Below are 114503 nucleotides of genomic sequence, written 5' to 3'. Positions count from 1 at the left end.
CGCGGCTGAAACGGCGTCGGCAGTGACCAGCCAGCAGCTACCTAGTCTTGCACCCATGCTGGAGAAAGTGATGCCATCTGTGGTGAGCATCAACGTGGAAGGCAGTGCAACCGTTAATAACAACGCGCGTATGCCACAGCAGTTCCAGCAATTTTTTGGTGACAATTCACCATTCTGTCAGGAGGGCTCACCGTTTAGTGGCTCACCTATGTGTCAGGGCGGCGGCGCAAATGGCCCATCTAAAGAGAAATTTAAAGCCTTGGGCTCAGGTGTCATTATTGATGCAGCCAAAGGTTATGTTGCTACGAATAACCACGTGGTAGAAAACGCGGACTCCATTCAGGTACAACTGAGCGATGGTCGCAAATACGAAGCCAAAGTGATTGGTACCGATCCACGCACCGATATTGCATTGATTCAGCTGAAAGATGCCAAGAATTTGACCGCCATTAAGATGGCCGATTCTGACGCCTTGCGCGTGGGTGATTACACCGTGGCTATCGGTAACCCATACGGTCTGGGTGAAACCGTGACTTCGGGTATTGTTTCTGCGCTGGGACGTAGCGGCCTGAACGTAGAGAACTACGAAAACTTCATCCAAACCGACGCGGCGATTAACCGTGGTAACTCCGGCGGTGCGCTGGTGAACTTGAACGGTGAGCTGATTGGGATCAACACCGCAATCTTGGCTCCAGACGGCGGTAACATCGGTATCGGTTTTGCGATCCCTAGCAACATGGTGAAAAACTTGACCGGCCAGATGGTCGAATTTGGTCAGGTGAAACGCGGTGAGCTGGGTATTATGGGCACCGAGTTGAACTCTGAACTGGCGAAGGCTATGAAGGTTGATGCACAGCGCGGCGCATTCATTAGCCAAGTACTGCCTAAATCTTCCGCTGCCAAAGCAGGGATTAAAGCGGGTGACGTTGTGGTGTCGCTGAACGGCAAACCTATTTCTAGCTTTGCATCGTTCCGTGCTGAAATCGGGACTATGCCAGTAGGCAGCAAGCTGAAACTGGGGTTGATCCGTGATGGTAAGCCAATCAGCATCGATGTGACGCTGGAGCAGAGCCAGCAAGCTCAGGTTGCGTCCAGCAATGTCTTTGCCGGGATTGAAGGTGCAGAGCTCAGCAACGTAACAACGGGTAAAGTTAAAGGCGTTAAAGTAGACAACGTACAGAAAGGCTCAACCGCGGCGCGTGTTGGTCTACAGAAAGGCGATATCATTCTGGGCGTAAACCAGCAGCCTGTCGCTAACTTGGGTGAACTGCGTAAAATTATGGATTCTAAGCCACCGGTTCTGGCTCTGAATATTTTGCGCGGCGAAAACTCTCTGTATCTGTTAATGCAGTAATTTTCTGAGGCCGCATCACGCGGCCCAATAAGATAAAAAAGACCCTGTGAGCACACGCTGGCAGGGTCTTTTTTGTGAGTTTTGCGAACAGCATTGCCAATCTGAATGTAACTTGGCTGTAATTAAGGTTTACTGTTTTCTCGCTTGAGCTAGCGAGATATCTTGCATCAGCACGGAAAGTGGACTGGTAATTGTTTATTATTTGGTCATAATGACAACACAAATGACACCACAAATTATAAATGAGAGCCGCCAATTATGAGTACTATTCATTTTCGCATTGATGAAGAGACTAAACGTCTAGCGATGCAGGCTGCGGAGCGTAAAAAGATGAGCCTAACTGAGTTAGTGAGGGAACGCGTGGAGGCGTTGGCTGATGAGGAGCGCCGCTTCCAGTTAGAAAATGCCAATATGGAGCTTGAGGCGCTGATCGAACAGGCTTTCAGCGATTATGATTCAGGGAAAATGGAGTTTATTTCTGACGAGCAAATGAATTCGGAAATGGGCAGTCTGAAAGACTTAGCACGGCAGGGAAAGCTGTGAATTCTGTATTTTGGGGAAATCAGGCAGTAGCCGACAGAATGTCTATTTTCCGTTTTTTGGTTCACAAGGCTGGCGCTAAGGTGGCGATTGCGACGGATGAGCGCTTTATCGCGCTGTCTTCATTGCTTTCTGAGCACCCAAAGTCGGGGCATGCCATTAATGGCAATACGCAACGGAGAAGGTTAATCGTGCCACATTTTCCTTTTGTCATGGTTTACGCCTTAGAGTCCCACTCTGTGCGCATTTTGCGCGTAATCCACACCTCTAGAAAGATCGCGGTAAATTACACTCAAAAGTCATCGTTCAAAAATCATCGTTACCAATAAAAAAGCCCAGACCGAAGTCTGAGCTTTTCTCTTGTAATGCATTAGGTTAGTGAGCACCACCACCGCCACCGGCGGTTGAGAACGGTGGGCGAGCGAACCAAATGAGCACCAGCAGTACTAAGAACACGCCCGCAGACATCCAGAATATCTCGTTGGCGGAGATAATCAGTCCCTGCGCGGTAATTTCATTCGCTAGGTAAGCGGAGGCCTGCTTACTGCTCATACCCAGTTTTTCAAGCTCGCTGTACGTCTGCTGTGTCAGCGGGTTGTACGGATTCACCGATTCAGTCAGCTGTGAATGGTGTAGCGCTTCACGGCGGGTCCACAGTGTGGTTGTGATCGATGTACCAATAGAACCGGCCAGCGTACGGCAGAAATTACTTAGGCTAGAGGCTGCCGCCAAACGCTCTGGAGGAAGTCCAGACAGGCTGATGGTTGTCAGTGGCATAAAGAAGCACGCCACGGCAAAACCCTGAATAAACTGCGGCCAAGCCGAAGCACCAAAGTCCATTCCCGGTTCAAAGGTATAGGCACGCCAGTAGAAACAGACGGCATACATTATGAAGCTGAATGTTACTAAGCGGCGCATGTCCAGTTTAGGCGCAAACTTACCGATAATGGGCGATAATATCACCGGTATCAAACCGACTGGCGCGGACGCCAAACCAGCCCAGGTTGCGGTATACCCATAGACCTCTTGCAGTAGCTGCGGTAGCAATACGATTGCACCGAAGTAGAGCATGTAGGCCAAGCTGATACATAGCACACCAATGGTGAAGTTACGCATTTTGAACAAGGACAAATCGACCACCGGATGCTCGTCGGTAAGCTCCCAGACAAGCAGGAAGCACAGGGCGACGACGGCGACAACCGTCAGTACAATGATCTCGGTGGAGTTAAACCAGTCGAGCTCTTTCCCCTTATCCAGCATCACCTGCAAACAACCTACGCCGAGCGCAAGAAGCACTAGCCCCACGGTATCGATAGGCTTGATTTCGGTTTTGGTTTCGCGTCCTTTCAGCGTGGACATGGCAACCAGCGCAACGGCGATCCCCAAAGGCACGTTGATGAAGAAGATCCAGCCCCAGTGATAGTTATCACTGATGTAGCCACCCAGAACCGGCCCGCAAATCGGCGCGACGATAACGGTCATAGACCACATCGCCAACGCCATACTTCGCTTCGCAGGCGGATAGTTACTGAGCAAGAGACTTTGCGACAGCGGGATCAGTGGGCCTGCTACGATCCCTTGTAACACGCGGAAGAAGATCAGCATCTCGAGGCTAGAGGAGATCCCACACAGCCAAGAGGCTGCGGCAAACAGGATCGTTGACCACAGAAATAAACGAACTTCCCCGAAGCGTTTTGCCAGCCAACCGGTGATCGGGATCGAGATGGCATTAGCCACCCCGAACGAGGTGATCACCCAGGTTCCCTGCGAGTTTGATGCACCTAGGTTCCCAGAGATCGTCGGGATCGCCACGTTGGCAATCGTCGAGTCCAGAACCTGCATAAAGGTGGCCATTGCAAGGGCCACCGTCATCCATGCAAGCCGTGCGCCCTCAAGTGGTTTTTGTTGCACGTTAACCTCTGCCGTTTTTAGCTTGCGTTAGCCTGAATGATCTCGGCAATCACCTGATTCACCGGTTCAAGGTTCAACGTCAGGACATTACTTTCATATGCAGGCGTTTTGCGTACGTTGTTAGCCAGCACTAAACCGTCGGCATTGGCGGTATCTACCGTAACCAGCGTAGATAAACCAATACGCAGGGGATGCTCTGCAATCTGTTTGGCATCTAATTCGATACGGACGGGTAAACGCTGAACCACTTTGATCCAGTTACCGGTCGCATTCTGTGCCGGTAGCAACGAGAACGCACTACCGGTCCCCATGTCTAAGCCGACAACTTTACCTTTATAAACGACATCATCGCCGTACATATCACTGATAACGGTGGCTGGTTGCCCAATACGCATACCGGCGAGCTGAGTTTCTTTAAAGTTGGCGTCAATCCACAGCTGGTTGTCGGGAACGACGGCCATCAGAGGAGTGCTTGGCGTAATTTGAGCTCCCACCTGAACGCTACGGCGCGACACATAACCCGTGATCGGGCTACGGATTTGAGTACGCTCCAGCGCCAACCATGCATCACGAACCTGTGCTGCGGCCTGTTGAATAGCGGGTTGCTTTTCCAGTGGCGTGTTCAGAATCAACGCTTGGTTCGCGTTATATTGCTGAATAGCGACATCCAGCGCCGCTTTAGCACTTTCAACCGCATCTTGCGCATGTTGCAGTTCTTCACGACCAATTGCATTAACACTGCCTAACACCTGACGACGCTTGTAGTCATCGGTGGCTTTATTGAGCTCGGTTTTACGCAACTGGATGTTGGCCTGATACTGCTTGCCGTTAATGATGAGCTGATGAGTTTGACGCACGCTGTTTGCCAGCGCGGTTTTCGCTTTTTCATAGGCTTGTTCGGCGTCGGTACGATCAAGCGTTACCAGAATATCACCGGCTTTCACTAAATCGGTGCCATCGAAATACACTTTGGTCACGCTGCCAGAAACCTGTGCATTAATCTGCACCTGATTACCGGTGACGTAAGCATCGTCAGTTTCCTGATGATGACGCAGTACGAGGAACCAATAGGCCAAATAGGCAATGCCAATAACGACAAAAATAACGGTCAAAATCGTGAGCCACGTTTTGCGCTGTCTCTTTTTGTTCGAAGTTTGCTGCTGGGTGGTTTGAGCTGCCACGCTTTCGCTCATGTGTGTCTCCGCCTTGCTAAAATATTATGCTTTTGAATTCACGACTGGGGCTTGATAGCCGCCGCCAAGTGAACGAATAAGTCCAATTTTTGACTGCAACAGATTATTTTTGGCATTCAATTCTGCCTGTTGCTGCTGTAACAGTTGAGTTTCGCTGTTTAACATAGGTAAACGCCCAGTCAGTCCGCTTTGGTACTGGGCTTGGGCAACACGATAAACCTGCTCGGTTGACTGCGATGCGCCCTGTGCTTGCTGATACATCTGGTTCGCGCTTTGCTGCTGAGTAATGGCGTCAGCGGCATCTTGAACTGCACTAAGGATAGTCTGGTTGTAGGATTCTACCGCTTGATCATAAAGCGCTGATTCTTCTCCCAGTTTGCTCTGTAGCGCACCTGCGTGGAAGATAGGTAGCGAAATCGCTGGCGCTAAGTTCCATGCTTTACTGGCCGCTTCCAGCAGGGTTGGATTCGTTCCTTTGAAGTTAGCGGTAGTAAATCCGGCAAAACCGCTGATGGAAACGCTTGGATAAAAATCTTTGCGTGCCGCTTGAACGCTTTGTTCATAAGACTCAACTAACTCACGCTGAGCAGTGATGTCGGGACGCTGGCCCAATAGATTGATAGTTAGCTCTGTTGGTGGTGTTAGCCACTGGCTATCAGGAAGACTAACGCGCTGGATGGTTGATTTTCCGGCTGCGCTTTTACCTGTCAGAGCTGCGATCTGATGCGACAGCAAATCGATTTGCGTCTGGATCTGCGTCACCATCTGGCGGTTGATATCAACCTGCGCCTGCGATTGCTGCCAAACCTCAATACCGACCACACCAGCGTTATATTGCTGCTGATTGATTTCGGCCAACGCCTGATAGGACTGGATCTGTTTGTTCAGCAACTCTTGCATAGCATAGTTGCTTTGCAGCTGATAATAGGCCGATGCAATGGCTGAGGTTAGTGATAACGCCGTCTGCTGTTGTTCAGCCTGCGCCGCATTAACCTGTGCTTTTGCTGCATTGACCTGATTACGGTATTTTCCCCACCAGTCAAACTCATAGCTAAAGCTAAGACCCAGATTATTGGTGGTTTCATACAGCGGCTGCGGGTTTGGCATATTAGGTGCCAATGGCTGAATCGTATTCTTAGAGAAACGATCGCGACGACTGCTGGCGGTGAGATCCAGATTCGGGCCATTGGCTGAGTTGGCCATACCTACGGCGTTCTCTGCTTCACGCACGCGCGCCGCCGCCTGTTTCAGCGTCGGTGCATTTTTCAGGGCGTCAGCCATGAGCGCATTCAACTGTGCGTCATTGGCTGCCGTCCACCAGTTAATGCTCACCGCTTTAGCGGTGTTGGTTGACGTGGATAACTGCAACTGCTGTGAGTTAATCAGCGAGGACTGCGGTTCAATATTATTGGTTGATGCGCAGCCTGCCAACAGGAGCACCGCAGCAAGCGCGGTAAGTTGTCCACGAATAGGGAATTGCATGGTTAATACCTGATGGTTTAGATGCCAGACGCGGTTATTGCGTCAGGCCAGATTGTTCCATCTCTTCAATGCGACCCAGCAGCTTACGCGTCAAGGTTTCGAGCACCTGTTGCTCATCCGCAGTCAGAGTGGACCATAAGAAATGCAGGCATTTGTGCTGTGGAGGAAGGATCTCTCCAAGGAACGCTTCGCCGGCTTCGGTCAGGTGCAAATGCAGACAACGACGGTCGCTGTCACTTTCCTGACGTTCAATCCAGCCACGCTTTTCCAGCTCATCGGCAATGCGGGTTGCATTGGTACGTGATGAACCGAGAGCGGCGCTCAGCTCAGATGGTTGAATACTTTTGCTCTCTTGTGCATCCAGCGTGATCAGAGCCATGAACAGTGTTTCGTTAATCCCTTGTTCTTTAAGCATCTTGTTGCGATTTTCCAACAATTTGCTTTGCATGTGCATGCACAGGCGTGTCAGGAGAATTTCTTGGTATGGGAAGTCTTTCTGACGGAGCGCGCGCAGCTTTAGCATTTCCTCAATATGAGCAATAGAACTTGACATGGATGTAACCTCGTTAGTTTCAGGCGGTATAGTAACTATGGGAATTAATAATGTAAATAATCTAACACATAAATAATTAGCGGTGATTGTTATTAATTGCTGTTGGAAACATTAATCGCAAAAAATAATTTGTCTGATTAATATCACTGAGATGAAATCAGGTGAACATCATCATCATCTTAAAAACCAAACCGAAGGTAACTGCTCCTGAGATGGTAGACATAATGATGCTTTGAGTGCGGTAAAAACACAGTGAAAGGGCGAGAAAGCCGCAGAGCGTGGGAATCAGCCGCTCGTGGTGAGACAAAATTTCAGGCGTACTCGAAACCACCAACAGAGCGCAAATAGACGCGATGCCGATATTGTCCAAGAGCAAAGAGATAATTCCCTGTTTCGCGGTGTCGCTTTTGCGTGCCCGCCCGAGTCTGAGTGGTAAATAGCGGAAGAGAAAGTTTGCACCACCGACGATCAGGCTGATAGTGACCACCGTTGAATCCATCGCAAGGTTACTGAAGGTGAAGTTATTTATCATTGCAGACCTCCGGTAACGGCTGTGGTTTTGGCCCAAACAACGAGGCCAGGCAGCCTGCGGCAATACCGGCCAAAATGGATGCAGGGATCGAGAAGATGAGAAGCGCAGCCAAAGACGCTGCCAATGATGCTATTACGGTAAAACTTTGCTGGCGTTTAAACGAGGCTAATAAAAAGCTTAGAAACAGCGCTGGAAGCATAAAGGTCAGCGATGCCTCGATGGCGGGATAGGCTTTCAGCGGTCCATTGCCGAAAAGTGCGCCAACCGCGGTGCCAAATACCCAAGACAGCCACGAACAGAGTGCAATACCGATCATCCAGTTTTCGCTCCACTGGCGATTATCGCGCATCAGTTTGCTGGTGGCTGCGGCAAAAACTTCATCGGTCAGGCCAAACGCCCAAAGCGCGGTTTTTCCTGGGCTCATCTTAGTAATAATGCGATGGCGGAGCGAAGGTCCATACAAAATATGGCGAATATCCATCGCCATCACCGTCAGCGCTGATATCCACAACGACATCCCCGCGCTGAGCAGCGCGGTTATCACAAACTGGCTGGCACCTGCGTAGATCACGCTGGAAAAGAAGATGCTCTCAAGCGGAGAGAATCCGAGTTTCACCGCGGTTAAACCAAAGGCAAAAGCGACAGGCAAGTAGCCAATCACAATCGGCAGGCTATCTACAATGCCGTCTTTGAAGGTTGATGGCGTAACGATAGTCTCTGCGGCTTGTTCAGCAGAAGTTTGAGTTTGCATGTTTGGGTCGTTATGGCTGGATTAGAGATAATACACGGTGAATGAATCATTAATGCGGTCACATTATCAGACTGTATACACGCATGATAGTCCCGCGATTAATTAAAATTAAAAATAACTATTTGCAAACTAATCTATGCAAGAGATGGATTGTTTTTGGTTGAAAATTATACAGTTGTGCGTGAGGCCCCCTAACGAACATTAGGGGAAAACGGGGAGTTTACGCTGAACGCTAATCCTGAGGAGATGATCCATCCATATAAAAGACGTTGCTGTTGGATGCTTCGCCTTCAGGCGCCACGGCGGTAAACCGTGCGTTATAGCGCAGGCGATAGGACGCCATTTCATTCGGATCGGGCTCAAGCTCGCGTAAGAAAGACAACGCCAGCCGAACATGCTTGTGGGTTATCTCCGTTGGCAGATGCGCTTTACGCAATACCGAACGCCAAAACGTTAAGCTCTCTTCAGACTCGTCAACGATAAACGTTTGATAAATTAGCAGCACACCCGCTGCGTTTCCCATGTGTGATTCATTATCCTGCAAAAGATACTGAATAAACTCTCCACCCGCGGTCTTACCCATTTGGCTAAGCATCGACTCCACGTAGACAGGTTCGATGTTCAACCGTTTGGTCAGAGCCTGAGATGCGCGGCGCGCATCGGAGTTCAGCACGCGAAAACCGATAATAAAAACCACCACTAGCGTCGCCAGCATTAACCAAATCATGGACAGTCCTATCAAGAAAGAGGGCGGATATCATAAAGGGAAATAGCGAGAGAGAGAATAGCTGCTGAGTAATACTTCTCAAGGAGATATTAACAGGCAACGATGCCCGATAAAAATTGACGTAACAATCATGCGCCATGGGTAGGATATTAATTGTCATTAACGGTTGTGGCTCAATAAAAACGTATTAAATAGAATAAAAATAGCTATTGGTCTTTATGTCCTAAGAACCTTTATACAACCATTAACCTCTCGAGTGAATAATATTATGCGAAAGCCAAAGAAGATATTAAACAACCCCGACAATTTACGCCATGAAATTATGCAAGGAATGGTTTATGCCTACCAAGGAAAAATGATTTCTATCGATGAGTTTTCGGCGGTTTACCGCCAAGGCATTAATCCTGAACAGGTGGTGATCATCAGCGGAGGGGGAAGTGGCCATGAACCTACCTTCGCCGGGTTCATTGGCCTTGGCGGTATTGATGGCTGTGCGCTAGGGGAAGTTTTTACCTCTCCCTCGCCCGATCAAATTATCGCTGTAGCTAAAGCTACGCATAAAAATAATGGCGTGCTATTCCTTTATGGAAGTTATTCTGGCGACAGTATGAATTTTGATATTGCGGCAGAAATATTAGCCGAGGATGGCATTGAAACTCGCACGGTGAAAGCAACTGATGATATTGCTTCTGCGCCTTTAGATCGAATTTCAGATCGTCGCGGCGTGGGCGGGATTATGTTTTTATATAAAATTGCTGGTGCCGCGGCACAGTATAAAAAATATGATCTTTCTCAGCTACAAGATGTCGTTATCAAAGCGAACTTTAATACCCGCACCATTGGCGTCGCTTTAGACGGTTGTGCGTTACCACAATCTGATTCATTTAATTTTAGACTGGCTGACGATGAAATTGAAGTCGGCATTGGTATTCATGGTGAGCCTGGACTCTATCGCCAAAAATTGACTACGGCAGATGAGATTGTAGACATCATGATCGAACGCTTGTGTCAGGACAGACCTTTCAAAGCCGGTGATCGCCTGTGCGTAGCCGTCAATAACTTGGGGGCTCTAAGCAATACCGAACTATTGGTTATCAGCCGCAGAGTGGGGATGGCATTGAGCGCTCGTGGCTTAGAAACCCATGACGTGGTCATTGGTCACTTTTGTACATCGCTAGAGATGTCAGGTTTTTCCATCAGCCTCATGTTGCTTGATGAGGAATTACAGGCGCTGTATGACATGCCGCATTCCACTTTAGGTTGGAGCAAATAAAATGAATATCTCACAGTTAAAGCAAATGATGCTGTTAACGGCACATCAGATGATTAAGAGCGAGCCCATGCTGACTGAATTAGATCAGGTTATTGGCGATGGCGATCATGGAATAGGTATGAAGAGAGGGTTTTCAGCTCTGGTTAAACTCATGGACAATCCAACTTTTCAGCCGCAAAACGTGGGGGAATTTTGGGTGCAAATAGGCACGACATTGATGACGTCTATGGGCGGCGCCTCTGGTGCCGTATTTGGCACGTTATTTCGGGCTGGGGGCAAAAGCTTAGACGGAGAAAAAGAATTTAACGCTGTGTCATTAGCGCGTTGGCTGAATCAAGGATGGCTTGCAGTACATACCCGTGGAGGCGCTAAACCTGGAGATAAAACGATGGTTGATGCGTTATCGGCAGCGGCGGACGTTGCGAACGCAGTGCAATCGTTGCCGTTGGACGAGGTGCTTTCCCGCTGTGCTGAGGCCGCAGACCAAGGTGCGGAAGGGACTAAAATGATGGTAGCGTCCTTTGGCAGGGCCAAGAATTTGGGGGAAAGGGCAATAGGGCATTGTGATCCGGGGGCTGTATCTATGGCACTCATTCTCCGATTTATGGCGCAATATGCCGCGAATGAAGTGAAGTGATTGTATGCTAACGGCTACTCAGGGTGGCCGTTAGCGCTCGGCTTAGTCAAATCCAAAACCACGTGCAAAAAGCTGTTTCAATTCCTGCATGGCACGCTCTTCATCTTGCCCTTCACAGATGATTTCGACCTGAGCACGCCCCTTAATTCCAGCGCCCAGAATTCCCATAATACTTTTCGCTTTAATGGTTTTTCCGTTATAAACCAGCTCAATGCGTGATTGAAATTGCCCCACGGCTTTAGCAAGAACCCCTGCGGGACGGGCGTGGATACCAGTTTGATTACCTACGATGACAGTTTCTTTTAGCATGGGAACATCCTCTTTATTCTCATCATTCGTCTTGAGCTAAATAATCATCAGCAAACATGCAATACCCACCGATCAACAGTTGGGCGACATAGGCCCCGGGATCGAGCAATGCGCGTGAGCGCTCTCCATGCGTTGCGGCGCGCCCATGTTTTGCTATTAGCGTGGTCGTGTTTTGTACTCCCCGTTTTGCTTCTTCATGAGCTAGATGAGCAAGAGAAATCCAATCCTGTTTCTCTGTATTTTCCTGATTTAGCACACTGATTGCGGGGAATAGACCATCTAGAAAAGTTTTCTCGCCGAGTTGAGCTTTGCCGCGGTTTTGCACTCCGCAAAAAAAGGATTGAAACAAGATGCCAAACTCTTCGCTTTTGAGGGTGGTTTTTCCTTTAAATGTTTTGCCAACTTCAATAAGGCCTGAGGCCATTAAAGTCCCCATGGTGGAGGGCACCGCGGAGGACATCGTTTTACCCGCGAGGTAGAAAAATTTGCCTATATCAGTTTCGTCACTGCGAGATACCTCGTGATAGGCAGAACGGAAGCCGTCGCTCATGGTGAGGCCAAGATCGCCATCACCGACGATGCTATCCATTTCAATCAGCGTTTCTTTTTGAGCCAACATAATATTGGCCCACTGGGCAAACAGTGATTTAAGCTGCTGAGCGGTCAAAAGCATATTAGTCTTCTCCCTGAAATTGTTTAAACATCGGGGTGTTGGCTTCATGTGCTAGGAGCTGTTTCAGTTCGTCATCTACGCGCATTAAACTGATCGATAACCCCGCCATTTCCATTGCTGTGGCATATTCACCCACATAGGTTTTAAACACGTTGATTCCGGCGTTCTTCAGCGTTTGGTAGGCTCTGCCATAAACTAAATAAAGTTCTTCTAGGGGCGTTGCGCCAAGTCCATTAATCAGCACGGCAACTTCATCGCCAGCGTGGAGTGGAAAGTCGGCAAGAAGATTATTCATCAGTTCATCAACAATACTGTTGGCTGGCTGTTTTTCTCCACGACGAATACCGCTTTCGCCGTGAATTCCAATGCCGATCTCCATTTCATCTTCGCCAATATGAAAGCTAGGTTTGCCTACACGAGGGACGATGCAAGGTGAAAGCCCAACACCAATAGTCCTGATGTTATTACAGGCTTTTTGGGCAATACGCTGAACGTTGGCTAAATCCAACATTTGCGCTGCAGCGGCTCCGGCACACTTATACGCAAAAAAGATACCTGCAACGCCTCGGCGACGGCTAGGTTCACCGGCAGATGGAGGAGGGCAAGCGATATCATCGCCAGCGATGACCGTAGCTGTGACAATATTGCTTTCGAACTCAGCCATTTCTGCGGCCATATCGAAATTGAAAATATCACCGTTATAGTTACCGTATAGGTAGAGTACGCCCGCGCCTGAATCGACAGCCTGAGTTATTGATAAAATTTGCTCAGGGCTAGGAGACTGAAAAACATCACCAACGCCGCAGCCGTCAAGCATGCCTTTACCCACGTAGCCAAGAAAAAGGGGCAAATGTCCTGACCCTCCACCGGTAACGATGGCAACTTTTCCTGGGCGTTTATTGGTAGACACTAAACAATGTGGATCGTTATTAACAAAATGAAATTGATTGGCGTGAGCGAGATAAATTCCATTTAATACTTCAGGAATAAAGTCCTCGGGAGAGTTAATGAATTTTTTCATAATGTTTCTCAGTGAAATTGAATAACCACTAATGTGATGTTAAATAGCCTGCGCAATAGAATAGAACGCAGGCTATTACCGACCTGGTGGTGGCTGGAAATAATTTATTTAAATAAAGGTTTGTTAGAATTTAATTTCTTTTGGGTAAGCCCAACTCTGTAACTCATGAGGAGGGAAGCTTTCTGGCTCTTTACCCCCGTTGATAAGTAATGCATGGTAGTAAATTTCCGCCATTTCCTCTATGTAGGCTGACTTTAATACGGCTTCATAAGGTTCTTTGTCTACTCCGATAACCCCATGTTTTTCCATTAATATAGCGTCTGCACGTAAAATAGGGTCTATAACGCTAGTTGAAAGTGCTGGGGTGCCTGGTCTACCATAAGGTGCGACAGGAATAACACCGTCTTTTAAGTTTAAAATCGCACATTCGTATACGATAGCGGGTATTGGCTTATTTAATACTGCAAATGAGGTTGCATAGATTGAATGAGTATGAGATATGGCAAATACATCATGACGAGCTTTGTATATTTTAATATGCATTAAACACTCGCTAGTAGGGCGAAGACCTGATTCACTCTCAATAACATTGGCATTAATATCCATAACGACGATATCACGTGGCGTGAGTACCGATTTATCTATGGTTGTGGGCGTGACAAGTATATATCCAGTCTCTTTATCCCGTACACTAGAGTTTCCTGCCTTATGTTTACATAAGCCCCACTGCTGAGCCATTTTGGCCATTTCTACGACTTGCTTTTTCTGAATGTCTAACATGATATTTATCCTATAATCAGAATGACGGGGAGAATGGCGACAGGTAAACGCCATGCGGTATGATGTAATTTAATAATATTCAGACAGATGCTGTAATAAATTCTCTTTAGTTATTGACGTGCGAATTTTTTCTCCCCCATCGTTGAATTCAAGAAATTCATTAAGCTGTGCTAATGCTTTCAGGTGTTTTTGCGGGTTGTTTGTGGCGAGAACAATAATGATGTCTGCTTGCATATAACCAGCGATACTAATTTTCTCAGGTAAGCGTAGGAGAGACATACAGATTTTATTTACCCCATCATCAACGCCGGCATGAGCAATAATGAGGCCATCAGCCAACATGATATACGGCTGCTCAATAGAGATTTTATTGATCATAGTGGTTATGTAACGAGGTTCGAGCAGTTGTTCTGTTAGCAATGGTGATGCTGCTTTGGCGATAGATTGCTCCCAAGACAACGTATTTGTATCTTGAAAACAAAGGTGTTCAATGCACAGCAACTCACTCAAGGATGGGGTTTCAAAGGCCGAAGAGTGTGACGGGCATTCAGAGCTGCTTTCATCGTAAATGTAGCTAGCCAATTCTTTTTGTAGGCCTTTTCTATCATGGATTGTTCCGTACTTTTCAAGGATTAAGAGTAACTCCTCCATTTGGATAATATGTGGGTCTACGCCCTGCAATGAGCTAATGACTTGATGACGAAATGTGCTTTTATGAAAGTTATTAATCGCGGGGTTTACTACGAATAGTATTTTGTCAGTCTTAATAAAAGTGGTGGAAAAAACGACGTCATAATGACGTGAGTATTTTTCAAACTCTCTTCGTGACATCATTTCTATAAAATGCAATTCAGGCAATAAAACCTGTAGCGTTAGATAGAGATAAGTCGAGACCGTTGCACTATTTTCGCTAACCACTATCGCCGTTTTTTGAGTTTTAATCTGATTAATCAGCCCTTCTCGCGTGAGCCATCCACCAAATAACACGGTTAAGAATGCCACCTCTTCGTTTGGCACCTCACAGTGTAATATTTTTTCAAAAGGCAGCATTGCGCGACGTACCATCTCATGCAGATGGCTAAATTCTTTCGCAACTAAGTCATACACACTATTGGTGTTGGTCAGGTGATAGCGAATGCGATAATAAGCGGGTTTCCAATGCTGATAGATTTTCTCTATGAGTTCACTCTTCTCTTTGATTGTGACACAGCTAATTTTTTCAAAGTTATCCACTACGACGACGACACTTTCAAGAAGAAGCGTATCTAAGTGAAAATATTTGTCCGAGATGGTTTGAATATTAGAGCTTTGAATTATAGCAGTTAAAAATATGTGTTCGTTATACTGATGAATCCCCATTTTATGAATAATGTTTTGCATCAGTTTAAAATCACGACCATGAGCGATTTCACTGTAACTATCTGGGAGGATTTTTATCGTTTTGCCAAACTTAATACGATGTTGGATAAAACAAATAAAATAGATGAGTTCTTGTAGTTGTTGATCGGTAAACTGAATTTTTAGACATTTTTCTATCTCACTAAAAACATAACCAACTTGTTCAATATGTTCTGAGATGACATTGTTATATTGTGCAATAATGCTTTTAGCAACCGGGATCATAAGGATGTTACGTAACGCGCTAAGTAGAAGATAGCGTTTTTTAATCTCATCTCCCGCAATGTGATACCCTTGCTCACGATTATAGTGAATTTTTAAACCGTATTGGCTAACGCTTGATTTAACTTTTTTAATATCATTGATGATCGTGTTTTGGCTAACGTTAAGTGCAGACGTCAGGTGTAATAGTGATAAACGTTCAGCACGTGTTAGTAAAAAGAAAATAATTAATTGCCCACGTTCTTCTTCAGAGAAAAGGTAGCGATTATTAAATACTACATCTTCTTGATGGCGAAAGTTTTCGATAACGAGCTTAGGTACATGAAGTTTGCCTGTTTTTAATCGAGTGATAGTCTCAAAGTGGTGCGATTCAAGATAATCATTAATTTTCTTTATTGTGTAGCTTAATTGCTTACGAGTCAGATTAAATTCAGACTCAAGCGCTACACCCGTGATACTAGGATCGCTTACAATCGCATCAAGTACGGTGAAGACACGTTTATCAACAGCCATAATGCAATATCCTCGTATGTGAAGGGTGACTCCAGCGCCTGTCTTAGTAGACGTTATGCTTCTGGTATCTGTTCTGCCTCAAGATTTTTTGTTGCTTGTACTGTTTCTCTTTTTAATTCCCGAGCATAGAAAAAGTAGCTACATGCCCAGAACAAAGCTAACAGCAGCGGGATAAAGCTTCCTTGCAAGAACTTGAATAAAAAAGAGAACGCATAAGTAAATACAGGGCCATCAATAGAACTGTTGGAGATTAATTGACCGGCAGGGATATCGATAGCTTTAGTGGCAAGTCCCAGCTCTGTAATCATTGGGGCAAATTGAGTCCCTACAAACAAGAAGAATGGAATGCCAATAATGCTGAGAATTACCATGCGTAACGTATTGCCTTTGGTGACTAAATACGCGGGGACAATCAAGGCGATATTAATGATACCGGCAAAAGGCAGTATTTTATTTCCGGGCAAAATGACTGCCCAGATGAGGGTAAATGGAATCGCCACAATGACTGCAAACCAAATCTCGCTTGCCCCTCCCATAAACGGCCAGTCAATACCAACAAACAGTTTGCGACCTGAGAACTTCTTGTTCATATAGGTGCTAATGGCTTCGGATATTGGAGAAAGCGCCTGCATAAACAGTTTTGAAATCATAGGGAATAACATTAAAGCCGTTGCGGCTTGTACCCCGAGCATTAATGTCGCAGCAAGGCTATATCCAGCGATAATGCCGAACATGATGCCGAGGAGAAAACCGATGATATGGTTTTCTGCAAATACGCCGACTTTCTGGCGTAAAGCGGCTGCATCCATCGGTTTGTTTAATGCTGGGATTTTTCGTAACAGCAGATCGAAGGGATAATAGATGGCACCAAAAAAAACCATCCGGTGGGTACAGGTCACACCTGGGATTCCCGTCAGTTTTTCTATTCTGTGCTGATGAATGTCGCCAGCGTTTAACTCCATGACAATCTGGAATGCGGCAATGATAAATGCCAACGCTAAGCTCCAACCGCTACCAAATATCGGCGTGGTCACGCTGATAACGATGAATGCGGTGAATATTTTTCCCCAAACGTTCCAGAGGTCAGCATTAAACGTGTTGGTTTTATTGCACATAAGCATCAGGATATTGACACCGACCTGTAGCGGGAACATGGCAAAGGCATAGGGCCATGCCCACGAAATATTTGCCATGGTTGTCCAACCGCCGTCAATGATGCTTAACTCCAGCCCTGTGCGTTTCATCATCGTTTGTGCCGCAACACCAATAGCGCCAACCATAAAGCCAATAAGCATACTCATGCCGACAAAAGCAACGCCGAGGGTGATGGCCGCTGATGCTGCATCTTTAAACTTCATGCGAACAATTAAACCCGCAAGAAGCATAATTAATGGAACGAAAACGGGGGCGCCTAAAGCTAAAATATAATTTATAATTGTACTGAGAAAGTTCATCGCTTTGCTCCGTTACTTTATGTTTTAATCAACTTAATCCTTTATTTCTTTTACCGGTTTTACGTAAAACTCTCACTATCAATATGTTTACTTACATGCATCAATTATTTTTTGTAGCTCGCTCTCCATGCCAATGCCAGTGAGAAATGCGATGCCGTTAATCACAGGGATGGGATACTCTTTATCTACTTTTGTTATGGCAATATAAGCGAGGCTATCCTTTATATGTGTGTCGAGTGATTTAAGGTCAATAACTTCCACGTTAATATCGTTATGATTTTTTTCTTTCAATAACCGAGACACTTTGCTTGCTACGGTTTGTGATGTGGCAACACCACTTCCGCAGGCAACAATTATTTTTTTCATTTTACATTTTCCTTATTGTTAATGGTAATGGCTGATTTGAGCAGTTTTACCAAAGAGGCTGGTGTTGGCGCTTGATTCATTTCTTCAATGAAATGCTCATCACTTAGGCATTCCATTAACGTTTGTAGTAGTGTGATGTGATGATCCTTGTCAATAAATCCTAGTAAAAATATGAATTTAGCCTTGAGTTCATTATCGTCATTTGCCATCTCATGCCATGTGATTTCATGATACAGGCGTGTTACGCAAATAAACGGTCTTATCACATGTTCTGTGTCAGTGTGCGGTAAAGCAACGACATAAGGGTGGGTGGGAAGAGCCGTTGGGTATAGTTTCTCGCGCTGTTTAATTGCGGGTAAAAAAGAATCGCGTACGTAGCCACGATTTTTTAATGATAGAAATATAGAGTCAAAGTAATCACTCTGATGTTGAAAGGAACTGTCTATAAAAGTCAGTTCCTCGAAAAAATAGGCATCCGGATCTGAATGCGTATCTATATTATCTATAGCAGCTATGGTCATATAATTAGCCTTACTTAAAAGCTAGGAGTTGTAATGATATTAATCATTCGAGATAACGATGGCGAATACTATCGATAACAAAAAATGCCCTATACATTGGGCATCATATTAATTTTAGAAAGCTTGATCTAGCTCACCAATTTATAATCGATAAGCTGGAAGAAAAATAAGGATATGCAGTTGATGTCACATAATAGACGATAGGGGAGTAAATCCCCTTATTTTCTCAAAGCCGAAGTGAGTTCAATAATTTCAATAGAAACGTTGTTGAAATATTTTTTTATAAATCCTTCAGCGACTCCGATCCATCGTTTGCAGTGGCGTGATTACCACCGGCGTTGATTTTACTCTCATGGCGCTGATTACGCCGATAATCAGACATGTGATACCTATCAACGTCAGCACGGGTGGCCATTCGTGACGCCAAATAAAGGCATAGCTCAAACCGGCGAGCGTTTCAAACACAATAAGCGGTCCCACTTTGGCGGTAGGTAAGCGTTGGCTTGCCTGATTCCAGCATAATGTTCCTAACCATGAACATAGCAGGCCGATAGCGATCATTAGACCGATAAACACCATGGGGCGTGGGCCAAATGGCATCGGAAAATTACTTTCTGTTATGGCCGAATGTCCCCATACCAGCGCATAGCCAATAACTGCCAGCGGTAGTGTGACCAATCCCTGTGCGGTGGCCCAGGTTGTCGGGCTTTTGTCTGGGTGTGTTCTTAACCAACTGGCGTTGCGCATGGGATACCATGTCCAGCACACTACCGCGATGAAGGCTAAAACTAAACCGGTGACATAACGGAACATATCTGTCGGCGCGTGTGCGCTCTGTAGTTCGGCCACGTTGACGCAGCCCAGACCTAAAGCGATTAGCAGGAGCGACGGTGCAAGATGCCGCCATGAAAGCTTCCCATCGCGATGGCTGTATTTCAGATTGGCGCTCACCGAAATCACCACCGGCAGGGTGCCGATAATCATCGTGCTCACCGGTGCGCCGGTGCGTTGAATGGCACTCGCCAAACACAGGTAATAGATAAAGTTACCAACAACGGTGAGTTTGAGCGCTTCAAGCCAATCACTGCGTATTAGCTGACGTAGACGATGGCGATCGTGCCACGCCAGAGGTAACGCAATAAGACCAAACGCCAAATAGCGTCCTACGGATTGTAAGCTGGCTGGATATTCCGGCACGATAAGCGGGCCCACAAAAATCAGTCCCCACATTAGCCCCGCCGTCAGCGCGTAAAGCACTCCGATTAGCATCGTTCTAAACTCTTGAAATGGATTGTGTTACAAGTCTAGAAGGGGTTTGCAGAAGCGTCTTGTAGCAGATTGCTGTTTGAGGAAAAACGTTAGAAAACTACCGTACTTGTTTTTGATAGCGTGCGGGCGTGACGCCGTAGAAGCGGTTAAAAGCGCGGGTGAGATGAGCCTGATCGGTGAGTCCTACCGCTGCGGCCACCTGCGCAGGCGGTAATCCCTGAGTCAGCAAGTTTTTAGCTTCGTATAAACGATAGGCCATCAGCATTTGCTGCGGTGTGACGTGGTATTGCGCTTTAAACTGGCGCAAAAAATGGTAAGGGCTGAGATCGACCAACGCTGCCAGCTCAGGTAATGTCATGCGTTTGTCCAAGTGTGCACGCAGATACTCTTTTACGACCGCGAAACGTTGCGGGGCATCCAGCCTGAGCGGTTGCGGGGCTTTCGCCCAATGACGCGTCAGCGATAGTAATTCACTCAGCAAGCTTGATTGCGCCAACGGTTCATCGTTTTGCCACAGAGCATTTATCAGCGCGGTAGTCGTTCTGGCAAACTGTGGATGGTAGGTCACCGCGTCGCTAAACCACCAGCTTGGTTCACCACTGACCTCGGCTAAAATCTCAGGCGTGAGATAAATCATGCGATAGCGCCAGCCGCCTTCGGTGCCAGACTGTCCGGTATGTAGCTCATCGGGATTCATTAAGACCAATGAGTCAGCGGGTGCGACATGATTCACACCGCGATAGCGAAAGCGCTCGGCGCCATATTCAATTGCGCCAATACCATAGGCTTCGTGGGTATGGGGTTCAAATTCATGATGCTCGATATGTGCCCGATACACTTCAACGCCGGGCAAATGGGCGAAGTGTTTAAACTGGGCGCGATCTCGGTCGTCAACAAATTGGGAGGGAACGCCGTGCATAGAAGAATCTCTGGTAGAAACAGGGATAACCACGATTAATTTATAACTATAGCGGAATTAGGCGCGTGGGAAATAAAAAAGCAGACCCGAAGGTCTGCTTTTACCGTTCTCGCCAAAAAAACTAGTGGCCAGAGGTTTGTGACTGGCGGCAGGCTTCAAACAGGAACCACACGCGGCGTTCAGTTTGATCTACCCAGTTTTCAATCAGGCTGGTGGTTGAAACGTCGTTATGCTCGCTACACACCACATGCGCTGCACGCAGTTCGGCGGCTAACAGTTTGTTGTCTTCGCACAGTTCAGCCAGCATATCCAGTGGCTCAACGTACTCAGCGTTATTATCTTTAATACGCTGCATTTTAGAGATCTGGCCGATTGAATGCAGAGTCATACCGCCCACTTTACGGACACGTTCGGCAATATCGTCTGTCATTGCGAATAGCTCTGCGCCTTGCTCGTCCAACAGCAGATGATAATCGCGGAAATGTGGACCGCTCATATGCCAGTGGAAGTTTTTGGTTTTCAAATAAAGCGCATAGATATCAGCAAGGATTGCATTCATTGCACCACTGATTTCTTTGGTTGCCTCAGCGCCCAAATCGCTTGGGGTTGCCAGAGGAATGAATTGACGTTTTTTAGCGTCACCGACTTTGCTTTTGTCCAATTTTGGTGTGCTCATCTTCATCTCCTAAGGGTATTGATAGATTCACCACTCGCAGTCTAGTCACTGTTTGGTACCGAATCAGTATAGATCATCCTCACAAAATTAGAGCTCAATATGTATGACAATTGGCGCTATCCCTGTACCTGAATCTGTACACCTTTGCATGAGTTCCCCTTAGCGCACGCCTCCCGGAGCGATCCCATTAGACAAAATCTGCGTTAATGCGGCGATCAGACGGTCGTTATCCTGTGAGCTCTTGATCGCCACACGATAATAATCGGCGCTAAGCCCCGGATAATTGGCGCAGTGGCGAATCAAAATATGGTGCTCTAACAGCGCCTGCTGCAGGTTAATACGACTATTGGTGCAGCGCATAAAAAGATAGTTCGCCGTAGGAGGCCACACTTTGAGCTGCGGCAATGCTTCTAATGCCGCGAGCATTCTTGGCTGTTCTTCTGCCAGCCAGCGATGGGTTGTGGCGATGTAATCCACATCATCTAGAATAATTTCGCCCGCTAACGCAGCAAACGCGTTGATGGTCCATGGCTCGCGTTGCTGTTTCATTCGCGTGACTAGCGGCGCATTGGCACTCACCAAATAACCTAACCGCAGACCCGGAATAGCGAAAAATTTGGTCAGAGAACGCAGTACATAGAGATGGGGATATTGAGCTAATAAAGGGATAAAGCCTGATTCACTCGGCACAAAATCAAGAAAAGCCTCATCTAAAATCAACGCAATATTCATCTGCTGGCAGCGGTCAGCTATCGCCATCAACAAGCCTTTATCCACTAGCAAGCCGGTCGGATTATTGGGCGTGCATAAAAATAGGCAATCAAGATCCGGAGTTAATGCTTCAAGCAAGCGCTCATCGGGCTGAAATCCCTCATCTTCGTGCAGAGCATAATCGACAATATTGCAGCCAATTCGCATTAATGCGCGTCGATATTCGGCGAAACCGGGGGTAAGCAACAGTGCTTTAGCAGGTTGGAGTTGATTGACCAACGCAAATATGAGTTCAGTTTCTCCATTGCCAGCCATCACCCATTCATCAGGACAATCATGATGTCGAGCCAGCGCTGCGTGCAGCTCGCGGTATTCCACGTCGGGATATTTTTCTGCTACCGCCATCTGGTTGATGATGGCGTGCTTAAGGGATTGAGGCATGCCTAATGGATTGATGTTGGCGCTGAAATCAATAATGGCGTGAGGAGAAACGCCTAGAGTGAGTGCGGTTTCTAAAATGTTTCCGCCGTGCTGGCTGCTAATGGCCATAGATATTCTCGCTTCCTGAATAACGACGATATGTTAACCCATTTACTGTTTATTCTCGGCTTTTGTTGATCTCACAGTGGGTATCTCTATGTCTAATGATTTACCTTGTATACCCAGCATACTTCAAGTTGCCTTTTTGTTGGCTGCGTTCATTTGCTGCCTCAATGCAACTCGAATTATTTAGGGTATATCCCAGATTACAAAATGAAACTAAGACACACAGGTTTTTGACGTTCCGTAAGGACGTCAGGAAGGAGGTGCGTATTCCATACAATTCCTCCGCAGCCCCCGCTGCTGTAATGCCGACGAACCCACAAAATGCCACTGAACGATATCGGGAAGGTGTGGGTAAGGATGACGCTAAGCCAGAAGACCAGCCTGTGAGCCCGATTGATTTGCCGCTGTCGCGCGATCCTATTCGGGTATTTCTATTAATTTCAGCTCCTTCGGTGGGAAGTGAGTTGTCATTGTTTCCCTGCATGTCGCCGCATAGGCGGCGGTGCAGCGTGCTGCTATGACAACGCAAAGCCCATCCATCAGGATGGGCTTTTTTGTTAGGTAGACGAATTGATGAAGGCATTTCTGATTGGCGGAACCGGTAGCGGCTGTGGAAAAACCACGCTGACCCTCGGACTGCTGCGGGCATTTACCCGCCGCGGTTTAAAGGTTCAGCCGTATAAAGTTGGGCCAGACTATATTGACACTGGGTGGCACAGCGCTGTCTCCGGTGTTGCATCACGTAATCTGGATGCCTTCATGTTGCCCGCGTCTACGCTCAATTGGTTGTATAACCAACGTATGCAGTCCGCTGATATTGCGGTGATAGAAGGTGTGATGGGGCTGTACGACGGCTTCGGCACCGATCCCAACTATTGCAGCAGTGCTGGTATGGCGAAGCAGCTTGGCTGTCCTGTGATCTTGCTGATCGATGGCAAAGCGGTTTCTACCTCGGCGGCAGCAACGGTGCTGGGATTTTGCCATTTCGATCCTGAGGTGCGTATTGCTGGCGTTATTGTTAACCGAGTTAACAGTGAACTTCATTATCAGTTGTTGAAACAAGCCATTGAGAAATATACCCAAGTCCCCGTTCTCGGTCGCATTCCCTCGTTGCCTAACGTCAGCCTACCCGAGCGCCATCTAGGTTTAATCACCGCCCACGAACAGCATGACATGGATGAACAGTGGAACACGCTGGCTGATCAGCTCGAACAGCATATTGATCTTGATCGTCTACTGGCGCTGAGCAACGTTGAGCCTGCGCCAAACGCCAGCGCGCCGAGTTTACCTGCATCTGAATCAGGCCGTGGTTTAATGATGGCTTTAGCCGATGACGAAGCCTTCCACTTTTACTATCCCGATAATTTACAGTTGCTTGAGCAAATCGGCGTCAACATTGTGCGCTTTAGCCCTCTGCGAGACGCTGCTCTGCCTGAATGCCAGATGGTTTATATCGGTGGTGGCTATCCTGAATTGCATGCTGAAACGCTAACGAAAAATCACGCTATGCGTCAGTCATTGCGCGACGCACACCAGCGCGGCGTGGCTATCTATGCGGAATGCGGCGGGCTGATGTATCTCGGCACTAGCCTGAAAGATCAAAACGGAAATACGCATGAGATGACCGGTATCTTCCCCGGCGAAAGTCGAATGGAAGGGCGGCTCAAGCGATTTGGCTACTGTCAGGCCACGGCGCAGCAAGACACCGTGCTGGCGGCGCGAGGGGAAACTCTGCGCGGCCATGAATTTCATTACTCGGATTTTCACGCAGATATTCCCTGTGCGTTCCAGTTTGAAAAACAGCGCGATGGCGTCACGTTGCAACGCTGGCAGGGAGGCTACCAGCGAGGGAATACGCTGGCAAGCTACCTGCACGTGCACTTTTATCAAAGACCGGAAATGCTGAAGCACTGGCTAGAACGAGGGAGAGCCCTGTGATCAGTTTCTCCGCCTGCCTAGTGGCATATTTGCTGGACTTGCGTTTAGGCGATCCTCCCACGTGGCCGCATCCGGTGCGTTGGATCGGCAATTTTATTACCTTTCTCCAAGGCAGGATCCGAGCGTTTTGTCACACCACGACCTCTCTCTATATAGGCGGCGCTTTCCTGTGGCTGATCGTGGTTGGGGTTAGTTGGGGGGCGACCTACGCGCTGCTTGCGTTTCTAACCCAGCTCAACCCTTGGCTTAGCTGGGCTGCACAGGTGTGGATTATCTACACCCTATTGGCGGGACGCTGCTTAAGCGACGCGGCAATGGCCGTCTATGTGGCACTGCAAAACGGTTCGCTGGAAGAGTGCCGCCGTCAGCTCTCCTACATCGTCGGGCGTGATACGTCTGAATTGGATCGTCCACAAATAACCCGCGCGGTGGTTGAAACGGTGGCTGAGAACAGCGTTGACGGCGTGATTGCGCCGCTGTTTTTCCTGTTTATCGGCGGTGCACCGCTGATGATGGCTTACAAAGCGGTCAACACCCTCGACTCCATGGTGGGGTATCGCACGGAGAAATATCGCGCTATCGGCTGTGTGTCTGCGCGTATGGACGATCTCGCCAATCTCATTCCCGCTCGCCTGAGCTGGCTGTTGTTAAGCCTCGCCGCCCGCTTGCTGTGCCTTAACGGCAAACAGGCGCTCAAAATTGGCTGGCGCGATCGGTATCTGCATAAAAGCCCGAACTGTGCATGGTCTGAAGCCACGGTGGCTGGCGCGCTGGGTATTCGCCTTGGCGGACCGAATAAATACTTTGGTGAGCTCGTAGATAAACCGTGGATCGGCGATGAAGAACGCGAGATCGGTATTCAGGATATTCGCTTGAGCATCCGTCTAATGATGACGGCTTCTGCGCTGGCGTTAGCGCTCTTTGCGCTAGTCAGATGGCTGATTGTGACGTGAGACTTTTAAAAAGAGGCGGGTAGGGGCATGACAAATAACTCAGGGTTGACCATGGACTACAACAAAAATCCCCAAAATATCGAGCAACAAAGCTTTGAAATTATCTCGCAGATTATCGCTGAAGAGCGGCCTGACTATCACTTTGTCGATGAACTCCAAGAAAAAATTATCAAGCGAGCTATCCATACCAGCGCTGATTTTGAATGGTTGGATATTCTGCATTTCTCACCTGACGTACTAGGCCAAATTACGCAGGCGCTGCGCAATGGCTGCACGATTTATACCGACACTACGATGGCGCTATCTGGCATCAATAAAACACAGCTTGAACGCTTGGGTTGTCAGTGGAAGTGCTACATCGCAGACCCCCGTGCTGTTGATATCGCTAAAACGCAGGGCATCACTCGTTCGATGGCGGCGGTGGATTTAGCGGCGCAAGAATCAGGTGAAAAGCTGTTTGTGTTTGGTAATGCGCCTACCGCGTTGTTTCGGTTGCTCGAACTGTATCAGCAGGGCGTGATGACGCCAGCGGCGGTGATTGGTGTTCCGGTCGGTTTTGTCGGTGCCGCGGAATCCAAACAGGCGTTGGCGGAAAGCCATGTGCCTAACATCGCCGCGCTGGGGCGTAAAGGGGGCAGCAATATTGCCGCTGCAATTGTTAACGCCATTCTGTATCACATGAGAGATGCGCAATGAGTGAAAACGGGCTGGATACGCTATGGCATAACGGCAAAAGCTATCGCAAGGGCTACACCACCGGTTCTTGTGCTACGGCGGCGGCTAAAGTTGCGGCGTTGATGGCGCTGCGTCAGCAGGTGATTAATCAGGTTTCGATTGTGACCCCTTCTGGCATCACGCTGCGGCTAAACGTTGAACAACCGCTCATCTGTGGGCAGCAAGCCAGTGCGGCTATACGCAAAGACGGCGGAGATGACGTTGATGCAACCCATGGAATGCTGATTTTTGCACAGGTCGCACTTAATGACAGCGGCAGCATCACCATCGGCGGTGGTGAAGGTGTCGGCACCGTTACGCGTAAGGGGATTGGGCTGCCTATCGGTAGCGCGGCAATAAACCGTACACCGCGACAAACCATTGAGCAGGCGGTGCGTGAAGTCATTGGGCCTGAACGCGGCGCTGATATCGTGATTTTCGCCCCTGAGGGTGAGGAGCGTGCGCAAAAAACCTATAACGGACGGTTAGGTATTCTGGGGGGAATTTCGATTATCGGCACTACCGGCATCGTAACCCCAATGTCGGAAGAGAGCTGGAAGCGTTCACTGGCTCTTGAATTGGAAATGAAGCGCGCTCAGGGCATGACCAGTGTGATTTTGGTGCCGGGTAACCACGGCGAACGCTTCGTGCAGGAACATATGCAAATTGACGCTGAGCGCGTGGTGACTATGAGTAATTTTGTTGGCTATATGCTGCAAGAGGCACAGCGACTGGGATTCCAGCGTGTAGTGCTGGTGGGGCATTTAGGCAAACTGATCAAAGTCGCGGCGGGGATTTTTCATACCCACAGCCATATTGCTGATGGGCGGATGGAAACACTGGTTGCTCGATTGGCGTTGTTGGGGGCGCCGCATGAATTTCTGCGCGCGGTCTTTGAATGCAGCACGACGGAAGCTGCAATGGAGCTGATTGAACAGCAGGGTTGGCAGGCTGTTTATGATGATATTGCACAGGCCATTGGTGAACGGGTGAAACAAATGCTGCGTTTTGCTCCACAGCCTTTTTGCTGCGATGTGGTGCTGTTTTCATTCGACAACGTTGTGCTCGGAAGTAACCGTCCAATCAACGAGATTGTGTCAGCGCTCCACGCACAAATGACCTACGAAAAGGAGTCGTTATGATTCACATAGTTGGTATGGGGCCAGGAGATCAGGATTACATCACGCCGCTAGCGCTGCGTTTAATTGCACAGGCCGATGTGTTGGTCGGCTGGCCGCGCCATTTAGCGTCGTGTGCTGATTTCCAAGGCGAAAAACGCTCAATTGGCACCGATCTGGCTAAAGCTGCGGCGTGGCTACAATGCAATGCCGATCGCAATATCGTGGTGCTGGCGTCGGGCGATCCGATGCTATTCGGCATCGGTAAACGGCTATCGCAAGATCTCGAACCGGCCAAGATCCGCATCGTGCCGGGAATTAGCTCGATTCAGTATCTCTTCTCACAGATTGCCATCGATATGAATGACATCTACATCACCAGCAGCCACGGAAAAAAGCCTGATTTCAATTTCATCTTGCAGCACGACAAAGTGGCGATGGTCACGGATCTGCACATTGGCCCTTATCAGATCGCCCAAGAGATCCTCCTCCGCGGGCAAAAGCGCACGCTGGTTATCGGCGAGAACCTGACTTATCCCGATGAATGTATCCATATCTTGCCGCCTGAAAAGGTACAGCAAGCGTATGCCATGAACGTAGTGGTGATCCTCAATGAAAGATGATCTATTTTTGCGCGGCCATAAAGTGCCGATGACCAAAGAGGAAGTCCGTCTAGCGGCGCTGGAGCGTCTGAACCTACCAACGGCTAAACGCCTGATTGATGTAGGCGCGGGAACCGGCAGTGTTTCCCTGGAGGCCGCTTTACGCTACCCCGATTTACAGATCACCGCCATCGAACGTAACCCCGTAGCGCTGGCGCTGATCGCTGAAAACTGCCGCCATTTCGGTTGCCCCAATATAGAAGTTGTTGATGCTGAGGCACCGCTGCCGCTAGACGTACGCGCTGATGCGGTATTCATCGGCGGTAGCGGAGGAAACCTTGCCGACATTATCGACTGGTCATTAGGGCTACTTAACGATGGCGGTAGTCTGGTGATGAATTTCATTCTACTGGAAAACTATCAACAGGCATTCAGTCAGCTACAAAACCGCGCTGTTACCGAGCTAGAAAGCAGCCTGATTCAGGTATCCCGTCTCACTGCCTTGGGCAGCGGACACTATTTCAAACCGAACAATCCGACTTATTTGATTTCCTGCCGTAAGGAGCAAACGCATGGTTGAGCCTATCGACCCTTCACAGGTCTATTTCATCGGCGCAGGGCCGGGCGATCCTGAACTGATTACGCTGAAAGGGCACCGTATTTTGTCACAGGCCGATGTTGTGATTTATGCCGGATCGCTGATTAATCACGATCTGCTGAACTACTGTAAGCCGCAGGCACAGTGCCACGACAGTGCTGGTTTAAACCTCCAGCAGATTATCGATCTGATGGTGGAGGGGGTTCGTGCAGGAAAACGGGTAGTGCGTTTACAGACCGGCGATTTGTCACTGTACGGCTCTATCCGTGAGCAGGGCGAAGAGTTGGGCAAGCTGGGTATCGGGTTTAGCTCAGTGCCGGGCGTGAGCTCGTTTTTAGGCGCAGCTTCGCAGCTTGGCGTGGAATACACGGTGCCAGAGGTTTCGCAAAGCTTGGTGATCACGCGAATGTCGGGGCGTACACCAACGCCTGCGCGTGAGTCGCTGGAGTCGTTTGCCGCTCATCAAACCTCGATGGCGATTTTTCTGTCGGTTCAGGAAATCGGAGAAGTCGTCCAGCGCCTGATCGACGGTGGCTACCCATCCACCACGCCGGTGGCCGTTGTGTATAAAGCGACGTGGCCGGATCACCAAACGGTGCGTGGCACCTTAGAGAATATCGCCCCGCGGGTGCGCGATGCGGGTATTCGTAAAACTGCGCTGATTTTAGTCGGCGCATTTTTAGGTGATGAATACCACTATTCCAAGCTGTACGACGCAGGTTTTAGCCATGAATACCGTCAGGCCTGAGGCAACGAAGCTGAATTCGCTAGCGTTGTTTTGCCTGACGCCGGGCGGCGTTCGCTTGGCGCAACGTCTACAGCCGATGTTGGCGCAGATATCGCTACACAGTGAGAGTTTCACCAGTGAAAAACTCGCAGTGCCCGGATTCAGTACGTTTGACGGATCTTTTGCCGCCAGTATGGCTCAGGCATTCACGCGTTTTGACGCGCTGGTGGTCATTGGCGCGACCGGCATCGTGGTGCGGGTGCTGGCTCCGCTGCTGCAAGATAAATTGCAGGATCCTGCGGTTGTGGTGCTCGATGAGCGGGGTCAGCATGCAATTAGCCTGCTGTCTGGGCATCTGGGCGGAGCCAATCGGCTGGCGCGACAAATCGCCGCGCTGATTGATGCAGAACCGGTGATCACTACCGCCACCGATGTTAACGAGGTCGCCGCGCTGGATATGCTGGCGCAGAAGCTCGACGCGCAGCTGGCTGATTTTCGTCAGGGAGTGAAACGCGTCAACCAGATGCTGGTGAGTGGCGATCGTGTTGGTCTATGGATTGATCCGATGTTCGATGAGCATGTGAGTGAGCAAGATCGGCGCGGATTTATTGTGGTTGACGATCTGGCGGCGCTGCCGGATCTCTCGGCTTTGGTGTGTATTTCGTGGCAGGCAAACTTGCCGCCGTTGACGCTGCCCGTTTTCAAACTGGTGCCGAAGCGTGTGGTGCTGGGCGTGGGGTGCCGCCGAGATACGCCTTTTGCCACGGTACATCATCTGCTGTTGCAGCAACTGACCTTGTTAAACATCGATCCGTTAGCGTTTCGCGCAATCGGCAGTATCACTCTCAAACAGGACGAGGCCGCGCTGCAACAGCTTGCGCAGCGTTATGCGGTGCCCTTTCACCTGTTTACTCCCGATGCGCTTCGTGAGCATGAACACCGTTTTCCGTGTTCCGAATTTGTACGTAAGACCGTGGGCGTAGGGTGTGTTTCACAGCCTGCGGCGTGGCTGCTGCTTGAGAAATATGGCGGCGGAAAATTCATGGGAGAAACGCTGCGTGAACAGGGCGTAACTCTCACCTTAGCCTTAACTCTTCAGGAAACTTTCTGATGTTATACGTAATCGGCATTGGGCCGGGCAGTCAGTCCATGATGACGCTAGAAGCCATCGAAGCGATCCGCGACGCGGACATTATCGTGGGCTACAAAACTTATACCCATCTGGTAAAGGCGTTGACCACCGATAAAGAGGTGATCAAAACCGGCATGTGCAAAGAGATTGAGCGTTGCCAAGAAGCCTTGAACTTAGCGGTAGAGGGAAAAAAGGTCGCGCTGATCAGCAGCGGCGATGCCGGCATTTATGGCATGGCGGGTCTGATTCTTGAGCTGGTCACTAAGCAAAAACTGGATGTTGAAGTGAAGCTTATCGCGGGTGTTACCGCCAGCACCGCAGCGGCTTCATTGCTAGGCGCGCCGCTGATGCATGATTTTTGCCATATCAGCTTAAGCGATCTATTAACGCCGTGGCCGGTCATCGAACAGCGGGTGATTGCCGCTGCGCAGGCCGATTTCGTGGTCTGTTTCTACAACCCTCGCAGTCGTGGCCGCGCAGAACATCTTTCCCGCGCTTTTGATCTGATGCGTCCTTATGTTGCTGCGAGCACCCCCGTTGGGGTCGTGAAAGCAGCGGGACGTAAGAAGCAGGAAAAATGGATCACTACCTTTGGTGAGATGGATTTCGAAAACGTCGATATGACCAGTTTGGTGATTGTGGGTAACAAGACCACCTATTGTCAGGATGGCCTGATGATTACGCCGCGCGGTTATGTTCTAGACCCCAGTGATGCCTGAAGTTGCCTCTCAGTTAGCTGCGCTCGTTGACCCGAGTCACTGACTTGCTGCCTTGATGCAACGCCGATTACTTTGTGGATAAGAGGATGTTTAATAACGATATGTTTCATAACGCGCCCGCAAAAGCATTCCGACTTCATGTCTTTGGTGGAACCTCGGATGCACGACGTATTTGCCAACGTCTTGATGCTCTAGGGCTGAGCTATAGCCTATCGGTAGCAACCGATGCGGGCCGCGAGTTGGCTGGCGAGATCAAGGGCAAAATTATTGTTGGTCGTATGGACGCGTCTCAAATGGGTGCATGGCTGCAACAGCAAAGTGTCACTCACGTGATCGATGCCTCGCATCCCTATGCTGGCGTGCTGAGTGCCAATATTGCTGGAGCTTGTGCCGAGCTGCATATCGCGCTGATGCGCTACCTGCGTCCGAGTGAAATTGATGCGTTAGCACATCCGCTGCTACACAAAGTTTCTAGCGTGGAAGAGGCATGCGCTTTGGCTCGCAATCTGGGTGAGCGCATTTTGTTGACGACAGGCAGTAAACAGTTGGCTGATTTTGTGCGTTTGCTAGCGGACAAAAATCTGTTTGCCCGCGTGTTACCGACGCCGGAGGTACTGACGCAGTGCCGTGATTTGGGGCTCGGCGTTGACAACGTGCTGGCGCTGAAAGGGCCATTTAGCGCCGAGATGAATCATGCCACCTATCGTCATTGTCAGGCCGACGTCGTGATTACCAAAGAGTCAGGTGCTGAAGGCGGCTATCAGCAAAAGGTTGCGCCTTGTCTGGCGTTGAGCATTCACTGCATCGTAATTTGCCGCCCACCAGAACTATTCGTTGCTGGGCAAACTCAAGTCACGTCACTGGCTGAACTGGAACCCCATCTGGCGAGCTGGTTGCAGCTTCAGAATAATTAATACGGAAGAAAAATGATGAAAAAAGCCATTTTGATTATCAGTTTTGGTACCAGCTATCACGAGACGCGAGAGAAAACCATTGACGCCTGTGAGCGCCGCTTAGCAGCGTCCTGCCCCGATCGCGATGCGTTTCGCGCCTTCACCTCTGAGATGATTATTCGCAAGTTGGCAAAGCGTGATGGGATGCAAATCGATAACCCTCATCAGGCATTGATGCGTTTGGCGGAGCAAGGCTATCAGGATGTCGTGATCCAGTCATTACACATCATCAACGGTGACGAGTATGAAAAAGTCGTGACGCAGGTCAACGCTCATGCGGGAATGTTCAAGCGTATTCGCATTGGTGCGCCTTTGCTGAGCAGTCATCAAGATTTTGAGCAGCTGATTGGCGCGATGCGGTCACAAATGCCCGCGTTGGCAGATGATGAACGTGTGGTGTTTATGGGACACGGTGCGACGCATCACGCCTTTGCTGCCTACGCCTGTTTGGACCATATGCTGATGGTTCATCAGATCCCTGCGATGGTCGGTGCAGTGGAGAGTTATCCCGAAATTCATCATGTGGTCGCACGCTTGCAGCAGCAGCATGTACGCCATGTTCATCTCATGCCGCTGATGCTAGTCGCTGGCGACCATGCGATTAACGATATGGCTTCCGATGAAGAGGATTCGTGGAAAACTCAACTGGCTCAGGCAGGGATCGAGGCGACTCCTTGGCTGCAAGGCTTAGGAGAGAATCCGTTGATTCAACAGATGTTTGTCGAACATTTACACGAAGTGATTAACGACGTGGAGGAGGTAGCCTGATGGACATATCGGTGAAAGGTAAAGTCTGGGCGATATCCACGGGGCCCGGTAGTAGCGATCTCATCACGGTGCGTGCGGCACGCCAGTTGGCGACGTTAGATGTGCTCTATGCCCCCGCGGGGCGAAAAAGCGGAGATAGCCTCGCGTTGTCTATCGTGCGCGAGTATCTACGGCCTGATCTGGAAATTAAAGAGCGCCACTTTCCAATGAGTGCCGATCAGGGCGAAAAGAGCTCGGCATGGGACGGTGTCGCGCAAGAGATGCGCGCCGATGCAGACCGCGGGCTACAGGTAGGATTTATCACGCTTGGTGATGCGATGCTGTTCAGCACGTGGGTATTTTTGCTTGAGCGTTTGCAAGGGGTGGTCGATATAGAAATCATTCCTGGGGTCACCTCATTTGCCTGTATTGCTGCTCGCGCCCAGTTTCCTTTGGCGATGGAACAACAGTCGATGGCGGTAGTGTCCTGTACGGCACCAGAATCGGAGTTGGAGCAGGCGCTGCGGAATCATGAATGCGTCGTGATGATGAAAGTATACGGTCGAGTGCCGCAGATACGTGAACTGCTGCGACGCTTAAACCTACTGGATCACGCCATGTTAATGGCCGAGGCGTCGCTGCCTAATGAACAGTGTTTCCGTCATCTTGATGAGATTAGCGAGCAGACCGCGCTGCCATATTTCTCAACGATTTTGGTCAATCGCACCGTGTCGACAAAACAGTCTAAGGAGCATCAATGAAAAATCTCCAACGATTTCCTCTCTATGGAATGGCGTTAGCGGTTCTACTGACGTTAGCGCCTCAGGAGGCTTTTGCCATGCATATCATGGAGGGTTTTCTGCCACCGTTTTGGGCGCTGGCGTGGTGGCTGATGTTTTTGCCCTGTCTGGTGATTGGCGCGACGCGACTAAAAAATATCGTGCGTGATGATAGTGATAAGAAGGTTCTGCTCGCGCTGTGCGCCGCCTTTATTTTTGTGTTATCGGCGCTGAAAATTCCTTCGGTAACCGGTAGCTGTTCACACCCCACCGGCGTTGGTCTTGCGGTGATTTTATTTGGGCCGTGGGTGGTTTCGGTACTGGGCGCAATTGTTTTACTGTTTCAGGCGCTGTTCTTGGCCCACGGCGGTTTAACCACGCTGGGCGCCAATGGCATGTCAATGGCGGTCATTGGCCCGATGGCGGGTTACGTGGTGTGGAAATTAGCCACGCGGGCGGGTATGCGTCGTGATGTAGCGGTGTTCCTGTGCGCTGCGTTGGCGGATCTGGTGACGTATTTTGTCACGTCTGTGCAGTTGGGGTTGGCTTTCCCCGACCCTCAGCTTGGCATCATGGCGTCGGTAACCAAGTTTATGGCGATATTCTGTCTGACACAGGTCCCCATTGCGATTGCTGAAGGCCTTTTGACCGTTCTGATTTATGACCAGCTTTGCAAACGCCAACTGATTGGCGCAAGGAGTCACTAAAATGAAAAAGACGCTGATTCTGATTCTCTTGGTTATTGCATTAGCGGTGTTGCCATTCTTTATCAATCACGGTGGGGAATATGGCGGTTCGGACGATCAGGCCGAGGGGGTTATTGCCCAAATGGCTCCGGATTATAAACCGTGGTTTGAGCCCTTATATGAACCTGCCAGTGGAGAAATAGAAAGCCTACTGTTTACGCTGCAAGGTTCATTTGGCGCCGCAGTCATTTTCTATATTTTAGGCTACTACCGCGGGCGTCGCGCTGCTCATGTTGGAGATTGATAAACTCTCCTACGGAAGCCGTTGGAGCCAGAAAAAACCGGAGCTTAAGCTGGTTCTGTATCTGGTTTTACTGCTCATGGCGCTGCTGGGGACGCCGCTTATTCAGCTCGGCGTGTTGCTGCTGTGTGCGGGGCTGACATGCTATTTACTGCGTGTTGGATTGCGTCGTTACCTGCGCTGGCTAGCGGTGCCACTGGCTTTTTTATTCACCGGATTGCTGGGCGTGGTGCTGTCCTTTTCGTGGCAGGCTGACACATTGCTTTATAGCATTCGCATCGGTCATTTGGCGCTGGGTGTTGAGCGTAGCGGTCTGATCACCGGCATTAATACGCTGTGCCGAAGTCTGGCTGCATTGGCTTCTACCTATCTGTTTGTGCTAACGACGCCGTTTAGCCAGTGGGTTCAGCTGTTAAAACGCAGCCGTTTGCCGTTGGTTTTGATAGAACAAGTGCTGCTCACTTACCGTTTTATCTTCATCTTTATTGAAGAGGCAGCGGCGATTCATCGTGCACAGTCGCTGCGTTTTGGCTATGTGTCTTTGCGCAGCAGCTATCGTTCGCTATCGATGTTAGTAGGGATGCTGCTGGCGCGTGTTATGGAGCGCCACAAGCAAATGAGTATCGCGTTAGAAGTAAAACTGTATAACGGAGATTTCCATCTGTGATGACGCCAACGTTCGCTACTCAGCACCTGAGTTTCCAGTATCAGGATGGTGAAACAGTGCTGCATGATTTGTCGCTGGACTTTAGCCGTGGGCAAGTCACGGGGCTATTGGGCGCTAACGGCTGTGGAAAATCGACGTTGTTCATGAATTTGCTAGGTATTTTGCAACCACAGGAAGGGGATGTGTTGTGGCAAGGGCATAAACTGGGCTATGACAAACGTAGCTTACGTGAGTTACGTCAGCAGGTTGCCATGGTTTTTCAGGAGCCCGATCAACAGATCTTTTATACCGATATCGACAGCGATATTGCTTTTAGCCTGCGTAATTTAGGCGTTGATGAAGAAACCATACGCCAGCGCACCGAGCAGGCGCTTTCGCTGGTGGACGCGCTCGGTTTTCGCCATAAGCCAGTGCAGTATTTAAGCCACGGGCAGAAAAAACGGGTGGCGATTGCAGGGGCATTGGTGATGAATGCAGAGTATCTGCTGCTGGATGAACCTACTGCCGGACTCGACCCTGCGGGGCGCCAGCAGATGATCCATATTATTCACAAAATTGTGGCTCAGGGAAAACGCGTGGTTATTTCTAGCCACGATATTGATTTGATTTATGAAGTTTGTGATTACCTGTATGTTCTCGCGCAGGGAAAGCTGGTGTGTGAAGGCAGTGAGCGAGACGTTTTTATGCAGCAAGAAATGCTAAAACAGGCCGGATTGGTGCAGCCGTGGCTGGTGAAAATTCACCAGCAGCTAGGGCTACCCTTGTTTAAGACTGAGCATGAGCTGTTTGCTTCCATGCCAAAATACGTTAAGTAGGCGGAAATTATGGGTTTATCCATCATGGTGCAGGGCACGGCATCAGACGTCGGGAAGAGTGTGCTGGTTGCTGGACTCTGTCGTATTTTCCATCAGGACGGGTATCGTGTCGCGCCCTTCAAATCCCAGAATATGGCGTTGAATTCAGGTATCACCGCAGACGGCGGCGAAATGGGACGAGCGCAGATTTTTCAGGCAGAAGCCGCCGGTATTGAGCCCGATGTCCGAATGAATCCGGTGTTGCTCAAGCCTACCAGCGATTTGCGGGCTCAGGTGGTACTGATGGGGAAAGTGGCGAATCAGATGGACGCCGTGACCTACCATGAATTCAAACCTCAGTTGCTTGAGCAGATTGCACGGGTGTACCGCAGCCTCGCCGATGAAGTGGATATCATGGTGCTGGAGGGGGCGGGTAGTCCTGCGGAGATCAATCTGCGCGACCGCGATATTGTGAATATGGGTATGGCTGAGAAAGTCGACGTGCCCGTGATTTTAGTGGCAGATATTGATCGCGGCGGGGTGTTTGCTTCGATTTATGGCACCTTGGCATTACTGGAACCGGCTGAAAAGGCACGCGTCAAAGGGGTTATCATCAATAAGTTTCGTGGTGATGTCAGCCTGCTCACTTCTGGCTTGCGCCAGATTGAAGCGCTCACCGGGGTACCCATTATCGGTGTGATGCCGTGGATTGAGGTGCAACTAGAGGACGAGGACGGGGTTGCGCTGCAAAAGGGGAAATATCGCCATCAGGATGAAAACTTGCTGGATATTGCCGTCATTCAAACGCCTTACATTTCCAATTTTACTGACTTCAATGTGCTCAATGCGCAGCCTGATGTTCGCCTGCGTTACGTGTCCCACCACGACGAACTAGGGTCCCCCGACTTACTGATTTTACCCGGCAGTAAAAATACCCTGAGCGACCTTAGCTATTTACACAAAAGCGGCCTGACTCATCAAATTTTGCTAGCGCATCAGCAAGGTACACCGGTGTTGGGGATTTGCGGTGGTTTCCAAATGCTGGGAAACCATATTGTTGATGGCGTGGAGTCTGGCGTCGAGCAAATGGCAGGGCTTGGGTTGCTGGATTGTGAAACCAAATTCTCACAGCAAAAAGTGACTACTCAGGTCAGCGGGAAAATTCGGCCAGATTTGGCGGGGGTTTTTGTTGCCTGTCAGGAGCACTCTCTGGTGGGCTATGAAATTCATATGGGGCATACCGAACTCGGTGAACAGGCACAGCCTTTTAGCATTTTGCAGCAGCGCAACGGTGAAAGTATCAACCAGTGTGATGGTGCAATCAGTCTTGATGGCTCGGTGGCGGGAACCTATATCCACGGTTTCTTTGATTCAGATGGTTTGACGCGTAGTTTGTTGAATTCACTGCGTGAGCGCAAAGGGTTGGAGCCGCTGTTAGGCGCTGAATTCCACTATCAGGCATTCAGAGAGCAGCAGTTTGATCTGTTAGCGGCATCTATGCGTGAGCATATCGATATCGAAGCCGTTTACGCGATTATGCGTGATCACGTTGCTATGCAGGAGAAACCACAGTGATTTTGATTACCGGCGGAGCTCGCAGTGGAAAAAGTGCTCTGGCAGAAAAACTCGCCGCTCAGCATGGCCAACGAGTTTTGTATATTGCCACCTCGGTGGTGACCGATGAGGAAATGGCGCAGCGCATCGCTCATCATCGCGAAACACGTCCAGCACAGTGGATGACCCATGAAGGATATCGCGATCTGGGGGAGGTTATTCGCTCGCAAGGGGGGAATAGCGACGCCGTTATGCTGGAGTGCATAACGACGATGGTTACTAACCTGCTGTTCGAACAGTCTGGAAACATTGATCCCGAAGAAATGGATTTCGAGCATCTGGAGAAAATGATTCATCTGCAAGTTGATGAGTTAATTCAGGGCTGTGAACGTTGTAACGCACCGGTGTATATCGTCACTAACGAACTGGGGATGGGGATTGTCCCTGATAATCTTTTAGCGCGACGTTTTAGGGATATTGCGGGGCGGGTCAATCAGCGTTTGGCTGCGCAGGCGCAGCAGGTCTATCTCGTGGTTTCGGGGATTGAAGTGAAAATAAAGGGATAGCTTAACCCTTTAGCAAACATTCCTTCGGCAGATCACAGAAACGACTCACGCTATCGCTTTTCAAACGATTTTTATCGCGTGGCTCTTTCCATTTCATCAGAGACAAACATGCAAACACTAGAACAAATTATTGCTCAGATTAAGCCCTTGAACCAAGACGCAATGGACAAGGCACAGGTTAGGTTGGATGGTTTGTTAAAACCAACGGGGAGTTTAGGGCGTTTAGAGCAACTGGCGATTCAGTTAGCTGGGATCTTCGGCGAAAACAACGTTAACGTGAACCGCAAGCAGATTGTGGTGATGGCGGCGGATCATGGTGTTTATGATGAAGGCGTGGCTATTTCACCTCGTGTCGTCACTGCGATCCAAGCGCAAAATATGATTCACGGCGTTACAGGCGTATGCGTTCTGGCTAAGCACGCAGGTGCTGAAGTGGTGATTGTGGATGCTGGCATTGACTGTGAGCCGATCGACGGCGCCGTTGACATGCGAATGGCCCGTGGTAGTGGCAATATCGCCCGTGAAGCAGCGATGAGCCGCGAGCAGGCAGAGTTTCTGTTGACGAAAGCGGCAGATTTCGCCATGACGCAGGCGGCAAATGGCGTGCGTTTACTTGGGGTTGGCGAGCTTGGAATGGCTAATACGACACCTGCCGCGGCAATTGTGAGTGTCATGGCGCAACGACAACCAGAGGAAGTTGTTGGTGTTGGCGCAAATTTCCCTAGCGCACAGCTACATCATAAAGTTGACGTGGTACGTAGAGCGATTGCCTGTAATCAGCCAAATGCGACTGATGGCGTTGACGTTCTAGCAAAAGTCGGTGGTTTTGATTTGGCGGGTATGACTGGCCTAATGCTAGGCGCTGCGGCAGCGGGTATTCCGGTGGTATTAGATGGTTTCCTGTCGTATGCGTCGGCGCTCATTGCGTGTCAAATTTCACCACGGGTACACGATTATTTAATTCCCTCTCATATCTCTGCGGAAAAAGGGGCGAAAATCGCACTCCAGCAACTGAAGCTGGAGCCTTACCTTCAGTTAGAAATGCGTTTGGGAGAAGGGAGTGGTGCCGCTGTTGCTATGAATATCGTGGATGCTGCCTGTGCGGCCTATAACGAAATGGGTAGTTTAGCGGACAGTAATATTATCCTTCCAGCCTAAGTCCTTTTCTTTTCTTAACCACGCCCTGCACTCATACATGTGCAGGGCGTTTTTTTTGTAAAGAACACGGATAACCCCTGTATTTCACTGCACCTTAGCGATAATTCTCTGCCATCTGAGGTGGTATCGCACACCATTTCTTATAATTAGTAATTATCCTATTGTAGTGCGTTTGTGAGTGGCGAGGTTGGTCAATGTATTTTCGATAATCGTAAATACTATTTACACAAATTTCTTTTGATTTATCCGTAAAAGGTAAAGCTTATTATTTGGTATTAATCCTAGTCGGGTAAATTCTATTCCCACTCCTTCTTGTTAATTACTTGTTATGTTGTTGTTTTGAAAATGATCTAAAATGGCCTTTTTTGGCTTTAAATACCGATTTTATCCGCTTTGTAAAATTTTACTTTCTATATTGTCTTTCTTTAAAAGATAATGTGTCGCATCTCATGATTTTGCGACAAATTAGCTCGCATAAATGATAGGAAATATCTTATTTGGGTGAAACTGTCGTATTAACCTATTAGTGTAAATTTTTGTTTTTTTATGACATGGTCGGAATTATTATTTCCTCATCCAGATGTGAGTGAGAATTGTGCATTTTTATCTGGGGAGTGAAATTTTCAAACTGGCTATATGACTTAATCTCCTGTTTGCATGAGATAAATTATTAAATATATTTATCTGAAAACAATGAAATAAAATTTCACAGGGAATAAATGCTTTATGGATATTTTCGCCTTAGCTGGCGAAGGATCTCTTATTACTTAAATTTATGGAAATAAAAATGAAACTGAATAAATTAGCTGTGGCATTGGTTATGACTATGGGTATCGCTTCTGCTGCGGCTAACGCTGCAGGCACTGTGGGCGGCAATGGTACTGTTAAATTCCACGGTTTTATTGTTGATGCTGCATGTTCTATTGCACCAGGTAACAGTGAACAAACAGTTGATCTGGGTTCCATTGCGATTAAAGCATTGAAAGACGGTGCTAAATCAACGCCAGCTAACTTCAAAATTGTTCTGGATAACTGTGATGTAACCGGTGGTGCTGCGCCTAAAGCTTCTATCACTTTCAACGGTTCTAACGCAGGCGGTTCAAGCAACCTGCTGGGTATTACCAGCAGCACCGCGTCTGGCGTAGGTGTTGGTATTGCTGATGCAAACGGTAAAGATTTCGAGCTGGGTAAAGAAACTGAAGTTAAGACTTTGATTTCTGGTACTAACGAACTGGACTTCACCGCTTACGTTCAGGCAACTGGCGCGTCTGGCTCTTCAATCACCGCGGGTGAATTCAACAGCCAAACCGACTTCGTAATTTCTTACAACTAATACGCCTTTATGGTTCGGGCTGCCTCTCGTTGGCTGAAACTCAGCCTCATGACGTAGCTCGAATTATTCAAGATATTACGTTGTATTAATTACTCAGGGCGTAAATTGCTACGCCCTTAATTCAAAGTCGCGGTTTAGCAGGAGAGATAGCATGGTAGTCCGCACGCTCTGTGCCTTTATGGTTTTCTTTTTGACAACGGCGGGGGCGATGGGAGAGCAACAAGGGCGCGTTAAAATGACGGGAACCTTGGTGGCGACTGCATGCAGTATATCTTCTGAGTCATTGGAGCAGGTGATTGATTTAGGCTCTATGCCAATCAGTGAACTCGCTAAAAATGGTCAAGGCCCAGAAAAAGAGTTTGTTATTAAATTAGAAAATTGTGAGCTGACTTCTCAAGACCATTTACGGCCGGATTTTAAAAGTGTGCACCTGACGTTTGATGGTACTAGGGATGAAATTGCAAATTTACTGAGTTTACAGGGTGAGGCGAGTGGAATAGGTCTGGTTCTAAAGGATGAAGCAGGCAATATCATCGTGCCAGGGCAAAACTTGCCGGATATACCACTGAATGTTGGCTCTATGGTGCTCAATTATAAATTAGCCATTCAACGGAATAACCATGAGCTGCGAGCAGGGAATTACAGAGCAATCGTAAAGTTCAAAGTGGAATATCTATAATAAAAATAGATTAATCCGAAAAATAATTATTTCTCTTGCCATGAACATTTTCGGTGGGAGAGGTTCGCGCAAAAAATAAATCGCCGATGACGTTTTATCTCTGTGGTATGCGCGCATGGACGAATAGTTTTCTGTAAGAACTGTTTTTGTTTGGTGCATCTGAGCTAGAAATAATAGAGACGGTAATGTCTACATTCCATATCAATAAAATCAGTTTGGCTATGGCGTTAGCCGTGGCTGGCACCAGTTTATCGAGTGAAGCCGTAGAGTTTAATACGGACATGCTGGATACCGCGGATAAGGCGAACATCGATTTCTCTCGGTTCTCAAAAGCAAACTATATTTTGCCGGGTCTGTATCAGTTAGCGCTGCGAGTGAACGACCAAAGCGTGGGGGAATACCCCTTTAATTTTTATCCTCGCGAAAATGAACCCGATAGCAGTGAAGCTTGCCTTTCACCAGAGTTGGTGAGTGAGCTGGGATTAAAGCCCGCCGCACTGAATAAAGTGACCTATTGGCATCAGGGAGAGTGTGCGGACTTTAGCCAACTTCAAGGCACCACCGTACGCGGTGATTTATCCAATTCGAGCTTACAGCTTTCGATTCCACAGGCGTGGATTGAATACAGCGATCCGAACTGGGTGCCCTCTTCACGCTGGGATGAAGGCATCCCTGGTTTATTGCTGGACTATAACCTCAATGCGTCGGCAACGCGTCCAAATACGGGAGGCGATAGCCAGAATGCCAGCATCAGCGGGACCGTTGGGGCGAATGCGGGGCCGTGGCGTTTGCGTGGTGATTATCAGGGGAGCTATAGCCGCACCTCTGGCTCGGATCAGAGCAGCCAGCACAACATGGATTGGAGCCGCGTGTATATGTACCGCGCGCTTCCTCAGCTGCGTTCGACGTTATCGATGGGTGAAAACTATTTGTCGTCCAGCATCTTCGACTCATGGCGTTACACCGGTCTATCGCTGAGTAGTGATGATCGCATGCTGCCTCCAGCGCTACGAGGCTATGCGCCAGAAGTATCAGGGATCGCCAAGACTAACGCCAAAGTGGTGGTCTCCCAGCAGGGACGCGTGCTGTATGAAACTACGGTGCCTTCAGGCCCATTTCGTATTCAGGACTTAAGCAGCGCCGTTACCGGCAAGTTAGATGTAAAGGTTGAAGAACAAGACGGAACAGTCCAGACATTTCAGGTTGATACCGCGACGATCCCATATCTGACTCGTCCCGGAATGGTGCGTTATAAGCTCGCGATGGGGCGGCCATCAACCTATGAACATCATTTGCAGGGACCTACGTTTGCGACCGGTGAATTCTCATGGGGTATCGCCAACAGTTGGTCATTGTATGGCGGTAGCATTCTCGCGGGTGATTACAACGCCGCATCAATCGGTATTGGGCGTGATTTGTTCTTACTGGGGGCGGTATCCGCGGATGTTACCCAGTCGTTTGCCAGCGTACCGGGAGAGGCAAAACGTCAGGGGAAATCTTGGCGTTTAAGCTATTCCAAACGTTTTGACGAATACGACAGTGAAGTGACCTTTGCGGGCTATCGATTCTCCGAGCGTGACTATATGTCGATGGGAGAATACCTCGATGCGCGTTACCACGAGCAAAACTCAGGTCACGATAAAGAGCTGTACACCATCACGGCGAACAAGAATTTTTCTGATGTGGGACTGAGTTTCTACTTCACCTATAGCCATCAGACCTATTGGGATCAGCCGACCGACGATCGCTACAGCCTGTCAGGCAGTACTTTTATGAATTTGTGGGCGCTGAAAAATGTCTCCCTCAATATTTCGGCTACGCGTAGCAAGATTAACCAGCGTGACGACGATGCGGTATTTGTCAGTCTGTCGATCCCAATGGGAAGTTCAGCCTCGGTGAGCTACGACGGCCAGTACAACAATAGCCGCTATAGCCAAAACGTGAGCTATTACGACCGTATTGATAATAACAATAACTACCGTGTTTCTACGGGCCTGAGCAGCGGCGGCGATGAAAGTACTCGAGGTCAGTTTAACGGTTATTACAGCCATCGCGGTGACTTCGCCAACATGAGTGCTAATGCGGCCTACTCGCAGGGGAACTACTCCTCGGCGGGGATGACGATGCAGGGCGGCGCAACCATTACGGCAAAAGGTGCAGCGTTGCACTCCGGCGGTATCAGTGGCGGAACGCGTTTGATGGTCGACACCGAAGGCGTCGGTGGCGTGCCAATCAACGGAGGTCGTGTTCATACCAACGGTTATGGCATCGGCGTGATTACCGATATGAACAGCTATTACCGCAATTCTACCAGCATCGATTTAACCAAAATGGCCGATGACGTGGATTCCAGCCGCTCGGTTGTTGACTCTGCGCTGACGGAAGGTGCCATCGGTTACCGTAAGTTTGGCGTAGTGAAAGGGGCGAAAGCGCTGGCGGTATTGGCATTGGCTGACGGCAGTCATCCTCCGTTTGGTGCCAGCGTGAAAAACAGTGAAGGCCGCGAACTGGCAATTGTTGGTGACGGTGGTATGGCTTGGCTAACCGGTTTACAGGGCGGGGAGTCTCTCGACGTACTGTGGGATGGCGCTAAGCAATGCACGGTGGTTATTCCTAAAACCTTGAGCCAGCAAGAACAGTTGCTGCTGCCATGCCATCCAGAGAGCCAAACACAAATTCCTGCAGCGGTGAAAAATGTTCCTGCGGCAAACCCAATTGATAACATCCATGAAGAGCAATAACACCATGAAATTAAAACAGACTTTATCATTAAGCTTCGTTTTGTTACTGAGCGCGCAGGCCGCCCAGGCGGCAATTGCTCTCGATCGTACACGTGCGATTTTCGAAGGAACGCAGAAATCAATCAGCCTGAATATTCGTAACGATAACACTCAGTTGCCGTATTTGGCGCAGTCCTGGCTGGAAGATATCAACGGGAAAAAGATTAGCGATCCATTAGTGGTCGTTCCGCCTGTTCAGCGCGTCGAACCGGGTTCAAGAAGCCAGATTCGTATTAACGCGACGGGCGGTATTGCCAAATTACCTCAGGATCGAGAGACTGCGTTTTACTTCAATGTGCGCGAAATTCCCCCGCGCAGCAGCAAACAAAACGTGATGCAGATTGCGCTGCAAACCAAGATAAAACTGTTCTATCGTCCTGCCGCGATTGCCATCGATCCCGATACCGTATGGCAGGATCAGATCGTATTGACCAAAACCAGTGACGGCTACCAAATCCAAAATCCGACACCTTACTACGTCACTGTCATCGGTATTTCCGGTCAGCCGAAAGGCGAGTCCGCGAAAGATTTTCGCCCGGTGATGGTCGCGCCTAAGTCGACCCAAAAGGCGGTTACTCCAGCGTATTCCACTCCTTATGTCACCTATATCAATGACTTTGGTGGCCGTCCAGAGCTGAAGTTCACGTGCAGCGGCAATGAGTGTCGTGCAACGACGAACCGGAGCTAGTGGCCAACGCTATGCGTACTTCATATCTAAGATTGACTCGCACTACGCTGTGGATCTGCCTGCTTTCTGGGGCTGTGACCTTTTTTGATCTACAGCAGGCTCAAGCGAAAAGCATAGATGGATGGGACGTGTATGGCATGCATGGCGAAATGACGGTTCAAGGCTCATTGACTGAACCCGCCTGTGTGTTGGCAATGGAGTCGAAAGATCAGTCGATTGATTTAGGCATCACTTCTCGCGTTAGTTTGAATCGGATCGGTAATCGTACCGATCCGGTGACCGTGCATTTTCAATTGAAAGACTGCGGTGTCGTGGGTAACTCGCCCAGAGATGACTCCCACGGCGGCAACATCACCTTTCTTCCTGGGCAGTTGGTTTCTTATGTGACCGTCAGTGGGGTTGCGAGTGATAGCAACAAATATCTGATGAAGGTGTCTGGCTCGGCTGGTGGGGTGGGATTGCGTTTGGAAGATTACAAGCATCGGCAACTGATCCCCGGAGAGCACAGCGAGCCTTTGATTATGTCTCAGGGAAATACGGATTTGGTGATGTATGCCATGTTGGAACGTATTCCTGAAGAGCTGATTGAAGGGGAATATCACACCACGATTAATTTAAACCTGACGTATCAATAAGTACCCAGACTAGAAATAGGCGTTCGTGATTTTGCAGAGGGAAATATATATGAGGCTCTTAGCTTTGCTAGGTATGGCGCTATTTTCTAGCTCTTCATTGGCAACGGTAGATATCAATTTTCATGGTGAGGTTGTCAGCGAACCCTGCGAAGTCGACATCAACGCAGACGGCCAAGATGTGGATTTTGGCACTATTGCGATCAAGACATTTTATGCCGAGGGTCGCTCGGAATCGAAGCCCTTCAGCATCAACTTAAAAAACTGCGATATTTCGATCTCAAAAATCGTATTGGTCTCATTTACTGGCACAGAGGATGGCGAGCAAACAGGCTATCTCTCCTTGCAAAGCGCGAAGGTAAAAGGCTTGGCTGTGGGACTTGAGTCTGTGTCTGGCGATGTGCAGAGCCCAACATCGTTCATTCCGCTCAACAACGGCTCGGCTAAATACAACCTCAATCAAGGGGCTAACTCCCTTAAGTTCTCTGCATTTATTAAAGCGTCATCAAAAAGTATCGCAGACCACAGTATCACCGAGGGGGATTTTAGTACTACGGCGGAATTCCATCTTGAATACCCGTAGTTGATGTTTCCTGTTGATGTTAGGTCATGCGTTTTAAGAGCAAATTATGCAAGCGATAAACCGAACGGCAATTTTCATTATTTTGCTAATTTATTTGGCGATAGGTATGCACATATTTATTCCTGGCATGGGGGGGAGTGGATTGCGGATGCCCGGAAATATTGTCGCTTGGGTCTTTATCGCGCTGTCTGTATTGGCCTACTGGCTGCTGAATTCGCATCGGAACATCACTATTACTACAACGTTTAAACTGATCTTCGCAGGCGTTGTCTTTTTGTTGATTCCTTTATTGTATACGCCTGAGAAATGGCTGCGTGATGCGCTATTTCAGATGGCTGGCGTTATGGCTGGATTGGCCTTTTATTTCACGCTGTTGCAGTGTCGTTTTAGCGAGTGTTGGCGGGTAAGGATCATTAACCTGTTGCTGTTTGCGGTTTTGATACAGGGTGGGATCGGGTTTATCCAACTTTCTCTATTACCACCAGACTCAGGATTAATGGCGCTGAGTGCTGAAGGGGCAAGGCCGACCGGCGTCTTCCGTCAGGTGAATGTCATGGCCTCTTTTATGGCTACCGGCATCGCCTGTGCACTCTATCTGCTCTATTTGCCACAATCATCTGATGCCACTCAACAAAGTGCGCCTTTGGCTCGGCGTTTACTGCGGTTGCAGCAGTTGGCTGCCCTGGTTTTGCTACCCGCTATGTTGGTCTTACTTCAGTCGCGCGCTGGCTATATAGGCGCTGTGATCGTCGTCGTTGCAAACTTTGCCCTGCGATGGCGTGAGTTCCCTCGTCAAACCATTGTATTGGCTGGCCTGATTATTCTTGGCCTTCTGACTGGCTATTCGCTGATGATGGCGGCGGATCTCGTGACGCCAGTCTCCCACGAGGGATCAAATCTTGAACGTTGGAAAATCCTACAGATCACGTTAGCCATGATTGCCACACATCCGTTAAGTGGTTGGGGATATGGCAGTTTCGAATATAGCTTTGCACATTTTGCCTTGGGCATGACGCCGCCGATCGCTGGAATGGGAGTGATCACGCATCCGCATAATGAGTTGTTATTTGGCTGGGTAGAGGGGGGCGTTTCGGCACTGCTGGGCTATGTACTGATCGCCGTGGCTTTTATCCGTCTGATGTTTTTGGCGTGGAGACAGGTGAATAAACACTGTTTTGCGCTATGGCTGTTGATGATGCCAATAGCAATACATAGCCAGCTTGAATATCCGTTTTATATGTCTACCGCTCACTGGCTCATTTTTCTCTTGTTGCTGAGCCTGACCGATGTTGCGGTTTCCAATACCGTTGCTGTGTCTAAGCCAAAAATGAACGGTGTGATTCGAATGGCCATGTGTTTATCGGCGTTTGCAGGACTGACACTGATGCTGCCCACGCTGCAAACTCAAATTCTGCTGACTAAGGCTGAACAGCTACAGATGAAGCAGGCAAGAATTCACTTTCCCCTGCTGGAACAGCAACTTTGGCAACCCTGGCTGCTGCGAGAACGCGTTGATTATGATCGTCAGGTTAGCCAACTGCTGCAATACAACCAGAGCCGTGCTCCTCAGATTTTACAACATTATTTAGATTGGTCGCAGGTATACCTTTCTCGCCATGTGGACGCGAATGTGTATGCATCCCGAATTGCCATTCTGCGCTTCAACAGAGATGCGAATGAGGCTGAAAAATTGCGCCAGGAAGCCAGCCAAATTTTTAATCGGGATATTCGTTTCCAATTACCGGCTGTGGTTGCCGCACAGGAGTCAAAATGATGTTTGCTCATTATCCATCTCCGGTCGGAATAAAACTCCAGCCCATTGTTGAATTGAAAACGGGCTTGGTCATTGGTTACGAAGTGCTCAGCCATTTTTCTGATGCCGTTGATTCTGAGAGTTACTTTCGGCAAGTGCCTTCAAATGTTGTATTTTCCATGTTTAACCATCAGGTTGAGCGGGTAACAAATTCTTCATCTGACGTGCACTATTTTATCAATTTGCCCGTTCGGGATTTATCACGCTCAGATTTGGGCGAGTTGATTCAGATATCACCAGATAAAAGAGTCGTGGTTGAACTGCAAGATCCAGAAAATTTAGTTGGGTTAACGTGTGACGAGCAGCAAACGCTGGTCAAAAATCTGAATGCATTGCATGAACAGAATATCGCCGTTTGGCTTGATGATATCGAGGGTTCAATGTTGTCTGTGGTGCGTGAGCTCAATTTTCGTTTCGATGGAATAAAAATCGATAAGCATGAATTTTGGCGCTCTCAGTCAATGCCAAGCGTATTGAATCAACTGGTTAAAAACTGCTATCAAATTTCACCCAATGTATTAATTGAAGGCATTGAAACTTTACAGCATAGGGAGATTGCTGCTTGCTCTGGCGCTAGCCATTTACAGGGCTATCTGTGGCCAGAAACGATTATTTAATAATAATATTCCGAGTAATGATATGACGAGAGTTTTGATTGATGATGAAAATGCATTCTATCGTGATGGGCTTTGGCATTTTATTAAGCAACATTTTGCTTTAAATGCTTTAGGTCCCGTTGAATTGCTAGAAAGTAGTGAAGATAACCTAAATTCTTCCGATATTATTGTGAAGGTATTTCAAAGTGGTGCTGCCTCCGTATGCCATTACGAGTTATTACATCGTAAGGGCAATTCCTTACTGATTGGTGTTTGTACTGGGGAGTGGAAGACATCGTTAGCTAGATTGCCTGATTGCTTAAAAGGTGTGCTGTTCATTAAACGCAACGAATCTTTGAAATCGCTAAGTAAAAAAATCATACTCGCTTGGAAAAACTCGTTCGCCGGAAATGAAAAAGTACGACATTGTCATGAATGTCAAGCGCTCTATTTCTCGCCTCAAGAGGAAAAGGTTGTTCGCTATATATGTTCGGGGTTTAGCGTTGCCCGCATTGCGTGGATACTCTCTTTAAATATTAAAACTATTAGTAGCCATAAGCGTTCTGTTATGCACAAATTTAATTTAAATAGCGACGCAGAACTTTTAGCTTTGATGAAAAGCTATGAAGATAGATTGACTTATTCTTCTGGCCGTAAAAGGTTTTCCTATGTGAATTCATCCGCACGAGAATTAAATGTTCGGCATCGTATAGTGGAAAGATTAATACACACCGTAGCTATTTAATTATTAAATTTGGACGCTCATCTCCGATGAGAGAAGTATCTGCTATGGATAGTAGAATTGCCGCAGATGCGGTAGCAACAACAAAGACACATAACGTTCAATGATAACGAGTCAATGGAGTTGGAAATGGATAAATTAACGAAGAAAGAAAGAATTTACATGAATCTGGGAAAGATATGTTCAACTAGGATGGGGGAAACTCGGAGTACAGATCCCTATCTACCAGAATCATGTTGGCCAAAAACGAGAGAAGTTGCAGAAGAGTGTGGTGAAAGTATTTACGTGACTCGCCACTGGCTGTTGCAACTTGTCGGTGAAGGAAAAGTAAATTGCTATCAAGGAGGAGCTGGTCGTAGTAATTCTCTACGTTGGTGTATTCCAAATCGCTAATTTTTAGCAAAATAATTCATTATTGATTTTTAGTTTTATCAGGCATGTCCCTCAGGGATAGGCTGTTGCGTCGCCAATTTCTCCGAGCATATTTATGTACGGAGCGATTTTCGTGACATTTTGCAATGGAATAATCCTAATTATCAATTATTGACTTTATTTCTACTATTAGTAATAGCGCAGATGGGGGAAACCTCATCTGCGTTTCTGTACACGTTTCTATTATTAATTTCATTGCTAATTTCATCGATAGGATGATTCTCAATCAGTTAATAATAATTCACTTTAACAATGGTGGTTGCAACAAATGGACCGGCCTTGATGGTTTGACCCGGTATCATTGAGATGTTTGCTGTATAATTTTTACTGATCTCGGTAATACCTTTCATGCTGCCAAAGTTAGTATATTTATTAAACTCTACGGCTTTATTATCTTGATCAAGGAAACCAAGCTTTACACCGTTGTTTAAGTTTATATTCGTACTATCTAATAACGTTTCAGTTGTGGCAAATTGGGATGTTAAAGAGAAGTCCTCTAGACACCCTCCTTCTTTTACGGCCTTCACGGTGAAGCTTTTTGATAATACATTCCCGCTGCTTAGTTCTGTTCGATCGATATCACCAAAGTCCAGATTTTGATTCTCTGGATAAAGCTTGATTTGAGCACCGCAGCTTAAAAAACGCGCACCGGTTAAGCCTGAAAGCGAGTATTTGAGGTTTTTTGCATCAGGTCGAAAGTTGATTCCGCTGGAGCCATCGAGCTGGAATACAACAAATTCGTCAGCACCTTGGTAATGTCCTGAAGCCGGCGGCTTTCCATCAGTACGAATATAGAGACGAAAAGTTACGGTTACCGTTTTGGATGTAGGCGTTCCTGAACCCTTTTTATACACAGGGCCACCGTTAGGCACTTGTAAAGCCTGACCGTCTTGCTCTAGATCTTTCCCTTCATAGGTGACCCCTAATTTTAGCCCCTGACCTAACGATTTTGATTTAGGGTTGAAATAGAAGGTCACATAGTCTTTAAAATTAGATTTGGTGTTGTTATCACAAAAGGCGGTAACGGTGATTGGGTTTGATTCCCAGACTTTAGTCTTATCCGGCACATTAGCGGGTATGGCGAGCTCACCGATATCAATAGGGGGTTTATCAACGACGTTAGTTCCGCTTTCGACGCAGTCAAATGCGGATGCATGAAAAGATGCCAACAATAATCCAGCTAAAGGTAGCAGGCGTTTTCCATGAAGTTTTGAAGGTAATGCGTATTTCATTAAGCACCTGTCATAGATAGCGTGTAATCAGCGTGGATGTTGCACTGAAAGTGCCTTCGTTCAGTTCCACCGCATCAGAAATTTTTGTTGGTACTGCGCGTAATTGGATAGTTTGCGTTTTCTGTATGGTGAAGAATTTATTAAGCTCAATATTATTGCCCGTGCTGTCGTCTGAAAGTGCCAGCGCTAAATTGTCTAAGCTGGTCGTCAGGTAATGGCTCTTCCCGGAAGAGGTTCCGGTGAATTCTAATTGAACCGTTGCTCCGGTCGTGATGCTGCAAACAATATCTATAGGCGTGATGTTGGCATAAGCAATGCCATCAATTTTATTCAATGCGATGCGTTTGAAATCGATATCAAGGTTTTTATCGTTATTAATTTTGCAGGCTGCCGGCTCATAAATATTGCCGCGAATGTAAAGTGTGCTTTTTGATTCATCATCAGAGCGACCACCGCTAATCGGCGCTAGCGCGGCGAGTGCTGATCCAAAGATAGACGATGAAAATAAAAAAAATAACAACGTTATGTAGCGAAGGCGCATGTTCATCTTATTAACTCGTTACAACATTGACGGAATTTACCCACTCGTTTTTTCATTGTTCAAATGTCTTGGGGGTATATTGAGCGCAGTAAGGGTAACGTATTCATATGCTAGTAAAAACTAACTTCGTTACTGTAAATAAAATGCGAGTTAATTTGTCGTGTGAGGGCGAATGAGTTGCTCACACGACTAAAAATATTGTTATTTATCCAAGTAGTAAAATAATTATCTGTTAGATTTATCTTAGTGAGTGTTTCTATTTGTTTATTGTTTTTTCTTTTTAAAAACAAAAAGTTAATCTTTTGATGCAAAGAGTGTAGCCATGAGAATGGTCTTGTTGTTTATCTACACGTGTGGCCACGATTGGCTGAAGGTGAGCCAACTTTGCAGCGTAGGCGAAATGAATTTATTTTTGTGGTAGCACAACGTTAGCTTTCGCATAAAGCGTTGCTCTGTATGCAGCTGCACAAAGTGTCCTGCGTAAAAAGGCTGCTGCAATACGCGTTTGGAAATAAAAGTAATGCCAAGATTGTGTGCTACGCAGGAGAGAATAGCGTCAAAGGCATTTAGCGAGAGGGCAACCTGTGGATTATCAAGGTGCAGCGCAAGCTGATTGTCAAAGAAGGCGCGGCTGCTTGAGCCTTGTTCGCGCAGTAACCAACGTTCTTGGCTGAGCTTGGAATAGGGGACGATTTTTTCTTTCGCTAAGGCATGATCTCGCCCAGCAATCACCACCATTTCATCGTTAAGCCAAGGTTCGCTAATAAGGTTAGGTTCGGTGGCGGGTCCTTCTAACAGCGCCACATCAATTTCAAAGTGATCCACCATCTTGCTGATTTCTTGGGTGTTAGCGATGACTGATTGCGGCATCCAACCATTGCCTTTAGCAAAACTTTTCAACATATCAGGCAGTAAGTAGCTACCAATTGTTTTCGTGCAGCCTAATCGCAGGTGAGTATCCTGGGTATTTTCCCCAAAGAGTGTTTCCACCCCTTGCATCCGTGCGAGCAGTTCATCTGCGACGGGCAATAACTTCCTTCCTTCGTGATTAATGAATAGACGAGCATGCTGCCTATCAAATAAGCGCACGCCAAGCTGATTCTCTAGCTCGGCCAACGTTTGCGATATGGCTCCCTTGGTCATAAAAAGAGCTTCTGCGGCGAGTGTCATGCTGCCTTGATGGGCGATAGTGACAAATACGGATAGTTGCTTGAAGGTAATGTTCATCGTTTAGTTTCTCTAAACTCAGCGTCAAAAATAACTCGATTTTTTAAATAATACCCGATGGATATAGTTTGTGTCGCAGAAGAGATGAAGAAAAATCGAGGTGATAACGTGTTGAGACATTTACATCATAGAGTTCGAGGGTTACCTACGCCTGTTGCAGGTTTGGCATTGGGGATCGCAAGCTTGGGGTGGTGTTTAGAGAATGCCTTACCGCTGCACGGCGTGGGGCAAAACGCGGGGGCTTTGATTGCAGCAGTGTTGCTATGTGCGATGGCTGCGCGCTTTGTCCTTCATCCCGATACGTTAACGCAAGATCTCAAACATCCGGTTGTGGGAAGTATCGTTCCAACCTTTGCGATGGCTGCGATGGTTGTGTCTAAAGCGTTAGGTCATTTTCTGCCGCTAGCGGGTCAGGTGCTTTGGCTGGGGGCTGTCGTTGTACACCTGATCGCGCTGGCATTTTTTATCTATCATCGTGCACAAGAGCCAAATCTGCATCATATGGTACCGAGTTGGTTCGTACCGCCGGTGGGAATTATCGTTGCAGACGTTACCTGTCCAAGTGATGCCTACACCGAGTTTGCTTTGATTCTGCTGGCGATTGGTATGGTGAGCTATCTGATCATGCTGCCGATGATGATTTACCGTTTCATGTTCCGTAATGAAGTACCGGATGCAGCAAAACCGACGATTGCGATATTAGCAGCACCGGCAAGCTTGTCACTAGCGGGGTATCTGACCGTGGTTAAAGAGCCGTCGATGCTGATTTGTGCTGTGTTGCTTGGTATCGCCTTACTGATGACCCTCGTGATTTATTGTGCCTTTTTCCGGTTGATGAGACTGCCGTTTAGTCCGGGCTATGCAGCATTTACTTTCCCGATGGCGATTGGTGCAACGGCACTTTATAAAATGGCAAATTTGGTGAGTAGTTATCCACATGCCGCCGAGTATGCTCGTCAGTTGCATATGATGGCGACCGCAGAAGCAGCGATTGCGACGTTGGTGATTGGCTATGTGTCAGTACGCTTTATCCATAACTATCTGCTCCCTAACCGGCTGCATATCCATCAAGGTGCGGTGAAATAGTGGGATATAGGAGCTCGACAACAATGAAAGAGTCAGATCAGGCTTCACTCATTCCCGCTACAGCATTGGTTTTGTTTTTAGGCTGTTTTGTGTGGGCGCTGTTTTTATAGTTTGGTGTAGATGGTTTCTGCTGAAGGCTCGTCAAATGACGGGCCTTCGTCGTATTAATCAGTGGGTCTTTCTCGCTTGCATTTCATTTGGCTTTATTTTAGATTTATCTAAATTTAGTAAATTCTAAAATAAGGCGTCAATATGGATTCTCCCTTCAATCTTGCTGAGTTACAGCAACGCGCGAGCCAAGCTAGCTCCCTATTGAAATCAATGAGTAATGAAAGTCGCTTACTGATTTTATGCATTTTGCTCGGAGCAGAGCGTACCGGTGCGGGGGAACTAGCGGCGGCGGTAGGGCTGAGTCCTTCAGCAACGTCCCAACATTTGGCTCGAATGCGTGAAGAGGGATTGGTTGATTCCGAACGGGTGGGCACTAGCGTGCTGTATTCCATAAAAAACCCCGCTGTTGAGCGCGTTATTGGCGTTCTCAAAGACATCTACTGTTCTTAAGGAGTCATTATGTCATCTGCTATTACTATTTCTCCGCAAATGGCCAGTCAAATGCTCGGTGAAGGCGCACTTTTGGTGGATATTCGCGATCCTCAAGAGTATGCCCGAGAGCATATCTCTCAGGCTCAGCTCTATCCTCTGGGCGAATTAGAGAAAGGTATGAAAATCTCCGGGGTAACACCTACAAGCAACGTGATTTTTCACTGTTTATCAGGCATGCGCTCCTCTAAAAACGCCGAGCGTTTAGTTCAGGCGGCGGCTCCTGCTCAGGTTTATCTGATGGACGGTGGAATTAACGCGTGGAAAACAGCGGGATTGGGCGTTGAGGTAGATAAGCGCCAGCCGTTACCTTTAATGCGTCAGGTTCAGATTGCCGCGGGGACATTGGTTCTGTTGGGGGTTATTTTAGGCTATCTAGTGAACTCTGGATTCTTCTTGTTATCAGGTTTTGTCGGTGCTGGGCTGCTGTTTGCAGGTATCACTGGCTACTGTGGTATGGCTCGCTTGCTGATGAAAATGCCGTGGAATAAAAACCTAAAATAAGTGTTTTCAGGTAGAGGGGCATGGTGCAAACACTGGCTAGCTGACTCCGAGCGGATTCTTTTTTTAACACGACAGTGATTTAGCCAGATAGTGAGTGTGAAGATAAATCTCCGCCAGTTCATCCACGCTTGACTGTTCCATCTGGGTACTCGCATATTCCAGCACGATCCACAGTAAGGCGCTACATTGCTGAATAACTAAGCTAACCGAATTATACGATAGCGTTTGTCGTGTTTGCTGCTGCTGGATTAACTCGTTGTTGCTCATGTTCAGTAGATTAAAACCCAACGCCAGCACATCTAATAGGTTATCAGGTAAACCATTTTCCGTGCTGGTATTAATCACTTGATGCAGGCGCGACATGTTGCTGTGCAAAATCGTTAACGTTTTATCACTCATGTAAATCTCCAGTGCTGAAAATTCATAATCTCAAACAGCGGACTTCTAGCGATAGTGGCTTCTAGCAATAGTGAATATGCAGCTACCCAATTTGAATCCCTTGCCGAGGAGTCGAAATCGTATTCCTTTAAAAAGTGGCGACAAATTGAAATAGTAAGAAATGAGATGAGTATTCCAAACAGAATGCGGCAGGAATGTCGTACGACCAATAGACTGGAATCAAGGTAGCCCCACGAACAATAGCGGGGCTCCTCGTTTGACTATGCGTTAGATTTTGGCGGTTCCCCTACGGCAGGCGCTAACCAAATGGCAAAGGTGACTAGCGCCAAGACGACGATCATTGCTGAACGCAGTCCTAAATGCTCACCCAAGAAGCCAAGCATTGGCGGCCCCACTAAAAAGGCGATATAGCCAGTAGTCGCTACGGCGCTCACGCGCGCCGCTGGATTGGGGCCAGTGTCACTTGCGGCTGAAAGCGTGAGTGGGAAACCAAGCGATGCACCTATGCCCCAAAATAGAACCGATGCGCTCACCAAAAATGTGTTTTCAGCAAAGATAATCAGCCCTAGACCGATAACGCCAAATATGGCGCTTCCACGTACGACGTTAACTCGACCAAATCTGCGTAAAAAATATCCGCCGCAGAATCGCCCAGCAGTCATGCCCAATGCAAATCCTGTATATATCAGCGAGCCTGACGTTGGACTAAAACCATGTCCATCGACCATTAGTAGCGGTAACCAGTCATTTGCTGATCCTTCTGCAAGCGCCATCGCTAATACAATAAGGCCAATGAGGATGAGGCGGCGATCTTTCCAGACGTTGGTTGTTGTGACCGTTGTTGCATTTTTATCGGCAGTGTCTGTTGTTGAGGAACGTAGGCCATTACCTCGCGGTACGGATTTTAATGCCCAAAGTGTTGCAGGAATGCATATAACGCCAATCAAAAATAGATGCCACTGAATAGGAAAATTGACCGAGGTTAAACCGTTACCAATACCGGCTCCGACTAAGGTACCAAGGCTAAAGCAGCCATGCAGCATTGGCAGTAGAGGGCGATGAGAGAGGCGTTCCACATCTGCACCTTCAACATTAATGGCGATTTCCGCGGAGCCCATCCCTGCGCCAAATAGACATAGCCCTGCAGAAACCGTGAGCGCCGAAGAAAAAAAAGCACCGAGTGCAACAAGTAATATTCCTGCGATAACCAAACTGGTGCCGGCGGCAATGACGGGCTTAGTACTAAATCGTTGTACGAGATACCCTGAGCTGAGAATGCCAGCCATTGAACCAATGGAGAGACCAAATAGCACTAACCCCATTTCTGCCGTGGATGCGCCAAGCTTGTCGCGAATTGCTGGCGTTCGAGTGACCCAAGATGCCATCGAGACGCCAGGTAAGAAAAAGAAGACGAATAGGGCGAGGCTGCGGTGTTTTAGTGAAAGACTGGGCAAAGGAACCGTCCTAAAGGCGTAAAGACTGAAAAACTCAATGAAGGAGAAAGTGAATGTGTCTGATTACACTAAACTGTTTAGCGGGTATTTCAAGGGCGCGATGGTGTGTTGTTAGCCTCAAACGCCTAACGCCATAGATAAAATCAATGGCGTTTGTTTGATCCTTTTCTATCGTAGAGGGATGGTTTGTCGTCGTGTTATAGCAAGATAGCTATAAACGTTGTCCTAATGAGTTAGTTTGGTTTTACCACGCAGATTGTCATGGGGGAGAATGAACCACCTAATAGGTAGGTATTATTGTTTACTTTTTTGATCGTCAGTGCGTACTCATAGGCTTGTTTGATCATGAAACTATTCTCTATGAAATGATCTGGCGCATTATCGGCTAGCGATCTAAGCACTTTTGTCGGTGTTACTTTGTAATAGTCAGCCCCTTCCCTCTCGTAAGTGATGCTGATATCACGATTTAAAAAGTAGGATTTATCACCAATGTCAATCTTAGTTTTGATGCTGATACGCCCCGTGTAATCCGTATTGAAGCGATAGGTGGTTGAACCATCAGCGCGTATTTTCACTTTTTCATTAGCGATTTCACTCATGCCTGAGCTTTCACAATTGATGTTGAGGCGGGTTTTATAAGAGTAAAAAAAGTAAGCTATGTTAATAAGAGAGATGAACGCAATAAAAAGAAGGATATGATTTATTTTCACTTTTATTATCAGACTCATTTTGTATCCCAAGGTGAATAGTAAGAGCTATCGCATGCAATGAACTGGTTTGTACTCGCGTCTCGCAAGGTACATCTGGCGATGAAAATATCGCCAATTCGCCCAAAGACTAAACTGTCATCAATGTAGGTATAAAATTCAGTTCCAGTGATGCATCTGAGCTTGCTCTTAGTTATTGCCGTTTCAAATATTTTCTTTTTTATTGGTATTGCTTGTTCCGAGTTGGGGTGCAATGTGTAAACTCGACAGCTATCAATAGTGGTCAATAAATAACTATGTACGGTTTCGCTTTTGATCTGATTACTAAAGCTAAACGCAAATAGTAAAATATTGCCAATAAATAAGATTAGCAGTGAATAAAAAACATACCGTTTTTTTGCATCATGACTGTTTTTGTCGATCGGCGTTGCTTGAACATTTTTCGTTTCATGTTTTTCCTCATGATGAGTTTGGTGTTTTTTTATGGGTACAGAGTCTGATTTTTCAGACTGCCTCTCTTTTTCATCTTTTTTTGGGTAGGGTTCATCCGTACCTTCTATACGTTGAATTATGCTGGGATTAAGTTTGAATCCAACTTTAGGTATTGTGATTATTGAATTCTCAGCAACCCCAAATTCATAAAGGCATTTTCTTAGCGTGCGTATATATTGATTTAATCCTGCATTAGATGAACGTTGCCCATGATTCTCCCATATTTTTTCAAATAACTCTTCTCGACTCACTACGCAGCCATAATTTTCTAGCAGTAAATTAAATAACCTTGCCGTTGTTGTGGTTAGTGCTAACTGGTTTTCATCATTTTGAAGTGACCTTAGAATGCCATCCTCAGAGTTATAAGTAACAAGATCATCGACGATATAAATACTCATTATTAAGTACCATAAATATCAAGGGGGTTTTTATGATGCATATAATATATTTTTTGGTCAAATCATGAGATTTTTCTAACGACAGCGCTGAGTGAAAATATAATTTTATTTAACAGGTGTGTATCTTGGCGTTATAAAAATTAACTCTAATTATGAATAAATGAATATATATATTTTTATGTAATTATCTTGCTGGAAGTATAGCTGCAATATTTGCTTTTTTAATGGATTTTTAATGTGAAAAATAAATAATTTTCAGACAAAAATATCATTTTTTCGATGAATATAGGTTCATCTGTCTAGGTTGCGGGCGGGTGGTTATAATTACCACACAAAAGTAATTGAAAGCTGTTTTGTTGTAGGAATAATCTTAACTGATTTTGTGGTGCTTTTTCACTAATGTTGGGAATGTTTTTTATTACCAATAAGATTTAGCCTAAGCCCACAGTATCTGTGACTTCTGGTGGATGAAATGGTTAATGTCGTTACCCAAGGTTTAGATAACTATGCCAAGAAAGGCATTTATGCAGTTGTTGAGGGGATATATGGTGAGGACTCAATCAAAAGGAGTGAGATTGATGATTTAGACGATCCTTGCGAGGACGTCACATTATACTTTCGCACTAAACTTGAGGGGCTAAGTCATTGTACTTGCCATCTGACAAGCAATAATGTCGCAGTGGTCACGGTATTAAGTGATAAATCTGACGTGGGGCATTTGGGAAATGAGGCGACTTTTACTATCTCGGATAGTTTTACGGATATCGAGAATAAAATAAAAAAGGTAATGAATCTCCATAAGAAAGTCATGAATGAGGCAAGACCTTCTCAATGCCTGTATTGCAAGATGCTTAAGGTATTAACCCCAGAGGAAAAAAAGGTTGTTTTATTAATGAATAAAGGCCTTAGCTCAGTCATGATCGCTACATTGCTTAATAAGAATATTAAAACTGTGAGCAGTTATAAACGCAGTATCATGAGGAAAATTGGTGTTAGGAGCAATGTGCAACTGTATCGCTATCTTTCGACGATTTCGGTAGACCATTGATGTTTAAATTATAACTAATCCATTTCATGCTTAATACATGAGATGCGATATCTATTCAGCCATCAGGCTTTTTTCAGGATTTCTTTAGGACATTCATAGGTTTTTTACGTTTCAGCCGTAAAAAATTCCAATCCCAGGTTTGTCAATCAGCGAAACTCAGATGTGGAGTTAATTCCTTTCTAGCGATGCTGATATTAACAAAGGCATATTAAAGTGAATAAAATTTTTAAAGTTATTTGGAATCATAGCTTACAGTGCTTTGTCGTTGTATCGGAACTAGCACGCGGAAAACTTAAAACTGATTCTACAACAAAACTGAATGAGAATGCTCCTAAAAAGCAATTTAAAATTTCCATGCTATCAACCTCTATGCTGATGGCAATATCGGGCTATGCTCAGGCTGCGGATATTACTGTTCATGATTTTAAACCTACAGACCCCTTTGAAGAGGTTATTGTTGGCTCAAGTCATTTAACGGGGAGTTTTGCTGTTATCCAAAAGGGAGAAAGTGGATCCAAGTGGACTACATTGGGACAAGCTAAAGCTGATGGTCTGATCACCGGCGATAGTGCTCAATGGGTTGACCATGATATTTTTAGAATTGGTTCACAGACGAAGTCTATTAACTACATCGATCCTGTGACTGGCAACACGGTGACGATGAAAGTCTATGATAATAACGATATTCAAACAGAGCCTGCTGCAGATTTTCGCATAACAATCTCAACGCCAGTGGGAAAAGATGGTCAATATGTCGATAGAAACTTTTACCAGATTGGTTCTGGTTCGTCTCTAGACGTCAATGTTGGCAAAACCACAGGAAACTGGGTCGGAGCTGCGGAAAACCAATTCAACGTTATTTTGAAAAGTTCTTCTAAGACTAAGAATAATTCTTCAGCATTTCATGTGACAGATGGGGGACAACTTAACTATTTGTCGAAGACCGTTGTTCAGCTCGGTAATAATGATAATAACATCCGAGATTCCAGTAACCCTGTTGCTTGGATGACGACAGCAGACTTTGTTGGCTCTTTTGATAGCGTGATTGGCCCACAAAATATTACTAACATTGATGAGTTTAAAGCCTATAACGATGCTTTAATTAAAGCCCTACAAGACGGGAAAATTCAGTTAACGGAGGCTGAATATTCTGCTGAATTGAACAAGGCCAGAGATCAAACATTACATGGGATTGTCGTTAATACCGATAATATTGCTTCTGACGATGCAGTAAGAGCGACTGTCAATCGAGACGTCGTGTCTTATCTTCATGCTGAAGGTGCAGGCTCTAATATTAACATTGGCGCTGACGCTAACATCCAGCTAGTCGGCTCTGATGCCACCGTTGTTAACCTCGAGAATGGGGCGACATTAACCAACAATGGCACCTTGGGGACGGCGGGAAATACTTTCCGTGGTGCTTATGTTGTAGCAGCCCGCAGTACATCCTTTGTTGAAAACAATGGCGTGATCGATGCAGGTACAAACCCTGAAATGGCAGACTTCTTTCAGGGCGGAGCTGCAGGAGTGGCGAATGGCACCCATACCGCAATCTTAGCGAACGGCGCATCGGTAGTTAACAACAATAACACTGGCGTGATTAATGTTGCCGCAAGAGGTAACTACTATGGAAATACCGGAGTATTGCTCGGCTCCTCTGCTACGTTAAATAACTATGGCGCGATTAATATTGCGGCTAGCAATGAAGCAAGCAGCATTTTGGGTGACGGTTCTAATATTGGTGTGGTCACTCAGCAAAACACCACATTTAATAATGAAGGTACGTTATACATTGGCCGTATGGCGCAACGGACGCCATCTGATAGCACTGATGATTTGGCCATAAAACAATCATCAATAGGCGTGCATCTCTATGGTAATGGTACTTATAACGGAAAAACTAATTCAGAAATTATCATTGGTTCTAAGGTTCAGAATGCGACTGCTATTGATGTTGGTGGTCTCGCAACATTAAATCAGCAGGGTACTATCCAACTTAATGGCGCGGTATCTGGAGAGTCTGTCTCTAGTAATACTGGGATTCTCGTTCGCGAAGGCACCAATGCCAACAAAGTGATCAATAGTGGCACTATTGATATGAATGGGTTGAATAGTACTGGGATTAAGGTGTTAGCGAATGGGCAAATTACAAATTCAGGGACGATCAACGTTAATGGTGGCCTCGACCCAGTAACACATTACGCCAACTATGGTATTTACGCTCAGGGCGAAAAAGCATTGGCGATCTTATCCGGTAAAGTGAATCTTACCGGTGATGGTGCCATCGGCGTTCATGCTAGAGATAAAGGTGAGATTGATGTTACCCAAAATGGAGCCGTGACGTTCAACGGCGGTACTAACCAAACGGGTTACTATGTTTTCGGTGCTGGCTCAAAAATAAAAAACGATGCTAGCAGTGTGCAAGATGTGTCAACGCAAGACTCAACACTCTACCGAGTTGACGGAGGCGCCTCCTTTGACGGCTCTGGCAATAGTGCTGCGCAACTTAATGCCTCTGGCGATAATGCAACCATCATTCGCACTACTGGTGCGGGGAGTCAATTCAGCTCAGGCAAATTAGCACTTAGCGTTACCGGAGAGGGGGCGACAGGGATCCGAATTGAAGGTGGTGCCACGGGAGAAATTACGGCAGACGCCGTGATCGTAAAAGTGGCTGGCAAAGATACCACTGCGGGCATTGTAGACGGTAATTACTATGAGTTGGATGGTTCTGAGAACGCCGCTAAAAAAGGTAATTCCGTTCTGACCAGCTATGCCAATTTGGAAACAGCGAATACTGCTGATGGTGCATTTGGCTATATTGCGCGTAACGGCGGTAAGTTGATCCATGAGGGAAGCATCGACTTCACCGAGGCGAATAGCACGGGAGTATTGGTGGACGGCGGTATTTTGGACAACCGTTCTACCATCACGGTAAATGGTATCGCGGTGAATATTCAGGGCGCCAGTTCTGAAGTCACCAATACTGGAACGGTCACCGCAACGGATGGTACTGCCGCCTATTTAGTCGGGAAAGATGCCACATTGGCGCTAAACGGTAATGGTATTACGCAGGCTGCGGGTTCGGCTCACGGTATTTTATTAGATACCGGTGCGAAAGGCTTAACGGTAGACGGTGCCACCATAACCATGAGCGATACCGGCAGTGGTAGTGCTATTGAAAACAAAGCCGATATCGTCGGTATTCAACTGAAAGATACGACGATCAACGTCGGTAGTGGTATTGGTGTTCACACTGGCGCCTCTATGGCTCAAACCAACTCCGGTACGATTAATGTCACCGGCAGTGGTACCGGTATCCTGTTTGAAAACATTGATGGCTCGCAGACCGATCAAACACTGGATATGTCCGACTCAAAAGATTTGGTGATTAATGTTCAGCAGGCCGGAGGAAAGGGGATTGTGACCAATGCTTCTTCTGATCTGAAAACCGGCGTGAGCGTTAATGTACTAGATGCTGCGGGAGGCGCAGCGCTAATAGTCAAAGGTTCAACTCAAAAAGTTGAACAGTCAGGAAAACTCACCTCTAAGTCGACGACGGATGCGGTGGTTGATATTAACAACGGTAGCGTAAGCGAATTCGTGAACCGTGGTGATATTTTGGCTCTCAATGCCTCACAGAAAGCGGTCGAAACGACCAGCGGCTCAGGCGTGCAGTTCACCAATGCTAATGGTGGGAACATCATTGGGCAGGTCAATCTTCTTACTGGTAATAACGTCGTGACGTTGGAGTCAGGCAGTACGGGAACTGATTTCACCACGGGGAGTGGTAGCGATCTGTTCTTACTTAAAGATGTTCAAGAGAGTGAAACCAACCTGTTTACCTCTCTTAATGGTGGGCAAGGCGAGGATGTCCTGAAACTGGATAATTCCAGCTATGTGTTAAATCGCGTCGATGCCATTACCGGAATGGAGCATATCGACCTCACTAACGGTTCGACCTTCACCTTAGATAACGTGCTGCTTGCGCTAGGCGATAGCCGTGATGATAGTGCTTCAACGGGCTATTCCATTGATTCTACGAGTACTTTAGCCGTTAAAAATAACGCTAGCGTTGCTTTTAATAGCCATTTATCTGGCAATGGATTGATGACGGTTGATACCGCAGGTAACCAGTTTGAGTTCACGTCCAACAACGCTGCCGATGGCTTTGCCGGAACGGTTGCCATGGGGAATACTCGTTTTGAGCTGGATGGGCTTAATACTCAGGCTTTAACCCATGCCACGCTGCGTGCGGACAACGGTAGCATTACCCATGTTGGCGCTGGGCAGCAAACTATCGGTGGGCTGGCATTTAACGGCGGTACAGTGAAGTTTGATGGTGTGACACCTGGCGTGACAGAGGCCGCAGGGACTATTCATACCACCGATAACATGGATCTGTTGGGCAAAGGTGTTGTTCAAGTCGATGCAGGCAGCGTGAGCAACGATCGTCCTTTACCAAATACACATGTTTCCCTTCTCGAACAAGATGATACTGGAAGCCTGATTAAGCTGGCTGATTCTGATGCGGCGGTTCAAGGCAGTGGCGGTAATTTAGAGCTGCATGACGCCAGCGGTAACGTCATTTCAGATGGTGTGACGTTAGATATTGTTCAGGATGGAACCACGGTCGCCAAAGGCACTTATGACTATCGCCTGACCAGCGGTGAAAATAACGATGGCCTTTATGTGAACTACGGTCTCACTCAGGTTGAACTGTTAGGAAGTGGTAATGATGCATTAGTGCTTGATGCAAATGGCAAAACGGGCAATGCTGCAGATTTGAGTGCCAAAGTGACAGGCAGCGGCGATTTGGCATTAGATAGTCAAAAAGGTGAGACGGTCTCTTTATCTAACATGGATAACGACTATACCGGCGTCACCGATGTTCGCAGCGGTAATCTCTTGATGCTGAACGATAACGTTCTGGGACTGACCAGCGAACTTAAGTTAGCGTTGGATACCGTGCTAGATATGAATGGTCATAGCCAGACGGTGGGCAAACTGGCTACGGATGCGGGCTCTTTGCTGAACATCAACGGCGGTAAATTAACGTTAAGCCACGGTGGTGTTTCTTCGGGTGAGCTAGCTGGCAGCGGAGAATTGGTTGTTGCCGCTGACACGTTAACGGTGAATGGCGCCAATGCGAATCTCTCTGCGACAACCACGATTGAGCAGGGGGCTTTAGCTGAGCTGAATAACACTCTGGGTCTGGGAATCGGCGATATTGTAGATAAAGGTGAACTGTTGCTGAATAAGGCGGATGGCGTTCTCTATAACAATATCAGCGATAACGGCGCTGTAGCTTTGAAAGATAGCCACGTGGTTCTTGCTGGTGACAACAGTAAATTCGCGGGCACATTCACTATTGATTCCACGTCTCAATTGACTGCGGGTTCTGCACAGCATTTGGGGACGGCCGATATCAAAGATGAAGGCGAATTGGTACTGAATACTCAGTCCGATTGGGCATTGGCTAACAACGTTACCGGCAGTGGTTCGCTTATCAAACAGGGTAGTGGCAGCGTGACCCTTAATGAAAACGTAGCCTATACCGGAAAAACTGACATCCAGCAGGGCGGTCTGATTCTGGGTAATGAGAATGCACCAATGACGCTTGCTAGCCAGCAGGTCAATATTCACGAGGGAGCGAAGCTCTCTGGATTTGGTGGTGTCGCTGGCAATATAGATAACCAAGGCTTGCTACAGATTGGCTCAGATGCCCAAACTGATGGTAAGACCCAAACTTTCACCATTGGCAAAGATCTGGTAAACAGCGGAACCGTCATGGTCGGTAATAATACCGGACATGCAACCGCGGGTAATCAGCTGTTGGTGAAAGGTGACTACACCGGTAATGATGGGCACATTCACTTTAATACCGCACTTGGCGACGACAATTCGGTTACGGATAAGATGGTCGTTACTGGAGATACCTCTGGGAAAACCGGAGTCAGCGTCAGCAATGCCGGAGGCACAGGGGCTCAGACGCTAAACGGCATCGAACTTATCCATGTGGATGGTGCATCTAATGGTGAGTTCAATCAGGAGGGACGCATCGTAGCGGGCGCTTATGACTACACGTTGGCGCGTGGTAAAGGGGATAGCAGTGGAAATTGGTATTTAACCAGTAAGCAAAATGGTGAAAATCCTGATCCAGACCCAAATCCAGAGCCGGGTGAAAATACCGAGCGTCCTGAAGGGGGAAGCTATATTGCTAACCTTGCCGCGGCGAATAATCTGTTTGTGACACGTTTACATGATCGTTTAGGTGAAACTCAGTATATCGATGCGCTAACCGGAGAGCAGAAAGTAACCAGTATGTGGATGCGTCAGGTCGGTGGACACAATAACTTCCGTGACGCTGCTGGCCAGTTAAAAACTCAAAGCAACCGTTATGTGATGCAGATGGGGGGCGATATTGCACAGTGGAGTACCGATGGGCTGGATCGCTGGCACTTAGGTGTGATGGCTGGCTACGGTAATAACCACAGCAGCACGCACTCCAACATCAGTGGTTATGGTTCGAAAGGTTCCGTTGATGGCTACAGTACCGGTATCTACGGTACGTGGTATGCCAATGACGCCGAGAAAACAGGTACCTACGTTGATAGCTGGTTGCAATATAGCTGGTTTAACAACCATGTTAACGGTGAACAAATTGCCTCTGAATCGTATAAGTCACGCGGAATCACTGCATCGGTAGAAGTGGGGCAGACCATTAAGCTTAATGAGTTCAAAGGCAGCCTTGGTAGCACGAATACTTGGTACGTTCAGCCGCAGGCACAGGCCGTTTGGATGGGTGTCAAAGCGAAAAACCATACCGAATCCAATGGTACTCGCGTGAGTAGCGATGGCGACGGCAACCTGATGACTCGACTGGGCGTAAGAACGTATCTCAAAGGCCATCATGCAGTTGATGAGGGGAAAGGACGTGAATTCCAGCCATTTATTGAGGCTAACTGGATCCACAACACGAAAGATTTCACGGCTACGATGAATGGGGTTGCCGTTAAACAAGATGGCGCACGTAATCTGGGCGAAGTTAAAGTTGGTGTTGAAGGGCAGCTAAATCCACGTCTTAACCTGTGGGGCAATATTGGCGTACAGGTGGGGGATAAAGGCTACAACGACAGTGCTGCAATGATTGGCGTAAAATATAATTTCTAATCGTATAGAAACTGAATAAGGGGCTTCGGCCCCTTTTTTCTTAATAAAAAACAATCTCTATTTTATGTAAGAGTCTAATACCTTCAGGACCACGCTCAGATCTTCTTCTCTTTTACTTTCTGCATCTTGGTGGACAATATGTTCAGTGAGATGACCTTTAATCACTTCTCGCATCAAGCCATTCACAGCGCCTCGAATTGCCGCAATTTGTTGTAAAACTGCGGAGCATTCATGAGGCTCATCAAGCATTTTATTCAGCGCTGCAATTTGCCCCTGAAGCTTGTTTGTTCGCGCTTTTAGTTTTTTCTTATCTCGAATGGTATGTGACATGTTAACACCTTTGTTACATCTTTATGGGCTAAATATAGCACCCACCAGATACTGGGGGGTAGTATTTTATACTGGGGGGGAGTAGAATTCCGGTTCTCTATCATATTAAGAATTATTCTCATGAACGAATTTACTACGCTATTTCAACAAGGGAATGCTTGGTTTTTTATACCGAGTGCCATCTTGCTTGGCGCTTTACATGGTTTGGAGCCAGGCCATTCAAAAACAATGATGGCAGCGTTTATCATCGCGATAAAAGGCACTGTTCGGCAGGCAGTCATGTTGGGATTGGCAGCCACGCTCTCCCATACGACTATTGTATGGCTCATTGCTTTTGGGGGAATGTATGTCAGCCAGAAGTTTACGGCACAAGCAGTTGAACCGTGGCTACAGTTACTGTCTGGCGCGATTATTTTAGGCACTGCATTTTGGATGTTTTGGCGGACATGGCGAGGAGAGCGAAATTGGCTTGAAAGGATGCATGCCGATGATAATCATACGCATAATGAAGCGCAGCAAATCAATACCAATAGCGGGAACGTAGAGCTGTCCATCCATGAAGAAAACCATGTTGCCCGTTTTAGGCTTAAGCAAATAACAGGACATGCTGACTTTGCCGAGAATATTTCAGCAATCGTTGATAGAGGAAATGGTGAGCAAGAAATATATCGATTTACTCATAAAAAAGGATGGGCTGAGTCAGAAAGTGAAATTCCAGAACCACATGAATTTTCAGTCATATTAAAGCTAGGCATTGCAGATGATATTAGAGAATATCAAACTTATTTCCATGACCATGACCATGACCATGACCATGACCATGACCATCAATTCAAAGGCTTAAATAAAGACTCTAGAGAGTATCAAGATGCCCATGCGCTGGCTCATGCAAACGATATTAAAAAACGCTTCACCAGCAATAAAGTAACTAACTGGCAAATTTTATTATTTGGCCTTACCGGTGGATTAATGCCTTGCCCTGCGGCAATTACTATTCTTCTTATCTGTATTCAATTAAAGGCATTAACTCTAGGCGCAACGCTGGTTGTTTGTTTTAGTGTTGGTTTGGCGCTGACGTTAGTGACTGTCGGCGTGGGGGCGGCCGTTGGCGTTAGAGAAGCGCAAAAACGATGGAGCGGGTTTAACCAATTAGCGCAAAAAGCGCCCTATTTTTCTAGTGCTCTAATTGCGGTCGTAGGTATATACATGGGAGTTCATGGCTATATAGGGCTTCTTGGATAGCCGAAAGTTAGATGATGCGTGATGCATTTACGCTAACTCATAAAAGGGTATATGATATGCATCATATAGATAGGTAGCCCTGCGTGCTTAAGGTGCAGAGGCGAAATTCATATGAGGTCGAAATATGCAGCGCATCATTATTCCTACAAACTATATCCATACCCGCACAACGCCATTGTGGACCAAGGAAACCGCTCCAGCATCTATCTGGAAGCGCCACCTAGACGCGGGCACACGGCAAGGCGTTTATCCACGTTTATGCGTGATGCAGGGAACCATTCGCTACTACGGCTATGCTGATGAAACCAGCCTTGAGCCTATTGAAACGCTGACGATTGAGGCGGGGCAATTTGGTGTATTTCCACCAGAGAAGTGGCACAGAATCGAAGCGTTGTCTGATGACACTGTTTTCAATGTAGATTTTTATGTAGATCCCAAGATTTTGTTAGAAGATTAAGGCTGGTAAATATGATGACGACTGAGAATCAAGGTTACGCACTTACGCTATCTAATTGTGCAAATCATCGGAGTGCAGAAAAAATATATCTGAAACCAATGGCATTATATATTCCGGACGTTGCGGCTAGCGTAGTTGCGGAGGTAATTAAGGGGTTAGGTGACAAAAACAGTGATGGTGAGGCCTTCTTACTGACGGTAACTAATAAAAATAACGGAGTGTCAGTAGATAAAGAATTTTCATCTTTAACCGAGTTAGAAAATCCTGCTAAGTCAGCGGATGCGGTTAAAGAACTGGTTAATATTGTCCGTGGGTATGAAACGGATGAAGATACCAATGTTTGCGGTTGGTAGAGGAAATAATAAATTCGAATGAGCTTGAATTTCTAGGTCAAAGGACCTGACCTACTTGACCTGCTATGGTTTTTCCCTGTCACCCAAGCGACGCTCATTACGTCCTTAAGAGAAAGCATCTAACCCTTTATGAGTAAAACTCTGATAATAAAACGTCATAGTTTGGCCGTGATATCGGTGTTGCAAGCACCTGGTTTTTTATGGTGAATACTTTCGGCTCTATTTTTTCTCTGTAATAGAGAGATAGGACATGGTTTTGTGCATAACCTAAGTGCTTTCTCTATAGTGTTATATTTTGTTTTTATCGAATGTAAAAAACAAATCCCCGATAGATCACCCCACTAATATAAAGTAACGTGTGTAAATCTATTTTTATGTTTATTAATTTTTTTATTAAAAATCATATGGATAATGTTTTTACGTGGGCTTTTTTATGTAACTTTTCGATTAATTTAATTTTTTTGATAGATTCTGGCAATCATGTGGCATATTTCATGCAAAATTGATTGTTAAAATACCCATTGATAGAATGTGTGAATACTTAAGTGTGCTATTGAACGTGAAGTGAAAACTTAGGATAAATCTTTATGGGAGAGGTCATGGATGGAATATCTTATTTTAGTGGTTTAGCTTTGTTAATTTAAATGTACAGATAAATAATACTTCTGTGCCGTGGGTTTTATAATAATCACCCCCGCGAAATTTTAATAATTAACAGGATTCATATCAGCGAAATAAAAATCGCGCTAGATATTTCAACGGCTATGCCGAATTTTTATTAACTGTACTCTCGACTCGTTAGGAGGTGGATGCATATTTTATAAATTAAACAAATGCACCTTATTAGAATTACGGTGAAACCTGTATTCAAGAAATAGGCGTGTTCGTTTTAGCTCATATCTATGTTTACCAAGGAGATTTGGAAAAATTCTCCTCTCTGCTTAAAAGCATTTCACTTTTGGGTAGTATAATAATTATATAAGGAAATCACATGAGACTTACAATCTCACATGCGCTGCTTCCAGTCATCTATCTGGTTGCATTACCGCTGAATGCTGCGGATTCAATACCAGAGTCTTTCCAACCTAAAAAAGAATCGACTGTTCCTACTGACTTGAAAACTAACCCTAGTTATCAGGACTCATGGGACTATACCCAAGAAAAGTGGGGGCAGAAATATCCAAATCTGCAAATCAAAGATAACAAATATCTGGCTGACCGTGACATTGTTTTACTCAATCCTGCGTTTAGCAAGCAAGTGGTAACGCTAATCAACCATTCGTATAGTGTTGGTAATACGCTGAACTCGGTGCAGCTCAATATTGGTGATGGAATCAATGAAGCGAATGGTTCCGAAGCGCTAAATACCCTCGTAAAAGGGGAGTATGTTAACAGCAGAGGCAATATTGAAACGGGTGTATTGTCTGTTAATAGCAATGGCAAAGCCTTTAATACCGTCGTTGACGCTTACGGATCGCTTTCAGTTTCTGGCGATGGCGAAGTTTATAATTCACTAATAAAAACTGGTGGGTTACAAGTTTTAGGCACCCGAGCCTACGCGCAGGCCAATATTATTGATGGCGGTGTTCAACAGCTTTCGGTCACGGGAAACGCCGTGGCTGAAGACAATATTGTCAAAAATGGTGGCCAACAGATTATTTATGCGGGTACCGCAAAGAACTCCCACATTGGTGACGGTAGCTACCAGTTAGCCAGTGGTTTAGCGCAAGACACCGTTCTTTATAGCGGTGCGTTCCAAGAGGTCTATTCAGGCAAAGGAGAGACGCACGTTGCCGATAGCAACACTCAAGTACTGGCAGGCGCTTTTCAGCAAATTACCTCCGGTATTTCAGAAAACGCTCAGGTATATGGCACTCAGACGGTCAGCGGCGTTGATGTGACTTGGAAGGATGGTACCTGGACATCAGATGAAGGTTCTAAAATCAGGATTAATGGCCAAACCGCCAAGAATTCAACTATCTATGCGGGCGGTAAACAGCGAATTCAGTCCGGCACTGCGGATGGCACTCAAGTTTATGGGGTGCAAACTATTAGTGGGCAAAAAGGCGGCTGGGTCGATGGTAAATGGGTCGATGCCGATGGCTATACAGGTGGCATCAGGGCTAATGCGACTAATACCACGGTATATGCAGGCGGTTTACAGCAAATAGCATGGTATGGTGAAGCCGATCAAAACATCATCGACGGTGGAACCCAGCAGGTTGATGAGCTTGGTCATATATCGAATACCACTATTCAGAACGGTGGGGCTAGCACCATTGCCTATGGCGCTTATTCAAGCGGAGATCTGATCGTTAAAGATGGTTCGCTGAGTATGCAAGCAGGAAGCGATCACGCATGGACTGACAATTTAGGTAAAGGTGCTTATGCAGCGAACGTGGATCTGCAAAGCGATAACGCTTATCTCTATATTCAGCACAACGATGCGACGCCAGAGTCTGTTGTAACGATCAAACAGCTAACTAATAATGGCGTGGTCAACTTTGGTGCGCAAAATGGCAGTGATAATGGACGTTTCAGCCGACTCGATTTAAACACGCTGAGCGGAAGCGGTACGTTCATCATGAATACTAATCTTGCTGGTGAAGAGGGGGATTTCCTCAATATCTCTGATTCGGTCAGCGGCAATTTTCATGTGCTCGTTCGTGACTCTGGCTATGAGCTGACCGGCAGTGGGGTCAATCCGTACCATCTGATATATGCTAACGGTAGTTCGGCAGATACTTTTGCTATGACCAATGGCAGCGTTGATTTAGGTGCTTACAAGTATTATCTGGTACACGGCGATGCGAGTGATAAAGATAATTGGTATCTATCCCCCACAGCCGTTAAGCCAAACCCGGAGCCCGATCCTGATCCTACCCCCGATCCAGATCCGAAGCCGGACCCAAAACCAGACCCAGAACCAACGCCAGATCCTGGTACTGATCCCGGCACCGATCCGCAACCAGAGCCGGAACCAACACCAGAGCCAACGCCAGAACCAACACCAGAACCAACACCAGAGCCAACACCAGAACCGACGCCTAATCCAGGGCCCGGCACGAAACCTGAACTATCGGAAAGTGCAAAATCCGTTCTCGCGATGGCTAACGTAACTCCCACGATTTGGGATGCTGAGCTTTCGACGCTGCGCAGTCGTTTGGGGGAAGTGCGTAACAATCAGCAGAGTGACACTGGTGTGTGGGGTAAATACATCAGTAGCCGTTACCGCATTTCAACCAGCAATGTGGGATATAATCAAGATCTGAACGGGGTCATGTTCGGAGGCGATAGGACCATTGCTTTAGACAACGCCCAGATGATAGTTGGCGGCATGGCGTCATATACCCATTCCGAGCTTGAAGCATCGAAGAGCAATGGCAAAGTCGATAGCTACAGCGTGGGTGCCTATATCACTTGGCTGCACGACAGTGGTTACTATTTGGATGGGGTGGTGAAAGCGAACCGTTTCCGTACTGAAAACAATCCGTACTTTAACGGTGGTCGAGCGCACGCGCACGATAATAGCTTTGGTGCCGGTTTCTCGCTTGAGGCCGGAAGACATATCTCATTCGATGACTATTTTGTTGAGCCTTATCTACAGGCGGCATTCTTCCGCGGCGAGCGAAGCGAATATAAGCTCGACAGCGGTATGAAAGTGAAAGCCGATGCAGCGAAGTCAGTCAAAGGTGAGTTAGGTACAACGCTAGGGAAAAACTTTACCCTTGCTAATGGCGCAACCATTCAGCCTTATGCGCGTCTGGCGGTTCGACATGAGTTTATGAAGGATAATGCGGTGGTCATTAATAACACCGAACACTTCAACAATGATATGTCGGGCACCAGTGGAAAATACGGTCTAGGTGTCACTACTCGTATGAACGATCGCTGGGCAGCTTATGGTGAAATCAACTATGAAATGGGTCACCATATCGAAACACCATACAGCGGCCAGATTGGCGTCCGTTATTCATTCTAGCGTTCAAGAATAAGTAACAAACTTCCCTCTAGCCCCGCAGATTGCGGGGCTTTTTGTGCGGTAACATTATTTATCAATAACATCGCTCTGTAGTGGCACAAGATTTCTAGCTGCTGGGAAATGTCAGGCCTTTTTATGTAAAAAACACCTGTTACTGTCCATAATATGCGTTAGCGCCGTGCTTTCTTAAGAAATGCTTGTCCAGTAATGTTTGCTGCATGGCGGTGAGATGGGGCTGAAGTTGCTGTGTGAACAGATTCATATAGGCGATTTCTTCAAGTACGACAGCGTTATGCACCGCGTTAGCAGGATTAGTTCCCCAAGCGAATGGGCCATGACTGTTTACCAGTACTGCAGGAATTTGGCTGGGGGAAATGCCTCTTTGCCTAAAGGTTTCAATAATGACGCTACCAGTATTGTGTTCATAACTCTCCTCTATTTCGTCATCGCGCATGGGACGTGTACAAGGGATAGCACCATAGAAATAATCTGCATGCGTTGTGCCTAACGGCATTAAATCTTTGCCGGCCTGCGACCAGATAGTGGCATGGCGCGAATGGGTATGGACGATGCCGCCAATATCAGGGAAGGCGTGGTACAGCGCCAGATGTGTATCGGTATCAGATGATGGTTTCTTATTTCCTTCGATGACTTTTCCACTGTGTATATCGACGACAACCATGTCATCCAAACTCATATTGGCATATTCAACCCCCGAAGGCTTAATGACCATTACACTTTTTTCTCGATCAATACCGCTAACGTTTCCCCAGGTAAATGTTATTAGCTGGTGCTCTGGCAGGGATAAATTGGCAGCAAGTACTTTCTGCTTCAACGTATTCATTCTTTACTCCTGAATTATCGTTTGTTTATGTGTGGAAGTGAGTTTTATTCCTTCCTTTAATTCTAATTTTTCGTAATGTCGTTATTTAAATTACGCCGAATAAATAAGATGTAAAATGCAGACGGATTATGCCTGAGTGAAAAACAACAGAAATGCTCAAACTCGGAACTAGTCGGGCATATATTGGTGTTGTTTTGATGCCCGTAAATGCCCGTTTGCTGGTTTTACTGTGGTAGTTACATGAAAAAAGAGAATTAATTTGTGATTGCTATCCATTAATTTTGTCGGTTATGCATCTGGCTTACATTCAAATATAGGATTTTGCTCACGCTATCAGCGGTGTATTATTAATGTAAAACGATTCTAGACACTAATCACTTTAATTCACGAAGAAAAGATTAATGATATAGGCATAATGAAATCGGTTTTTACGGGTTGATATTATGTTGCAGGCCGAGCGTTATAAAATGATTTGTGCGCACGTTCAAAAGTTGGGGGCGGTGCGCGTAACGGAGCTGTCGCAATTATGTCAGGTTTCTCAGGAAACGATTCGTAGGGATCTGACGAGATTAGAACAAAATAAAAAACTAACCCGTAGCTTTGGGGGAGCGGTCTCTTTAGATGCTCCAGATGTCATGTCCGTGGCGCTGGAAGATAAATTCTGGCCGGAAAATAGCGTGGATCGTGCAGAATCATTTCGTAAGCGTACCGAAGAAAACCCTGATATTAAAACAAAAATCACCAAGGCTGCGTTACAGTTTATCCATCCCGGCGACTGTATTTTGATGGATAACAGTAGTACCTGTTGGTTTCTGGCGCGACAAATACCGGATATCGATATTACGGTTGTAACCAATTCATTACGCATTATTCAGGCGTTAGCTTGCCGGGATAAAGTTCGCATTATCGGTATCGGTGGAGAATATTCAGAACGCCATGATGACTTTCATGGTCCGGTTGCCGAGAGCGCTATTAGAAATTTTCAGATTAATAGTTTCTTTTTTTCCTGTCAGGGAGTGAATCTGGAAAATGGTCTTCGTGATGGTAGTGAAATCAATGCCCGGCTAAAACAAGTTATGCTTCAGGTTTCTGCACAAAAAATATTAATGGTTGACTCGAGTAAGTTTGAACAGTTTGCTTTCAGTAAAATATGCATGCTGGATGAGATCGATATTATGGTTACCAATAACTGTATTGATGAACGTTATCGTAGTCTACATCCACAGTTAAATGTAGTAGAAGTTGATAAGTAATAGGTTTTAATCGTTATCTGAATAAATAAGGCTATTGCTCATTGATTTAGCCAACACCAGAGAAAGTTCGAAATAAATAAAAAGTCAGGCTGATATTTTTATCGGGATTTCCTGACGCATGAAACTATTTCTTAAGGAATTTACGATGAAAAAATTAATCTTATCTTGCCTGATTACGACTGTATTAGCATCAACCGCAGCATGGGCGGAACAACCCGCAACGACTCAAAAAGCGAATAAACCTTTTACGATGGGGGTTGTGGTCAAAGTAGGTGGTATTCCGTGGTTTAACGTGATGGAACAGGGGATTAAGGAAGAAGGAAAAGCATTGGGCGTAGATGCCTGGCAAGTTGGGCCGACAACTGCGGATCCGGCTGAGCAGGTACGCGCTATTGAAGATTTAATCGCTAAGAAAGTCGATGTGATCGGTGTTGTGCCAAATGATGCCAAAGTACTGGAGCCCGTATTGAAGCGCGCTCAAGAGGCCGGCATCAAAGTCATTACGCATGAATCGCCTGACCAGGCCAATGCTGACTGGGACTTTGAGTTGCTGAATACCCAGACGATGGGGGCCAACCATATGAAAGATATGGCGAAATGTATGGGTGAGGAAGGTAAGTATGCCATGTTCGTCGGCAGTCTGACGGTTCCACTGGTGAATGACTGGGCCGACGCGGCAATTGCTTATCAAAAAGAGCATTATCCAAAAATGACCCTCGTTGAAGATCGCTTTGGTGTGGCGGAATCTGTCGATGATTCGATGCGTACTGCGAATGACCTGATGTCTAAATATAAAGATCTAAAGGGCATTATGTCGTTTGGTTCACAGGGCCCTATTGGCGCAGGGCGCGCTATTGATAAACGTAAGAAAAATGATGCCATTTGCGTTTTCGGGACGTTCACCCCAGGTCAGGGGATTAAATTGCTAGAAAAAGGCGCGATCGATGGTGGGTATATTTCTAACCCGATGACGGCGGGTAAAGTCTTCGTTCAGGTTGCTACGGCGATGATGAACGGTGAACCAATCAAAGATGGCGTAAAAATTGGTGATATGGGTGAAATTAAAGTTCAGAACAACACCATTCTAAGCGATAACCCTGAAAAACTCGATCTTGAAAATACGAAGCGTTTAGTGAAGTTAGGCTTGTAATTTAGGTTTGCATCACCGGGCCAGCACTGGCCCGGAAATCCTTCGGTCGTTCAGGAATAGCATGATGCCTCATACTACAGAGCAAAATGCGGGTGAGCCATTAGTGACGTTAAAATCACTAACGAAAAGCTTCGGTGGCCATCAGGCATTAAAAAATATTGATCTCACTCTAAATAAAGGTGAAGTCCACTGTCTTGCTGGTGCGAACGGGTGCGGTAAAAGCACGTTAATAAAAACGCTGAGCGGGGTTTATACCCCAGATACCGGTAGCGAAATTATTATTGATGATAAATCCTGGTCCAGACTTTCCCCGGATAAAGCTCGCGAGTTAGGTATTCAGGTTATTTATCAGGATCTCTCATTGTTTCCTAACCTGACGGTGGCGGAAAATATTGCCTTTGAATATAACCTCAAAGGTTATTTGAGATGGCATAGAAAAGCCTATCTAAAAACGGTATCAGAAAAAATTATCCAGGAGTTAAATTTTAACCTCGATGTGGATGCACTGGTTCAGCATTTGCCCATTGCGCAGCGTCAGCAGGTTGCTATTTGTCGCGCCCTAGTTGCAGAGGCTCGACTGGTGATAATGGATGAACCAACGGCTTCGCTGACTCGCACCGAGGTTAATCAACTGCTACGTACGGTAAATTATCTCCGTGATAAAAATATCACCGTGGTTTTTGTCAGTCATCGCTTAGATGAGGTCAAAGAGATTTCCGACCGTATTACGGTTATTCGCGATGGTGAAATCGTAGGTACTTGGGCGGCAGACTTATTATCGCCGGGGCGTATCACTGAACTAATGACCGGTAAAACGATTATCCATCAGAAAAAGTTACCGAATAGTGTGGAAGGCAAAGTTATTCTTGAGTTGAATAAATTGAGCCGCAAAGGGCAATTTGAAGATATTTCCCTTAAGCTCCACCAAGGTGAAGTAGTGGGATTATGTGGTTTACTCGGCTCTGGACGAACAGAATTGGCGCTGAGTCTTTTTGGTGTCACCCATCCAGATAGTGGAGATATTTATCTGGATGGTAAGAAAGTAGTGATTAAAGATAATACTCAAGCGGTGGAAATGGGTATTGCCTATGTCTCTGAGGATCGCCTGACCTTGGGGGCTGTTTTACAGCAATCGGTCAGTGACAACATGGTGCTCTCGATCCTGAATCGGCTAAAAACGCCGTGGCAGTGTATTGATGAAAAACGCCAAGAGACTCTGGTTAAGGAGTGGATTCAGGATCTGGATATTAAAGTCACCAATCCTGATAACCCGTTATCTACATTATCTGGCGGTAATCAACAAAAGGTTGTACTGGCGAAATGGATTTTAACTCGCCCGAAAGTACTGATTCTCGATGCTCCTACTGTCGGTGTAGATATCGGTGCGAAAGACAGTATTTACCAGCTTATCCATCGACTCTCCGGTGTCGGTATTTCTGTATTGCTAATTACTGATGAAGCCCCTGAAGCGTATTACAACTGCGATCGTATTTTTCATATACAGCGTGGAAAGATTATTAACGAACTGCTGCCTTCTCTCTATACAGAACAGCAGTTAGCGGAGGTGATTAATGGCTAAAGGACTACAGCTCCGGCTTCCACGTTCGGTAGAAGGATGGTTGGGGTGGGTGATCGTTCTGATGCTGGCGCTTTTTTCTCTGATGAGCGATGAGTTCCTGTCGATTCAGAACCTATTGGATCTTACAGAGAGTTATGCCGTGACGGGGATCTTCGCTCTTGGACTGTTTGTGGTGCTAGTGACAGGAGGTATTGATATTTCGTTCGCAGCCGTGGCATCGGTTGTTCAGTACGTGGTGGCTTCATTACTACTTAATGGAATGATAGCGAATCCGCTGCTGTGTCTTGGGTTGGCGATTGGGCTGGGCGTTATATTTGGTCTGATTAACGCGATCCTTATTTATTACCTCAATGTGGTTTCCATCATCATTACTATCAGTATGCAGTCGCTGCTGTTCGGTATGTTGATGTGGCTGACTAATGGTCACAGCATTTACGACTTACCTGACTGGTGGGTGACGCAACGCTCCTTTTTTAGCTTTGGATTTGAAGGAGAAGTTTATCAGGTTGGATTACCGCTGGCGGTGATGCTGGGTATGGCCTGCTTCACTTGGATTGTGATGAATAAAACTCACATAGGGCGTCAACTTTATGCTGTGGGCGGGAGTCCTGAATCAGCACGGCGTATAGGTATTCGGGTTTCACTCATTTATCTGTTTGCTTACGGCTATCTTGGCGCAGCGGCGGCGATTGGGGGAATGCTTCAGGCCTATCGCATGAGTGAGGTTGTCCCTAACGCGTTGGTGGGTGGCGAGCTGGAAGTATTGGCTGCTGCTGTACTGGGTGGGGCGAGTTTATCTGGCGGGCGCGGTTCGGTTATTGGCACGCTGATGGGCGTATTCCTCATCGGCATTCTAAAAAATGGCCTCAACCTGATTGGAGTATCTAGCTATTTCGTCAACATCGTCATCGGCGTGGTGATTGTCTCGGCTATCTGCGTCACCCATTACAAAAAACGCAAAGAAACGGACGTTGGATTCGTCTGACAGGGGGCTTGAAATGAAAAGACAGGCATTTTTACCAATAGATGGCACCAGCTCCGGTTTACTGGCGATATGTTTCTTTGCAGTGGTGGCATTTAGTCTGGCGATGCCCGGACGTTTTTTTACCGAAAATACTTTTCTGAGTATTGCCTTCCAGTTGCCAGAACTGGGATTGCTTACGTTTGCGATGTTTGTGCCGATGCTCAGTGGCGGGCTCAATCTGGCGATTATCGGCACTGCGAATCTTACCAGCCTGTTTATGGCATGGCTGTTAATCCAGTTTGTACCTGCTGATGCGTCTACTGGCATGCAGTTATGGTGGTTACTTTTGGCGATGCTGGGTGCGGTGCTTATCGCCATCGCGATTGGTGCCATTACGGGGATGATCATTGCTCGGGTTGGTGCGCACCCAATTTTGGTCACGTTAGGCAGCATGACGATTATCAGTGGAATTGGCATCTATCTCACCAAAGGCGCGGCGTTAAGTGGTATGCCACCGATTGTCCGCAGTATAGGAGCGGAAGTGATATATGGGATACCGGTTCCCATGGTGATCTTTATCGCTGCGACTCTCATGCTGGCGCTTTTCCTCGGAAAAACCCGCACAGGAAAAGTCATTTACATGTGCGGCAGCAACATCAATGCAACCTGGTTTAGCGGTATTCGTACTGACCGTGTACTGATCGCAATTTATGCTATCTCCAGCCTGCTGTGCGTGCTAGCAGGTCTTATTATGCTGGCCCGCTTTAACTCAGCTCGTATGGGGTACGGCGATTCTTATCTACTGCTGACGGTACTGGCAATTGTCCTTGGTGGCACCGATCCATTCGGTGGGGTCGGTAAGGTCGGTCATGTTTTCTGTGCGCTGTTGGTGCTTCAGGTGATCGCCACTGGACTCAGTCTGCTGGGCCTTAGTCTGCATTTCAATCTAGCAGTGTGGGGGATCACCTTGATTGCCGCATTGGCCTTTAAGTTCTTCAAACAAAAGTGGCAGGCGCAGCGCGCTATGAATAACAGCCTAAAAGCGATTCAACAACCACTGGCAACTATTGAGGGAAAATAATGCGTAGCCATCCATTAGGTATATATGAAAAGGCGCTCCCCAGAAACACCAGTTGGGTAGAAAAGCTAGCGCTGGCAAAATCATGCGGTTTTGATTTTGTTGAAATGTCGATAGATGAGAATGAAGAACGACTAGCTCGCTTGGACTGGCCTCTTTTAGAGCGAATGGAAATTATCAACGCCATTCAGAAAACAGGAGTGCGTATTCCGACGATGTGTTTATCTGCTCATCGGCGTTTCCCGTTCGGCAGCCATGATAGCGACACTCGCCAGCAAGCGCGGATTATCATGCAGAAAGCATTACGGCTAGCGCAGGATTTGGGCGTTCGAACCATCCAGCTTGCAGGCTATGACGTTTATTATGAGCCGCAGAATGATGAAACCATCGCTTGGTTTGAAGATGCGATGGCTTGGGTTGCGGAACAGGCTGCAGCCGCGCAGGTTATGTGTGCGGTGGAAATTATGGATACGCCCTTTATTAACTCCATCAGTAAATGGAAAGTGCTGGATAAGAAAATTAACTCTCCGTGGTTTACCGTCTACCCTGATGTCGGCAATCTAACCGCATGGGGTAATGAAGTGGAGAGTGAACTGGTGAAAGGCATTGATCGGATTGCTGCCATTCATCTTAAAGATACATTTCCGGTGACACCAGATTCCCCAGGGCAGTTTCGTGATGTTCCCTTTGGCGACGGGTGCGTAGATTTTGTGAATTTATTCAAAATATTACGCCGTCTTAATTACCGAGGCACTTTCCTGATTGAAATGTGGACAGAAAAATCTACCGAACCGTTGCTGGAAATTATCCATGCGCGTCAGTGGATAGAAAACAAAATGCAGGACGCCGGATGGTTTGACGAGCGGTCGCCTATTGCAGGATAAGGAGGGGATGATGGACCATTACTTTATGGGCATTGATTTGGGCGGCACCGTCACTAAGGCAGGGATCTATACCGCCGAGGGTAGGGAGGTCACCGTCGCAGCTCAGACCTTACCACTACTCAGTCCACTACCGGGGTTCTGTGAACGCAATATGGCTGACCTTTGGGCTGCAACGTGTGAGGTTATCCGGCGAGCGTTGGCTGAAAGTCATTTGTCAGCGGAGCACATCAACGGCATTGGTTTTTCCTCACATGGTAAAGGGCTTTACCTTGTCGATAAATCAGGAGCACCGGTACGTAACGGTATCGTATCTTCGGATTCTCGCGCACAACCATTAGTTACAGCCTGGAAGGCGCAGGGTATCGATCGTCAGGCTTATCCGCACAGTTTTCAGCAGTTGTGGCCTTCACATCCGGCAGCATTGTTGAGGTGGTTAAAGCTGAACGAACCGGAGAGCTATGCCCGCACAGGTTATGTTTTGATGGCTCACGATTATATTCGCTATTGCCTGACAAATGAATTTACCTGCGAAGAAACCAATATTTCGGGAAGTCAGCTATTTAATTTACAACGCAATGAGTTTGACCCTGCGCTGTTCACATTATTCGGCATTGAAGAGATGACGAATTGTATGCCCAAGGTGATTGGCTCAGCCGAACTGGCAGGAGTTGTTACTGCAGATGCTGCAGCGTTATGTGGATTAAAAGCAGGAACGCCAGTATTTGGCGGAGTTTTTGATGTCGTTGGCGCAGCCATCACCTCTGGCGTGTATGACAGTACGCAACTTAGCGCTGTCGCCGGAACCTGGTCTATAGCCACTCGCGTTTTTGATAACATTATCCCGAAAGAATATCCGTATGTATGGGGTAAATTTAGTATTCCTGGATACTATTTCGCCCATGAAGGCAGCCCCACATCTGCCAGTAATCTGACCTGGTTTATTCATCACTTTTTCCCAGATCTGCTGGATGACCATGACAAGCTTAATCAGTGGGCTGTGTGTGGATATGAGAAACCGGACAGTATTTTATTTTTCCCTTGGCTGTACGGTTCTAATTACTGCGACTCCCTGAGCGGTGGATTTCTCGGGCTGGGAGGGCACCACGACGCAGCAGATATAGTTTACGCCATCTATCAGGGGATAGTATTCTCGCATTTGCTGCATCAGGACAAATTACTGCAACTTAGCGATGGAACCCGTGCCATTCGTTTTACCGGCGGGCCAACGCATTCGCGTATCTGGATGCAGATGTTTTGTGATGCCAGCAATCTGCCGCTTGAAATTGTTGATGTGGAACAGTCCGGCTGTCGGGCGGCGGCGATGTGTGCTGCTGTAGGGGCAGGAGATTATGCGGGCTTTGAACAGGCGATTAAAGCGACCCTGCCGCCACTGATTCGTTTGGAGCCGGATGCAGTGAAGCATCACATGTTACGCAGTCGGTTTGAACGATTCAAGCGCGTTGCCGATGCGTTGAGTTCGGCTGAAAGTTAATAGCGTGTATTATCGTGAAGGAGATCGGTGAGTACTCAGTGATCTCCCTTTTGTTTATACGCAATGTTCCGCGTTATCCCGTTGGTACTTGTCTGCTCAGCGTCCCCTCGCAGCACGGCCTGTACACTCTCTGAGTACAATTCCTCTTTATCAAATATTTCAGCCGTTTTGTTACTTCCACAACGGCTTGACTGTTACTGTCTGACACGACAATTGCCGTGTGTGGATCTCACCATGAGGTGCACGCCTTTTCATATCATCTGGTTCGCTGAAGTGTAACGTTTCCCCGTTGATAACGTAAGCGGCTTTTTGTAATACATTCAATGTCGCCAATTTGCCGCCAAAATAAAAGGAGCTACGCTTTCAAGTAGCCTGTTGATTTATTGGGGCGGTGTAAATCTATCGCCATTGTAACGCAGGTTATCATCGTCTTTAGGTTTGGAGACTTTGATTTCCGTATCGGTTAACGGCTTGGTTTTGCTTGCTATGGGGAATCTCCATGCGCTTAGGCCCAACGAAAACAATAGAGATTTTCGTTGGGCCTATCAATGGGCCTAAAAGGTTCGGATTTATTCAGACCTCCCAGAACAAATCGAAGGCACAAAAAAGCCCGCAAGGCTTGCGCCGTGCGGGCTTCTAGGACTTCATCAGATGACTCTGGTAATCACCGATGGAGAATTTGGTGGGCTGGGGGAGTCTGAATTGGTTGTGTAATTCTTTGTTTTTTATTGTCTTCTCCTCAATTCAACTTTGCGAAGGGGCCTATAAAGGGGCCTAAAAGAAATTATCATGTTTCTGGGGGGAGCGGAGCCATATGAAAATTGGCTCCGAGTGTTAAGGTTCAGTTAGGATAGATGACTACTTTTCTCCTAACTCGATCTTCATGCTGAGATCATATTCAACTGTTTCAATGATACGGTTGTAAGCCTCAATAATTTTACTGAGTGAGGCTTTACGACCAGCGGCATTAAATCTTCCAAGTTCAATGACATTTGATGCTATAAACTGTTCAAACTCCAGGATATCTACACGACCATCGTATACGCCATTACAAAAATTCTCGAGTAATGTTTCTAATACAAATGCGCCCTTAGACGACGTAATTACGAGTGGCTTATAACCCCCTTCCAGATTTGCGATACACTTGCTCAACAATGCTTCTGTTGGTAGGTTGGTAACATGTAACACCATGTCTTCATAGTCAAAATCACCACTGCGACTGGAGCCTGAATCGTTCTGATTCGAATGATGATGGGTAACTTTCCCTTCTCCAAGGAGTACATCCAATTTGGCTCCAACCATATGCTGCATCAGTGTACCTACAAATCTGGTACCAGCACCTTCATTTTGTCTATTTTGCGCTTGAGTCAGCAAATGGCGAATAGCTCGACGAACTCCCCATTGGGGATCGATGCTTAAAACAAATGGGCGTCTTTCAAAATACTCTTTGGCCTTATTAATCCAGAAGCATTCACACCGAAATAGATCTATAGAACCGTTGATTTGGTGATAATTATTTAACAACTCAATGTATCCCAGCATGAGTTGCATACTACCACGACTAGTGCGACCACCTTCGCTGGCTAATATTCTTTCAATTCCATGATCAGCCAACACTTTTTGCGTTGCCGGACCCCCTAACCCTTTTACCTGGCCTTGTTTGCCAGTCTTCCAGTCATCACTATTTAAAGGCCATTCTAGGGTTCCGGCCTTTTGCTTCTCAAGTGCATGTCGGTTAATAACCAACAGAGCTGCAATTGGTCCCTTATTCCCATTTACCGAGTTACTTACAGAAAATGCTTCCAGTGCTGAGTCAATTGCAGATGTTGAATTCATTACGCCACCTTTTTCTGAGTCAATACAGCATTGTACGACTCTGAAAGGATAGGTTCAAAGATGAATCTAGAAAGATGGCTAACAACAGGCACAACAACGCCATCTCCAGCAATATGATAAGCATCGTTATAGTTATCCGGGAGCTTGTAGGTATCAGGCAACCCCATCAAGCGAGCCGCCTCTCTCGGGGAGAGGAGACGTGAGCGAACCTGATCCCCCTCTACGACCAAGATGCTCTGGCGGCTAGAACCGCCCGCAGGTGTACGTAAACATCCGGCAATACCATCGAATCGGACTTCTGCTCGTTGCGCTTTTACACCGTTATCATCTTTGCGGGTGCGCTTATAAAGACCGCCAACTATGCGCTGTCCCGACTTCATAGCAGCTTTAACTTTACTGAGATTTGCTTCAGTCATCATTGACAGTAAAAGCTTGGTTTTCTCAGGAGAATCCCATTTTACCCCTACAGGCTCTTCATCGATTATGTCAGTAAATGTGATTAACCGCTTATCTGGTAGGGGTAAATTCCACCATAACCATAATTCCTGAGCTTTCGCTGATAGTCCGTTGAAAGCCGTAACCATCCGTTCTGGATGCCATGGAGTTACTGGCGTTTGAGATACGAGTTGTTGTGATAATTCTACTGTCGGATGAACGGCCACAATGAAAACTCGAGGGCGTGACTGGGGGACGAAATGGACAGCATCAATCATCATCGCCCCAAAGCGATAACCAGCATCAGATAAAACAGTACCTATTGAGGCGAAATCCTTTCCCTTATTTGACGTCAAGACACCATAGACATTTTCAAGCACAATTATTCGAGGTGCTCGATTTTCTGTCATTAGACTACGCATGAGTCGCCAGAAAGGCCAGAATGTTCCTGAACGGGTTTGAGTCTGGTCATCTTCGCCACCAATACCTTTATATCCGCCTGCGAGAGAGAGGTCTTGGCAAGGGAAAGAAGCCCATACCAAGTCAGCCTGATCAGGAAGTTGTTTGCTGGTAATCTTATTTATATCTTCAACTAATAAATCTAACCCACCGTGCCAGTTGTTCCTGTAGGCATGTCCTTTCATTGGGCTAAAATCATTAGCAAAGAGGCAATTCCAATGTTCACCCAAACCAGCCCGAGCCATGCCACCCCCGGCAAAAAACTCGTAAAAAGAGGGACCGGATTGATTCATCTGGTCTGGAATAGCTTTCGCGTTTTCCATATCACGTTGAATCTTTTCGTTAATGGCCTCAGTAATCCATGCACTCATCTTGATCTTTCCGCCATCAAGTTGGCATAAACGAGATATTTCATTGTATTGCTCGTTTGTAAGACGGAGACTGGTACGATAGTTTGTTGAGGTGCTCATAAAGTATCCTAATTTTGGCGCCAAATTTTGGCTCCTTCCCTAAAGCATATCGAACTGAGAGAATCTGTCAATTTGAAATGATTCCCTGAACCAATGGCTAAATTTTCGACTAACGTAGCAAAAACAAAATCGCCTACCGCTCCCGGCAGGCGCAGTATGCGATAAATTAAAGATAAGGAAAGTTCAGAAAGGTGAATCAGGAAGACGGCTCGCAAGATTGAGTGGTGTGGTTCCCCTCCTGCACCAGACGTGCTTCCAGGCACGGCGTGATATCCCGCTGCAGGCCCCATGTGGGGTTGCTCATTTATAACCTCTTTATTGTCAGTTCAGGGTGATACTCATCAGACAGGTATAAGGTCCGTTGCGATCCTGGCGGCGTTCGGCGTATACCGCCAGCACGCCGGGAATGTCAGGAACGGCCAGACCGGTGTAATGACAGACACTGCCATGCCACTGGTATCTGCCGGTGCAGTATCGAAAAATGCGGGAGGCCGGATGCTGACGGTAAATCGTCATCGCCCGGCGTTTACTGATAATTCTCATGTCATCCCTCACAGCAGACCGTGTTCAGCGAACGACAATATCTGCGTACCACCTACGATAAGGTGGTCAGGCACACGTATATCAACGAGCTGAAGCGCCTGCACCAGACGCTGCGTGATGGTCTTATCTGCCTTGCTGGGCGAGGTGTCGCCGGAGGGATGGTTATGCGCCAGTATCACTGCTGCCGCATTGAAGTACAGGGCGCGTTTGACCACCTCACGGGGATGTACCTCGGTACTGCTAATAGAACCGGCAAACAGGGTTTCGTGTGCAATCAACTGGTTCTGCTGGTTCAGATACAGCACCATAAACTCTTCGCGCTCCAGTCCCGCCATTTTCAGTTTCAGCCAGTCACGTGCAGCCTGAGTGGAAGTGAATGCCACGCCTGTTTCGCGCAGGTGTCGGTCAAGCAGCGTTAAGGCGCGTTTTACCGTGCGTTGTGCGGTTAGTGGTAGTGCCGGAGTCATTGGGATAAGTGACTGTTCCATCATAAGTATCCTTAATCAATAATGCGCAGAATGGCGCTGGATTCAGGGTGCTGCAGGGCGTAATCCCGCAGGCGGTAATAGTGCTCCGTCATGGCATCGCATTCGGTGCGACAGGCGTGATGGCTGTATTCAATCAGGCAGACCGCGATACCGGCGGCTTCCACGCTCATTTGCGCACTATTGCCGTTCATGCCGTTGAACAGATGCCATTTATCGTCACTGTCAGCATCAGGTGCCATAAACGCGCCGCCATTACTGAGCGTGTAAAAGGACCAGATACCGCCGCTGTACTCATCACAGAAGCGGTCCATCCAGGCGAAAATACGGGGTTCCAGCGTTATCCACTGCGGGACGAAGCCAAAGTGCTGCGGCCAGAAATTGAGACGCTGTTCGTCAGGTACTGGTGTTGCAGTAAGGGCAAATTGAGGTTCATTAGCGGATATCAATTCGCATTGAGTTTGTGTCGTCATGGATATTCTCCGTCAATAAAAACGCCAGCGACGAAGGCTGGCGTATGGGCAATAAAGGACTTGCAGGGATGATGAATGGATGTGGTCAGGAGGAGGATGCTCTGAGGATGCCTGAGTTGCGGATATAACGATTAAGCCCTTCACCGGCATCAGGTTCAAAGCACCACGCCCGCCAGACCATTCGACCTTCAGAGTCACGAACCACCAGGCGGAAGTGGCTACCCTGGTCGTCTTCAATAGCGATATTTTGATACCGGCGCGTAACCGCTTCGACCTGCTGTCGGGTAAAAGGTCCCGGTGGAAGTGTGTGAGATTCAGACATTGAGTGTACCTTAAAAGCAAAAGCCCCTGACGCAGAAGCGTCAGGGGCTATGGGTGTATGCAGGTGCGGGATGATTATCAGTAACCGGTTTGAACCTTATACAGCCGCAGGGTTTTACTGCCCCGGACAATTTTCACATACAGGGCATTATCTTTTATGCCGAGCACAAACCCGGCCTGCACATCGCCCTTACAGTCACCACCGTCGTAAGGAATGTTGACACCGGTCTGGCGCACAAGGTCGATAACCCCGAAGCTTAAGTCCTCACATGCCGGACCCGGCAGGTCCTGAATCAGAGCAAATTTATGGTCGTCGCTGACACCGGTCAGTGAGCACATGGAGGTGTTGATGTCGTTTCCCTGGCACCAGTACTCCTGGCCGGGATTATCTTTATCCATCAGGCTTGCCGGAAGCTGAGCAGCACCGGCACTGAATGCGGCAAGTGATAGAATGAAGGCGGGTACAGCAGAGGTCATTATTTTCAGCATGGTCTTCGTCCTGAATTAATCCAGCCCGCGGTTGGGCAAAATAAGAGTGGTTGATATCGGGTGTTATCAGAAGCGCCGGTAGCGAAATAGCTCTTTGCCCTGGTAAAGTGCCACCAGGTCGTCATATTCCGGCTTCTTCTGGTTGGGCTTAAAGGTCACTACCGTGCCCGGACGGCACAGGTCTTTTACGGTGAGACCGAATTTCTTGTCCGGAGTAATGGTGAATCCCTTCGACACATCGTTGCGCATGATAGTTATCCAGCCCCACAGGCCGCCTTCGCAGTCTTTAAAAGGTGCTGAACGCACCGTGACCATCCCGCCCTGACGGTCAACAGACATGGCTTCGCATTTTCCGGTAACCTGACGATGCGCATCACACCAGAAAATATTCCCGTTGTTGTCATTGACGACTGCAGGTAGCGTCCGGTTATAAGGCTGGGCCTGAGCCCCCGCACAAAGCAGAAGGCTGCCGGTAATGCCCAGTATTTTAATCAGTGTTTTCATTGCGTTGGTCCTTAACAGAGAAAGTATCAGGTAGCGGTGATTCAGGCCCAGACGGTCAGGGTCAGCATCACAAGCCATACCCAGAAGTAAGCCGGTTTCTGACCGAGGGTTTTCGCCCGATGCCACAAATAGAACGGCACCAGCAAGGCCTGTTTGCCGAACATGGTGGTATCCACTCCGGCCTTACGCAGCCGTCGTTCATCGAGATACCCCAGAGCGATATTGAGCAGCAGCGTGATAAACCAGTATTGCCCGCCCGAGACAGCCTCATAGGCCTCGTCAAAAGACATTCCGTTCAGCCCTGCAGTCCACAGCTCGAGCGCATAACCAATGAAGGGAGCAAATGCCAGCGTCCATACCACTCCACCCGGAATGCAGTTCCCCGGCAGCGCTGGTGGTGTAGTGCTGTGGAGCAGCGCTGTAGCCAGCGGGGTGGCGGAGACTGGTTGCCAGTCCGTCATGCCCTGTCGCCACACCAGCGTGGCAGCGGTGAGTTCACCGCGTGCAATCAGGCCAGTGATGTTGTCTTCGGTCACATTGTCGTGACGTATGCCATTTTTCTCGTAATGCCATGTCATTGTTTTTCCTTCTTAAAAGAGATAATTAAATCAGTGTGTTGTCCGGCTCCTCCTCAGAGGGCCCAGGAGTCAGGACTTCGCGGATACAGCTGAAGTGCGGAAGAGCCCGGATAAAGCCCGCCTGTGTGGTTAACTGGCTGAGACGTTTTCGCGGGGTGAAAGTGGTGTTCAGGACTGTCACCGCATGGATGGTCGCCAGTGGATGCACGGTGATATGCCCGTTAAGTTCACCGGTGAGGTACCAGCAGCCGTCGAGTGATATCAGGCGGTACGGAGCCAGCCCGTCACAGCGCTCTCCCTCGGCCAGCAGGAGTACCCGCTGGCAGGCGGTAATGGCACTGACGAGACGGTAGAACACCAGTGAGATGGCCGGTGACACAGACTGTGGCGGCTGCCATACCAGACACGGCATCCCTCCCGCAGTGAGCAACATGCCCGCCAGACGCCGGTCCAGCCCCGGAAAAATATCGGCCAGTCCGGCCCGGTGCGCGAAGGTCAGCGCATCAAGCTCGCCCTGTACGCCCCCACCGGTGCTGCGCAGGCGGCATTGCCCCCGTCGATACTCAAGGTCGAGGTACATCAGCCGTTCGCGAAAATCCCGTCGCAGGGTACGGACTGACACACCAAACTCTGCAGCCAGCCGCGCCATGTTCAGCGTTTCACCGGCAACCAGGCGGCTGATTATCAGTGACAGCCTGACAGCCAGCCGGTCATGACGGCGATCTGCCTGTGTCATCTTAAATCTCCGTAATAATTAACTGACTGAATATGAAATGATTCTAAAGAGGGGGGCGGACAGGGTATGGACACAGAATGAACTATTTTTTATCAGCCACCGGAGGCAGGGCCGACGCGGCACACCGTGAAATGTGGTGATAAAACACTCAATCCAATGGGGGTAAAACGGACAGGGAGTGTCCTTTCTCAACATACTGATAACAAGCTCAGGACTGAAACCCACTCAGCATCGCTTCTGCCATCACCCAGAGAGCCCGGTTGATCTTCACATCTCCGTCGATACCACGCACGGCGCGGGTATGCGTTCGCCCACCTTTTGCACTCCGGCCAGTGAGCCCGCCCTTAATCAGGTTCTCCTGAATACGCTGGTATGTGGTCCACAGATCATTGCTCTCATCCTGCCAGCGGCGTGGGGAGAGTATCTGAGATGCTGTCACCGGCTGGTGGTCCTCACCGAAACGGTACGTCAGTGCAGCCTGTGCCAGAGCCCGTTGTGCAGGTGGCGGCAACATCAGCGACTGCATGGCATCCCGCTTCTCTTCCACACGGTCAAAAATCCCCAGCACTTCATACGCCCCCTCAATCACCTGACTAACCACGTCTCCTTTGTGCGGCACCCGCACCTCGCCAAACGACTCACCGCAGACGAGTCCGTTCTGGCATACCGCACGGAATAATCCCGGCAGCATCTGATACGAGCTGGTGCCGTCATGAGAGTTGAGCAGAATGATTTCCGGGACTTGCTTGCCGGTAATTTGCCCCACCCGACGCAGGCGCAGCATGTGCTTTGTGTGCTCGCGGCGACCTGGATCACGCACTCTGGTCTGACAGGCAAAGAAGGGCTGGAAGCCTTCGCGCTGCAGGTTTTCAAGAACGGTAATGGTTGGTATCCAGGTATGCCGTGCGCTACGTGACGCGTGCTTATCCTCACTGAACACACTGGGCACAACCCGAAACAACTCTTCATGAGTTAACGGACGGTCACGACGAATAAGGTTTACTGCGCCAAAGCGCGAAGCCAGACGGGTCATAAGAGACTCCTCATGATGGAAAAAGAAAGACAAAAAAGCCCCGTCGCATAGTCGCGGCAGGGCTAAGGAAACAACGAGTTAAGGGGTTAAGTATTCAGAAGAAAAAACTCCAGACAGCACGAGCGACCGATACTACAGTGTCACGTACAGCCAGGATAATTGTCCGAACCGGGGCCGGTATCAGGGGTATGGAGCTTACTGTGTCCAGTACCGAGCCGACCGTTTCACCAAAATCGTCACGTGCTTTTTTATTAACGGCATCGGTACGAAGTGGAGCACTAAGCTGTACTGCCACCGGACTACTGGCCTCCCGTGGCAGGCAACGAATCATCCGTTCAGCCATCACCCGCAGCCCCCACTGCAAACGTACCGACACCACACAGATAGGGTTTACAGGTTGGAACAGCTCATGCAGCAGACAGATTTTGCGGCTTATATTTTGTTTCTGCTCTGTAGACAACTTTTCACCACCGCTGGTGGGTTCAACCTTGTCGGACTGACTGATAACAAACAACACCTTATGCCGGTATGCCTCACCAATCACCTCCCGGTAAAAATGTTCATCCACCGCCAGCGCTCGATCATCGGCCTTGATCAACCACAGCACCAGGTCGAGCCGGGGAAGCTGTTGCCGGTACAGCGTGGCATATTCCGCATCACGACTTTCGCTTTCACCGACACCTGGCAAGTCCACAATAGTCATAAAGCGCTCGCCAACCTGCAAGCGAAAGCGCAGGGGTTCACGGGTACAGGCCGCCACATCGCTGATCTGTGACACCTCACCAGCAAACAGGGCATTGCACAGGCTGCTCTTTCCCGCTCCGGTTTTACCCATAATGCCGATCACTGGCTCATAGCCGGTTAACTGGCTTACCTGGTGCAGAACACGTTCAGACACCCATTGCGGCAAGCTGGAAAGTGAGTTCTGCAGCGACTGCAGACCTTCAGGTTTTTTCATCACTACTCCTCTGAAATGAAAACAAAAAAGGCAGAACCGTGAGGTTCTGCCTTTAATGAAGTATGTTCAGTTGAATGATATATATCTGAATATTTTTACAATGCTGATAGGCCGTTCTGTGCCAGGAGCGGACGTTGCCAGCATTGAGTTTCAGTTTTCAAAGGTATATCTTTCGATTTAGTTCACTTAGAATGAGCGTGTTAAAGTTTTTGGTTATGTGAGTATATTGAATATAACAAATAAACAATAATTTTTGCATTCCATTCAGGATATAAAAAAGAGGGATTTGAGTTATGTACGATTATAGTTTTTCACTTACTCCATCTACAGGATTTGTTAAAGGATTATGTAGTGTTTGGTCGAATGATTTCTCTATAAATGATGATTCTGACTCTGATTTAGGGCAAACAGATGTTCATTTACTTTCATCTCCTCATTTGAATATCATATCCGATCCAAATGAATTGGCTTCCAAGTTAAAAGGTTTGTTGATGCTCATGAACGGCGCACTTAGCGTTCTTTATGGTTTTGAAAGATATCAATCTTTTGGTCCTCTTTCTATTTCTGGAAGTGAAGGTATTAATTACTCTGAAATATGCGGCTTTAAATCAATGGATGTAACTCAGATAAATCCCTTTAATTTCCATGATATACAGCAACCACACCCTCGCGCTGATAATTTTTCACGATTAATTAATTTATCATCTAAACATGAATCCTTACGTGTTGTTTTAGGTATGTGTGCCTTAGGTGATGATTGGGTTAATCTTTATCGTTTGTGGGAAACGATTAGAGAATATGTACATGATAAATATGTGAAAGGTACACTTAATATTCCCGGTGCTAATAAAGACAAGAAATATCAGAGAGATAAATTAATTAGCATGGCTTTTAATATTGATGAAAAGGAAATCAGCAGATTCACGGGCACTGCTAATAGCTTTGAACTGTTAGGGTATCTTGCGAGACATGGAAAGGGAAGTTCCGGAGGGATATTAAAAAATCCGATGTCAAGAGTTGACGCAAGCATTTTCGTACACAAAGCAACATACAAATTTTGTAAGTTATTTTTGATGTAAGTAAAAAGTTGAAGCTATCATACTCAAAGTATCGAAAACTGCGTTCGTCGTGCACTCGAAAACGATATGCATATTGTGTCTGCACTAATTACTCAAGATCCGAGAACAATGGCGAAGCTCATTTTTTTCATGCTTCGCCAACTGGAGTTATGGGTTAAAATTCATTTAGGAATAATAGAATGCAATTCGTGACTCACCGGGATTTCATAGTGTTTCAATAGTTCTCCGATGTTAATTCCTACTACCTTACGAACTGCGCCGAGGGAGAAGTTAAGCTCCTCAATGCCCGGCCGATCTGGAGTTGAATTCATATAGTGTCGGCACGCACGGACAATTGACTCGACAATCAACGATAGCGGAGACTCAGGTGCAATCTCGGAGCGAATCGCCGTAAGAGAGAGTCGGAGCTCCTTCAAAGAATCCGAGACTCGTGCTGGATCCTCTTGAGCATATGGCATGTAGAGAGAACTCTTGTCTTCCAATAAATGGCTCACCCGCAGAGCAATTTTCTCGTCTGGGCGATGCGATAGAAATTGAAACATTAGCCTCTTTCCTCCCTCCAAGCACTCCTTCATTAGTGATTCGTGGTCACGTTTCCATTTTCGCAAATACTCGGCGGGGTAGCCCATACCGCCATTCTTATCAACTAAATCAGCACAAGCTCCGCACAACCATATAGCATTTTTTATGCTCTTCCGCTCTGTTTCTGACTGAGACATGTCATAGCGCGGTCCGCCAGGGCTCGCCGCGCAGATATGCGCCGCCTCACCCGTCTTGATAGAAAGATTTTCCGCTGATTGATCCGGGCCGATTGTTACCCTATGACAGGAGGGATTGCTACAAATATATGTAGCGCGCTCTGCTACCTTACCTACAACGCTTGGAGGAAAGTTGTGCCTATTTGTCTTGGTCATAAAGTTATGCTTCTTTGTTTTTTTCATATATGTGGGGAGAACAAAATCTAACTTTTTATATCTGATCCTAGGTCTGACCAGCAACCTATTGATCAATAAACCAAGATATTAGCTAAAAAAAACCAGCATACTTGAGACCAAGCTCAACTTCCGCTTCTCGCTCAAAGCGGCCATATCAAATGTATGCAGGATAGGACTGGCTAGCAGCAAGAAGAAGACGGTTGGGCATCTGGCCCACATGAACGGCGGGTCCCTGAACGCAATTTTCGCTCACATGATTGTCGCTTTTGAAATGCAGCGTGAACCACTCGTGGCCTGCCATTGAGTCACTCCTAACTTCAAAAAAACTTTATGATGCTCGATCTGGCGGAGAGGGCGGAAGGACGTTATGAAAAGTGACTATCTATAAGCTCAGAGTCAGCAGCAGCCAAAAAGTGCTGTGAATGTAATTGATGGGTTATGCCTCATTTCTTAGGGGCAATGCCATCTCCACGCTAGCAGTGTGTTTGCCATTACATGCTTCTCTCGCTACGAAAAGCGATAAGTTACGCGCGTTACTGACGGCAGGAATCGTGTAAAAATCACTTTTGCTGAATGAGAGTCACCGCGAGTCTGCGCTGAGGTCCGAGACGCTTTGATTAATCCGCTTAGTAAGACAGTGACTATTCCTCCGATTCGTCATAAACAAGGAAAGACCATGTTCGGATTCTTTAAAAAGAAAAAATCTGACGCTGAGACCGGGCAAGGTCCACGACTGACGGCAAACCAGTTTATCGCGCTGACGCTGAGTGATGAAAAGCTGTCGATGCCCGTGTACCTGCCGGGGATCCGCAGCGAGGCCGAATGCGACGAACTGGGGTTATGGCCGCTCATCTACATCTGGAATGTGGATCGTGCCGCTGGCACCTTCAGCCTATCTGTTAACGGTAAAGCCATTGCCCACCTCCTGGAGCCTTTTGTGCCCCGTGAAGACCCTGCGTACGTTGAAATACGTGATGAGGCGATGAAGGTCATCTCCGAGGCTTCTACGCGGTCAGTGCTGGCGATGGTAGAAAAAACCGGCCTCATGCCCGATGTTTTGTTCGCGTATGACGCTGAGGATGTACAGCAGGAGCAGGGCTGACAGTCGGGGAGTGTCTGAGATTACGTCAGGGATCCTGTTAGTCACTGCTGTCATCGCAACGCTAAATTCTCGTCAAGAAATACTTGAGGTTGCCGAAATATACACTAAGCGTTATTCATGAACATAACCAAAAGGATGGATCCGTATGAAGAAACTCCTGCTTCTTGTTCCGCTCGTGTTTGCTGCACCGGTGCTGGCTTCCGAAGTGACGGTGGGTCAGGTTTGTAGGGCTGCTTCAGCGGCGATGTTCGGCCGTGACCACAAAATCATGCAGCTGGACAAAGTCGAGTCAGGTATTGCTTACGTACATTATATCCGACAGAACGATGGCACCCGCTGGGCCATCAAGTGCAAACTTATCGGCAATCAAGTGATGTGGGCATCTGACAACCCTGACAGCACTGGTCGCTGGCGGGATGATCCTGCAGACAGCACAGTCAAATATGCTGTTGAGGGTAAAAAAATCATTATTACTGAGGTCTACAGCGACGGTTCGAGTAGCTTTAATTCTTATCCGTTGAAGCAACTACAGTGATTTAATCAATACATCGTTACTCGTCGGTGCTTGGCTGATAAGGTTCATTTCATAGGGGAATGATAATATGTTTGGGAGCAGAACAAATTTAGTAACCAAGTGGTTTACAGTTTTCGAAGCAAAGAAAACCCCCGACAGAATCCCTCTCTCGCGCCTCCATGCAAGACGCCGACATGTATGAAGTCTATCTACGTAAAGAAGGAAAAGACAACGGCTATTTGTTCGTTAGGAAGGATGGTAACAAGCTTGAGGTGAAAGAATATTGCGAGGAAAGAGATTCATTCTGTATCCCAACTATCCTTTACCTTTCAGAAATCACGTCTGAACAAGTATATGGTACACATTACTTTCAGGGTTACCGAATTGATTTTAACGATCTAAATCATCTTGAAAAAGTCGCCAGCCGAAAGTTCCTCAATGATATAAGGAAAGACCGCAAGAAGGAAGAGAAGCAACAGAAAAGGTATAACGAGCAAGAACGACGTGTTAACGATCGCATGGATGTGCTCAACGCTGTGATTGAGCTGTATATGAAAGACGGAAGTCACCATGGCCTACCAAAAATTGCAACCCGTATCCATAGTTTCCGCTGGGAACTGCATCCGAGGAAAGGAGAAATGAAACGTGAACTCGAGCTTGTACTCGAATCCTTTGTATTGGATGGAGAGCTGAAAAAAGGTGAACATGGTGGCTATAGACCGACAGGTAAAGCTTTTACAACACTCGGCGAATACTCAACACAGTCACGAAGGCATGCAGAAATCAGCAAGCTCCAATCTGGTACAGTTAGGGCTACAGCATTAGCTGCGATAGCAGCAATTGCTAGCGCAACGCCTGTCATAATGCTCTACCTAGCAAAACTATTTAATACAATTAAGGCGCTACTTTAATAATTTCATGCCTTTACTATAGTAGATTTGTTTTCAAAACATTAGATGTTACACTTCAGAGAAACAACTCCTGTGACTATAAATACCGCTCTCTCTTGGCATACACCATATCTAGCGTTTCGAATCTAATATCATAGTCCTTTCAACTCTATCGCAACTTTTCACTCTGAGTAGAAAGGTTAATAACAACTGGCTTTTATCAGATCATACAGGTTTATACGATGAGTATGAGGCAGAAAGGATATCCAAACGGTCCCCTGGTGAGAGCAATATGGGATTGCTGTGATGAGCTGTATGAGCGTTTAGGCCGCGTTCCTGAAAGACAGGAACTCTTGCAGGAGATGAAGCTACGGGAACCCGAAAGGGCAGGTCTAAGTACTTATGGAAGACAGAGAATTGAATGGAAGCTGTACCACGGTTTTGAAAGCACGGAGAAAGCAGATAGTTGCCTTAATATTATACCCGAGGAATTTTTAGAGCCACAGCTACGCCGAGTTGTTTATGCCGTTACACAACTGGGGGAAGTTTCGATTCCACAGGTCATTGAATGGCTTGATTTTAGCAACGCCCCGCTAAAGTTGAATGAAATTCGATCACAATTCCAGGCGCTCACCGTCAATGATAATCAGCGTGCACGATATCGTGCATCCCGTACCAGCATGGTTAGCGATCAGGGGCATTATATGGACAAGCTCTTCCGCACCGGAAAAGGGAGGGCGACCCGCTATGTTCTTTATGATCCAAACATACACGGTGTCTGGGATATTGGCGATGACGGAAAAACGCCAGTAGAGATTGTAAAACCTACTTTCCTAGAGAGGTTAAGGATTTTGCATGAATGTACTGATTGTCCTGAGTTAAAACTGGAGGATATGCGTGCAAGAGTGCTGAGGGAAATTGTGGATCGTGAAGGTCAGCCTATCTTTAGGAAAAGACTACTGGATGCCTACAATCGAGCATGTGCAGTTACCGACTGTGCGATCGCTGAATTACTTGAGGCCGCTCATATAATTCCTTATTCAGGTGCCCAGCATTGTAAGGCCATGCACGGAATACTTCTCAGGACCGATATACACACGCTATTTGACAAAGGGCTGCTTTGGATAGAGCAGAACTTTAGGGTTAGCCTCGACCCTGGGTTACTAAACAGTGAGTACGGTCATTTACAGGGTAAATTAATGAGATTGCCGGAGGCACGAATGGATCGCCCACTTAAGGCTCATCTCGCCTATCATCGTGCGCTTTTTGTAAATAAATTATGATGTTATATTGAATGCTCGAAAGCAAGTTTGACCTGCTCCCCGTTGATTGACATACGGCGTGATGTTAGTAATGTCTTAACCAGTTGTGAGAACAATTGCGAACTTCCGCTTCTCGCTCACAGCGGACCTTCAGCTCAGTTAGCTCGTCCGCTCCGTGCCAATAGCGGACATTACGAACCCGGAATGTTAGCCTGCAATCTGAAACTCAGTGTAGGAGGTGTATTAATCGGATTGTACTTAAGGCTCGATACATATGATTGGCAGAATTTATCCATGCACTAAGGATGAGTCTTAACTCATACCCTTAGAGCGTTTAAAATCAACTTGAATGCAGGAAGAGCCTGCCTTCTACTTGGATAATAAAGATGGTAACCAGGAAATGTGGGTGACCAGTCCTCAAGTACAGGTATTAATTTTCCCTCTCTGATATATTTTTGCACCACATCCTCAGGAGCATACGCCAGCCCGTACCCTGCAAGCGCCGCCGATAACAGTTGAGGCGAAGTATTGAATATCATCTGGCCGGATACCTGAACTTTCAACTCCTGCCCGTCTTTCTCAAACTCCCAGGCGAACAGGCCTCCGTGTGTGGAAAGCCGCAAATTTGCGCAGTTGTGTGAAGTCAGATCTTGTGGCGTTTCTGGCTTAGGATGTCTGGAAAAGTAATCAGGAGAGCCAACAACGATCATGCGAAAATCAGGAGAGATACGCATGGCAATCATATCTTTGGCAATCTGATCCCCGACACGGACTCCCGCATCGAAACGACCGGTCACAATGTCGATCAATCCATAGTCTATGTTGATTTCAAGCGTGATATCCGGGTACTCCCTCAATAACGTTGAAAGCTTTGGCCAGAGTATAGTGGTTGCCGCATGGTCATGAGCGGTGATGCGTATCATGCCTCCTGGCTTCTCGCGCAGCTCTCCCAAAGAGGTAAGCTCGGTCTCAATCCCATCATAGTAGGGAGCAAGATTGGCAAGCAGTCGTTCTCCCGCCTCTGTTGGCACTGCCCCCCGGGTTGTCCGGGTCAGAAGACGTATCCCCAGCCTTTCCTCCAGACCTCGAATGCTATGACTGATTGCTGATTGTGAAACGCCCAGGTGCGCCGCGGCCCGCGTGAAGCTTTTTTCACGCGCTACCGTAATGAAAACAGCAAGATGATTGAAATCCGTATGATTCATTATTAGTTCCACTCATGTCGGTTATCTGATTATGCCACTTCAGTAATGACCAGTCATTCCTTAGAGTATATGAACACCACCTAATCAAGCCGTGCTTGTGAGGTGTTCAATCCATAAACAGGAGACTCATTATGCAAAAGCGACAATTAGGTAACAGTGGCCTTGAAGTATCGGCAATTGGTCTGGGATGTATGGGACTGACCTTTGGCTACGGGCCTGCGACAGACAAAGCTGAAGCCATCAAACTTATCCGTGCAGCTTATGAGCGCGGCGTAACGCTGTTCGACACTGCAGAAGCGTATGGTCAGATCAATGAAGAAATGGTCGGGGAAGCTGTGGCACCGTTCCGTGACCAGATCGTTATCGCTACAAAATTCGGTTTTAAAGAGGGTAATGCAGCGGCGGGACTCGACAGTCGTCCTGAGCGTATTCGTACTGTCGTTGAACAGTCCCTTAAGCGGCTGAAAACGGATTACATCGATCTCTTTTACCAGCATCGTGTGGATCCAAACGTGCCAATGGAAGATGTCGCCGGAGCTGTACGCGACCTGATTCAGGAAGGAAAGGTGAAATATTTTGGGATGTGTGAGGCGGGCGTAAAAGCTATTCGTGACGCACATGCTGTTCAGCCGCTGTCCGCACTGCAGAGTGAATACTCTATGTTCACCCGTGAACCTGAAGACGTCATTATCCCGACGCTGGAAGAGCTGGGTATCGGCTTCATTCCTTTCAGCCCGCTGGGTAAAGGCTTTCTTACAGGAAAGATTGATGGTGCAACCACCTTTGCTGAAGGAGATGTCCGAAATAATCTGCCGCGTTTTGCTGACGAAGCCCGTCAGGCCAACCATAACCTTGTCGCCCTGATCGGTAAAGTTGCTGAGCGTAAACAAGCAACCCCGGCACAGATTGCTTTAGCCTGGTTGCTGGCTCAAAAACCATGGATTGCTCCGATCCCCGGCACCACAAAACTTCACCGTCTCGAAGAAAATGTAGGCGGGGCTGCAGTTGAACTCACGGCCGCAGACCTACAGGAAATTGCAGATGTGCTGGCAAAAGTTCCCGTCCAGGGCGAGCGTTATAACGCTGCAATGATGAAGTCCATTAACCGCTAAGCCTTGCTTCATTAACCGGCGACGCCATGTCGCCGGTATCCTCCCCCGTATTCATTCTCAGAGGACATCATCATGACGACCCAATCTCTTAAAGGCCGTATCGCACTGGTCACCGGCGGAACAACCGGCCTGGGTTTCGGTGCAGCGAAGCGACTGATTGAACACGGCGCAACAGTCTATATCACTGGCCGCCGACAGAACGTGCTGGACGAGGCAGTAACCAAACTGGGCAACTCCGCCAGAGCTATATGTGCGGATGTCTCAAGTAAAGAAGACATGCTGCGTGCGGCTGCCACCATTAAAGCCGAACAGGGGCATCTGGATATTTTGTTCGCTAATGCGGGTGGTGGCCACGCCACGCCACTCGAAGAACTGACCGAAGATCAGATCGACAGCGAACTGAGCATAAATGTTAAAGGTGTTGTACTCACTATGCAGAGCATGCTGGACGTGCTTCGTGACGGTTCCTCCGTAGTGCTGAATGCGTTGATTACTGCAGATATGGGGTTACCTGGATTTGCTGTTTATGCCGCGACCAAAGCGGCAGTGCGTTCACTGGCTCGCAGCTGGACCACGGATCTAAAAGGGCGAGATATCCGGGTCAATACCATAAGTCCCGGTGTAGTCCCGACCGAGGGTTACAGCAACGAACAGAAAATGAGTGACAACGATATTGCCTCATATGCTGAGCGAGTTTCCGCAGAAATACCGGCCGGGCGCGTGGGCACCGCGGCAGATATCGCGGATGCGTTGATTTTTCTGGTATCAGACTCGAGTACTTACATCCGTGGCATTGACCTGATAGTCGATGGCGGTATGACCCGTGTTTATGCCGGTAAGAACTGAGGAAATGACGATGCAGAAAATAAAATCGGAAGAACGCCACATCATCTGTGAACTGCGATGTGAACCTGAAAATCGTGAGCGCGTTAAAGAGCTGGTCCTGAAATTTGTTGAGCCTGCACGCCTTGAAGCCGGTTGCCTTTATTACGATTTTTATCAAAAAATCGATGAACCCGACACGTTTTATATTATTGACGGCTGGGTAAACCAGGATGCAGTAACCAGCCATGCGGAAAACCCGCATGTTGCAGAAGTTATGTCATACCTGCAACCGCTGCTGACATTCGGACCTTCTGTCAGTCTCATTACCCGTGTCAGTGACTGATAAGGGTAACCCCTCGCTTTCTTATTCATGGCATCACGTATGCTTCCTCTAAGCCACAACGCTAAAAAGGGACTCAAATGAATGGTATAAATCCTTATATTACGTTGAATAATGGTGTGAAAATGCCCGCTCTGGGATTGGGTGTTTATCAGGCCAAACCTGAAGAAACTACCGAGGCGGTGAAGAAGGCACTGGAAACCGGATATCGGCTTATCGATACCGCTGCGGCCTATTTTAATGAACGTGAAGTCGGCGCCGGGATCCGTCGGTCGGACGTAGACCGCGACGATATCTTTATTGAAACTAAATTGTGGATTTCCGACTATGGCTACGATTCTGCTCTTCGCGCCTTTGATGTCAGTCTGAATAAATTAGGCATTGAGCAACTGGACCTCTGGCTGCTTCATCAGCCTCTGGCATCAGAATTTGAAAAGACCATTCAGGCCTATAAGGCGGCTGAAAAGCTGCTGGCCGAGGGGCGCGTGCGTGCCATTGGTGTATCCAACCTCACGCCCACTGAACTCGACAGATTGATTACAGAGACCAGTGTTGTTCCTGCGGTGAATCAGATCCAGGTTCATCCATATTATTCACAGGCGGAATGGCGTGCGGCTAACGACCACTATGGCATTATCACACAATGCTGGTCACCACTGGGTGGGTCTTATACCTACAACAATGCGGAGAAAAATCCTTTCGAAGATAAGGTAATCACTGACATTGCCAGAAAATATTCGAAGACGCCGGCACAGGTTATTCTTCGATGGCATCTGGATCACGGATATTCCGCCATTCCTAAATCTGTAAAACCCCACCGAATTGTCGAAAACTTCGACGTGTTTGATTTCAGGCTCACGGCTAATGAAATTAAAGCTATTGATGCGCTTGAAACAGGCGTTCGTGGCGGCCCGGATCCCGACTCACTGGATCTGGCAACCTATGGTTTCCAGATCCCTGACTGATGATTTTCCAGTGTAATGACAAAGGTGCGTAAATGCGCCTTTGTCATGGTAGTGGGTGAGCGCTAAACCGCTGCGATGCAGGCGACCATCACACATTAACTTAGCTGATTAAAGGCCGGAAAACTGCTCCGCCTCAAAGGGATCATTCTATGAAAGTTACAGAGCTGACGAGTCGCCAGCAGGCGATCGCTCCAATTTCTGCATTCACTGCGTTGGGCGATAATCATAAACTGAGAGCCGCACTGGAAGCAGGCCTACATGCTGGCCTGACTATTAACGACATAAAAGAAATACTGGTACAGCTTTATGCTTACCTTGGTTTTCCACGTGCGCTTAACGCACTTGGAACCTTTATGACCCTTGTGAATGAACGAAAAGAACAGGGTATAAATGATATTGCAGGTTCCGAAGCCAGCCCGCTGCCTGCTGGCCGATCCCTCCTTGAACTGGGCACATCTGTGCAGACATACCTGATAGGTGTGCCAGCCAAAGGGCCTGTATTCGATTTTGCTCCTGCTATTGATACGTACCTGAAAGAACATCTGTTTGGTGACATTTTTGGACGGGACAACCTCAGTTATGAAGATCGTGAGATTGCCACCCTTGGCGCACTTGCAGGCCTGGAAGGCGTTGAGCCGCAGCTAATGTCCCATTTCAACATTTCTTTAAACATTGGTTTGACTGAAACGCAATTAAGGGGGGTGATCGTCGCCCTTGAAAATTCGGCCTGTCCGGTCGTCGCTCAACGTGCAACGTCAGCCCTTGAGAAGGTGCTGGCAGCCAGTAAGTAAAATCTATGCAGCTTCTCTTTGTAGCGCAAAAGCTGCGTAATGGCATGATTATTAAAAAACAGTGAGGCCGATTTGATGGCTTTCGCGACGTGATCTCGTAAGCCCTGACCTAAAGGAATATGGCAATAATCTGGAATGCGGGGCCCATGCCTTTAATGACTTAAAAATAAAGGCATGTCCTGACAAAGTCAGCAGGGCTTTCGATGCAATGTCCGCTTTTCGCTCATTGCAGACCTTATGATGTTGGCTTCAGTCCGCTCCGTGCCACATCCAGATGCTCTCAGCTTTCACCGGCAAGCTGGTTATGCAAATTAAAGCTTTCCATAGCGTGACGTTGCCTGCAGCGGGCCACTTGTTCCGGAGTGAAACCCATCAGCTTTTATCCGCAACCGCTGCCCAGCGAACCGGCTGTTCGGGAAGATAATAGGTATCAGGATGTTCGTCCTGCAGCCTCAGATAGTTTTCAACATCGCTGAGCTGCCAGCTCGAATATATAATGTTTGAAAAACCTACGTTAAACATATCTATAGTTGACATAACCTGATCAATGTAATCATAGGAGCACTGGTATATTCTCACTTGAGAATGATTTTCACAGGAAAGGACCTGAGGGGCTGGGCTGAATATCCTGATTATCGGATCCGAATAGAAACCTTTCCCCGACCGCTGATTAAATCGCAGAGCGAAGTTATGAGAAAGTGGTAAATAAATGACTTTCTCATCAATTAAGGGACAAAATACATTAGGGGAAACAGTAAAAACTGGTCTTGGTTCGGTACTGTTTAATTCATGGCCGGTATGAAAAACATCAATGCCGTAAATACCGGAGAATATCTCGTCCCTCAAATAGGCAGCTGTTCCTACGGGCGTCGGTTTTTTTTGCAGAGCCAGCAAGGAATAAACAACAAACATGGCATGTGCTTTTTCCTCCACTTCGGATGAGGAACCAGCGATGCGCATCAGTTTTTGGTAAATAGGCTCAGAGGCAAGAGCAGGTTGTGTTACAGGAAGTGAAAGCGCTGTTGATATATGTTCGTCAATGTTATTAAGCAAAGGGTTTATCAACGTTGCTTTTACTTTATCCTTGTCAGGAAATCGACTTTGCGGGTTATTAAGGTTAAGTATCATCTGTAAAACAGCAAAGCTTGACAGTTTTTCCACTGGAAAGTCATGTATATGGCAATTTGCCAGACGGGCAAATTGATGATGCTGCACAAGCTCCCGGACAAGAACGGACATATCCTGTTCATACTCGCTGAGCTCATGCTCAATATCGAAAAACTCACCTGTATCACCATCCTTCAGACGAAAACAGTCCTTACAGATGGCTACGCTGGATATGGGTAGCGGGATATCCTTGATGTCATTTTCGCCTTCCGCACTGGGCACCACGACATGACACCAGACACGCTGTTTATCCTTCGGCATCAGTGCCGTGTCATCACTACGAAAGTTTCGCAGAACCCACTGCGAAAGAACATGCTGGTTTCTGGTGTATGCCATGTTTTCCCTTCTGACTCTTGTTTCAGAACCCGGAGATTATCTGATAACGCTTAACTCTTTTGAGAGCTGATACTTCCATTCAGACTTCGGTATTCTGATAAGGCCTGAAAGATCACCGGGAAATTCAACACCTTCCTCTACGATCGCCGCGACATTTTTACGTGAGAGTTTGGAAATAAGCCACCCGTGTTCGAATACAACATTTTGTCGTGCCCGGTCACTCAATTCCGCATCATTTTTGGCCTTGCCCTTATCACAGGCAGTATAAAGCACAACGGCATATGAAACCGTATCGATATGCTTTTCCAGTTTTTCTATAATAGTCAGTCCTTCATTTATCTCATGATGAAGAATGACAGGCTCGAACCCTTCTTTGCTGAGAAAGATAAAAACTTCATTTTTTAAGTGTTCATCATGCCCATGAACAATGAAGACTTTCTTTTTTACATTACGTACTGAATCGCTTGCCATTGTAGTTAACCCACTAACCTGTTCAGTGGTTTTAATGGTATTTATACTAACAGAATGTCCGGCGAACGATGAATTATTGTAGCTCGAAAGCATGTTCATCATTTCACTCTGTAAATATTGACGTCTTCTATCCCATCCACCACTGCCTCCCTGGACGTTTAAACCCACGCTATTCTTCACTGCTGCAGGAGTTTGGGAGAAGTGTATCCAAGAAGGGATAGTCATGACATTGTTCAGTTCAAGGATTTTCTGGCGCAATGAATGATAGGCAGTAACATGCTTCTCGGGGTGAGATGCATCATCATTAACGATGGTAATACATAATGCAATGAACGACTGCACTAGGGAAATAACTGACTCCGGAACCGCCGTTGAGGTGGACGATATAACGTGTCCCGTAGTTGCTTCTGTCGTTCGTCTAACCTCTGCCTGATAACCTGCGGGAATACTCCCTAATCCCTGCCTGAAATTTGGCTCGATAACGACATACTCTTCAACACCACCATGCGGCATACTTCGGATAAGAAGATCACCTTCTCCAATAGCAATATCGCTTCGATGAATGTATATCTTATCCTTCTGAACGCTCCCCTTTATCCCATCGGTTCTGCTTCCATCCCGCTTAACAAGGGATAAACTGTCACGCATTAAATGTGCTAAGGCCATGTATTACCCCGGAAATAGTCATACAGATTTGGGCGTTAGCATAGCAGATGGAATGAATAACTTCTCGCTCTCAATTCTTTCCCGAACGCTACCCGCGAACAACAAAGTGAGAACAGGCCTTCAACCAGAGCACTGAAAGAAGCACATCCGAATCCGAATGAACTGATACAATTTATGGCTGAACCTTATGACTGGTACCAAGGGGAGCTGGATTTTACTTGGGAGATTGACTTGTGGGGACACATCAGCCGTGCTGTGAAAGCCTCTGAAGCTGACAGCGATCCTCAGAAGGCGCTACTTGAGTTTGCCCCGGTTAAGCATTATGGGTGATGTGGTAAACGGTTACTGGATTCTGCGGGGTATTCAGCAGCAAATTGAACTGGCTAAGGATAATGAGAATACCCTCACTGAACGTTTGATGCTGATCAAAGCCCGCACCGATGGCGGAGCTCTTGATGAGACTGATTTCGAACGCCAGCGCAGCGAACTGGCCGCGACAATAGCAAATCTAATAGAGCTGCAGTCACAGAAAGGTGTGGCGACAAACCAGTTGCTTCTTATGCTGAATGAACACCCCGGTGCACTTAAAGATTTGCTCCAGTACAAATCAGACAGCCTGTTGCCAGGCGCTTTACCTCAATTAGCACTGGGGATTCCTTCGGATGTCGCCTTAAACTGGCCTGATATCATGGCCTGTTTATATCGACTGCTTCAATATGCCTACAGGGGTAAGGTGACTTCGAGCCTGCAAGTGGACACAGGTGGATCGGCGAGGTAATGTCTTTAAGGGGATCATTTAGTCATTATTTGACAGTATCTTGAGGGATTTAGAGTGCGCGTTAAATCTATTAAGTTGACCAATTTCAAGAAATTCAAAGATGATCATCTTGAGTTCAACGATGACGTAAACATCTTTGTAGGCGATAACAATGCCGGTAAAAGTACGATTCTGGAAGCCTTGGAAATAGTTCTTAATTACAACTATCGTGGCCGTCCCTTTAACAGCGAGTTCACACCTGATATTTTCAACAAGGATGCTGTTCAGCAGTTCTTGGCTTCAGACAAATCAGCCAAGTATCTGCCTAGCTTGACGCTCGAGGCATTCATCGACGGAGTGCCTGAATATCGAGGGTCGAACAATTCCTTGAAGGTCGATGCTCAAGGGATCACGGTGCAAGTGCGCTTCGATGCTACGCTTGAGGACGTGTATGCTGACTACTTGCAGACAAAACCTAATATTACAAGCATTCCGATCGAGTTCTACAAGCTGGAGTGGTTGGATTTCGGATGGAATCCCATTAAGGCTGTAGACAAGAAATTCAAGGCATTGTACATCGATCCGACACGCATCCATCCAACTTTGGGTAAGAACCAGTACATCTCGACCATTTTGAACACTGCTTTGAACAAAGAGGAGCTGGTTAAACTGACTCTCAATTATCGCGAGAACCAGCAGGTGTTCAACAACTCGGGGGAGGTCAAGATGGTCAACACTGGCTTAGATACTGACCACTTGATTACGGACAAAAAACTCTCCATTGTCGCGAGTACCTTGCCTGCAGGATCTATACAGACCAGTCTTCAACTTGAAGTGGATGACGTACCTTTCCAATTCATCGGTAAGGGCGAGCAGAGTAATGTGCAAATCAAACTCGCGATTCAGAACAAATCGAAGGATATCGACTTGGTGATGATGGAGGAGCCCGAAAACCATCTTTCGCACACTAACCTTAATAAGCTGGTGCACTACATCGAGAGGCAGCGGGGTACCAATATGTTCTCAACAAGCTGAGCATTGATAAAATCTGCCTTATTCAGTCGGGATATAAGCGCCTTCATAACCTTGATCCTACCGTCGTTAAAACCCTTAAGCGGTTGCCGGGCTATGATACCTTGCGTGTGGCATTGTCGCGCAAGGTGATCCTCGTAGAGGGTCCGTCGGACGAGCTGGTGCTCAAGAAGATCTACCTCCGCAAACACGACCGCCTGCCGGAGCAGGACGGAATAGATATCATTGTGGTGCGCGGAGTCGGGTTCGATACTTTCATTTCCGTGGGCATGGAGATTGGTACCAGTATCAACGTGCTCCGGGATAACGATGGAGCCTATGATGAGAACGTCGTGAAGGCCCGTGACTCCTATGCTGCCTATCCCAATATCAAGCTCATCTCTTCTGCGAAAAATGAGGAGTTTTCGCTTGAGCCAGCGATGATTTATGCCAATGCATCAGACTTAAAAACGCTGAATGCTTTCGCTAAGGAAGTGTTATCCAAACAGACCTACAACCTCTATGCAGAGGTTGCTGGCTTGAACAAACGGCGCGAATTTCTGATTGAATGGTTTCGAAGTGTTAGGGGGAACGGTAAGGGCGCTCGTAAAGTCGATTCGGCTATCAAGCTGTTTGATGGGAACCTAGATTTCAAGTATCCGGCCTTCCTCGATGAGGTATTCAACTTTGGCTAACGAATTTTGGATCGCCGGAGCAGGATCAGGTAAAACCTATAAAATTATCCAGGACGCTATTAAGGTGATAGAGGATGGAGGGCGTGTATTGGTGGTTACCTACACTACGAACAACCAAGCCGAGCTCCGTTCTAGTTTCGTGGAACTATATGGCAAAAGCAGTGATGATTTTGTCGTAAAAGGCCTATTTTCCTTTTATCTGGAAGACTTAGTGAGACCCTACCAAAATGTCGTGTTCCCTGAGCGCATTTCCACCACAGCGTTCACCGAGCATAACCCTCACTTGAGGCCTGGTACGAATAATTGGCATCCCAATAGGGGAGAAAAAATTGGTGGGGCTCTAAACCCACTCCACTATCTGACCCCCTGCAAGACAAAAGCATATACCGGCCTACTAGCTAAGCTGGCTACCAGGATCGCCAGCTCGACAAAGAATGCTCCTGCCAAGAGGTTGAAAGATATTTATCATCGGGTCTTTTTCGATGAGGTTCAGGATTTAGTTGGTTGGGATTACGATGTTATCAAAGCGCTAAGTAAAATAATGCCTGACACGATTTGCTGTGTCGGCGATTTCCGTCAAACTATTTACACTACTACCTTCGGCCATAAGGCACCGCAAACTCCTGCGCAAAAGATCCACTATTTTCAGAAGATGAATTTTGAGCAGCGCTCTCTTCCGAGAAACCGCAGATGTATTCAAAAAATCTGCGATCTGTCCGATACGATTCATGCAGGTCTCTATGAAAAGACTCTGTCAGAGGTGGAAAATGTTCCTGAAGAGATGGTCCATCATTACGGTGCCTTCGTCATCATACCTTCACAGGTGAGCGATTATCTCGCCATGTTCAAACCTCAGGTTCTGCGATGGTCATCATCCATGGGGAGAGCCTATTTGCCGCCTGACTTGGCCTGTCACACCTTTGGCTCCAGCAAAGGTCTCGGTTTCGATCGTGTCCTGATTATTTCACCGGAGAAACATCTCAAGTATCTAGGCGGCGACCTCAGGGTATTTGACAACGATAAAACTGAGGAGTCTAGAAACAAGCTGTACGTGGCTATTACCCGAGCTCGTTACAGCTTGGCGTTTGTCGTTGAGGAAGAGCATCTAGCAGATATCAAACTGCCACGTTGGGTTGGGCTCGTGTAAGTTGATGCTAACGTCTAACCATCTAACTTCCTTAACTTCCTTAACTTCCATTTTTCGCTGTGAGTTTAACGGGGCGATGCAACACTACCCTTAAAGAAGGAGGGCGCTGCTCCAGATGGGGGGGGCAGTGTCAAAGCGGACGTTGCCAACTTGATGCAATCATCAATAAGGAACCTAGTTCTTAGACAGTGTCATACCTGTAATTATTAGCCCAAAAATGTATGTCCTGATCTCTGAAAGCTGCTACAACCTGCTACATGTAGCAGGTTGTAGCAGGTTGTAGCAGGGTGCTGAGACACAATATCGGATTTTTACTGAGAAATATGTCAATTATGTTAATTGACATAGTGAGGATAAATACCTCACCCAGAGTGCTATTAACAGGCTAATCCGCCTAATCGTGGACACTGGCTTGTGCCAAAGTTGCGGTAACCACTGTGGACATCTTTAGTCCTAGTTTTCGCCAGATACGCCAGTCGAATCAGGAAATCCCAGTAGACTGGGTTACGATCCAAAGCATCGAAGATGCTAAACCTATAAACAGCATTTGGTGGGAATTCAGTTAATGTTGCGTAATCTTCGTGAGCAAGCCCTACAGCACTGCACCAGGCTTTCTGTATTCGGGTTGCCATATTTTTAGCATTGAGTTCTTGGTAGTTGCCTAGGTACCCATATACATCTGCATTAAACAACAACATCAGGTGATAATGGGGATGTACGCTTGCATCACGTTCCCTACACCACCCATAAGATGGAAATGTCGGGTTACCCGGTCTCTTGGACCGGTGATGATCTGCCCGTAACTGGCTTTTCAGTGACTCGAAGAAGCGAGTGATTGCCTGCGCATCATCGCGCTGGAAGCATATTGGTAGATCAGGCTCTCCCGGTACATAGGATTGAGCGAACCTTGTGTCAGTACGAATAGCTAGTATTCGGTTATGCTGCTCCAGTGTGCCGTAGACCATGTTGAGTAGTGGATTGAGAATATCGAGGTCAATAGGCGATCTATACTTTCTGGAGGCTATTTCTACCAAGTTATCGGTTTCTTCATTGGTAAGTGAATATAGTGATTCCATAATAATCCTTCATTCTGTAAATATTAATCATTAGGTAATGGGTAGCCCTCACGCTACCCATGTGATGTTGGATATAATCCCTGTAGGGGGTGTTACTCTTGATGATTACTTGTACAGGAGTAGAACATTATTGATAAAGGTATAGAACATTATTGATAAAGGTATATTACATATACCAATTAAAACTCATGAGCTGTCCTCCTAAATAATTTAAGATGAATCCTTAGTGTTACTCAGTTTAAGAACAAAATAAATATTAATCAGGAAGAGCCTGCTTACTCTGAAGTTATTCAGGTAAACGTAGTTTACTCATCGCAACTGTTCCTGAATCTAACAACGGGATATTAGTCTTTTCAGCTAGTTCACTAGGTTCCATTTTGGAACCAATAAATTTGACATAATTAACCCCACCTCGTTCAAATAGTTGTACTATTCCTTCAGATTCAAGTTTTTCTAAAGCAGAATTCAGACTTTCTGAACGCCTGACTGAATATGGACCTTTTTTAATGATATCATTCCTCTTGAAATCGTAAGAACCATTACTAACAAGATGCTCCTCCATGAACCATACCAATTTTTCTGCAGTTGTAGGTTCTCGGGTAGTATCGACCTTAGTGATAAGGTGATTAATAATCCATTGTGTTATTTTAGTAGCTGACATTAAAGTTTCCTTGGTAATTATTGGTGAGTCGGGTGTAATAAACATTTGCATTACTGCTGCGATTCTCGTAGCTTGTTCCATAATTCTTGAGGCGAAATCATCATAGTGATGCAACTCCTCTCCTTTTTGCATTAGTTCCCTGATTCGTTTACTTTGTGTATCCCATGACGCTTTCGCCTCTTCAGATAAAGTAATACAGATACGTTCTTCATTTTTTTCTCTACGCTCTATCCCGTCTTGCAAATGCTTAACGAGAATAGAGAAAAAACCATCAAGTCCTGGTTCATCAGACCATGAACACGCATCAGGGATGTTGCATAGTTCAGGAAGTTGCTCCAGATCAATCAATAGTAAACGCGCTAAGAATCCTGATTTTCTTAATTTTTTCCCCCGCTTACTTATAAAGTCGTTAAACAATTCAGGCTGTAACAACAGCAATACGGTCAGCCGGACATCATCAACATCGTAGCTGTCACGATAAGCTCTGCTGTCAGAGATTCTCCCTTCTCCCCAAAGAGAGTTAAAAATTGATATATTGCGAAAAAGATTGCTGTCAATCACCCCACCGGCTTCATCAGAGCCGAGCATCAATGATGGAGAACCCAGCGCTAATGCCTTTCTAAGTCCCTCACTTGTCGAATCATTTTTAGTAAGATACTTTCTTTCTGGGACAGATGGTTTTCTTCTTTGGCACTCCTCCAGCGCCTCAAGTGCCTCAGTTACATCAACCTTCTGACGAACAGCTTTGCCAAATTGTTTTTTAAGCTCTTTTAGCTCGGTTTCCCAGGATACTAGTTTAAGCTTATGAATTTTCTCTTTTAACAGAAAATCATTTCGCAGCTCTTTTTCCAGTTGATAAATTTCCCCCATCAACAGCCTGAATACCGTTGATTTCCTGCTACCTGAGCGTGCCAATAGCATCAGATAAAGTGATGTAAAGGTTCTCCCATTTTTAAGCTGAATATCAAATTTGTCCTGGCAGGCAAGTGCCATTACCCCAAGTAACACTATTAAAATAAGTTCAGCGGCGGCTCCTGTTTTATAATGTATGTAGCTTATTAACCGTTGTGCAAAAGTGGGAAGCGTCTGGAACTTTAGTCCAAATTCTTTATTTTGCGTTGATCTGTTTTTTTTAGACATACATCCTATCTAACTCCTCTTTATAATTAATTAATAAGACTACGATGTAACAGCCATTCATCAATTTCTGATTCAAGCCATCCAACTGATTGTGTTCCAAGCTTTCTTTTCTTCGGAAAAGTTGGATCATATCGTGGCGACCTCGGGTTCAACCAGTCATAAATTGTGGCTCGCGAGATACCTGTTTTATGGATAACAGCAGGTAAGCGGAGTATCCTGACTGCTGATGAAGTGTTCATACTAGTTTGCCTCTTGTTAGCTCAGTTTGGTTCCCGCAAAGAATAGCTGCAAGGATTCTTCGAAAAAATACGGCTAGCAAAGGTTTATTTTTAACAGGTTTAACTTGTTGATATTGTGGGGCTAAATGTTTTCTATTGAAATTTTTAGTGAAGAAATTAGTCGGAAACGCAGTGCTCTCTCCAGTGAGATTAAAGACTGTGAATGGCGCATGTATGCCCAAATTCTGGATGAAAAGCATACATACATGCAGGCTGAACTGACCATGATGAAAGAGCGGGCCTGGAACTCCAAGAAATTTGGTCCGGGAATATTATTGTATTCATCCTCTTATCTGAAAAAACATAGGTACACTGACTCTCATAAGGACTTTCCATCAAATGAGAAAAGCATCGAGTTAGCTACGCTTATTGAACGTTATTGGAGTTCATTAGAGGCTGAACTTCTGAGGGATAATGTTGCTGTCATTATCCCTGAATATATCTCTATGGATGAACTCTTTAAATTTCATCTTAGGTATGCACAGAAGTGCTATAAATGGGGTGAATTAGTTATATCAGACAATGAGGATGTTGCATTTGAAGCATTTAAAAAAGCATCTGAGTTATTTGATAAAAGCATGGGGATGGTTTGGTATAAAACTTCTGTAGATAAACGAAATAAACTTTTAAGTATCAGAAAGGAGTCTGGGCGAAAAGGAGGGATGAAAAAAGCTGAAGTTTATGGAATTATCCAAGGAAAGCTTGTGGAGCTTATTAATGTTTTAGCCCCAGAGCAGGGATGGGGAAGTAAAGCTGCTGCCGTGAGAGTTCTCATTGAACCTTTGTGGGAATTTGTTGAGGAATCAGATTTTATGATTGATAACCAAAGTAAAAAATATAGATTAGCAACTGCTAGTCAAGATGCTTTAGCTGAAACTATCATAAAATCTTGGTCGCAAAATAATGAAAGTATTAAACAAGCTTTTGATGCGAATGTAAGAAAAAAATAATCAGTTATTAATCGGAGCTTCGGATTTGAGTGAAAGACATAAGCGCCAGTTTGAGGCGCTTATATAAATACTATCCGACGAGCCTTATACCTCGAATGCCATCTCCAATCATACTTCCGTGGTCAGCAGCCATAACGAAGTCAGCCCACCACTGCATCATCGGGCGTCTCTGCTCAAGATAATCGCTGCGGTTATATGCTCGACGTACCTCATTCTTATCCACGTGGGCCAGTGCTGCCTCAATAACATCAGGCGGAAAGCCTTGTTCATTAAGGGCTGTACTGGCGATAGATCGCAGACCGTGTGAAACGAGTACTCCACCAAAACCTGCGCGTTTTAGCGATGCGTTTACGGTCTGACTGTTCATAGGTTGGTTTGGCTTGATGCGGCTGGGAAAGATAAATTCTCGATTTCCACTTAACGGCTTCATCATCTCTAGTATCGCAATTGCTTCATCTGACAATGGAACAGTATGGTCACGGTTCATTTTCATGCGTGCTGCAGGAATCTTCCACTCTTGTGCTTGTATGTCTATCTCTTCCCAGCGAGCTTCAGCCGCTTCGGCAGGGCGGGTAATAGTAAGAAGTTGCCACATGAACAGGCAGCGTGTGGAAAGGCTAATGCTGGCTGTTCGCATTGTCTGCATCAGTTGAGGTAGCTGATCCGGTCGAATGCTGGGCATGTTCTTTTTCTGAGGCTTCTCGAAGGCTTTACCAATATTAACGCTGGGAACAGCATCAATCAGCCCTGTGTTTTGGGCATAGATCATGACCTCATTAATGCGCTGGCACAGGCGACGAACGGTTTCCAGTGCTCCTCTGGCCTGAACCGGTTGGACGGCCTGAACCAGTGTGTGAGCTTTAATATCTGTAACGCTAACGTCGCCAATCGCAGGAAAGACATCTCTTTCAAGAGAACGCCAGATATCTTCCGCATAGTCCTCTGTCACACTAGCTTTCTTCACATTCCACCAACGTTCAGCTACGAGCTGGAAAGTATTGGTTTTGGCTTCCAGCGAACTGCGAAGTTGTTCTTGCTGATGTTCCTGTGGATCGATTTGTTTCGCCAGGAGAGAGCGAAACTCTGCTCTGTAGTTTCTGGCATCGGCAAGGGTAACTGACGGGTAGGGACCAATACTCTTCTTCGCTCGTTTCTTAGTAACAGGGCGAATGTAGCGAAACTGCCAGATTTTACTTCCGCTGGATTTGATGAGTAGCTCAAGACCATCGCCATCATAGAGAACGTAGTCCACTTCTTTGGGTTTAGCAGATTCGATTTCCTTAACGGATAGAGGTTTGGTTTGTCTTGCCATTGCCGGGTTTCCATAGTTTTAGGCACCTCAAAAACAATATAGCTTTATGAGGTGCCTAACAAGGTGCCTAAAAGGTTCGGATTTAATTAGTTGGCATCAGACTTCGCGGGACAAATTCAAGGCACAAAAAAGCCCGCAGGGCTTGCGCCGTGTGGGCTCTTAGGACTTCATCGGATGACTCTGGTAATCACCGATGGAGAATTTTGGTGGAGCTGGGGGGATTTGAACCCGCAAGCGTTATTCCCTAACTTCATGAATTTAAGTGATTTAAAATCTCACTATTAACCTAAGTGCATTTCACGTGCGTTTTGCTGTCTCTCCTCAGTCCGCTTTAGCTTCCAGTTTGGGAGTTGAACTCGCGTCCTGTATTCCCGTTGTATGCCTCCAGATAGGAGCCATAATGTCGGAAAAGCATTTCTGGTCCTTTATGCCCCATTTGCCCTGCTAACCAGAATAGGTTCGCCCCTTGGCTGATATGGCGTGTCGCAAAGGTATGCCTAGTTTGATATGGGTTACGATATCGGATCCCCGCTTTCCGGTATTTACCGCGCCCTGCATCAACCGGGCGTGACCCGTGTTCATTTGGAACAGCCCACCGCGGATATTGAAGCTAAAACGGGAGCCGCGCCTTATTGCAGCGCGATCACCTTGAGCTTGCTGGGGGGAGGCGATGTATAGAACGTTACTTCCTCTCAATGCGTTCGCCTCAGAA

General features: G+C 47.0%; 115 protein-coding genes, 3 pseudogenes and 1 riboswitch (1 of these 119 running past the window's edge). Of the genes and pseudogenes, 67 read left to right on the top strand and 51 right to left on the bottom strand.

Annotated elements, in window-relative coordinates:
* The 3 genes from degP to HMPREF3091_RS00910 form a co-directional block, all read left to right on the top strand.
* Positions 1–1354: the 3' portion of a serine endoprotease DegP gene (gene degP, locus HMPREF3091_RS00920; protein WP_070713399.1), read on the top strand. 74 nt of this gene lie to the left of the window's left edge; the window shows 1354 of its 1428 coding nt (coding positions 75–1428); its start codon lies beyond the left edge, outside the window; its stop codon occupies positions 1352–1354.
* A 258-nt stretch (positions 1355–1612) separates the two neighbouring features.
* A complete protein-coding gene (locus HMPREF3091_RS00915) occupies positions 1613–1897 on the top strand; it encodes a damage-inducible protein J (protein ID WP_070713396.1) in 285 nt (94 codons plus the stop codon).
* Complete coding sequence (locus HMPREF3091_RS00910) at positions 1894–2223, top strand: type II toxin-antitoxin system RelE/ParE family toxin (RefSeq protein WP_083321325.1); 330 nt, start codon at positions 1894–1896, stop codon at positions 2221–2223. Before HMPREF3091_RS00915 ends, HMPREF3091_RS00910 begins: the two co-directional genes overlap by 4 nt.
* A gap of 46 nt (positions 2224–2269) precedes the next feature.
* Here the strand turns inward: HMPREF3091_RS00910 and emrB are convergent, their stop codons facing one another.
* The 7 genes from emrB to HMPREF3091_RS00875 all read right to left on the bottom strand — a co-directional run bounded on the left by emrB (position 2270) and on the right by HMPREF3091_RS00875 (position 9043).
* Complete coding sequence (emrB, locus tag HMPREF3091_RS00905) at positions 2270–3805, bottom strand: multidrug efflux MFS transporter permease subunit EmrB (protein WP_004847371.1); 1536 nt, start codon at positions 3803–3805, stop codon at positions 2270–2272.
* 17 nt (positions 3806–3822) lie between these two features.
* Entirely contained in the window at positions 3823–4998 is a 1176-nt protein-coding gene (emrA, locus tag HMPREF3091_RS00900; protein ID WP_070713392.1) for a multidrug efflux MFS transporter periplasmic adaptor subunit EmrA, read from the bottom strand.
* A gap of 24 nt (positions 4999–5022) precedes the next feature.
* Positions 5023–6480 carry an efflux transporter outer membrane subunit gene (locus tag HMPREF3091_RS00895; RefSeq protein ID WP_070713388.1) on the bottom strand — a complete coding sequence of 486 codons (1458 nt, stop codon included), beginning with the start codon at positions 6478–6480 and terminating at the stop codon, positions 5023–5025.
* Positions 6481–6514: 34 nt separating this feature from the next.
* Positions 6515–7033, bottom strand: a complete 519-nt coding sequence (mprA, locus tag HMPREF3091_RS00890) for a transcriptional repressor MprA (RefSeq protein ID WP_004847364.1) — start codon at positions 7031–7033, stop codon at positions 6515–6517.
* Positions 7034–7190: 157 nt separating this feature from the next.
* On the bottom strand, positions 7191–7532 hold the full coding sequence (gene ygaH / locus HMPREF3091_RS00885; protein WP_210403535.1) for an L-valine transporter subunit YgaH: 342 nt from the start codon (positions 7530–7532) through the stop codon (positions 7191–7193).
* A 22-nt stretch (positions 7533–7554) separates the two neighbouring features.
* A complete protein-coding gene (locus HMPREF3091_RS00880; RefSeq protein ID WP_004847360.1) occupies positions 7555–8316 on the bottom strand; it encodes an AzlC family ABC transporter permease in 762 nt (253 codons plus the stop codon).
* A gap of 232 nt (positions 8317–8548) precedes the next feature.
* The gene (locus HMPREF3091_RS00875; protein ID WP_004847358.1) at positions 8549–9043 is read right to left on the bottom strand and encodes a DUF1198 family protein; all 495 of its coding nucleotides are present in this window, start codon (positions 9041–9043) and stop codon (positions 8549–8551) included.
* A gap of 268 nt (positions 9044–9311) precedes the next feature.
* On the opposite strand from HMPREF3091_RS00875, the gene HMPREF3091_RS00870 reads away from it, so the two are divergent.
* Together HMPREF3091_RS00870 and dhaL are read left to right on the top strand one after the other, a co-directional pair.
* Positions 9312–10316 carry a dihydroxyacetone kinase subunit DhaK gene (locus HMPREF3091_RS00870; protein ID WP_070713382.1) on the top strand — a complete coding sequence of 335 codons (1005 nt, stop codon included), beginning with the start codon at positions 9312–9314 and terminating at the stop codon, positions 10314–10316.
* 1 nt (position 10317) lies between these two features.
* Complete coding sequence (gene dhaL, locus HMPREF3091_RS00865; protein ID WP_070713378.1) at positions 10318–10953, top strand: dihydroxyacetone kinase subunit DhaL; 636 nt, start codon at positions 10318–10320, stop codon at positions 10951–10953.
* 42 nt (positions 10954–10995) lie between these two features.
* Here dhaL and HMPREF3091_RS00860 read toward each other — a convergent pair whose 3' ends face one another.
* The 12 genes from HMPREF3091_RS00860 to cobD all read right to left on the bottom strand — a co-directional run bounded on the left by HMPREF3091_RS00860 (position 10996) and on the right by cobD (position 22334).
* Positions 10996–11262, bottom strand: coding sequence for an HPr family phosphocarrier protein (locus HMPREF3091_RS00860; RefSeq protein WP_004847350.1), 267 nt, complete (start codon positions 11260–11262; stop codon positions 10996–10998).
* Positions 11263–11284: 22 nt separating this feature from the next.
* Entirely contained in the window at positions 11285–11935 is a 651-nt protein-coding gene (locus HMPREF3091_RS00855; protein WP_070713374.1) for a dihydroxyacetone kinase family protein, read from the bottom strand.
* Between the two features lies 1 nt (position 11936).
* A complete protein-coding gene (locus HMPREF3091_RS00850; protein ID WP_004847347.1) occupies positions 11937–12956 on the bottom strand; it encodes a dihydroxyacetone kinase subunit DhaK in 1020 nt (339 codons plus the stop codon).
* Positions 12957–13079: 123 nt separating this feature from the next.
* Positions 13080–13736, bottom strand: a complete 657-nt coding sequence (locus HMPREF3091_RS00845; protein ID WP_070713372.1) for a class II aldolase/adducin family protein — start codon at positions 13734–13736, stop codon at positions 13080–13082.
* A gap of 69 nt (positions 13737–13805) precedes the next feature.
* Positions 13806–15869, bottom strand: coding sequence for a BglG family transcription antiterminator (locus HMPREF3091_RS00840; RefSeq protein ID WP_070713370.1), 2064 nt, complete (start codon positions 15867–15869; stop codon positions 13806–13808).
* A gap of 53 nt (positions 15870–15922) precedes the next feature.
* Entirely contained in the window at positions 15923–17323 is a 1401-nt protein-coding gene (locus HMPREF3091_RS00835; protein ID WP_039187381.1) for a PTS galactitol transporter subunit IIC, read from the bottom strand.
* 87 nt (positions 17324–17410) lie between these two features.
* A complete protein-coding gene (locus HMPREF3091_RS00830; RefSeq protein ID WP_004847337.1) occupies positions 17411–17689 on the bottom strand; it encodes a PTS sugar transporter subunit IIB in 279 nt (92 codons plus the stop codon).
* A complete protein-coding gene (locus HMPREF3091_RS00825; protein ID WP_070713366.1) occupies positions 17686–18210 on the bottom strand; it encodes a PTS sugar transporter subunit IIA in 525 nt (174 codons plus the stop codon). The genes HMPREF3091_RS00830 and HMPREF3091_RS00825 overlap by 4 nt, the downstream gene beginning before the upstream one ends.
* 291 nt (positions 18211–18501) lie before the next feature.
* Positions 18502–19479, bottom strand: a complete 978-nt coding sequence (locus tag HMPREF3091_RS00820; RefSeq protein ID WP_070713360.1) for a DMT family transporter — start codon at positions 19477–19479, stop codon at positions 18502–18504.
* 97 nt (positions 19480–19576) lie between these two features.
* The gene (locus HMPREF3091_RS00815) at positions 19577–20398 is read right to left on the bottom strand and encodes an AraC family transcriptional regulator (protein ID WP_070713357.1); all 822 of its coding nucleotides are present in this window, start codon (positions 20396–20398) and stop codon (positions 19577–19579) included.
* Between the two features lie 121 nt (positions 20399–20519).
* Positions 20520–21074 carry a Dps family protein gene (locus HMPREF3091_RS00810; RefSeq protein ID WP_008812532.1) on the bottom strand — a complete coding sequence of 185 codons (555 nt, stop codon included), beginning with the start codon at positions 21072–21074 and terminating at the stop codon, positions 20520–20522.
* A gap of 159 nt (positions 21075–21233) precedes the next feature.
* On the bottom strand, positions 21234–22334 hold the full coding sequence (cobD, locus tag HMPREF3091_RS00805; RefSeq protein ID WP_070713354.1) for a threonine-phosphate decarboxylase CobD: 1101 nt from the start codon (positions 22332–22334) through the stop codon (positions 21234–21236).
* Between the two features lie 204 nt (positions 22335–22538).
* Positions 22539–22731: riboswitch (cobalamin riboswitch) on the top strand.
* A 173-nt stretch (positions 22732–22904) separates the two neighbouring features.
* Between cobD and HMPREF3091_RS00800 the strand changes: the two genes are divergently transcribed.
* The 29 genes from HMPREF3091_RS00800 (at position 22905) to HMPREF3091_RS21945 (ending at position 49276) form a co-directional block, all read left to right on the top strand.
* Positions 22905–24269, top strand: a complete 1365-nt coding sequence (locus HMPREF3091_RS00800; protein ID WP_070713352.1) for a cobyrinic acid a,c-diamide synthase CobB — start codon at positions 22905–22907, stop codon at positions 24267–24269.
* Complete coding sequence (gene cbiB / locus HMPREF3091_RS00795; protein ID WP_070713494.1) at positions 24269–25222, top strand: adenosylcobinamide-phosphate synthase CbiB; 954 nt, start codon at positions 24269–24271, stop codon at positions 25220–25222. Before HMPREF3091_RS00800 ends, cbiB begins: the two co-directional genes overlap by 1 nt.
* 51 nt (positions 25223–25273) lie before the next feature.
* A complete protein-coding gene (locus HMPREF3091_RS00790) occupies positions 25274–25918 on the top strand; it encodes a cobalt-precorrin-8 methylmutase (RefSeq protein WP_210403534.1) in 645 nt (214 codons plus the stop codon).
* Complete coding sequence (cbiD, locus tag HMPREF3091_RS00785) at positions 25915–27078, top strand: cobalt-precorrin-5B (C(1))-methyltransferase CbiD (RefSeq protein ID WP_070713345.1); 1164 nt, start codon at positions 25915–25917, stop codon at positions 27076–27078. The genes HMPREF3091_RS00790 and cbiD overlap by 4 nt, the downstream gene beginning before the upstream one ends.
* Positions 27075–27677 (top strand): cobalt-precorrin-7 (C(5))-methyltransferase, encoded by a 603-nt coding sequence (locus HMPREF3091_RS00780; RefSeq protein WP_070713342.1) that lies wholly within the window; start codon positions 27075–27077, stop codon positions 27675–27677. The genes cbiD and HMPREF3091_RS00780 overlap by 4 nt, the downstream gene beginning before the upstream one ends.
* Positions 27667–28236 carry a decarboxylating cobalt-precorrin-6B (C(15))-methyltransferase gene (locus tag HMPREF3091_RS00775; RefSeq protein ID WP_070713338.1) on the top strand — a complete coding sequence of 190 codons (570 nt, stop codon included), beginning with the start codon at positions 27667–27669 and terminating at the stop codon, positions 28234–28236. The genes HMPREF3091_RS00780 and HMPREF3091_RS00775 overlap by 11 nt, the downstream gene beginning before the upstream one ends.
* Positions 28229–29002: a cobalt-precorrin-4 methyltransferase gene (locus tag HMPREF3091_RS00770; RefSeq protein ID WP_070713334.1), complete on the top strand. Its 774-nt coding sequence runs from the start codon at positions 28229–28231 to the stop codon at positions 29000–29002. The genes HMPREF3091_RS00775 and HMPREF3091_RS00770 overlap by 8 nt, the downstream gene beginning before the upstream one ends.
* Positions 28983–30092, top strand: coding sequence for a cobalt-precorrin 5A hydrolase (locus HMPREF3091_RS00765; RefSeq protein WP_070713332.1), 1110 nt, complete (start codon positions 28983–28985; stop codon positions 30090–30092). Before HMPREF3091_RS00770 ends, HMPREF3091_RS00765 begins: the two co-directional genes overlap by 20 nt.
* A complete protein-coding gene (locus tag HMPREF3091_RS00760) occupies positions 30092–30832 on the top strand; it encodes a precorrin-3B C(17)-methyltransferase (RefSeq protein ID WP_008812542.1) in 741 nt (246 codons plus the stop codon). The genes HMPREF3091_RS00765 and HMPREF3091_RS00760 overlap by 1 nt, the downstream gene beginning before the upstream one ends.
* Positions 30833–30918: 86 nt before the next feature.
* Complete coding sequence (locus HMPREF3091_RS00755; RefSeq protein WP_070713327.1) at positions 30919–31746, top strand: cobalt-precorrin-6A reductase; 828 nt, start codon at positions 30919–30921, stop codon at positions 31744–31746.
* Between the two features lie 15 nt (positions 31747–31761).
* Positions 31762–32553 carry a sirohydrochlorin cobaltochelatase gene (locus HMPREF3091_RS00750; RefSeq protein WP_070713491.1) on the top strand — a complete coding sequence of 264 codons (792 nt, stop codon included), beginning with the start codon at positions 31762–31764 and terminating at the stop codon, positions 32551–32553.
* Complete coding sequence (locus HMPREF3091_RS00745) at positions 32553–33293, top strand: cobalt-factor II C(20)-methyltransferase (protein WP_139146178.1); 741 nt, start codon at positions 32553–32555, stop codon at positions 33291–33293. The genes HMPREF3091_RS00750 and HMPREF3091_RS00745 overlap by 1 nt, the downstream gene beginning before the upstream one ends.
* Positions 33290–34018: an energy-coupling factor ABC transporter permease gene (locus HMPREF3091_RS00740; protein WP_004847302.1), complete on the top strand. Its 729-nt coding sequence runs from the start codon at positions 33290–33292 to the stop codon at positions 34016–34018. The genes HMPREF3091_RS00745 and HMPREF3091_RS00740 overlap by 4 nt, the downstream gene beginning before the upstream one ends.
* Position 34019: 1 nt before the next feature.
* On the top strand, positions 34020–34301 hold the full coding sequence (locus HMPREF3091_RS00735) for an energy-coupling factor ABC transporter substrate-binding protein (RefSeq protein ID WP_008812547.1): 282 nt from the start codon (positions 34020–34022) through the stop codon (positions 34299–34301).
* A complete protein-coding gene (locus HMPREF3091_RS00730; RefSeq protein ID WP_070713323.1) occupies positions 34288–34965 on the top strand; it encodes an energy-coupling factor ABC transporter transmembrane protein in 678 nt (225 codons plus the stop codon). The genes HMPREF3091_RS00735 and HMPREF3091_RS00730 overlap by 14 nt, the downstream gene beginning before the upstream one ends.
* On the top strand, positions 34965–35780 hold the full coding sequence (locus HMPREF3091_RS00725; RefSeq protein WP_070713320.1) for an ATP-binding cassette domain-containing protein: 816 nt from the start codon (positions 34965–34967) through the stop codon (positions 35778–35780). Before HMPREF3091_RS00730 ends, HMPREF3091_RS00725 begins: the two co-directional genes overlap by 1 nt.
* Positions 35781–35789: 9 nt before the next feature.
* Positions 35790–37334 (top strand): cobyric acid synthase, encoded by a 1545-nt coding sequence (locus HMPREF3091_RS00720; protein WP_070713317.1) that lies wholly within the window; start codon positions 35790–35792, stop codon positions 37332–37334.
* The gene (cobU, locus tag HMPREF3091_RS00715; RefSeq protein WP_070713313.1) at positions 37331–37879 is read left to right on the top strand and encodes a bifunctional adenosylcobinamide kinase/adenosylcobinamide-phosphate guanylyltransferase; all 549 of its coding nucleotides are present in this window, start codon (positions 37331–37333) and stop codon (positions 37877–37879) included. The genes HMPREF3091_RS00720 and cobU overlap by 4 nt, the downstream gene beginning before the upstream one ends.
* Before the next feature lie 108 nt (positions 37880–37987).
* Complete coding sequence (cobT, locus tag HMPREF3091_RS00710; protein ID WP_070713310.1) at positions 37988–39037, top strand: nicotinate-nucleotide--dimethylbenzimidazole phosphoribosyltransferase; 1050 nt, start codon at positions 37988–37990, stop codon at positions 39035–39037.
* 787 nt (positions 39038–39824) lie between these two features.
* Entirely contained in the window at positions 39825–40370 is a 546-nt protein-coding gene (locus tag HMPREF3091_RS00705; RefSeq protein ID WP_008812553.1) for a fimbrial protein, read from the top strand.
* A 151-nt stretch (positions 40371–40521) separates the two neighbouring features.
* Positions 40522–41049, top strand: a complete 528-nt coding sequence (locus tag HMPREF3091_RS00700) for a fimbrial protein (RefSeq protein WP_070713306.1) — start codon at positions 40522–40524, stop codon at positions 41047–41049.
* Between the two features lie 185 nt (positions 41050–41234).
* On the top strand, positions 41235–43790 hold the full coding sequence (locus tag HMPREF3091_RS00695; RefSeq protein WP_070713304.1) for an outer membrane usher protein: 2556 nt from the start codon (positions 41235–41237) through the stop codon (positions 43788–43790).
* A gap of 4 nt (positions 43791–43794) precedes the next feature.
* Positions 43795–44517, top strand: a complete 723-nt coding sequence (locus HMPREF3091_RS00690; protein WP_008812556.1) for a fimbria/pilus periplasmic chaperone — start codon at positions 43795–43797, stop codon at positions 44515–44517.
* Positions 44518–44528: 11 nt separating this feature from the next.
* Positions 44529–45152 carry a fimbrial protein gene (locus HMPREF3091_RS00685; RefSeq protein ID WP_070713486.1) on the top strand — a complete coding sequence of 208 codons (624 nt, stop codon included), beginning with the start codon at positions 44529–44531 and terminating at the stop codon, positions 45150–45152.
* A 49-nt stretch (positions 45153–45201) separates the two neighbouring features.
* Positions 45202–45732, top strand: a complete 531-nt coding sequence (locus HMPREF3091_RS00680) for a fimbrial protein (protein ID WP_070713301.1) — start codon at positions 45202–45204, stop codon at positions 45730–45732.
* A gap of 46 nt (positions 45733–45778) precedes the next feature.
* On the top strand, positions 45779–47506 hold the full coding sequence (locus HMPREF3091_RS00675; RefSeq protein ID WP_070713297.1) for a PglL family O-oligosaccharyltransferase: 1728 nt from the start codon (positions 45779–45781) through the stop codon (positions 47504–47506).
* A complete protein-coding gene (locus HMPREF3091_RS00670) occupies positions 47503–48162 on the top strand; it encodes an EAL domain-containing protein (RefSeq protein WP_070713292.1) in 660 nt (219 codons plus the stop codon). Before HMPREF3091_RS00675 ends, HMPREF3091_RS00670 begins: the two co-directional genes overlap by 4 nt.
* On the top strand, positions 48101–48886 hold the full coding sequence (locus HMPREF3091_RS00665) for a LuxR C-terminal-related transcriptional regulator (RefSeq protein ID WP_227660223.1): 786 nt from the start codon (positions 48101–48103) through the stop codon (positions 48884–48886). The genes HMPREF3091_RS00670 and HMPREF3091_RS00665 overlap by 62 nt, the downstream gene beginning before the upstream one ends.
* A 126-nt stretch (positions 48887–49012) precedes the next feature.
* Positions 49013–49276 (top strand): FaeA/PapI family transcriptional regulator, encoded by a 264-nt coding sequence (locus HMPREF3091_RS21945; protein WP_020303900.1) that lies wholly within the window; start codon positions 49013–49015, stop codon positions 49274–49276.
* Positions 49277–49545: 269 nt separating this feature from the next.
* On the opposite strand, the gene HMPREF3091_RS00660 is transcribed toward HMPREF3091_RS21945, so the two are convergent.
* The 3 genes from HMPREF3091_RS00660 to HMPREF3091_RS00650 all read right to left on the bottom strand — a co-directional run bounded on the left by HMPREF3091_RS00660 (position 49546) and on the right by HMPREF3091_RS00650 (position 52315).
* Positions 49546–50547 carry a fimbrial protein gene (locus HMPREF3091_RS00660; protein WP_070713284.1) on the bottom strand — a complete coding sequence of 334 codons (1002 nt, stop codon included), beginning with the start codon at positions 50545–50547 and terminating at the stop codon, positions 49546–49548.
* Positions 50548–50557: 10 nt separating this feature from the next.
* Complete coding sequence (locus HMPREF3091_RS00655; protein WP_004847267.1) at positions 50558–51094, bottom strand: fimbrial protein; 537 nt, start codon at positions 51092–51094, stop codon at positions 50558–50560.
* Positions 51095–51433: 339 nt separating this feature from the next.
* A complete protein-coding gene (locus HMPREF3091_RS00650; RefSeq protein WP_070713279.1) occupies positions 51434–52315 on the bottom strand; it encodes a LysR substrate-binding domain-containing protein in 882 nt (293 codons plus the stop codon).
* A gap of 57 nt (positions 52316–52372) precedes the next feature.
* Here HMPREF3091_RS00650 and HMPREF3091_RS00645 point away from each other — a divergent pair, with 57 nt between their 5' ends.
* The 3 genes from HMPREF3091_RS00645 to HMPREF3091_RS00635 all read left to right on the top strand — a co-directional run bounded on the left by HMPREF3091_RS00645 (position 52373) and on the right by HMPREF3091_RS00635 (position 54505).
* Positions 52373–53401: a TDT family transporter gene (locus HMPREF3091_RS00645; RefSeq protein ID WP_070713275.1), complete on the top strand. Its 1029-nt coding sequence runs from the start codon at positions 52373–52375 to the stop codon at positions 53399–53401.
* Positions 53402–53653: 252 nt separating this feature from the next.
* A complete protein-coding gene (locus HMPREF3091_RS00640; protein ID WP_004847263.1) occupies positions 53654–53962 on the top strand; it encodes an ArsR/SmtB family transcription factor in 309 nt (102 codons plus the stop codon).
* A gap of 9 nt (positions 53963–53971) precedes the next feature.
* Entirely contained in the window at positions 53972–54505 is a 534-nt protein-coding gene (locus HMPREF3091_RS00635; RefSeq protein ID WP_070713272.1) for a rhodanese family protein, read from the top strand.
* Positions 54506–54568: 63 nt separating this feature from the next.
* On the opposite strand, the gene HMPREF3091_RS00630 is transcribed toward HMPREF3091_RS00635, so the two are convergent.
* From HMPREF3091_RS00630 to HMPREF3091_RS00615, 4 genes are all read right to left on the bottom strand, one after another.
* Positions 54569–54904, bottom strand: a complete 336-nt coding sequence (locus HMPREF3091_RS00630) for a hypothetical protein (RefSeq protein WP_004847258.1) — start codon at positions 54902–54904, stop codon at positions 54569–54571.
* A 260-nt stretch (positions 54905–55164) separates the two neighbouring features.
* Complete coding sequence (locus tag HMPREF3091_RS00625) at positions 55165–56358, bottom strand: MFS transporter (protein WP_070713264.1); 1194 nt, start codon at positions 56356–56358, stop codon at positions 55165–55167.
* A 233-nt stretch (positions 56359–56591) separates the two neighbouring features.
* Positions 56592–57086, bottom strand: a complete 495-nt coding sequence (locus tag HMPREF3091_RS00620; RefSeq protein WP_008812570.1) for a FidL-like protein — start codon at positions 57084–57086, stop codon at positions 56592–56594.
* Positions 57083–57955, bottom strand: a complete 873-nt coding sequence (locus HMPREF3091_RS00615) for a transcriptional regulator (RefSeq protein ID WP_070713262.1) — start codon at positions 57953–57955, stop codon at positions 57083–57085. Before HMPREF3091_RS00615 ends, HMPREF3091_RS00620 begins: the two co-directional genes overlap by 4 nt.
* Before the next feature lie 472 nt (positions 57956–58427).
* On the opposite strand from HMPREF3091_RS00615, the gene HMPREF3091_RS00610 reads away from it, so the two are divergent.
* Positions 58428–59003: a helix-turn-helix domain-containing protein gene (locus HMPREF3091_RS00610; RefSeq protein ID WP_004847249.1), complete on the top strand. Its 576-nt coding sequence runs from the start codon at positions 58428–58430 to the stop codon at positions 59001–59003.
* A 213-nt stretch (positions 59004–59216) separates the two neighbouring features.
* Complete coding sequence (locus tag HMPREF3091_RS00605) at positions 59217–66176, top strand: autotransporter outer membrane beta-barrel domain-containing protein (protein ID WP_070713256.1); 6960 nt, start codon at positions 59217–59219, stop codon at positions 66174–66176.
* Between the two features lie 57 nt (positions 66177–66233).
* On the opposite strand, the gene rcnR is transcribed toward HMPREF3091_RS00605, so the two are convergent.
* Positions 66234–66506, bottom strand: coding sequence for a Ni(II)/Co(II)-binding transcriptional repressor RcnR (gene rcnR, locus HMPREF3091_RS00600; protein ID WP_004847245.1), 273 nt, complete (start codon positions 66504–66506; stop codon positions 66234–66236).
* 120 nt (positions 66507–66626) lie between these two features.
* Between rcnR and HMPREF3091_RS00595 the strand changes: the two genes are divergently transcribed.
* The 4 genes from HMPREF3091_RS00595 to HMPREF3091_RS00580 all read left to right on the top strand — a co-directional run bounded on the left by HMPREF3091_RS00595 (position 66627) and on the right by HMPREF3091_RS00580 (position 72540).
* Positions 66627–67748 (top strand): nickel/cobalt efflux protein RcnA, encoded by a 1122-nt coding sequence (locus HMPREF3091_RS00595; RefSeq protein ID WP_070713254.1) that lies wholly within the window; start codon positions 66627–66629, stop codon positions 67746–67748.
* Positions 67749–67872: 124 nt separating this feature from the next.
* A complete protein-coding gene (locus tag HMPREF3091_RS00590) occupies positions 67873–68205 on the top strand; it encodes a TehB family protein (RefSeq protein WP_004847240.1) in 333 nt (110 codons plus the stop codon).
* Positions 68206–68219: 14 nt separating this feature from the next.
* Positions 68220–68558, top strand: a complete 339-nt coding sequence (locus tag HMPREF3091_RS00585; protein ID WP_070713482.1) for a DUF1869 domain-containing protein — start codon at positions 68220–68222, stop codon at positions 68556–68558.
* Positions 68559–69549: 991 nt separating this feature from the next.
* Entirely contained in the window at positions 69550–72540 is a 2991-nt protein-coding gene (locus tag HMPREF3091_RS00580; protein ID WP_070713251.1) for an autotransporter outer membrane beta-barrel domain-containing protein, read from the top strand.
* A 151-nt stretch (positions 72541–72691) separates the two neighbouring features.
* Here the strand turns inward: HMPREF3091_RS00580 and araD are convergent, their stop codons facing one another.
* Positions 72692–73384: an L-ribulose-5-phosphate 4-epimerase gene (gene araD, locus HMPREF3091_RS00575; RefSeq protein ID WP_070713248.1), complete on the bottom strand. Its 693-nt coding sequence runs from the start codon at positions 73382–73384 to the stop codon at positions 72692–72694.
* Positions 73385–73827: 443 nt separating this feature from the next.
* Here araD and HMPREF3091_RS00570 point away from each other — a divergent pair, with 443 nt between their 5' ends.
* From HMPREF3091_RS00570 to HMPREF3091_RS00540, 7 genes are all read left to right on the top strand, one after another.
* Positions 73828–74637, top strand: coding sequence for a DeoR/GlpR family DNA-binding transcription regulator (locus HMPREF3091_RS00570; RefSeq protein ID WP_070713244.1), 810 nt, complete (start codon positions 73828–73830; stop codon positions 74635–74637).
* Between the two features lie 145 nt (positions 74638–74782).
* The gene (locus HMPREF3091_RS00565) at positions 74783–75787 is read left to right on the top strand and encodes a substrate-binding domain-containing protein (protein ID WP_070713240.1); all 1005 of its coding nucleotides are present in this window, start codon (positions 74783–74785) and stop codon (positions 75785–75787) included.
* 61 nt (positions 75788–75848) lie between these two features.
* On the top strand, positions 75849–77366 hold the full coding sequence (locus tag HMPREF3091_RS00560) for a sugar ABC transporter ATP-binding protein (protein WP_070713236.1): 1518 nt from the start codon (positions 75849–75851) through the stop codon (positions 77364–77366).
* Entirely contained in the window at positions 77359–78351 is a 993-nt protein-coding gene (locus HMPREF3091_RS00555; protein WP_070713232.1) for an ABC transporter permease, read from the top strand. Before HMPREF3091_RS00560 ends, HMPREF3091_RS00555 begins: the two co-directional genes overlap by 8 nt.
* Before the next feature lie 13 nt (positions 78352–78364).
* A complete protein-coding gene (locus HMPREF3091_RS00550) occupies positions 78365–79411 on the top strand; it encodes an ABC transporter permease (RefSeq protein ID WP_070713229.1) in 1047 nt (348 codons plus the stop codon).
* Positions 79411–80292, top strand: a complete 882-nt coding sequence (locus HMPREF3091_RS00545) for an L-ribulose-5-phosphate 3-epimerase (protein ID WP_070713227.1) — start codon at positions 79411–79413, stop codon at positions 80290–80292. The genes HMPREF3091_RS00550 and HMPREF3091_RS00545 overlap by 1 nt, the downstream gene beginning before the upstream one ends.
* 10 nt (positions 80293–80302) lie before the next feature.
* Positions 80303–81784 (top strand): FGGY-family carbohydrate kinase, encoded by a 1482-nt coding sequence (locus tag HMPREF3091_RS00540; RefSeq protein WP_070713224.1) that lies wholly within the window; start codon positions 80303–80305, stop codon positions 81782–81784.
* Between the two features lie 392 nt (positions 81785–82176).
* On the opposite strand, the pseudogene HMPREF3091_RS22780 reads toward HMPREF3091_RS00540, so the two are convergent.
* The 14 genes and pseudogenes from HMPREF3091_RS22780 to HMPREF3091_RS00480 form a co-directional block, all read right to left on the bottom strand.
* A pseudogene (locus tag HMPREF3091_RS22780) lies at positions 82177–82272 on the bottom strand (hypothetical protein); the annotation flags it as partial.
* 370 nt (positions 82273–82642) lie between these two features.
* A complete protein-coding gene (locus tag HMPREF3091_RS00535; RefSeq protein ID WP_061068405.1) occupies positions 82643–83620 on the bottom strand; it encodes a DUF4928 family protein in 978 nt (325 codons plus the stop codon).
* A complete protein-coding gene (locus tag HMPREF3091_RS00530; protein WP_246839935.1) occupies positions 83620–84984 on the bottom strand; it encodes a DNA cytosine methyltransferase in 1365 nt (454 codons plus the stop codon). Before HMPREF3091_RS00530 ends, HMPREF3091_RS00535 begins: the two co-directional genes overlap by 1 nt.
* Positions 84985–85213: 229 nt before the next feature.
* A pseudogene (locus tag HMPREF3091_RS21940) lies at positions 85214–85288 on the bottom strand (type IV toxin-antitoxin system YeeU family antitoxin); the annotation flags it as partial.
* A 17-nt stretch (positions 85289–85305) separates the two neighbouring features.
* Positions 85306–85527 (bottom strand): DUF987 domain-containing protein, encoded by a 222-nt coding sequence (locus HMPREF3091_RS00525; RefSeq protein ID WP_023302277.1) that lies wholly within the window; start codon positions 85525–85527, stop codon positions 85306–85308.
* Positions 85528–85535: 8 nt separating this feature from the next.
* The gene (locus HMPREF3091_RS00520; protein WP_070713221.1) at positions 85536–86018 is read right to left on the bottom strand and encodes a JAB domain-containing protein; all 483 of its coding nucleotides are present in this window, start codon (positions 86016–86018) and stop codon (positions 85536–85538) included.
* An 8-nt stretch (positions 86019–86026) separates the two neighbouring features.
* Positions 86027–86485 (bottom strand): antirestriction protein, encoded by a 459-nt coding sequence (locus HMPREF3091_RS00515; protein WP_070713219.1) that lies wholly within the window; start codon positions 86483–86485, stop codon positions 86027–86029.
* An 85-nt stretch (positions 86486–86570) separates the two neighbouring features.
* Positions 86571–86807: a DUF905 domain-containing protein gene (locus HMPREF3091_RS00510; RefSeq protein ID WP_070713216.1), complete on the bottom strand. Its 237-nt coding sequence runs from the start codon at positions 86805–86807 to the stop codon at positions 86571–86573.
* Between the two features lie 77 nt (positions 86808–86884).
* A complete protein-coding gene (locus HMPREF3091_RS00505; protein ID WP_070713212.1) occupies positions 86885–87295 on the bottom strand; it encodes a hypothetical protein in 411 nt (136 codons plus the stop codon).
* A gap of 66 nt (positions 87296–87361) precedes the next feature.
* Entirely contained in the window at positions 87362–87799 is a 438-nt protein-coding gene (locus HMPREF3091_RS00500; RefSeq protein ID WP_023301392.1) for a hypothetical protein, read from the bottom strand.
* 41 nt (positions 87800–87840) lie between these two features.
* Complete coding sequence (locus HMPREF3091_RS00495) at positions 87841–88377, bottom strand: DUF4339 domain-containing protein (protein WP_070713210.1); 537 nt, start codon at positions 88375–88377, stop codon at positions 87841–87843.
* A 25-nt stretch (positions 88378–88402) separates the two neighbouring features.
* Positions 88403–89113, bottom strand: coding sequence for a DeoR family transcriptional regulator (locus HMPREF3091_RS00490; protein ID WP_070713206.1), 711 nt, complete (start codon positions 89111–89113; stop codon positions 88403–88405).
* A 208-nt stretch (positions 89114–89321) separates the two neighbouring features.
* Positions 89322–90146, bottom strand: coding sequence for a DUF932 domain-containing protein (locus tag HMPREF3091_RS00485; RefSeq protein WP_070713203.1), 825 nt, complete (start codon positions 90144–90146; stop codon positions 89322–89324).
* Between the two features lie 94 nt (positions 90147–90240).
* Positions 90241–91104 carry a GTPase family protein gene (locus HMPREF3091_RS00480; RefSeq protein ID WP_070713199.1) on the bottom strand — a complete coding sequence of 288 codons (864 nt, stop codon included), beginning with the start codon at positions 91102–91104 and terminating at the stop codon, positions 90241–90243.
* A gap of 293 nt (positions 91105–91397) precedes the next feature.
* Between HMPREF3091_RS00480 and HMPREF3091_RS00475 the strand changes: the two genes are divergently transcribed.
* Positions 91398–92183, top strand: a complete 786-nt coding sequence (locus HMPREF3091_RS00475; protein WP_064791197.1) for a hypothetical protein — start codon at positions 91398–91400, stop codon at positions 92181–92183.
* 161 nt (positions 92184–92344) lie between these two features.
* Here the strand turns inward: HMPREF3091_RS00475 and HMPREF3091_RS00470 are convergent, their stop codons facing one another.
* On the bottom strand, positions 92345–93097 hold the full coding sequence (locus HMPREF3091_RS00470; RefSeq protein ID WP_047173247.1) for a hypothetical protein: 753 nt from the start codon (positions 93095–93097) through the stop codon (positions 92345–92347).
* A gap of 697 nt (positions 93098–93794) precedes the next feature.
* On the opposite strand from HMPREF3091_RS00470, the gene HMPREF3091_RS00465 reads away from it, so the two are divergent.
* From HMPREF3091_RS00465 to HMPREF3091_RS21935, 4 genes are all read left to right on the top strand, one after another.
* On the top strand, positions 93795–94220 hold the full coding sequence (locus HMPREF3091_RS00465) for a hypothetical protein (protein WP_047173248.1): 426 nt from the start codon (positions 93795–93797) through the stop codon (positions 94218–94220).
* A 145-nt stretch (positions 94221–94365) separates the two neighbouring features.
* Positions 94366–94755 carry a hypothetical protein gene (locus HMPREF3091_RS00460; protein ID WP_000735025.1) on the top strand — a complete coding sequence of 130 codons (390 nt, stop codon included), beginning with the start codon at positions 94366–94368 and terminating at the stop codon, positions 94753–94755.
* A 173-nt stretch (positions 94756–94928) separates the two neighbouring features.
* Positions 94929–95645, top strand: coding sequence for a hypothetical protein (locus tag HMPREF3091_RS00455; protein WP_246839934.1), 717 nt, complete (start codon positions 94929–94931; stop codon positions 95643–95645).
* 221 nt (positions 95646–95866) lie between these two features.
* Positions 95867–96907, top strand: coding sequence for an HNH endonuclease (locus HMPREF3091_RS21935; protein ID WP_083321323.1), 1041 nt, complete (start codon positions 95867–95869; stop codon positions 96905–96907).
* A 296-nt stretch (positions 96908–97203) separates the two neighbouring features.
* Here HMPREF3091_RS21935 and HMPREF3091_RS00445 read toward each other — a convergent pair whose 3' ends face one another.
* A complete protein-coding gene (locus tag HMPREF3091_RS00445) occupies positions 97204–98091 on the bottom strand; it encodes a LysR family transcriptional regulator (RefSeq protein ID WP_034458343.1) in 888 nt (295 codons plus the stop codon).
* Positions 98092–98222: 131 nt separating this feature from the next.
* On the opposite strand from HMPREF3091_RS00445, the gene HMPREF3091_RS00440 reads away from it, so the two are divergent.
* From HMPREF3091_RS00440 to HMPREF3091_RS00420, 5 genes are all read left to right on the top strand, one after another.
* Entirely contained in the window at positions 98223–99203 is a 981-nt protein-coding gene (locus HMPREF3091_RS00440; protein ID WP_064793398.1) for an aldo/keto reductase, read from the top strand.
* A 72-nt stretch (positions 99204–99275) separates the two neighbouring features.
* Complete coding sequence (locus HMPREF3091_RS00435) at positions 99276–100049, top strand: SDR family oxidoreductase (RefSeq protein ID WP_070713195.1); 774 nt, start codon at positions 99276–99278, stop codon at positions 100047–100049.
* Positions 100050–100059: 10 nt separating this feature from the next.
* Entirely contained in the window at positions 100060–100371 is a 312-nt protein-coding gene (locus HMPREF3091_RS00430; RefSeq protein ID WP_034458338.1) for a putative quinol monooxygenase, read from the top strand.
* Positions 100372–100448: 77 nt separating this feature from the next.
* Positions 100449–101333, top strand: coding sequence for an aldo/keto reductase (locus HMPREF3091_RS00425; protein WP_034458336.1), 885 nt, complete (start codon positions 100449–100451; stop codon positions 101331–101333).
* Positions 101334–101482: 149 nt separating this feature from the next.
* Positions 101483–102124 carry a carboxymuconolactone decarboxylase family protein gene (locus HMPREF3091_RS00420; RefSeq protein ID WP_053085176.1) on the top strand — a complete coding sequence of 214 codons (642 nt, stop codon included), beginning with the start codon at positions 101483–101485 and terminating at the stop codon, positions 102122–102124.
* A 372-nt stretch (positions 102125–102496) separates the two neighbouring features.
* Here the strand turns inward: HMPREF3091_RS00420 and HMPREF3091_RS00415 are convergent, their stop codons facing one another.
* Both HMPREF3091_RS00415 and HMPREF3091_RS00410 read right to left on the bottom strand, forming a co-directional pair.
* The gene (locus HMPREF3091_RS00415; protein ID WP_070713193.1) at positions 102497–103627 is read right to left on the bottom strand and encodes a DUF4238 domain-containing protein; all 1131 of its coding nucleotides are present in this window, start codon (positions 103625–103627) and stop codon (positions 102497–102499) included.
* A 36-nt stretch (positions 103628–103663) separates the two neighbouring features.
* Positions 103664–104764, bottom strand: a complete 1101-nt coding sequence (locus tag HMPREF3091_RS00410) for a TIR domain-containing protein (RefSeq protein ID WP_070713190.1) — start codon at positions 104762–104764, stop codon at positions 103664–103666.
* 174 nt (positions 104765–104938) lie between these two features.
* Here HMPREF3091_RS00410 and HMPREF3091_RS22580 point away from each other — a divergent pair, with 174 nt between their 5' ends.
* The 5 genes from HMPREF3091_RS22580 to HMPREF3091_RS00395 all read left to right on the top strand — a co-directional run bounded on the left by HMPREF3091_RS22580 (position 104939) and on the right by HMPREF3091_RS00395 (position 108374).
* Complete coding sequence (locus HMPREF3091_RS22580) at positions 104939–105094, top strand: hypothetical protein (RefSeq protein ID WP_168168161.1); 156 nt, start codon at positions 104939–104941, stop codon at positions 105092–105094.
* Positions 105087–105542: a TolC family protein gene (locus HMPREF3091_RS00405; protein ID WP_070713188.1), complete on the top strand. Its 456-nt coding sequence runs from the start codon at positions 105087–105089 to the stop codon at positions 105540–105542. The genes HMPREF3091_RS22580 and HMPREF3091_RS00405 overlap by 8 nt, the downstream gene beginning before the upstream one ends.
* 54 nt (positions 105543–105596) lie before the next feature.
* Complete coding sequence (locus tag HMPREF3091_RS22775) at positions 105597–106556, top strand: ATP-dependent nuclease (RefSeq protein ID WP_246839933.1); 960 nt, start codon at positions 105597–105599, stop codon at positions 106554–106556.
* A gap of 107 nt (positions 106557–106663) precedes the next feature.
* Positions 106664–107227 carry an ATP-dependent endonuclease gene (locus tag HMPREF3091_RS22770; RefSeq protein ID WP_246839932.1) on the top strand — a complete coding sequence of 188 codons (564 nt, stop codon included), beginning with the start codon at positions 106664–106666 and terminating at the stop codon, positions 107225–107227.
* On the top strand, positions 107220–108374 hold the full coding sequence (locus HMPREF3091_RS00395) for a UvrD-helicase domain-containing protein (RefSeq protein ID WP_070713475.1): 1155 nt from the start codon (positions 107220–107222) through the stop codon (positions 108372–108374). Before HMPREF3091_RS22770 ends, HMPREF3091_RS00395 begins: the two co-directional genes overlap by 8 nt.
* A gap of 377 nt (positions 108375–108751) precedes the next feature.
* On the opposite strand, the gene HMPREF3091_RS00390 is transcribed toward HMPREF3091_RS00395, so the two are convergent.
* The 3 genes from HMPREF3091_RS00390 to HMPREF3091_RS21930 form a co-directional block, all read right to left on the bottom strand.
* Positions 108752–109450, bottom strand: coding sequence for an inovirus Gp2 family protein (locus HMPREF3091_RS00390; RefSeq protein ID WP_070713185.1), 699 nt, complete (start codon positions 109448–109450; stop codon positions 108752–108754).
* A gap of 286 nt (positions 109451–109736) precedes the next feature.
* Positions 109737–111251: a YfjI family protein gene (locus HMPREF3091_RS00385; protein WP_070713182.1), complete on the bottom strand. Its 1515-nt coding sequence runs from the start codon at positions 111249–111251 to the stop codon at positions 109737–109739.
* A gap of 26 nt (positions 111252–111277) precedes the next feature.
* The gene (locus HMPREF3091_RS21930; protein ID WP_013365117.1) at positions 111278–111490 is read right to left on the bottom strand and encodes an AlpA family transcriptional regulator; all 213 of its coding nucleotides are present in this window, start codon (positions 111488–111490) and stop codon (positions 111278–111280) included.
* Positions 111491–111615: 125 nt separating this feature from the next.
* Here HMPREF3091_RS21930 and HMPREF3091_RS00380 point away from each other — a divergent pair, with 125 nt between their 5' ends.
* Positions 111616–112479 (top strand): hypothetical protein, encoded by an 864-nt coding sequence (locus HMPREF3091_RS00380; protein ID WP_070713178.1) that lies wholly within the window; start codon positions 111616–111618, stop codon positions 112477–112479.
* A 70-nt stretch (positions 112480–112549) separates the two neighbouring features.
* Here HMPREF3091_RS00380 and HMPREF3091_RS00375 read toward each other — a convergent pair whose 3' ends face one another.
* Both HMPREF3091_RS00375 and HMPREF3091_RS22765 read right to left on the bottom strand, forming a co-directional pair.
* Positions 112550–113791, bottom strand: coding sequence for an integrase (locus HMPREF3091_RS00375; protein ID WP_070713176.1), 1242 nt, complete (start codon positions 113789–113791; stop codon positions 112550–112552).
* Positions 113792–114122: 331 nt separating this feature from the next.
* Positions 114123–114329: pseudogene (locus HMPREF3091_RS22765) on the bottom strand (integrase); the annotation flags it as partial.
* Between HMPREF3091_RS22765 and HMPREF3091_RS22415 the strand changes: the two are divergent.
* On the top strand, positions 114299–114469 hold the full coding sequence (locus HMPREF3091_RS22415) for a hypothetical protein (protein WP_210403532.1): 171 nt from the start codon (positions 114299–114301) through the stop codon (positions 114467–114469). The pseudogene HMPREF3091_RS22765 and the gene HMPREF3091_RS22415 sit on opposite strands and share 31 nt — an antisense overlap.
* Positions 114470–114503 lie beyond the last annotated feature (34 nt).

Source organism: Hafnia sp. HMSC23F03 (genome assembly GCF_001816025.1).
In the GTDB taxonomy this organism is placed as follows: domain Bacteria; phylum Pseudomonadota; class Gammaproteobacteria; order Enterobacterales; family Enterobacteriaceae; genus Hafnia; species Hafnia paralvei.
The sequence above is the reverse complement of the archived record's forward strand: the minus strand, read 5'-3'. Positions and strand labels throughout refer to the sequence as shown.

Excerpts from the sequence above, each read along its gene's own strand:
- HMPREF3091_RS00480 (WP_070713199.1), bottom strand. The coding sequence starts at position 91,104 with ATGAAAAAACCTGAAGGTCTGCAGTCGCTGCAGAACTCACTTTCCAGC.
- HMPREF3091_RS00390 (WP_070713185.1), bottom strand. The coding sequence starts at position 109,450 with ATGGAATCACTATATTCACTTACCAATGAAGAAACCGATAACTTGGTA.
- HMPREF3091_RS00520 (WP_070713221.1), bottom strand. The coding sequence starts at position 86,018 with ATGATGGAACAGTCACTTATCCCAATGACTCCGGCACTACCACTAACC.
- HMPREF3091_RS00790 (WP_210403534.1), top strand. The coding sequence starts at position 25,274 with ATGGACTACAACAAAAATCCCCAAAATATCGAGCAACAAAGCTTTGAA.
- HMPREF3091_RS00380 (WP_070713178.1), top strand. The coding sequence starts at position 111,616 with ATGTTTTCTATTGAAATTTTTAGTGAAGAAATTAGTCGGAAACGCAGT.
- HMPREF3091_RS00850 (WP_004847347.1), bottom strand. The coding sequence starts at position 12,956 with ATGAAAAAATTCATTAACTCTCCCGAGGACTTTATTCCTGAAGTATTA.
- HMPREF3091_RS00540 (WP_070713224.1), top strand. The coding sequence starts at position 80,303 with ATGGACCATTACTTTATGGGCATTGATTTGGGCGGCACCGTCACTAAG.
- cobD (WP_070713354.1), bottom strand. The coding sequence starts at position 22,334 with ATGGCCATTAGCAGCCAGCACGGCGGAAACATTTTAGAAACCGCACTC.
- HMPREF3091_RS00815 (WP_070713357.1), bottom strand. The coding sequence starts at position 20,398 with ATGCACGGCGTTCCCTCCCAATTTGTTGACGACCGAGATCGCGCCCAG.
- HMPREF3091_RS00690 (WP_008812556.1), top strand. The coding sequence starts at position 43,795 with ATGAAATTAAAACAGACTTTATCATTAAGCTTCGTTTTGTTACTGAGC.
- HMPREF3091_RS00630 (WP_004847258.1), bottom strand. The coding sequence starts at position 54,904 with ATGAGTGATAAAACGTTAACGATTTTGCACAGCAACATGTCGCGCCTG.
- HMPREF3091_RS00880 (WP_004847360.1), bottom strand. The coding sequence starts at position 8,316 with ATGCAAACTCAAACTTCTGCTGAACAAGCCGCAGAGACTATCGTTACG.
- HMPREF3091_RS00445 (WP_034458343.1), bottom strand. The coding sequence starts at position 98,091 with ATGAATCATACGGATTTCAATCATCTTGCTGTTTTCATTACGGTAGCG.
- HMPREF3091_RS00825 (WP_070713366.1), bottom strand. The coding sequence starts at position 18,210 with ATGACCATAGCTGCTATAGATAATATAGATACGCATTCAGATCCGGAT.
- HMPREF3091_RS00740 (WP_004847302.1), top strand. The coding sequence starts at position 33,290 with ATGAAAAATCTCCAACGATTTCCTCTCTATGGAATGGCGTTAGCGGTT.
- ygaH (WP_210403535.1), bottom strand. The coding sequence starts at position 7,532 with ATGGATTCAACGGTGGTCACTATCAGCCTGATCGTCGGTGGTGCAAAC.
- HMPREF3091_RS00510 (WP_070713216.1), bottom strand. The coding sequence starts at position 86,807 with ATGTCTGAATCTCACACACTTCCACCGGGACCTTTTACCCGACAGCAG.
- HMPREF3091_RS00860 (WP_004847350.1), bottom strand. The coding sequence starts at position 11,262 with ATGCTAAAAGAAACTGTCATCGTAGGTAATCAAACTGGTATCCACGCC.
- HMPREF3091_RS00595 (WP_070713254.1), top strand. The coding sequence starts at position 66,627 with ATGAACGAATTTACTACGCTATTTCAACAAGGGAATGCTTGGTTTTTT.
- HMPREF3091_RS00725 (WP_070713320.1), top strand. The coding sequence starts at position 34,965 with ATGACGCCAACGTTCGCTACTCAGCACCTGAGTTTCCAGTATCAGGAT.
- HMPREF3091_RS00760 (WP_008812542.1), top strand. The coding sequence starts at position 30,092 with ATGTTATACGTAATCGGCATTGGGCCGGGCAGTCAGTCCATGATGACG.
- cobT (WP_070713310.1), top strand. The coding sequence starts at position 37,988 with ATGCAAACACTAGAACAAATTATTGCTCAGATTAAGCCCTTGAACCAA.
- HMPREF3091_RS00570 (WP_070713244.1), top strand. The coding sequence starts at position 73,828 with ATGTTGCAGGCCGAGCGTTATAAAATGATTTGTGCGCACGTTCAAAAG.
- HMPREF3091_RS00810 (WP_008812532.1), bottom strand. The coding sequence starts at position 21,074 with ATGAGCACACCAAAATTGGACAAAAGCAAAGTCGGTGACGCTAAAAAA.
- HMPREF3091_RS00745 (WP_139146178.1), top strand. The coding sequence starts at position 32,553 with ATGGACATATCGGTGAAAGGTAAAGTCTGGGCGATATCCACGGGGCCC.
- HMPREF3091_RS00685 (WP_070713486.1), top strand. The coding sequence starts at position 44,529 with ATGCGTACTTCATATCTAAGATTGACTCGCACTACGCTGTGGATCTGC.
- HMPREF3091_RS00915 (WP_070713396.1), top strand. The coding sequence starts at position 1,613 with ATGAGTACTATTCATTTTCGCATTGATGAAGAGACTAAACGTCTAGCG.
- HMPREF3091_RS00545 (WP_070713227.1), top strand. The coding sequence starts at position 79,411 with ATGCGTAGCCATCCATTAGGTATATATGAAAAGGCGCTCCCCAGAAAC.
- HMPREF3091_RS00680 (WP_070713301.1), top strand. The coding sequence starts at position 45,202 with ATGAGGCTCTTAGCTTTGCTAGGTATGGCGCTATTTTCTAGCTCTTCA.
- HMPREF3091_RS00870 (WP_070713382.1), top strand. The coding sequence starts at position 9,312 with ATGCGAAAGCCAAAGAAGATATTAAACAACCCCGACAATTTACGCCAT.
- HMPREF3091_RS00500 (WP_023301392.1), bottom strand. The coding sequence starts at position 87,799 with ATGAAAACACTGATTAAAATACTGGGCATTACCGGCAGCCTTCTGCTT.
- HMPREF3091_RS00705 (WP_008812553.1), top strand. The coding sequence starts at position 39,825 with ATGAAACTGAATAAATTAGCTGTGGCATTGGTTATGACTATGGGTATC.
- HMPREF3091_RS00770 (WP_070713334.1), top strand. The coding sequence starts at position 28,229 with ATGGTTGAGCCTATCGACCCTTCACAGGTCTATTTCATCGGCGCAGGG.
- HMPREF3091_RS21945 (WP_020303900.1), top strand. The coding sequence starts at position 49,013 with ATGGATAAATTAACGAAGAAAGAAAGAATTTACATGAATCTGGGAAAG.
- HMPREF3091_RS00655 (WP_004847267.1), bottom strand. The coding sequence starts at position 51,094 with ATGAACATGCGCCTTCGCTACATAACGTTGTTATTTTTTTTATTTTCA.
- HMPREF3091_RS00405 (WP_070713188.1), top strand. The coding sequence starts at position 105,087 with ATGGGTGATGTGGTAAACGGTTACTGGATTCTGCGGGGTATTCAGCAG.
- HMPREF3091_RS00460 (WP_000735025.1), top strand. The coding sequence starts at position 94,366 with ATGAAGAAACTCCTGCTTCTTGTTCCGCTCGTGTTTGCTGCACCGGTG.
- HMPREF3091_RS00385 (WP_070713182.1), bottom strand. The coding sequence starts at position 111,251 with ATGTCTAAAAAAAACAGATCAACGCAAAATAAAGAATTTGGACTAAAG.
- HMPREF3091_RS00465 (WP_047173248.1), top strand. The coding sequence starts at position 93,795 with ATGTTCGGATTCTTTAAAAAGAAAAAATCTGACGCTGAGACCGGGCAA.
- HMPREF3091_RS00660 (WP_070713284.1), bottom strand. The coding sequence starts at position 50,547 with ATGAAATACGCATTACCTTCAAAACTTCATGGAAAACGCCTGCTACCT.
- HMPREF3091_RS00425 (WP_034458336.1), top strand. The coding sequence starts at position 100,449 with ATGAATGGTATAAATCCTTATATTACGTTGAATAATGGTGTGAAAATG.
- HMPREF3091_RS00515 (WP_070713219.1), bottom strand. The coding sequence starts at position 86,485 with ATGACGACACAAACTCAATGCGAATTGATATCCGCTAATGAACCTCAA.
- HMPREF3091_RS00505 (WP_070713212.1), bottom strand. The coding sequence starts at position 87,295 with ATGCTGAAAATAATGACCTCTGCTGTACCCGCCTTCATTCTATCACTT.
- dhaL (WP_070713378.1), top strand. The coding sequence starts at position 10,318 with ATGAATATCTCACAGTTAAAGCAAATGATGCTGTTAACGGCACATCAG.
- HMPREF3091_RS00580 (WP_070713251.1), top strand. The coding sequence starts at position 69,550 with ATGAGACTTACAATCTCACATGCGCTGCTTCCAGTCATCTATCTGGTT.
- HMPREF3091_RS00845 (WP_070713372.1), bottom strand. The coding sequence starts at position 13,736 with ATGTTAGACATTCAGAAAAAGCAAGTCGTAGAAATGGCCAAAATGGCT.
- araD (WP_070713248.1), bottom strand. The coding sequence starts at position 73,384 with ATGAATACGTTGAAGCAGAAAGTACTTGCTGCCAATTTATCCCTGCCA.
- HMPREF3091_RS00615 (WP_070713262.1), bottom strand. The coding sequence starts at position 57,955 with ATGAGTATTTATATCGTCGATGATCTTGTTACTTATAACTCTGAGGAT.
- HMPREF3091_RS00755 (WP_070713327.1), top strand. The coding sequence starts at position 30,919 with ATGTTTAATAACGATATGTTTCATAACGCGCCCGCAAAAGCATTCCGA.
- HMPREF3091_RS00835 (WP_039187381.1), bottom strand. The coding sequence starts at position 17,323 with ATGAACTTTCTCAGTACAATTATAAATTATATTTTAGCTTTAGGCGCC.
- HMPREF3091_RS00535 (WP_061068405.1), bottom strand. The coding sequence starts at position 83,620 with ATGAATTCAACATCTGCAATTGACTCAGCACTGGAAGCATTTTCTGTA.
- HMPREF3091_RS22580 (WP_168168161.1), top strand. The coding sequence starts at position 104,939 with ATGGCTGAACCTTATGACTGGTACCAAGGGGAGCTGGATTTTACTTGG.
- HMPREF3091_RS00730 (WP_070713323.1), top strand. The coding sequence starts at position 34,288 with ATGTTGGAGATTGATAAACTCTCCTACGGAAGCCGTTGGAGCCAGAAA.
- HMPREF3091_RS00490 (WP_070713206.1), bottom strand. The coding sequence starts at position 89,113 with ATGACACAGGCAGATCGCCGTCATGACCGGCTGGCTGTCAGGCTGTCA.
- HMPREF3091_RS00525 (WP_023302277.1), bottom strand. The coding sequence starts at position 85,527 with ATGAGAATTATCAGTAAACGCCGGGCGATGACGATTTACCGTCAGCAT.
- HMPREF3091_RS00475 (WP_064791197.1), top strand. The coding sequence starts at position 91,398 with ATGTACGATTATAGTTTTTCACTTACTCCATCTACAGGATTTGTTAAA.
- HMPREF3091_RS00670 (WP_070713292.1), top strand. The coding sequence starts at position 47,503 with ATGATGTTTGCTCATTATCCATCTCCGGTCGGAATAAAACTCCAGCCC.
- HMPREF3091_RS00620 (WP_008812570.1), bottom strand. The coding sequence starts at position 57,086 with ATGAGTCTGATAATAAAAGTGAAAATAAATCATATCCTTCTTTTTATT.
- HMPREF3091_RS00560 (WP_070713236.1), top strand. The coding sequence starts at position 75,849 with ATGATGCCTCATACTACAGAGCAAAATGCGGGTGAGCCATTAGTGACG.
- HMPREF3091_RS00875 (WP_004847358.1), bottom strand. The coding sequence starts at position 9,043 with ATGATTTGGTTAATGCTGGCGACGCTAGTGGTGGTTTTTATTATCGGT.
- HMPREF3091_RS00720 (WP_070713317.1), top strand. The coding sequence starts at position 35,790 with ATGGGTTTATCCATCATGGTGCAGGGCACGGCATCAGACGTCGGGAAG.
- HMPREF3091_RS00555 (WP_070713232.1), top strand. The coding sequence starts at position 77,359 with ATGGCTAAAGGACTACAGCTCCGGCTTCCACGTTCGGTAGAAGGATGG.
- HMPREF3091_RS00645 (WP_070713275.1), top strand. The coding sequence starts at position 52,373 with ATGGATATAGTTTGTGTCGCAGAAGAGATGAAGAAAAATCGAGGTGAT.
- HMPREF3091_RS00430 (WP_034458338.1), top strand. The coding sequence starts at position 100,060 with ATGCAGAAAATAAAATCGGAAGAACGCCACATCATCTGTGAACTGCGA.
- HMPREF3091_RS00440 (WP_064793398.1), top strand. The coding sequence starts at position 98,223 with ATGCAAAAGCGACAATTAGGTAACAGTGGCCTTGAAGTATCGGCAATT.
- HMPREF3091_RS00530 (WP_246839935.1), bottom strand. The coding sequence starts at position 84,984 with ATGAGCACCTCAACAAACTATCGTACCAGTCTCCGTCTTACAAACGAG.
- HMPREF3091_RS00735 (WP_008812547.1), top strand. The coding sequence starts at position 34,020 with ATGAAAAAGACGCTGATTCTGATTCTCTTGGTTATTGCATTAGCGGTG.
- HMPREF3091_RS00765 (WP_070713332.1), top strand. The coding sequence starts at position 28,983 with ATGAATACCGTCAGGCCTGAGGCAACGAAGCTGAATTCGCTAGCGTTG.
- HMPREF3091_RS00855 (WP_070713374.1), bottom strand. The coding sequence starts at position 11,935 with ATGCTTTTGACCGCTCAGCAGCTTAAATCACTGTTTGCCCAGTGGGCC.
- HMPREF3091_RS00780 (WP_070713342.1), top strand. The coding sequence starts at position 27,075 with ATGATTCACATAGTTGGTATGGGGCCAGGAGATCAGGATTACATCACG.
- HMPREF3091_RS00840 (WP_070713370.1), bottom strand. The coding sequence starts at position 15,869 with ATGGCTGTTGATAAACGTGTCTTCACCGTACTTGATGCGATTGTAAGC.
- emrA (WP_070713392.1), bottom strand. The coding sequence starts at position 4,998 with ATGAGCGAAAGCGTGGCAGCTCAAACCACCCAGCAGCAAACTTCGAAC.
- HMPREF3091_RS00495 (WP_070713210.1), bottom strand. The coding sequence starts at position 88,377 with ATGACATGGCATTACGAGAAAAATGGCATACGTCACGACAATGTGACC.
- HMPREF3091_RS21935 (WP_083321323.1), top strand. The coding sequence starts at position 95,867 with ATGAGTATGAGGCAGAAAGGATATCCAAACGGTCCCCTGGTGAGAGCA.
- cbiD (WP_070713345.1), top strand. The coding sequence starts at position 25,915 with ATGAGTGAAAACGGGCTGGATACGCTATGGCATAACGGCAAAAGCTAT.
- HMPREF3091_RS00420 (WP_053085176.1), top strand. The coding sequence starts at position 101,483 with ATGAAAGTTACAGAGCTGACGAGTCGCCAGCAGGCGATCGCTCCAATT.
- HMPREF3091_RS00550 (WP_070713229.1), top strand. The coding sequence starts at position 78,365 with ATGAAAAGACAGGCATTTTTACCAATAGATGGCACCAGCTCCGGTTTA.
- HMPREF3091_RS00610 (WP_004847249.1), top strand. The coding sequence starts at position 58,428 with ATGGTTAATGTCGTTACCCAAGGTTTAGATAACTATGCCAAGAAAGGC.
- HMPREF3091_RS00640 (WP_004847263.1), top strand. The coding sequence starts at position 53,654 with ATGGATTCTCCCTTCAATCTTGCTGAGTTACAGCAACGCGCGAGCCAA.
- HMPREF3091_RS21930 (WP_013365117.1), bottom strand. The coding sequence starts at position 111,490 with ATGAACACTTCATCAGCAGTCAGGATACTCCGCTTACCTGCTGTTATC.
- rcnR (WP_004847245.1), bottom strand. The coding sequence starts at position 66,506 with ATGTCACATACCATTCGAGATAAGAAAAAACTAAAAGCGCGAACAAAC.
- HMPREF3091_RS00585 (WP_070713482.1), top strand. The coding sequence starts at position 68,220 with ATGACGACTGAGAATCAAGGTTACGCACTTACGCTATCTAATTGTGCA.
- HMPREF3091_RS00800 (WP_070713352.1), top strand. The coding sequence starts at position 22,905 with ATGAAGGCATTTCTGATTGGCGGAACCGGTAGCGGCTGTGGAAAAACC.
- HMPREF3091_RS00675 (WP_070713297.1), top strand. The coding sequence starts at position 45,779 with ATGCAAGCGATAAACCGAACGGCAATTTTCATTATTTTGCTAATTTAT.
- HMPREF3091_RS22415 (WP_210403532.1), top strand. The coding sequence starts at position 114,299 with ATGGGTTACGATATCGGATCCCCGCTTTCCGGTATTTACCGCGCCCTG.
- HMPREF3091_RS00695 (WP_070713304.1), top strand. The coding sequence starts at position 41,235 with ATGTCTACATTCCATATCAATAAAATCAGTTTGGCTATGGCGTTAGCC.
- HMPREF3091_RS00565 (WP_070713240.1), top strand. The coding sequence starts at position 74,783 with ATGAAAAAATTAATCTTATCTTGCCTGATTACGACTGTATTAGCATCA.
- HMPREF3091_RS00375 (WP_070713176.1), bottom strand. The coding sequence starts at position 113,791 with ATGGCAAGACAAACCAAACCTCTATCCGTTAAGGAAATCGAATCTGCT.
- HMPREF3091_RS00820 (WP_070713360.1), bottom strand. The coding sequence starts at position 19,479 with ATGCTAATCGGAGTGCTTTACGCGCTGACGGCGGGGCTAATGTGGGGA.
- HMPREF3091_RS00590 (WP_004847240.1), top strand. The coding sequence starts at position 67,873 with ATGCAGCGCATCATTATTCCTACAAACTATATCCATACCCGCACAACG.
- HMPREF3091_RS00415 (WP_070713193.1), bottom strand. The coding sequence starts at position 103,627 with ATGGCATACACCAGAAACCAGCATGTTCTTTCGCAGTGGGTTCTGCGA.
- HMPREF3091_RS00455 (WP_246839934.1), top strand. The coding sequence starts at position 94,929 with ATGTATGAAGTCTATCTACGTAAAGAAGGAAAAGACAACGGCTATTTG.
- HMPREF3091_RS00410 (WP_070713190.1), bottom strand. The coding sequence starts at position 104,764 with ATGGCCTTAGCACATTTAATGCGTGACAGTTTATCCCTTGTTAAGCGG.
- HMPREF3091_RS00485 (WP_070713203.1), bottom strand. The coding sequence starts at position 90,146 with ATGACCCGTCTGGCTTCGCGCTTTGGCGCAGTAAACCTTATTCGTCGT.
- HMPREF3091_RS00635 (WP_070713272.1), top strand. The coding sequence starts at position 53,972 with ATGTCATCTGCTATTACTATTTCTCCGCAAATGGCCAGTCAAATGCTC.
- HMPREF3091_RS00775 (WP_070713338.1), top strand. The coding sequence starts at position 27,667 with ATGAAAGATGATCTATTTTTGCGCGGCCATAAAGTGCCGATGACCAAA.
- HMPREF3091_RS00830 (WP_004847337.1), bottom strand. The coding sequence starts at position 17,689 with ATGAAAAAAATAATTGTTGCCTGCGGAAGTGGTGTTGCCACATCACAA.
- HMPREF3091_RS00435 (WP_070713195.1), top strand. The coding sequence starts at position 99,276 with ATGACGACCCAATCTCTTAAAGGCCGTATCGCACTGGTCACCGGCGGA.
- HMPREF3091_RS00650 (WP_070713279.1), bottom strand. The coding sequence starts at position 52,315 with ATGAACATTACCTTCAAGCAACTATCCGTATTTGTCACTATCGCCCAT.
- HMPREF3091_RS00470 (WP_047173247.1), bottom strand. The coding sequence starts at position 93,097 with ATGACCAAGACAAATAGGCACAACTTTCCTCCAAGCGTTGTAGGTAAG.
- mprA (WP_004847364.1), bottom strand. The coding sequence starts at position 7,033 with ATGTCAAGTTCTATTGCTCATATTGAGGAAATGCTAAAGCTGCGCGCG.
- HMPREF3091_RS00700 (WP_070713306.1), top strand. The coding sequence starts at position 40,522 with ATGGTAGTCCGCACGCTCTGTGCCTTTATGGTTTTCTTTTTGACAACG.
- HMPREF3091_RS00750 (WP_070713491.1), top strand. The coding sequence starts at position 31,762 with ATGAAAAAAGCCATTTTGATTATCAGTTTTGGTACCAGCTATCACGAG.
- HMPREF3091_RS00895 (WP_070713388.1), bottom strand. The coding sequence starts at position 6,480 with ATGCAATTCCCTATTCGTGGACAACTTACCGCGCTTGCTGCGGTGCTC.